Raw genomic sequence first — 112,115 nt, 5'->3', positions numbered from 1 at the left:
ATGGCGGACGAGCCGGGGCGTGCCCAGGCCCGCTCCGGGTTGGTGGCGCAGATCAAGGAGCGGGAGGGCCAGACCGACCGGTTGTCGGCGCGCGCGGACCAGCTGCGCGAGGAGGTCAGCCGCCAGCGGGACGCGGCGTTGAGCGGGTCGACCGCGGCCCGTCTGCGGGACCTGGAGGCGGTTACCGGGCTCGGCCGGGTGCGGGGTGACGGTGTGGTGGTGCGCCTGGCGGACGCGCCGGGCAACGCGGATGCGGTGACCGGTAAGGGCGCGGGGCCGTCGCAGGTGCTGTACAGCGATCTGCAGGGTGTGGCGAACGCGTTGTGGAGCGCCGGCGCGGAGGCGATCTCGATCAATGGGCAGCGGTTGACGTCGACGTCGACGATCCGGACGGCGGGCGAGGCGATCCTGGTGGATTTCCGGCCGGTGACGGGGCCGTACGAGGTGTCGGCGATCGGGCCGGGGTCGATGCGGCGCAAGTTCGAGGACAGCCGGAACGCGGCGGTGATGCGGGAGGTCGCGCAGAAGACCGGCCTGTCGTTCGGTGTGCGCAAGGCGGAGGACCTCACCCTGCCGGCGGCTCCGGAGCCGCAGCTACGCTACGCCAAGCCGTCGGTCAGTCCGAGCCCTTCTGGGTCGGGTGTCCGGTCCGGCAGTCCTGGGTCGTCGGGTTCGCCGGGGACCGCTAGTCCTTCCGGAGGTGGCGGATGATCGCGGTGCTGGCGTTGCTCGCCGGTGTGGTGCTGGGCGTGTGGCTTGATCCCACGGTGCCGGCGGCGTTGCAGCCGTACCTGCCGATCGCGGTGGTCGCCGCATTGGACGCGGTGTTCGGTGGGGTGCGGGCGAAGTTGGACCGCATCTTCGACGACAAGCAGTTCGTGGTGTCGTTCATCTCGAACGTGCTGGTGGCTGGTCTGATCGTGTATCTGGGGGATCAGTTGGGGGTGGGCGGGCAGTTGTCCACAGGTGTGGTGGTCGTTCTGGGTGTGCGGATCTTCGGGAATGTGGCGGCGATCCGTCGGCACCTGTTCCGGGCGTAGGTTTGACAGCGATGAGCGACGAGCAGGCGGAGACGGGGACGGGTTGGCCGCAGCCGGCGGGGCCGGGGCGGCCGGGTGGGCCGGCTGGTGAGCCGGATCCGCGGCCGGACGCGCCGGACCCGGACGAGTTGAGTCCGTTGGCGCCGCACGGTCCGACGGAGGAGCCGGAGTCGCCGGACGCGGAGCCCGGGGTGGCCCCGGTCGATGACGGCGCGACGGTGGACCTGAGCGCGATGTCGCGTCCGGCTGAGCCGGCGGACGAGCCGGTGGTGGAGTCGGCCCCCGCGGCGTCGGTGCGGTCGCGGTTCAGCGCGGCCGGGGTGATGATCGCGGCGTTGTTGGCGTTGCTGGGGTTCACGCTCGTCGTGCAGTTGAGGACGACGTCGACGGATCCGACGTTGGGGGCGACGCGTCAGGAGGACCTGGTGCGGATCCTGTCGGATCTGGATGCGCGCGAGAACCGTCTCCAGCAGGACATTCGGGCGTTGGAGGACAGTCAGCGGCAGTTGGCCTCGGGTGCGCAGGGTCGGCAGGCGGCGTTGGACGAGGCGACTCGTCGGGCGGACGAGCTGGGGATTCTGGCGGGTACGTTGCCGGCGGTGGGTCCGGGGTTGACTGTGCAGTTCTCCAGCAACGGGATCAAGCCGATCACTGCGGACCGGGTGTTGGACGCGGTGCAGGAGTTGCGGGGCGCGGGCGCGGAGGCGATGCAGATCTCCGGTGGTGACCGGGAGACGGTGCGGGTGATCGCATCGACGTACTTCCTTGACGGGGACAACGGGTCGTTGGTGGTGGAGGGGCGTCGGTTGACGGGTCCGTTCACCATCACGGTGATCGGTGATCCGGCGACGATGCGTACGGCGTTGAACATTCCTGGTGGGGTGGTCGCGTCGGTCCGGGGTGACGGCGGTAACGTGACGTTTGGGGAGCGTGAGGTTGCCGAGGTTTCGGCGCTGCACGTGCCGACCAAGTAGGAACACGCCCGTCCGGTCTCCTGACCGGCGCGGCCGCGCCGGGCCCGGGTGGTCCGGGGCACCGATGGATGAAGGACGCGTCTGGTGATTCCCGAGGATCTGCGATACACCGCCGAGCATGAGTGGGTGGCGGGTGACGGTACCGGCTCGGTGCGGGTCGGCATTACGCACTTCGCGCAGGACGCGTTGGGTGACATCGTGTACGTGCAGTTGCCGGAGGTGGGTGCGGCCGTCGCGGTCGGTGACTCGCTGGGTGAGATCGAGTCGACCAAGAGTGTGTCGGAGATCTACGCGCCGGTTGCGGGCACGGTGGCGGCGCGTAACGACGCGCTGGGTGACACTCCTGAGCTGATCAACACGGATCCGTACGGTGCGGGTTGGCTGGTGGAGATCACGCCGAACGATCCGACGGCGACGGACGGGTTGCTGACGGCGGGCGCGTACCAGAAGATCACCGAAGGCTGAGTGTGCTTGATCCGGTGTGCGGGATGTCTGCGCGCGTCCGGTTGCCCTGCATTTCGGCGCTGGCTAGGCTCGCCCAGTCGACCGAGAAGAACCCATTAGTTGAGCGTTGTGGAATTGCCTTCCCGGGCACGGGGAGCCAGCCGCCGGGTGGACGAGCGCCCGGCGGCCAGACCCGCCATTACCCGACGCCGACCGAACAGATCCGTGAGGTGGTCCCATGACGCGCCCAGACGACGAGTTCCCCCCACTCGACGTCACCTCGACGCTCAATCTCGGCTCGCTCGACGAAGTGCTGGAAGGGCCGGACACCGATGTGGTGCCGAGCCGGATGTCCGGTTCGTTGCCGCCGGGTATGGCGTTGCTGGTGGTTCGTCGCGGCCCGAATGCGGGTGCCCGGTTCCTGTTGGACCACGATGTGACGACCAGTGGCCGGCACCCGGACAGTGACATCTTCCTCGACGATGTGACGGTGTCGCGCCGGCACGCGGAGTTCCACCGTGATGGTGGGACGTTCACGGTGCGGGACGTGGGTAGCCTCAACGGCACGTACGTGAATCGTGAGCGGGTCGAGGCGGCCACGTTGAGCAATGGTGACGAGGTACAGATCGGTAAGTTCCGGGTGGTGTTCATCGCCGGTCCGCGCCCGGAGGAGGAGGCCGGCCGGGGGTGAACGAGCCTGCGGCCTCCACGCCACCCGGGGCGGCCCGGTCCCAGCCGCTGATGAGCATCGGTGAGGTGCTGGGGCAGTTGCGGGTGGATTTCCCGGACACGACGATTTCGAAGCTGCGGTTCCTCGAGGCCGAGGGGCTGGTGGAGCCGCAGCGGACGGCGGCGGGTTACCGGAAGTACAGCTGGGACGATGTGGCGCGGTTGCGGTTCGTGCTGACCGCGCAGCGGGACCGGTACCTGCCGTTGCGGGTGATCCGTGAGCAGTTGGCGCAGTGGGATTCGTCCGGCGAGCAGCCGGAGCGGTCACGGCCGGCGTTGGTCGCGGTGGGGCCCGATGGTGAGGTGCCGGGTCGAGAGTCGGCGGAGCCGGCCGAGTCGTCGCAGGTGCGGCTCGGCCGGGCTGAGCTGGTGGCCCGCAGTGGGATCGACGAGTCGACGCTTGTGGAGTTGGAGCGGCTCGGTGTGCTGGTGTCGGATCCGCCGGGGTGGTATGACGCGGATGCGTTGATCATCGCGTCGGCGGTGGCGGGTTTGGCGGCGTACGGGTTGGAGCCGCGGCACCTGCGGGGTTACCGGAGTGCGGCCGATCGTGAGGTCGGGTTGTTCGCGCAGTTGGTGGCGCCGTTGGCGCGGCAGAGTGATCCGGCGGCGCGGGCGCGGGCGGCGGAGACGGCGCGGGAGTTGGTGGCGTTGTCGGAGCAGTTGCACGCGGCGTTGGTGCGGGTGGGGCTGCGGTCGACGTTGGGTCGGTGAGGGTGCCCGGCAGGTGGCGGTGGAGCGGAAAGATCTCTTCTGCGAAGCGTGCCGTAGGCTTGCCGGGGTAACCCCTCTCTGGCGCGGGCGTGGTGCTGTAGCGCATCGGACGACCGTGTTGCGGTCCGTGTACCGTGCAGGGAAGGGCGCGGTGCGGCGTAGGTGACAACGACACGGAGGCGGCGGTGCGCGAGCTGAGCGTGGTCGGAGTTCGGGTGGAGCTGCCCAGCAACCAGCCGATCGTCCTGCTCAGGGAGGTCGAGGGCGACCGCTATCTGCCGATCTGGATCGGCGCGGTCGAGGCCACGGCTATCGCTTATGAGCAGCAGGGGGTCAAGCCGGCCCGTCCGTTGACGCATGATCTTTTGCGGGATGTGTTGGCGGCGTTGCAGGCGCCGTTGCAGGCGGTGGAGATCACCGAGCTGAAGGAGAACGTGTTCTACGCGGATCTCCTGATCGGCGATGGGGTGCGGGTGTCGGCGCGGCCGAGCGATTCGATCGCGTTGGCGTTGCGCGTCGGTGCGCCGATTCGTTGTGCGGAGCAGGTCCTCAGCGAGGCGGGGATCGTTATCCCCGATGAGCAGGAGGATGAGGTGGAGAAGTTCCGCGAGTTCTTGGAGCAGGTGCGTCCGGAGGATTTCGCGGGCTGAGCGGCTTCGGTTCCGCGTTGGTGTCACGGTGGGTGACGTCAGCGCGTGGTGGTGATCTTTCTCGGTGGCTGCGCGGCGTGTCGCGTCGGTTCCTCCGTGGTAACCCCTGAAGGTGGCGTTAGGGTTGCCGTGTCGAGGGGTGCGCGTCGGACGAAACGATGCGTCGCCGCACTGACGGGGAGGTTGTCCGGATGCACGAGCCGCAGGATCCTGATCCGGGTACACAGGTGGGTGAGCCGGGCGCGTCGTCGCCGGGTGTGGCGACTGAGGGTGACGGCTCGGTGGGCTACCGAGGTGTGACGGCCTGCCACGCGGTGGGCATCAGTTACCGGCAGTTGGATTACTGGGCGCGGACGACGCTTGTGGTGCCGAGTGTGCGCGACGCGTCGGGTTCGGGGACGCAGCGGTTGTACTCGTTCCGCGATCTGGTGGTGTTGAAGGTCGTGAAGCGGTTGTTGGACGCGGGGGTGTCCCTGCAGAACATCCGCAAGGCGATCGAGGCGTTGCGGTCGCGTGGTGTGGAGGATCTGGCGGGCATCACGTTGATCTCCGACGGGACGACGGTGTACGAGTGCCGGTCTCCGGAGGAGGTGGTCGACCTGTTGCAGGGTGGCCAGGGCGTCTTCGGGATCGCGATCGGTGGGGCGTTCAAGGAGATTCAGGGGTCGTTGTCGCATCTGCCGGCGGAGCCGGCGGCGAGCGGCCCGGCGGAGCCTGCGGTGGGGTCCTCGTCGGATCCGGTGGGTGACGAGTTGGCGGCGCGGCGGGCGAGGCGTCGGGCCGGCTGAGTCGCGGTGCGCGTCCGTTGGCGTGCGGTCCGTTGATACGGGTGACTTTTTTGGCTGCGGCCGCCTGGTGACTGTGGGTCAGGTCGTGGTGTCCGGGTGAGGGTTCCCCGGGTGGCCGATTCCACTGTGGACACTGTCGGTGCTCTTCTGGTTGCCGTCGGTGGATTTCGGGTTCCCTTGTGATGACGGTGCGTGTGCGTCAATTGTCGGGAAACCGATAGGGGGGCCCTGACCGGAGGTCGCGGGCACGCTATGGTCCGTCACGGTCCCTGGCGTGCCGCCGTGGCATGACGGTGTGGCGTCGGTGGCCGTTGCCCCTGCGCGTCACCGCGCGCGCGACCTGTCACCCCGGAAGGAACGACCGTGACGGTTACGGAAGAGACCGCTCCAGCCTCGAATTACGACCGCATCGGCGGTGCGAGTTCGGTGAAGGCGGCCGTGGAGCTGTTCTACGACAAGGTGCTCGCCGATCCGGAGTTGGCGGGTTATTTCGCCACTGTGGACATGACGGGTCAGCGTCGGCACCTGGCGTTGATGTTGACGGTGGTGCTGGGCGGCCCGAACGAGTACACCGGTCGCGGGTTGGCCGAGGCGCACCAGCCGTTGGGCATTCCGGTGGCGCACTACGCCAAGGTGGGTGAGTACCTGATCGCGACGCTGGCCGAGCTGGGTGTTCCGGCCGACGTGCAGGACGACGTGCGGGCGGTGCTGGTGCAGGTGCAGGACCAGGTGGTGGCCACCGGAGAGCGTCCGGGCGTCTGAGCGTGGACGCGGCCCGACTCAAGCAGAGTTGGTCCCTCGTCGCCGGGCACGGCGACGAGGTGCCGCTCTACTTCTATTCAACGTTGTTTCTGGCGCATCCCGAGACGCGGCAGATGTTCCCCACGAACATGGCGGGGCAGCGGGACCGTCTGGTCACCGCGTTGGGTCACATCGTGTCCCACGTGGACCAGGTCGATCGGCTGGTGGGTTTCCTGCAGGACCTCGGCGCGGATCACCGTAAGTTCGCGGTCCGCGCGGAGCACTATCCGGCGGTCGGTGAAGCGCTGCTGGCGACGTTGCAGCATTTCCTCGCCGAGCAGTGGACCGATGAGCTGGCCCAGGACTGGGCTGCCGCGTACGGGCTGATCGCGCAGGTGATGATGGAGGCGGCGCAGGCCGCCGAGGCGGTGAACCCGCCGTGGTGGGTGGCCGAGATCGTGGCCCATGAGCGGCGGGCGTTCGACGTGGCGGTGTTGACGGTGCGTCCGCAGTACCTGTTGCCGTTCACCCCGGGTCAGTCGATCGGGGTGTCGCATCCGTCGGTGCGGTCGTGGCGGTACTACTCGCCGGCGAACGCGCCACGCGCGGACGGCACGCTGGAGTTGCATGTGCGGGCCGCGCCGGGTGGCGCGGTGTCGTCGCGGCTGGTGTACGGCTCGGCGGTGGGGGACCGCGTGCATCTGGCCGCTCCGGTGGGGGACCGCCTGTCGTTGTGGTCGGCGGGTTCCAGTGATCTGTTGCTGCTGGCGTCGGGCACCGGCTGGGCGCCGGTGAAGGCGCTGGTGGAGCAGGTCGCCGCGGAGGGGTCGGGTCGTCGCGTGGATCTGTACGTGGGTGCGCGGTCGCGCAGTGAGTTCTACGACAGCGACGCGATCGACAAGTTGGCGTCGTCGTGTCCGTGGTTGACGGTGACGTACGTGGTGGGCGCGGACGTGAACCGCCCGGGTGAGTTCGTGTACGCGGTGGACCGGGCGTTGGCCGATGGGGACTGGCGTTCGCGGCACGTGTACGTGTGCGGGTCGGACGAGATGGTGTCGCACGCGGTGCAGTCGTTGGCTCGGGCGGGTTACCACGAGGGTCAGGTGCATCACGAGGGTCTGGGCAAGCAGTGGTACGGCCCGGCGTGGCGTACGGCGGTCCAGCAGTCGAGTGAGGGGGGTGACCGGTGAGCGCGAGGAGTGAGCTTGCGAGCCCCGCAGTCGCGAAGGAAGGGCGTGAGCGGTGAGCGCGACCCCGATCAGCCGGTACGACGGTATTCAGGTGTCCGGCGGTGTGCAGGTGCGGATGACCTCCGACCGGGTTCGGCGGTGGGAGTTCGGGACGGCGCCGTTCGCGCGGCGTGGCTACGACAACGCGGACGTGGACCGGTTCCGGGTGCAGGTCGCCGACGAGTTGGATCTGTTGGCGACGCAGATCGCGAACCTGCGGGCGGAGAATGAGCGGCTCACCGACCGGGTGGAGTTGCACCGTCACGGGGTGATCCCGAGTACGCCGGCGGCGGCGAAGGTGCCAGCGGCCAAGGAGGTGAATCTGCTGTCGGCGGCGCAGCGGGAGGCCGAGCAGATCATCGCGCAGGCGCACGACTACGCGCGGCGGGTCGCCGAGTACGCCCGGATGCAGTACGAGAGTTACATGCGGGCGGCGGCGGAGGAGGCGAAGCAGGAGGCTGAGCGGGCGGTCACGGAGTACCGCAGTTCGGCCGGGTCCAGCTTCGACGACACGGTGGCGACCCGGGAGGCGTTGCGGATCTTCGGCGAGATGATGGTGTCGCACATGCAGGCGGCGGCGCGGCATCTCGACGACGGCAGTGAACAGTTGGCGCGCACGATGGACCGGATCGCGAAGGAGACGCCGGGGGCGCCCTTCGTGGGTGGCGCGGCCGGGCAGGCGGCGTTGCCCCGTCACCACCAGCGGTGAGTTGTCAGGGGTGGGGTTCGCTGCGGTGGACCCCACCCGGCGCGCTGGCGGCGGTGGCATAGTCGAAGGGGCCAGGCGGGGCTGATATCGGTGGCCCGCCCCGGGGAGAGGCGCCGTCGTGTCCGTATCACCCTCACCGGATCCGCTGGCCGCGTTGGAGGCTTCGGCGTGGGCTCTGGCGGCCGCGGTCGGCACCATGAGTGACGCCCTGTCGGCCCCGCTCGCCGAGGTCCTCGCGGCGTCGCCGCACCGCAGCGCGGTGCTGGAGGCCGCTGGTCTGCTGTCCTGGCATGCTGGGGTGCCGGTCGCGCACCCGTCGCTGTTGGCTGCCGACGGGCCGACCGGGCGCAGCGCGGTGCAGGCGCGGTTGAGTTCGCTGCGGCAGGCGGTCGCCGCGGCGGCGCAGGAGCCGTCGGGGCCGGGCGGGACCGGTTGGGCGGAGTTGGGCGACGAGGTGTTGCTGCATCAGGGTCGGGCGTCGGCGGCGACCGGCCGGGCGTTGGCCACCCGGGTGGTGCCCGAGTTGCCGGGGCTGGCGCGGCGCCTGGGCTCGACGGACGGCCGGGTGCTGGACGTGGGCACCGGTGTGGCGGCGTTGGCGGTTGCCCTGGCCCGGGCGTTGCCCCGGGCGTCGGTGGTGGGGATCGACGTGTTGCAGCGGGCGTTGGACCTGGCCCGCGGGGAGTTGGCCGCAGCGCCCGACGTCGCGGATCGGATCAGTCTGCGCCGTCAGGACGTCGCGGAGGTGGCCGAGCCGGGCGGGTACGACCTGGTGTGGCTGCCGGCGCCGTTCCTGCCCCAGCAGACGTTGACGGTGGCGTTGCCCCGGCTGGTGCAGGCGTTGCGGCCGGGCGGCTGGCTGGTGGCGGGCACCAACCCGCCGGCGGCGGATCCGTTGCGGGCGGCGGTGGGCCGGTGGAACGCGGTCCGCAACGGCGGCAACGCCTTCGACGCGGACCGGATGGCGCAGGTGCTGGAGGGGGCGGGGCTGGTGGATGTCCGTCGTTTCCCGACCGTGCCCGGCGGGCCGGTGCTGGTCGCCGCGCACCACCCCGGGGGCTGACCTCCGCCGACCGGGGGTGCCCCTCGACGGTTGGGTCGGTCAGGTGGCGGCGGCGCGGATGGCGTCGGCGATCGGGGTGGGGCCGTCGACGAGTTCCAGGGTCGTGCCGGCGGTGCGGGGTTCGTCCAGGAGCGCGGCGAGGACGTGGGCGACATCGGCGCGGCTGATCGCGCCGCCGCCGGCGTGTGGGGTGAGGGTGACCTGCCCGGTGGGTTCGTCGTCGGTGAGCCGGCCGGGGCGCAGCACCGTCCAGGCCAGGTCGCGGGCGCGCAGGTCGTCCTCGGCGGCTCGTTTGGCGCGTAGGTAGGCGGCCCACACGTCGTCGGTGCCGGCGGCGGGTGGCTTGTCCACGCCCATGGAGGACACCAGCAGGTAGCGGTGGACGCCGGCGCGGGTGGCGGCGTCGGCGAGCAGCGCGGCGGCGCCCCGGTCGACGGTGTCCTTGCGGGCGGCGCCGCTGCCGGGGCCGGCGCCGGCGGCGAAGACCACCGCGTCGGCGTCGCGCAGGTGCGCGGCGACCTCGTCGACGTCGACGTGTTCGAGGTCGCAGACGACCGCTGTGGCGCCGGCGGCGCGCAGGTCGTCGGCCTGGTCGGGGTTGCGGATCAGGCCGACGGCGGTGTCGCCGCGGTCGGCGAGGTGCCGCTGGAGCAGCAGGGCGATCTTGCCGTGGCCTCCGGCGATGACAACACGCATGTGCCCAACCTACCGCTGTCGCCGGGCTTGACCTTGACCTGCGGGCAACCCCCAGGCTGGTGCGTGCCGGTCACCGTGACCGGCGCGAGGAGGAAGCCGACGTGGGGTTGTTGACCATCGGGGCGTTCGCCCGGGCGGCGGGACTGACGCCGAAGGCGTTGCACCTGTACGGACGGGTGGGGGTGCTGGCGCCGGCCGCGGTGGATTCCGAGTCGGGATACCGGCTCTACGACCCGCGGCAGGTGCCGCTGGCCCGGCTGGTGGCCCAGTTGCGTCGCATCGGCATGCCGCTGGCGCAGATCCGCGCCGTGTGCGAGCTGGAACCCGCGGCGGCGGCGGAGGCCGTCACCGCGTACTGGCGGCAGGTGTCGGTCGACACCGCGGCCCGCGCCCGGCTCGCCGGCCTCCTCGTGGATCACCTGTCCGAGGGGAGCGCCACCGTGTCGAGAACGAACCGCACCGTCGCCGTCCGCTACGCCGCCGGTTGTGACACCGGGACCGTGCGGGACAGCAACGAGGACGTCGCGTACGCCAGTGAGCGGTTGCTGGCCGTCGCCGACGGGGTACGGGGGCCCGGCGGCGGGGCGGCGAGCGCCGCCGCCGTCCACGCGCTCACCGCGTTGGAACTCGCCGACGGGCCGGCCGTCGACCTGCTGACGATGCTGGCGGGGGCGGTCACCGACGCGGACCGGGTCGTGCGCGAGTTGGCGACCGACGACCACCAGCCGGCGACCACGCTGACCGCGCTGCTGCGCAGCGGCACCCACCTGGCGCTGGTGCACGTCGGTGACACCCGCGCGTACCTGCTGCGCGACGGTGAGCTGTCCCTGTTGACGCAGGACCACACGTGGGTGCAGGCGCAGGTGGATCAGGGCCGGCTCGACCGCGACGAGGCGGGCGCGCATCCCCAGCGGGCGGTGCTGGTGCGCGCGCTGGGCGGCGGTCAGCAGGTCGAGGCCGACCTGGCGTTGCGGGCGGCGTTGCCCGGTGACCGGTACCTGCTGTGCTCCGACGGGCTGTGGGCTGTCGTCGACCGGGTCGCCCTGTTCTCGACACTGAGCGCGGCGGCCGATCCGGAGCACGCGGTGCGGGCCCTGGTCGACGCCGCGCGGGCCGCGGGGGCGCCGGACAACATCGCCTGCGTCGTCGCCGACGTCCTCGCGGTCTAGAGCGCGGCGGGGTGGCCGTCGCGCGGGTGCGGTGCCGGCGGCCGCCGGCACCGGACGAGGCCGCTGCCGGGCGTACGGCGTCGCACGTGGCCGGCTGCCGGCGGTGTTCGGCGTCGGCGGGCACGCTGAGGCAGCATGAAGGGGTGACGAAGAGCCTGGAGGCGTTGACCTCGCTGGTGGCCGGCGGCGGCGTGGTGGTGCTCAGCGGTGCGGGGCTGTCCACCGAGTCGGGTATCCCGGACTATCGGGGGCCCAGCGGGGTGGCCCGCCGGCACACCCCGATGACCTTCCAGGCGTTCACCCGGGATCCCGTCGCCCGGCGGCGGTACTGGGCGCGCAGCCACCTGGGGTGGCGGTTGATCGCCCGCGCGGCACCGAACGCCGGGCACCGGGCGGTGGCGCGGCTGCAACGCGCCGGTCTGGTCGACGCGGTGATCACACAGAACGTCGACGGGTTGCACGGTGCCGCGGGCAGCGACCGGGTGGTCGAGTTGCACGGGCGCCTCGACGAGGTGGTCTGCCTGGACTGCGGCAACCTGACCTCCCGCGAGGAGGTGGACCGGCGGCTGCGCGAGGCCAACCCGGACTTCGTGGCCCGCGCCGCCGCGGTCAACCCGGACGGTGATGTGGATCTCCCCGATGAGCAGGTGGCCGGGTTCCGGCCGGTCGACTGCGGGATCTGTGGGACGGGGATGCTGAAACCGGACGTCGTGTTCTTCGGTGAGACGGTGCCGCCCGAGCGGGTGGCGCGGTGTTTCGCGCTGGTGGAGCAGGCGCGGGCGGTGGTGGTGCTCGGGTCGTCGTTGACTGTCATGTCGGGGCGCCGGTTCGTGATCCGCGCGGCGAAACACGGCATTCCGGTCGCGATTGTCAACCAGGGGCCGACCCGGGGTGACGGGTACGCCACTGTGTGCCTCGACGCGCCGCTGGGAGCGCTGCTGCCGGCGCTCGTCGACCGGGTCGCCGGCGAGGCCGCGCCGCTGGCCACAGCGGCCGGCGTGTGACGTCACAGGGGTAGGACATGAGCCGGAAACACCGGCGCTGGTAGCGTTGACCATGCCGGTACCACCCACGTGGGAGAGACCGCCCGAGAGCAGCAGGGGCGGCGCCGAAGGGGCAAATCCTCCCCGGAACCTCTCAGGCAAAAGGACCTCGTGGGCAGGCACTGTGGAGCGCTGTGCGGGCGCGACAGAGGGGGAGGCCGATCCGTCGACCTCGCCCGGGAGCGCCAAAGATGTCCGTAGAGCAGTTCGCCACCCGTCACATCGGTCCCGGCCCCGACGATGAGCGTCGCATGCTGGAGGTCGTCGGCCACGACTCGATCGACGAGCTGATGGACGCCGCGATCCCCGAGGTCATCCGCTGGCACGGCACCCTCGACCTGCCGGAGGCGGCCACCGAGGCCGAGGCGATCGCCGAGCTGCGGGCCCTCGCGGCCCGCAACACCGTCGCCGTGTCGATGATCGGCCTGGGCTACCACGGCACGCACACCCCGGCGGTGATCCGCCGGAACGTCCTGGAGGACCCGGCCTGGTACACGGCGTACACGCCGTACCAGCCGGAGATCAGTCAGGGCCGCCTCGAGGCGCTGCTGAACTTCCAGACGATGGTCACCGACCTGACCGGCCTGGCCACCGCGAACGCCTCCATGCTCGACGAGGGCACCGCCGCCGCGGAGGCGATGACCCTCGCCCGGCGGGCGTCCAAGAGCAAAAGCGGGGTGTACGTCGTCGACGCCGACGCCCTGCCGCAGACCATCGCGGTGATCACCAGCCGGGCGGTGCCACTCGGCATCGACGTGCGGGTCCTCGACGTCGAGCGCGACGAGCTGCCGGCCGAGTTCTTCGGCCTGCACCTGCAGTACCCGGGCGCGTCCGGCGCGGTGCGCGACCACGCGGGTCTCGTCGAGGCGGCGCACGCCGTCGGGGCCCTGGTGACCGTCGCGGCGGACCTGCTGGCGTTGACGCTGCTGCGGGCGCCGGGGGAGATCGGCGCGGACATCGCCGCCGGCACCACCCAGCGCTTCGGCGTACCGATGGGCTTCGGTGGGCCGCACGCCGGTTACCTGGCCGTGCGCTCGGGCCTGGAGCGGATGCTGCCCGGGCGCCTGGTCGGGGTGTCCCGCGACGCGGACGGCAACCCGGCCTACCGGCTGGCGTTGCAGACCCGCGAGCAGCACATCCGGCGGGAGAAGGCGACCAGCAACATCTGCACCGCCCAGGTGCTCCTCGCGGTGATGGCCGGCATGTACGCCGTCTACCACGGCCCGGACGGGCTGCGCGCCATCGCGGCGCGTACCCACCGGATGGCGGCTTCGCTCGGGGCGGTGCTGCGCGGCGCGGGCATCGAGCTGGAACACCAGCGGTTCTTCGACACGATCACCGCGATCGTGCCGGGACAGGCCGCGGAGGTGGTCGCGGCCGCAGCGGACGGCGGCGTCAACCTGCGGCTGATCGACGCCGACCGGGTGGGCATCTCATGCGACGAGACCACCACGGGCGCACACGTGAAGGCGGTGGTGGCCGCGTTCGGTGTCGAGTTCCGCACCACCACTCCCCGCGACTTCGACGAGAGCCCAATCCGGGGGGCCCTGGCCCGTACCAGCGACTTCCTGACCCACCCGGTGTTCCGTAGCCACCACTCGGAGACGGCGATGCTGCGCTACCTGCGGCGGCTGTCGGACTTCGACTACGCCCTGGACCGGGGCATGATCCCGCTCGGGTCGTGCACGATGAAGCTGAACGCGACCACCGAGATGGAGCCGATCTCCTGGGCGGAGTTCGCCAACATCCACCCGTTCGCGCCGGACGACCAGACCGCCGGGTACCGGGAGATGATCGGTCAGCTGGAGTCGTGGCTGGCCGAGGTGACCGGCTACGACGCGGTGAGCGTGCAACCCAACGCCGGGTCGCAGGGTGAGCTGGCCGGTCTGCTGGCCATCCGCTCCTACCACGCGTCGCGGGACCAGGCGCACCGCGACGTGTGCCTGATCCCGTCGTCGGCGCACGGCACCAACGCGGCGTCGGCGGTGATGGCCGGCATGCGGGTCGTCGTGGTGGCCTGCGACGACGACGGCAACGTCGACCTCGTCGACCTCGACGCGAAGATCGACAAGCACCGCGACGCGCTCGCCGCGATCATGGTGACGTACCCGTCGACGCACGGCGTGTACGAGACGGGCATCGCGTCGCTGTGCGCGAAGGTCCACGACGCCGGCGGCCAGGTGTACGTCGACGGGGCGAACCTCAACGCCCTGGTCGGGTTCGCCAAGCCCGGCAGGTTCGGGGCGGACGTGTCGCACCTGAACCTGCACAAGACGTTCTGCATCCCGCACGGCGGCGGCGGCCCCGGGGTGGGCCCGGTGGCGGTGCGCGCGCACCTGGCGCCGTTCCTGCCCGGTGACCCGCTCGGCGCGCACGCCGACGCCACCCCGGCGATCTCGGCGGCGAAGTACGGGTCGGCGGGCATCCTGCCGATCCCGTGGGCGTACCTGCGGATGATGGGCGCCGAGGGCCTGACCCGGGCCACCGGCGTGGCGGTCCTCGCCGCGAACTACGTGGCGGCGCGGCTGCGCGGGCACTACCCGGTGCTGTACGCCGGCAACAAGGGCCTGGTGGCCCACGAGTGCATCCTCGATCTGCGGCCGTTGACCAAGGCGACCGGGGTGAGCGTCGACGACGTGGCGAAGCGCCTGATCGACTACGGCTTCCACGCGCCGACGATGTCGTTCCCCGTCGCCGGGACGCTGATGGTCGAACCGACCGAGAGCGAGGACCTGGCCGAGCTGGACCGGTTCTGCGACGCGATGATCGCGATCCGCGCGGAGATCGACCAGGTGGGGTCGGGGCAGTGGCCGGCGGGGGACAACCCCCTGGCGAACGCGCCGCACACCGCGGCGATGGTCAGCGGCGACGAGTGGCCGCACGCGTACCCGCGTTCGGTGGGCGCGTACCCGGGCGGGGTCGACCGGGCCGGGAAGTACTGGCCGCCGGTGCGGCGCATCGACGGCGCGTACGGAGACCGGAACCTGGTCTGCTCGTGCCCGTCGCCGGAGGCGTTCGAGGACTGACGTCGGCAGGCCGGGGCGGGCGGTTTCGGGCCGCCCCGGCTACGCCGCGACCTGGGCGCAGACGTCCCGTACCGGGGGACTAGCCTGGGTCGACGGCGGCTGGTGTGGTGACGCTGGGTGGTCGTTCAGGCCACGAGAGCGTGTCGGGCGGGGCCGCGGTGCGGTGCGATGCTGCTGCCGTCGGGGAGCAGCTCGCCGGTGTCCTCGAAGACGATCACGCCGTTGCAGAGCAGGCTCCAGCCCTGCTCAGGGAAGCAGGCGAGGACCCGGGCGGCTTCCCGGTCGGTGGCTTCAGCTAAGGGGCAGGTCGGTTGGTGCTGGCACATCGGGTTCTCCGGACTGTGGGGGCACTGTGTCATGGTTCACATGACCAGTGACGCACAGTACCAAGCGAAAGTGTCCAGCATCGAGCAGGTGCCGGCCTGGCGTACGGGAAATCCACTGAACGGATGAGGAAGGTCGGACCATACGGCGTGGAAACGCTCCCACAGGTGCCTGTCGATGTGCCGGCGGCACCCACCGCGTGTCGCGACACGCTCGCTGAACGCGCCCGCCTGCACTGGCGCCGCACCGACGGCGGCGACCCCGCGGTCCTCGCCGAGGAATTCCTCGCCGCGCACGGCCTGAACCTACGCGACCTCACCCGGCCCAAACCCACCCACCACGACACCCGCGCCTGCGGCGCCGCCCTCTACCTGTCCGCCGCCGCCGGAGCACACCTGGCCGGCGCCCCCACCGCGGCGCCCGAACCCGCCCCGACCCTGCCCGACCTCGCCGTCGTCGTCTACGACCACACTCCCGCCCGACGCGCCCCCGCCCGCACGGCGACACCCTGGTGGCTCGGCGACTGGACCGACAGCTGGACACCCGAGCAGCACGCCGCCGCCGTCGACGCCATCCGCGCCGCCATCGGCCGCGGCGACGTCTACCAGGCCAACCTCGTCGGCCACGCCGCCGCCCCCTACACCGGCGACCCCCTGCCCGCCCTGCGCCGCCTCGGCGCGCTGCCCGGCGCCCGCTACGGCGGAGTCCTCACCGGCCACGGCTGGGCCATCGGCTGCGCCTCACCGGAAACCCTCATCGAGGTCCGCGACGGACACCTGATCACCCGACCCATCAAGGGCACCCGCCCCGCCACCGCCGCCGGCCGCGCCGAACTACTCAGCAGCGCCAAGGAACGCGCCGAACACATCATGATCGTCGACCTGGAACGCAACGACCTCGCCCGCATCGCCCGCACCGGCACCGTCACCGTCGACGACCTGTTCGCCGTACGCCGCTGGTGCGACCTGTGGCAGGCCGAGTCGACAGTGCGCGCCACCGCCGCCGACGGCCTCGGCCTGGCCGACCTGCTGCGCGCCACCTGCCCCGGCGGCTCCGTCACCGGGGCGCCGAAACTCGCCGCCCTGACCCACATCGCCGCCGGAGAACCCGTCGGCCGCGGCGCCAGCATGGGCGCCCTCGGCTGGGTCGCACCCGGGCACGTCGACCTCGGCCTGACCATCCGCACCGCCGCCACCGACGGCGACATGATGCACACCTGGGCCGGCGGCGGCATCACCTGGGACAGCGACCCCGCCGCCGAGGTCGCCGAAGCCGCAGCGAAAACCGCGCCCATCCGCGCCACCCTGGCCGGACGCTGACCCGGCCACCGGCGGCGATACGCTGACCCCCATGACCATGCGGCCCATCCGGATCATCGGCGACCCCGTCCTGCGCACCGAATGCGAGCCGGTCACCACCTTCGACGCCGAGCTGCGCGCCCTGGTCACCGACCTGATGGACACCCTGCTGGGCGAACCCGGCCGCGCCGGCGTCGCCGCACCGCAGATCGGCGTCGACGCCCAGGTGTTCGTCTACGACGCCGACGGCCACCGCGGCCACCTCATCAACCCCACCCTGGAACTGTCCGACGAACTCCAGGACGACGAGGAAGGCTGCCTGTCCATCCCCGGGCTGTACTTCCCGACCGTACGGGCCCTGCACGCCACCGCCCACGGCGTCGACCAGAACGGCGAACCACTCACCATCAGCGGCACCGGCTTCCTCGCCCGCGCCCTGCAACACGAGACCGACCACCTGCGCGGCACCCTCTACGTCGACACCCTGCGCGGCGACACCCGCCGCCGGGCCCTGCGCGAGATCCGCGCCGGCCGCTTCGACTCACCCAGCCGCCGCGCCTAGAGCCCCCGCACCCGGGCCCGCCCGGTCAGCGGGCCACCCACTGGTCGTGACCCAACTTGGCGACCAACGCCAGCACCACGACCAGCAGCACCACCCGCACGAACCCCGACCCGCGCCGCAACGCCATCCGCGCACCCAGCACCGCGCCCGCGACGTTGCACACCGCCATCCCCGCGCCCAGCAACCACCACACGTGCCCGGTCACCCCGAACACCACCAACGCGCCCAGGTTCGTGCCCGCGTTGATCACCTTCGCCATCGCCGACCCGTGCACGAAGTCCGCACCGATCAGCGCCGTGAACGCCACCACCAGGAACGTCCCCGTACCCGGCCCGATCAACCCGTCGTACAGGGCGATACCCACACCGGCCACACCGATCGCCACCGCGACCCGCACCGGCGTCCGCCGCGCCGGCACCGCCACCACCCCCAGCCGCGGACGCAGCAGCACGAACGCCGCCACCGCCACCAGGACCACCAACACCACCGGCCGGTACGCCGACGCCGGCACCGCCCCGGCCAACGCCGCACCCACCCCGGCGCTGAGCACCGCCAACCCCGCCGCCGGCCCCACCACCCGCCAGTCGAGCTTCGTGCGCCGCGCGTACGTCGCCGCCGCCGTCGTCGTACCGAAGATCGCCGCCAACTTGTTCGTGCCCAACGCCGTGGCCACCGGCAACCCCGGCGCGGCCACCAGCAACGCCGGCAACAGCAACAACCCACCACCGCCGACCACGGCGTCCACCCACCCGGCCATCGCCGCGGCGACCAGCAACGTACTCAGCGATACGGCGTCCACGGGCCGCAATTCTTCCCACCCGACGCGCCCGACCGGCCCCCGAAGTGGCAAGACTCACCGCTCACCGACCCCGCGTACGCCGCAACCACACCCCCAACGCGCCAACCGCCACGAACACCAGCATCGAACACAGCAGCACCTTCACCACACGGCAACCCTCCCACGGGGACGTAAGGTGCAGGAGTGCGCCTGGCCACCTTCAACCTGCTGCACGGCCGATCCCTGACCGACGGACTCGTCAACCCCGACCGCCTCGCCGCCGCCGTACGCGCCCTCGACGCCGACGTCCTCGCCCTGCAGGAGGTCGACCGCGACCAACACCGCAGCGGCAACCTCGACCTCACCGCCATCGCCGCCCGGGCCCTCGACGCGCCACACCACCGCTTCGCCGCCGCCGTCGTCGGCACCCCCGGCGAACAGTTCCGCCCCCTGCGCCACGACGACGACGGCCACGGCGAACCCTGCTACGGCATCGGCCTCATCAGCCGCTACCCCGTACGCAGCTGGCACGTCACCCGACTCAAGCCCGCCCCCGTACGCTCACCGGTCTACGTCCCCGGCCCCGGCGGCGGCCTCATCCTGCTGCACGACGAACCCCGCGTCGTCCTCGCCGCCGTCCTCGACACCCCACACGGCCCCCTCACCGCCGCCGCGACCCACCTGTCCTTCGTGCCCGGCTGGAACGCCCGCCAACTCCGCCAGACCGTGCGCGCCCTGCGCGCGCTACCCGGCCCCCGCGTCCTGCTCGGCGACCTCAACCTGCCCGCCGGCCCCGCCCGGTTCATCTCCGGCTGGCGCCCCCTGGGCCGACGGCCCACCTACCCCGCCGGGCAGCCCCGCGTCCAACTCGACCACGTCCTGGCCGACCGGCACGCCCTCGGCCAGCTCCCACCCGTACGGGCCGTCACCGCACCACCGTCCACCATCTCCGACCACCGCCCCCTGCTGGTCGACCTCGGCTGACGACCGACCCCGACTCCACGCGGCCAGCGCCGAGCCGCAAGATTCCCTCAAGATCATTGCATCGACGAACCCCGACGATCATGCTGGGCGGGTCGCGCCACGATCACGTCGGAGGCCACATGAGACGCCCGCGAACCACCCTCGTCGCCGCAGCCACCCTCATCGCTCTCACCCTCACCACCGCACCCACCCCCGCCAACGCCCAGAGCGCCGCGCAACCCAACCAGGTCGCCGACCTCACCGTCCGCCAGGCCGACGGGTACGCCACCCTCGCCTGGACACCCGTCGACGGCGCCACCGACTACCAGATCGAACGCACCGCGGTCGACACCAACGGCACCCCCACCGGCGCACCGACAATCGTCGGCGTCTGGCGCCCCAACCGCCAGATCAACCAGCAGGCACCCACCTTCGCCGACGCCGGATTCAACCCCGGCGACAGCTTCCAGTGGCGCGTACGCGCCCGCACCGGCACCACCGAACAGCCCTACTCCGACCCCGTCACCGCCACCACCACCGCACCCTGGGGCAACCCCGACACCCCCGGCCAACAACTGCGCACCCAGTGGGAGACCACCCACGCCGCGCAGTACACCAGCGACACCGACGAGTACGCCTACACCGCCGCCATCGACGCCCTCAGCGACCGCGTACGCGTCGTCGAACTCGGCCGCACCGTCCAGAACCGACCCATCAACATGCTGGTCATCGGACACCCCACCCCGGCCACCACCCCCGAAGCCGTCGCCGCCACCGCACCCGTGGCCATCAACTGCAACGTGCACGGCAACGAACCCGGCGACCGCGAAGCCTGCCTCATCATGGCCCGGCAACTCGCCTTCAGCACCGACCCCCGCATCACCGACCTGCTCAGCCACACCACGGTCCTGATCGTCCCCACCATCAACGGAGACGGCCGCGCCAACAACACCCGCGGCAACTCCACCGGCCAGGACCTCAACCGCGACTACTCCCTGATCCGCCAACCCGAAACCGCCGCGTACATCAGGATGGTCCGCGACTACCGACCCGTCGCCGGCTACGACGGCCACGAGTTCGGCAACTCCCGCGCCGGCGACCTGCCCATGCTGCCGCCCCGGCACCAGAACGTCCCCCAACCCATCTTCGACCAGTCCCAGGACATGATCGAAGGCCACATGTACGCCAAGGGCGCCGAAGCCGGCTGGTGGCCCTGCCCCTACGGCTGCGAAGGCGGCGGCAACGTCGGCCTCAGCGAAGAAACCATCCTGCGCAACACCCTCGGCCTCAAGAACGTCACCAACTCCCTGCTGGAACTGCGCAGCTCCGGCGGACAGACCCGACCCGACGAGGGCAACACCGCCAACAACCGGCGCCGCAAGACCTACTCCGCCCTCTGGACGTTCCACCAGTTCCTCGACTACCACCGCGCCGACCGCGCCAGCATCCTCACCTCCCGCGCCGAGGCCATCACGATCCAGGCCGCCAACACCGGCCGCCTCGTCTTCCGCGGCTCCCGCCCCATCCCCGCCCACCCCGCACCCCACCCGGGCGACCGCCCGCCGCCGGTGGACGCGCCCCCGGCCAACCTGATCCTCGACAACGCCCCCTGCGCCTACAAACTCACCGACGCCCAGTACAACGGCGCCCGCACCGACGGACCCGGCGGCGTCGGCACCACCGTCGCCCAGCGCATCGCCGCCCACGGCTGGAAGGTCATCACGACCACCGACGGCTACTACGTCCCCCTCAACCAGCCCGAACGCGGCCTCATCCCACTGCTGCTCGACCCGCTGGGCGTGGAGAAGCTCACCGACGGCGAACGCGTCTACCCGACCCTCACCGGCCGCCGCAACGGACCACTTGTCGTCACCGGCTTCACCTGCGCCGCCAACGCCACCGTCAACGGACCGGTCACCGTCCGCGCCGGCGCGGCACTCGTCACGACCGGCACCACCATCAGCGGCCCGATCACCGCCAACGGCGCCGCCGGCGTCCTGCTCGCCGACAGCACCGTCAACGGCCCCGTCCAGATCACCAACACCACCGACGCGGTCTCCATCATCGACGTCACCGTCGCCGGCCCGGTCAACCTGACCGGCAACACCACCGGCACCGACATCCCACTGCTGGCCGGCTCCACGATCCGCGGCCCTCTCACCTGCACCGGCAACAACCCCACGCCGACCAACCTCGGCGTCGCCAACACACTGCACGGCCCCCGCACCACCCAGTGCGCGGCACTCTGAGCCCCACCTGACCGCACCGGCGGCGCGGGCCCCCCACCCCGCGCCGCCGGTGCACCCCGAACCCCTGGAGGCCGTCGTGTCGCACCCCGCCACCGCAGCACGACACCCCCGACCGCGACGGCTCGCCCTCCTCGCGGCGACACTGCTGCTGGCCGCCTGCACCGGCACCGCGCCACACACCACCGCACCCCAGGTCACCGGACCCCTCTGCGCCGCCCTGCCCACCGGCACCGACCCCGGAAACCCGACCTTCCTCGCCGGCCAACCCGTCGACGAGGCGTTGCGCTGGATCCCCACCCTCACCACGTTCGAAGCGGCCCTGCGCGCCAGCGGCGTCCTCACCGACCTCCCCGCCGGCACCGCCGTCACCGTCCTCGCACCCACCGACGACGCCTTCGCCGCCACGTTCTCCGAGGACAACTGGGACGACCTCATGACCCACCACACCGACCAGCTCCGCACCCTGCTCAAGGCCCACCTCAGCACCGGCGCCCACCCGATCGACGACCTCGCCACCGCCGGCTCGACCACCACCCTCGACGGCGCCACCATCACCGTCACCCGTACCGGAACCACCACCCGCCTCGCCGACCGCGCCGACACCGTCTGCGCCGACTACCAGGCCACCAACGCCCGCATCCACATCATCAACGCGGTCCTCGGCCCCCTGCCCGTCACCGCCGACGGCACCGACCACCGCGCACACTGACCCCGATCAGTCCCGGTCCACTCCGACCAGAGCAGCCAACGCGCGATTGGTGCGGTTGGCCCGCACCGCGTCACGCTGCTGCCCGGCCGTCACCTCGATGTACGTCTGCGACGACGCCAACGACGCGTGCCCCAGCAACCGCATGATCTCCGCCGCGCTCGCCCCGTCCTCCGCCAACCGGGTGGCGAACGTGTGCCGCAACGCGTGCAGCCGCGCCCCCCGCGGCACCCGGTCACCGATGCCCGCCCGCCGATAACAGGACTCCACCAGATACTGGAGACCACCGCGGCGCAGCGGCTCACCGCTGCGGTCCACCAGCAACGCCGAATCCGGCCGCACCGACCGCGAACCGAAACGGCGCGCGCGACTGTCCAGGTAGTCACGCAGCACCCGATCCAGGTCCGCCTCGATCGGCACCACGCGTGGCCGCCCGCCCTTGCCGACCACCTCGATCCGCCGTTCACCCGGCCGACCCGCCAACGAACCGACCCGCAGCGCCAGCAGCTCCGACAGGCGCAGCCCCGCGCACAGCGCCACCGCCAGCACCGCCACGTCCCGCTCCGGCCACGGGTCACGCTGGCGTCCGTCGTCACGGGCGACCGACGCGAGCAGCACCTCGGGGGTGTCCGCGCCCCGCAGCGGTTTCGGCTGGGGGAGTAGCGCCCGGGGACGACCCACCGCCGGCATCGGATTACCCGCCACCAACCCGTCGGCGACCAGGAACGTGAAGAAGCTGTTCCAGGTGGACCAGGCCCGGTGCACCGAAGCGGGCGCCCGCGGCGCGGCGAACCGGGCGAACGCCGCCCGCATGACGCGAGGGGAGAGGTCGGTGATCGACAACGCGTCCAGGGGGAGGGGAGTGGTGTCACCCTCGGCGACCAGGGCGGCCACCGCGTACAGGTCTCGCCGGTAGGCCGCCAGGGTGTGGGGGGAGGGCTTGCGGGTCGCGCGGGCGGTCAGGAACTCCTGGATCAGCACCCCGAGCGATTCGTCCTTTTTGTCATGCATAAGGGATATTATGCAGCATTTTCGCGTTCCCGGGAAGCGGGGGGGGAGAGGAGAGAGAACATGCCCGAACCACGACGGTATGTCCTGACCGGAGCACCCGGTGCCGGCAAGACGACCCTGCTGGAGGCGTTGCACCACAGGGGACACGTCACGGTCCGAGAGGCCGCCACCGACCAGCGGTCGGTGTTCCTGATCGGCCCGCTGGACTTCATCCACCACGCGGCCGCACGCCGGATCAGCTACGCCGATTCGCTGGCCTTCGCCCGCGTGCACGAGCAGGTGTACGAGGCGTACGGGCACCACCTGGTCCACGTGCCGGCCGGACCGGTGTCACAACGGGTCGCGCTGATCGAGAGGACCCTGGCCCGCCTCTGACCGCTGTCGAGGGGACCTCCCGAATCGGCTTACTTTACATAATGTGCATTATCGAAGGTGTCGCGTGGCACCCGGGAGCGGGCCGGGTGGGCTGGTGTGCCGTCGATCTACCTGGCTCTTCGCACGATGCCGTCAGGTGCCGGTGCGATCGGTGCTGCGCGGATCGCTGACCCGGCGGTCGACGTAGATGTCACCCGCTCGGGCCGTGTCCCGCCACGGTCGCGCCTTGTTCAGCGCGACGTCGAGCGCCGGGTCCGCGCGGTCCAGGTCGACGCAGATCACGTCGGGCCCGTTCGTATGGGTGCGCCGCAGCAGATACCCGTGCGGGCCGATCACTGCCGACGGCGTGGTCGCTGCGCACTGGGCGGGCACCGCGATGCTGACCCACAACCCGTTGAGGGCAGCATGTGCGCGGGCGATGACCTCGAAAACCGGATCGTCGGAGAACGTGGAGAAGAGCACGCAGTCCACGCCGAGTGCTCGTTGTTCCATCCACAGCTCGGGAAAGTTCACCTCGATGCAGATCAGGCACCCGAACCGGAAACCGTCCACGTCGAAGGTGCAGACGTGGTCACCGGGTGTGTAGAAGCCGGTGAGCTCTGCGTGTGACAGCAGCCGCTTGTCGTATCGATCGATCAGCTCGCCGCGGTCGTTGATCACCCACAGCGAGTTGTGTGGTCGATGAGCGCCGGTCAGCCGGTGGTTGCCGCCGACGACCACCCAGACGCCGAGTTGTGCGGCGAGGGTCATCGTGCGGTGCAACTGTTCGGTGACCGGCGCCCAATCGATGCGCCATCCTGAGTAGTACGGCTTGGCAGCGCCGGCGTAGCCGGACAGGGCGCCCTCGCTGAGGTGAACCAGGCGGGCCCCCTGGTCAGCGGCCTGCCGCATCGCGGTGCGTATCGCCGTGCCGTTGGCACCCGGATCGATGGTGACCGCTGTTTGAGCGACGGCGATCCGAATCCGTCCAGTGGCGCCCATCGCGGCACCGTAACGGACGGAAGGCGTCGCCTCTCCCCCGGCTCGGATCGGCCATGATCGCCTTTCCGGGGGTGCCGTGCGCGGGCGGTCACTCGAAGTGGTCGGCCAGCTTTCGCAGTTTGCTGACGTACGCCGGCCAGTCGTGCCCGTCGGGGGCGGCGGTGCCGTCGCGGTGCCAGCCGATCGCGCCGTCGTGCTGCTCGCGCATGATGTCCATCTGACCGGCGTGCCGGGCGAGGTCACCGCTCACGTGCAGGATGATCCGGTACAGGGTCACGTCCTGGTGGCCCGGCTGCCACCAGGGCACCAGCCCGGGCGCGTCGATCGGCAGCTGGTCGATCGTCTCGTCGGCGAACAGCGCGACGCGGCGGTACAGGTCGATCAGGCCGTCCTTGGTCTCGTCCTCGCGTGCGTACCAGTCGGCCTGCGGGTCGTCGTCGAACGCCTCCAGGGGAACCAGTTCCTCGGGCGTCGGGAACTGCCGGTCGAAGGCGAGCCCGAAGTAGCCGGCTTCGACGTTGAGGCAGTGTTTGACGACGCCGAGCAGGTTGTTGCCGGTCACGGTGCGGGGTGTCCTGGCCTCGCGCTCGCTCAGACCGTCGAGTTTCCAGACGAGGTCGGTGCGCGTCCGCCGCAGGGAGTGGTGCAGCGCGGCCTTGATGTCGCTCAGGTCAGCCATGCCGGCCATTGTCGCGCAGGCGTTACGTGGTCGTGTGCCCTGGCAGGGGCGCGGTCAGCGTCCGGTGTAGCCAGTCCTGGGTGAGCGCGCGCAGCAGTGCCGGTTGTTCGTAGGGCAGGTAGTGCCCGGCGGCGTCGATGGTGGTGTAGGTGCCGCGGGGGTAGCGGCGCATGGCGTGGAACTGGTCGGTGTAGCCGACGATGCCGTCCTGTCGGCCGGTGAGGACGCTGACGGGGCCGTCGTACGGGGTGTCGGCGGTCTCGTCGGGAAGCGCGTACCCCGGGCCGGTGCGCAGTGTCTGCAGGAAGGTGTCGTCGCCGGGGCCGCCGGAGTGCAGGGCGGCGAGCACTGTGGCGACGACGGTCGGGGTGCGGTGGCCGAGCGCGGTGTCGAGGTGGGTGCGCAGGTCGGTGGGGGCGTCGTCGAGCCAGCCGGCGGGCCCTGGGGGTGGGCGGTGGTCGGGCAGGGTGCGGCTGGCCGGTGCGATGGTGACGCCGGGGCACACCAGGAGCAGGCCGCGGACCAGGTCGGGGCGTTGGCGGGCGATGCCGGCGGCGAGGTAGGCGCCGTAGGAGGCGCCGGCCAGGAGGACCGGTGCGTCGGTGTGGTGGTCGAGCCATGCGCAGACGGTGTCGAGTACGGCCTGGGAGGTGGGTGGGCAGGTGGCGGGGGTGTCGCCGTGGCCGGGCAGGTCCAGGTACGTCTCGCGCAGGTCGACGCCGGCGAGGGCGGGGCTGAAGGCGGCGGCGGTCGCGGTGCGGGTCATGCCGAACATCGGCAGGCACACCACCTCGGGGCCGGCTGCGGCGGATCGGTCGACTGCCAGGTTCATTCTGGGATCCTCCCCTGTTGCGCGGACCTTTGCTGCGCGTCTTCGGTCGTGGCAGATCTGCGGGAGAGGGCGGAGCGTCAGGCTTGGCGGGCCATAGGATGATCGAGATTTGTCGATCAGGGTGTGCGCCGTCGCTGTCGCCGACCTCACGTGCGTCGTTGCCGGGGAATTCCTCCAGTGGGGCGCGCGGTTGTCCGTTCGGAAGATCAGGTTTCCACATGATCGGATGGAAGTGCCATGCACGTGCGCTCAGACGCGGTAGTGCTGTTCGGCGTGACAGGTGATCTCGTCTCGAAGAAGCTCTTTCCGGCGCTGTACGAGTTGACCCGGCGTGGTCGGCTCGATGTGCCGGTGATCGGGGTGGCCCGCTCCCCCTGGGATGATCAGCAGTTGGTCGCGACGGCTCGCAAGTCGGTGGCCGAGGCGAGTGACGAGGTGGACGACGAGGCGTTTGACGCCCTGGCGGGCAACCTGTCGATGATTTCCGGGGACTACGCGGACCCGGTGACGTACGAGCGGTTGGCGGAGCGTCTGCGCGACGCCGAGCGTCCGGTGTTCTATCTGGCGATTCCGCCGATGGTGTTCGGTTCGGTGGTGCAGGGGCTGGCGGCGGTCGGGTTGGCCGATCGTGGTCGGGTGATCGTGGAGAAGCCGTTCGGGCGTGACCTGGCGTCGTCCGCGGAGTTGGATCGGACGTTGCAGGGGGCCTTCGATCCGACGCGGGTGTTCCGGATCGACCACTACCTGGGCAAGGAGGCCGTGGAGAGCCTGTACGCGTTCCGGTTCGCCAATCGGCTGTTCGAGCCGTTGTGGAACAGCGAGCACATCGACAACGTGCAGGTCACGCTGGCCGAGGGGTTTGGCACGCAGGGTCGTGCCGGGTTCTACGACACGGTGGGCGCGATTCGTGACGTGTTGCAGAACCATATTCTTCAGGTGGTCGCGTTGATCGCGATGGACGCGCCGGCGGGTGACGACACGGACGCGTTTCGGGAGGCGGAGGCGGCGGTTCTGCGCCAGATCGAGCCGTTGTCGCCGGAGTTCACGGTGCGGGGGCAGTACGTGGGTTACCGCGACGAGGCGGGTGTCGCGCCGGATTCGAACACGGAGACGTTCGTGGCGACCCGGTTGACTGTCGATTCTCCCCGTTGGGCTGGGGTGCCGTTCTATCTGCGGACGGGTAAGTCGCTGGCGGGGACGGCGACGGAGGTGGTGGTGGAGTTCAAGCAGCCGCAGCGTCCGTTGATTCCGGCCGCGGGTGGGGTGGCAGCGCCGGCGAATCTGCTGCGGTTCCGGCTGGGTCGTGGGGACGGCATCACGATGTCGATTCAGGCGAAGAGCCCGGGTGCGGAGGTGGCGAGCCGTCCGGTTGACCTGTCGGTGGACTTCGGGGCGGTGCTGGGTCGCCGTCAGGAGGCGTACGAGCGGTTGCTCGACGATGCGATGGACGGGCAGCATCTGCGGTTCGCGCGGGCGGAGACGATTCGGCAGGAGTGGCGCATCGTCGAGCCGATCCTGGATCTGGCGACGCCGGTGCGGCCGTACGACAGGGGTGGTTGGGGTCCGGCGGAGGCCGACGCGTTGGTCGGCGGTTGGCACGTGCCCGACCTGGGGTAGCGGGCGGGGTGGGCTGAGTGACCGCTCAGCTCACGGATGGGACCGTCCGGCGACGGTGAGGTTTGCCGCGTGCGTGCGATGTGGGCATGTGGGGGTGTCTCACGTCCTCGTCGGAGAGGAAGCAGCGCATGCTTTCCGCACTCGATCGTCGGCACACCGTCGCGCCGCCCGGCTACAGCCGGTGGCTCATTCCCCCGGCGGCGTTGGCCATCCATCTCTGCATCGGCCAGGTCTACGCCACAAGCGTCTACAAGAACTCGTTGATCGCCCACTTCGACACCGGTCAGACCGCGATCGGGGTGATCTTCAGCATCGCGATCGTGATGCTGGGGTTGTCCGCTGCGGTGGCGGGGACGTGGGTGGAGGCGAACGGGCCGCGTAAGGCCATGTTCGTCTCGGCCTGTTTCTGGGCGACGGGCTTTCTGGTCGGGTCGCTGGGCATCGCCACGAAGCAGCTGTGGCTGCTGTATGTGGGTTACGGCCTGCTCGGCGGCATCGGTCTGGGCATCGGGTACATCTCCCCCGTCTCGACGCTGATCAAGTGGTTCCCGGACCGGCCGGGCCTGGCCACCGGTCTGGCGATCATGGGGTTCGGTGGTGGCGCGATGGTGGCCTCTCCCCTGTCGCGTCAGCTCCTGTCGTTCTACGACAGCGGTTACGACCCGTCCAACGCGGGCTCGACGGCCTCGGGCAGCGCGTTGGTGTGGTTGTTCGTGACGCTCGGCCTGGGCTACTTCGTGATCATGATGTTCGGGGTGGCGAACGTTCGGGTGCCGGCCGACGGGTGGCGCCCGGCCGGGTTCGACCCGGCGGCGGTGGCGGCGAAGCCGCTGGTGACCACGGCGAACGTGTCGGCGGCGAACGCGGTGAAGACCCGCTCGTTCTGGCTGCTGTGGGTCGTGCTGTTCTGCAACGTCACGGCCGGCATCGGCATCCTGGAGCAGGCCAGCCCGATGATCCAGGACTTCTTCCGGGACAACGGCACGTCGGCGGTGTCGGTGGCGGCGGCCGGCGGGTTCGTGGGTCTGCTGTCGCTGTTCAACATGGCGGGCCGCTTCGTGTGGTCGTCGACGTCGGACGTCATCGGCCGCAAGCCGATCTACCTGGTGTACCTGGGCGTGGGCATGGTGCTGTACACGCTGCTGGCCGTGTTCGGGCAGACGGCGACGGCGCTGTTCGTGCTGTTCGCCTGCGTGATCCTGTCGTTCTACGGCGGCGGGTTCGCCACCGCGCCGGCGTACCTGCGGGATCTGTTCGGGACGTACCAGGTGGGTGCGATCCACGGGCGGCTGCTGACCGCCTGGTCGGCGGCGGGGATCGCGGGGCCGCTGATCGTGAACGGGTTCCTCGACGCGCAGGGCAAGCCGGGCACGTTGACGGCGGCGGCGTACCGGCCGGCACTGTTCACGATGGTGGGTGTCCTGGCGGTGGGCTTCGTGGCGAACCTGCTGGTGCGGCCGGTGCCGCAGCGCTATCACGAACCGGCGGCGGAGCAGGACGTGGACGGGGACGCGACGGTCGAGAGGAGTGGTACGCGATGAGTGACGACGGTCGGCACGGGCAGCAGGCCCGGTTGTGGATTTCCTGGCTGGTGGTGGCGGTGCTGCTCGGCTACGGGGTCGTGCAGACGGTGATCACGGCGGCGAAGCTGTTCACGCACTGAGCGCGGTGAGCCGGGGCGCGCGCCGCGTCCCGGCTCACAGGCCGCCGGAGACGCGCAGGACCGTGCCGGTGGCGTAGGAGGCGTCCGGGCCGAGCAGCCAGGCGATGGCTGCGGCGATCTCGTCGGGTTCGCCGGCGCGGCCCAACGGGATGCGACCGGCGGCGCTGTCGGCGCGGTCGGGTACGCCGGAGGTGGCGTGGATGTCGGTGCGCACGAGGCCGGGGGCGACGCCGTTGACGCGGATGCCGCGCGGGGCGAGTTCCTTGGCCAGGCCCACGGTGAGGGTGTCGGTGGCGGCCTTCACGGCGGCGTAGTGCACGTACTCCCCCGGGCTGCCGAGGGTCGCGGCGGCGGAGGACACGTTGACGATGGCGCCGCCGTCGGTGAGGCGGCGGGCGGCCTGCTGGGCGCAGAGGACGTACCCGATGAGGTTGACGTCGACGACGTGGCGCAGGTCGTCGACGCGCAACTCGGTGAACGGGCCGATGAGGCTGGTGACGCCGGCGTTGTTGACCAGGCCGGTGAGCGGGCCGAGCTGCGCGGCGGCGTCGAACAGGGCGGCGACCTGGTCGGGGTCGGTGGTGTCGGCGCGTACGGCGATGGCCTGCGCGCCGGCGGCGTGCAGGTCGGCCAGGACGGTCGCGGCTGCGGTGTCGTCGCGGCGGTAGCACAGGGCGAGGTGGTGGCCGGCGGTGGCGAGGCGGCGGGCGGTGGCCGCGCCGATGCCGCGACCGCCGCCGGTGATGACGGTGACGGGTGCCACGATGCCTCCGGGACTGTCGGGTGGGGTGAGCCGACGCTACCGTGACCGGCGCGGGTCAGTCGTCGTAAGGAGGGTCACATGCGGCGGGCGTTGGTGCTCGGTGGTGGCGGGGTGACCGGGGTGGCGTGGGAGTTGGGCCTGCTGGCCGGGTTGGCCGAGCGGGGCGTGGCGGTCACCGAGGCGGATCTGGTGGTGGGCACGTCGGCGGGTTCGGTGGTCGGCGCGCAGGTGCGTTCCGGGGTGCCGCTGCGCCGGTTGTACGAGGAGCAGTTGGCCCCGCCCACGGGCGAGGTGGCGGCGCGGTTGGGGTTCTGGGCGGTGGCGCGGCTGGTGTGGGCCGGTGGTCGTACGCGGGACGCGGCGCGGTCGAGGGCGCGGATCGGGGCGATGGCGGTGGCGGCGCGTACCCCGTCGGAGGCGTCGCGGCGGGCGGTGATCGAGGCCCGCCTGCCGGCGCGGGAGTGGCCGGCGCGGCGGCTGCTGGTGACGGCTGTCGACGCGGCGTCGGGTGAGTTCGTGGTGTTCGACGGCGCCGACGGGGTGTCGTTGGTGGACGCGGTGGGTGCGAGCTGCGCGGTGCCCGGGGTGTGGCCGCCGGTGACGATCGGGGCGCGTCGTTTCGTCGACGGTGGGATGCGCTCGTCGGTGAACGCGGACTTGGCGGCGGGCGCGCGGCGGGTGCTGGTCCTCGCGCCGACGTCGGCGGCGTTCGGGCCGATGCCACGGTTGGCGGCGCAGGTGGCCGAGCTGCGCTCGGGCGGGTCGCAGGTGGTGGTGGTGACGCCGGACGCGGCGGCGCGCGCGGCGATCGGGCGCAACGTGCTGGATCCGGCGCGGCGGGCCGGCGCGGCGCGGGCGGGGTGGGCGCAGGCCGCGACGGTGGCCGACGAGGTGCTGGCGCTCTGGGTCTGATCGCTTACGCTCACCGCGCGTTCGATCGGACAACGGAGGTGCGCGGTGGCGGGTGTGGGTGTCGGCGATGTGGTGCAGGATTTCGAGCTACCGGATGAGACGGGCACGCCGCGGCGGCTGTCGGAGTTCCTGGCGACCGGGCCGGTGGTGCTGTTCTTCTATCCGGCGGCGATGACCCGGGGGTGCACGGCGGAGAGCTGTCACTTCCGGGACCTGGGCGCGGAGTTCACGGCGTTGGGCGCGTCGCGGGTGGGCATCAGTCGGGATCCGGTGGCGAAGCAGGCGGAGTTCTCGACGCTGCACGGTTTCGACTATCCGTTGCTGTCGGACGTCGACGGGACGGTGGCGCAGGCGTTCGGGGTGAAGCGGCGGGTGCCGCTGGGGCCGCTGAGCACGAAGCGGATGACGTTCGTCATCGGCGCCGACCGGCGGGTCATCGAGGTGATCCACAGTGAGGTCAGCATGAACGACCACGCGGACCGGGCGCTGCGGGCGTTGGGCGGCTGAACCCCCTTGCGGCGGCTGTCGCAGCCGACTGGTATCAAGACAGCAATCAAACAGGTGTACGGAAGAGGGTTGTGATGGATGCCGGCCAGGGTTTGTCCACTGACGAGGTGCAGAGCATCCGGGAGGCGTTGGCAGCCGGTCGTAAGCCGCGGGTGGTGTTCACCGCGGCGGCGGGGCAGATCGCCGGTCAGGTCGGCCAGGTGGTCGAGCTGACCGATCCCGAGGTGTCCGACGAGTTCGTGGTGGTGCGGTTCGGTCGTGACGAGTTGCCGTTCTCCCCTGCCGATCTGGCGGTGGCGCCCAAGGGCGCGGGTCGTCGGGTGGCGGAGCCGAAACCGGAGCCCGAGCCGGAGCCGGCGGCGGTGGCCGCGCCGGAGTTCGTGTTGGACACGCCGCGGGTGCCCGCGCCGCGACAGGAGGAGCCGAAGGTGGAGCAGACGGAGAAGCCCACGCCGGCCCGGCGGGCGGTCAAGGCCGCCAAGCCCAAGAGCCCCGCGGGCCTGACGGTGACCCTGGCGTACGCCGACGGCGAGTGGACGGTCGCGGCGCAGCAGGGCAGCAAGGCTCTCGCGAAGCCGTACGTGGTGAAGCCGGCCGAGGCGTTGAAGATGGTGGCGCTGGTGGACGTGCCGGGTGTGCAGGAGGCGGTGGAGCAGATCCTGGGCGCCGAGCGGGCCGAGGCCGAGCAGCAGGCGGAGAAGCTGCGCGCGGAGCTGGCCGAGATCGAGGCCCGGTTGGCGGAGCTGCGCGAGGCGAGCTGAGGCTGTCCGCCGGGGCCAGGGTGGCAGTTGCGGTGTAGGTCACCATGGACCTGGCGGATACCCCAGGGGGTATAGTGGTTACGTGATGCCGGGTACCCCCGGGGGTATGCTGACGGTGGAGGTGGCCTGATGGAGATGAGCCCGGTCCTGCTCAAGGACGCGTTGACCCGGTTGAAGCGGGCGCAGGGACAGCTTGGCGCGGTGATCTCGATGATCGAGAACGGTGAGGACTGCAAGCGGGTACTCACCCAGTTGTCCGCGGTGTCCAGTGCCGTCGACCGGGCCGGCTTCAAGATCATCGCCACGGGGATGCGGGAGTGCCAGAGCGCCCGTGAGCGTGGCGAGGAGCCGCCCATGAGCGAGGAAGAGCTCGAGAAGCTGTTCCTGTCTCTGTCCTGATCCGCCCTCTCGCCTCCCCTGTCGCACGACACGGGGGGCGGGGGCTGGCTTCCCGTCATGGCCGAATCATGCCTTTCGCATACCCCCAGGGGTATTTACGTAACGGAACTTCCCAGTGACTTCTAGTGAGATTTCCGTCGGTCGACTGACGTCAAGCGGCGTCGCCGGCGTGCCGCTCGATCGCCGGGCCGGCCACCCGGTCGAGACCAGTCACTGATCCGCACCTACAAGCGAGGAGATGATGATGACTGAGGTGAGCGTGGAGGTCGTACAGACCTCGTCCCTGGGAGACCGCAGCTACCTGGCCCACGACGGACAGGTCGCGATCGTGGTCGACCCGCAGCGCGACATCGACCGGATCCTGGCTCTCGCGGGCCGGCTCGGTGTGCGGATCACGCACGTCGCCGAAACCCACCTGCACAACGACTACGTCTCCGGCGGCCTGGCCCTGGCGAAGCTGACCGGCGCGCAGTACCTGGTCGCCGCCGACGACGAGGTCGGCTTCAACCGGCGGCCGGTGGCAGACGGCGACGAGATCGGCGTCTCGGCGGCCATGCGGCTGCGGGTGGTGGCCACCCCCGGGCACACCTTCCACCACCTGTCCTACGTGCTCGACGACATCGACGAGCCGGTCGGGGTGTTCACCGGCGGATCGCTGCTGTTCGGCACCACCGGGCGCACCGACCTGCTCGGCAAGCAGCACGCCCACACCCTCGCCGAGCACCAGCACGCCTCCGCCCGCCGGCTGGCGGACCTGCTGCCCGACGGCGCGCAGGTGTGGCCCACCCACGGATTCGGCAGTTTCTGCTCCGCTACCCAGGCCGACGCACCGGAGTCCACGATCGGCCGGGAACGCACCGCCAACCCGGCCCTGCGCCTGGAGACCGACGACTTCGTCCGCGAGACCCTGGCCGGACTCGACGCCTACCCGGCGTACTACGCGCACATGGGCGCCCGCAACACCGCCGGCGCCGACCTGATCGACCTCACCCCGATCGCCGCCGCCGACCCGGCCGAACTCGCGGCCCGGATCGAGGCCGGCGAGTGGGTGGTCGACCTGCGCTCCCGCAAGGCGTTCGCGCACCGGCACCTCACCGGCACCCTGAGCTTCGGCCTGGACGGACCGATGTCCACCTGGCTCGGCTGGATGGCACCGTGGGGCACGCCGATCACCCTGCTCGGCGACAGCGAACAGCAGGTCGCCGACGCCCAACGCGAACTGGCCCGCATCGGCATCGACCGGCCCGCCGCCGCGGCCACCGGCGGCTACGAGCAGTGGGCCGGCGGCGACGAAACCCGCCTCGCCCACCTCACCACCGCCACCTTCGCCGACCTCGCCGCGGCCCGCGCCAGCACCCCGTCGCACGGGCTGCCCGAGGTCGGCGTGCTGCTCGACGTGCGGATGAGCAACGAGTGGCGCACCAACCACATCGACGGCGCCGTGCACATCCCGCTGCCCGACCTGCCCGCCCGGCTCGCCGACGTGCCCCCGGGCACCGTCTGGGTGCACTGCGGCTCCGGCTACCGCGCCGCAGCCGCCACCAGCCTGCTGCAACGCGCAGGCCGCCACGTCGTGCACATCGACGACGCCTACACCGACGCCGCCGGCGCCGGCCTGCCCATCGTCTCCGGCAACTGACACCGAACAGGAGCACGCCACCCCATGCCCACCCCGCCGACCGGCACCCCAGCCGCCCTCGACGTCTCCGCCCTGCGACACCTGCTCGCCACCGGCCACGCGCCACGGCTGATCGACGTGCGCACCCCGGCCGAGTTCGAGACCGCGCACATCCCCGGCTCCTACAACGTGCCCCTCGATCTGCTGCGCGAGCACCGCGCCGAACTGCGCGACCACCTCGACGAGGAGGTCGTGCTGGTGTGCCGCTCCGGGCAGCGCGCCGGCCAGGCCGAACAAGCGCTGGCCGGGGCGGGTCTGCCGAACCTGCGAGTGCTCACCGGCGGCATCACCGCCTGGCAGGGCGCCCACGCACCAGTCACCACCGGCACCCCGCGCTGGGACCTGGAACGCCAGGTCCGCCTCGTCGCCGGCAGCATCGTGCTGCTCGCCGTGCTCGCCAGCACACTGTTCGCCCCGCTGAAGTGGGTGGCCGCGTTCATCGGTGCCGGGCTGACGGTCGCCGCGCTGACCAACACCTGCGCCATGGGCATGATGCTGGCCAAACTGCCGTACAACCGGGGCCCGCGCACCGACCTCGACCAGGTCGTCACCGCGTTGACCGGCGATCGGCGGTAGCCGTCGTGCCAGGTCACCCCACCCGCCTCCGACCGTCGGGTGCGGGCCGGCCGATCCGGAGCCGGCGGTGATCGCCGCCATCGGGTTCGGCACGCTCATCGGGATCCTGCTCGGCCTGCTCGGCGGCGGCGGCTCGATCCTCGCCGTACCCGCCCTCGTCTACGGCACCGGCCTGCCCCTCGCCGTGGCCGTACCCACCTCCCTGCTGGTGGTCGGCGTCTCCGCGGCCGCCGCCCTGCTCCCGCGGCTGCGGGCCGGCCTCGTCCGGTGGCGCATCGCCGGCATCGTCGGCGGCGCCGGCGCCGCCGCCGCGTTCGGCGGCGCCGCGATCAACCGGCTGCTCGAACCCCGCCTGGTCCTGATCGGCTTCGCCGCCCTGATGGTGCTCGCCGGATGGCGGATGCTGGCCGGCACCGGCGACGCCGGCGGCGACTGCGCCCTGCCCGACGGCGGCATCAACTGGCGCGGCTGCCTTCCGAAGTCCGTCGCCGCCGGCCTCGGGGTCGGCTTCCTCACCGGCCTGTTCGGGGTCGGCGGCGGCTTTCTCATCATCCCCGCCCTGGTGCTGCTGCTCGGCCTGAGCATGCCCGCCGCGACCGCCACCTCACTGGTCGTCATCGTGGTCAACTCCGCCGCCGGGTTCGCAGCCCACGCCGGCGACGCGACCATCGACTACCGCATCGCCGCGGCGTTCACCCTCGCCGCCATCACCGGCTCCCTCGCCGCCGGGCGCATCGCGCCCCGGCTGTCCACCCGGTGGCTGCACCACGCCTTCGCCTGGCTCGTCTTCGCCATCGCCGCCTTCGTCGCCATCCAGGCAGTCATCAATCCCGTCACCGCCTGACCGGCCGCAGCACAGCTACCCGGATCACGACCCCCTGGCAGCGGCCATGGGTCGTCCGTCGCCGGGCCGCTGCGCCGAAGGCCGCCCTACGCGTGTGCCACGGTGCCGTCGGTCTGGAAACGACGGCTGGGCCGGTGGGGGTGGGCCGGGCGTGGCGGTGTCGGGGTCAGTGGCCGCCGTGGTGCTCGAGCAGTCGGGTGAGCAGGCGGGTCAGCTGGTCGCGCTCGGCGCTGGTCAGGGGTGCCAGCAGGTCGTCCTGGACGCGGGCGACGGTGTCGGCCATCCGGTGGGCTTCGTCGGCGCCGGCCTCGGTGAGGCTGATGACGTTGCGGCGGCGGTCGTCCGGGTCGGGGGCGCGTACCACGAGGCCCCGGGCGGCCAGGTCGTTGACGGCGGCCACCACGTCGCTGCGGTCGATGCCGCAGCGGCGTCCCAGGTCGGCTTGGCTCGCGGGTCCGCTCTCGGCCAGCGCGGCGAGGAGCCGGTAGTGGTAGCCGCGCAGGTCGTGCGTGGCGAAGCCGGCGCTGATGAGCCGGCCGGCGTGGGTGGCGACCTGGTTGAGCAGCCAGCTCGGGGTGGTCCGCAGCCCGGCGGGTGACTGCGGGGCGGTGGCGTCCATGGCGGCAGCCTACCAGTAATCGTTGGCACGACCCACGAATCGTGTTACGTTGGCTTCACCAACGTTGGTGAAGCCAACGTTTCAAAGGAGGCATCGTGTCCACTCTCAACGGTCAGGTCATCGGCCAGGCCCACTTCGCCACCCGGGCCCTGCTCGAACGCGCCGTCGCGCCCCTGGGCGTCGACTTCGGCCAGGTCCTCACGCTCAACGCCCTCGCCGCCGGCCCCGTCGCCCGCACGCGTCTCGTGCAGCGCATCGCCACCACCCGCAAGGTCGACGAGTCCGCCGTGCACGAGATGATCGCCAGCCTCGTCGACGCCGACCTGGCGCGGCTCGACGACACCGCCGACGACCCGCAGGTGCGGCTCACCGACGCCGGCCACGCCGCGCAGGCCCACGTCGCCGACGCCGTCGGGGGCATCACCGCCCGGCTGTACGGGGACCTCCCGGCCGCCGAGGCCGACGCCGCCGCCCGCGTCCTCACGCTCATCACCGAGCGGGCCAACGCCGAACTGGCGGGCATCGCCTGACGCCGAAAAGCGGTGCCGCGCGGGCGGTCAGAAGTAGTCGAGCAGCTGCGCCGGACCGCCAGCGCCCAACAGGTCCAGGGCCGCCGGATCGACACCGCCGGGGTGGTGCAGCAGACCGGCCTGCGCGACCGAGCGGGCGTGCGCCGCCCCGGCGTACAGCAGCGCGAACCCGCGGACGTCCAGCCGCAGGTCCGCCTCGCCGTCGATCCGGGTCAGCTCGGCGGCGCCGTCGGCGACAGCCAACCGCCATGCGCCGGTGTTCCAGTCGGCGAGCGGGTCGGTGAGGTGAAAGTCGACGGCGCCCCGGACATGGGCGGGCCAGCCCCGCGCGCTCACCGCGCGGGCCACGTCCACCGGCCGGTGCATCCACAGGTCCCGCTCGTGATCGCGGGCCGCCTCCAACGGCAGGTGGGCGCTGACGGCGTCGCCGTCGAGCGGGCACAGCCGCAGCGTCGGCGCGACGCTGGCCCAACTGCCCAGCACACCGACGAGTTCCCGGGCCGCGTCGGCGGTGACGGCCAGGGCCTCGTCGACGGTGAGCACCGAGTCGGCGCCGTAGCCGCGGCCCCGCTGCCAGGTGGCGTAGCCGACCAGGTCGCCATCGGCCTCGACGAGGGTCACACCGTCGCCGGGCAGCTCCCCCGTGGCGTTGAAGTGGTCGTACAGCTTCCCCTGGCGCGTCAGCATGCCGTTGCGGTGCCGGGTGACCCGCTCGTACAGGTCGGCGACGGCGGCCAGGTCGGCGGGCGTGCCGGCCCGCACGCTCAGGTGGGCGGCGGGCCGGTGCCGGGGCAGCGCGGCGGTGGCGAGGTTGACGGTGCGCAGCACCCCGGCGGCCTCCCAGCCGCAGGAGCGGTAGGGGGCGGCGATGGTCGGGTACAGGGCGCTGACCGCCGCGCCGCGTTCGTGGGCGCCGGCCAGCAGGGCGGTGAGCAGGGCACGGGCCACGCCCCGGCCCCGGGCCTCGGGGGCGACAGCCACCCCGGCGACGTCGGCCGCCGGTACGGCCCGACCGGACCACCACTGGTCGTGGTGCAGGTCGACGGCCTTGCCGACGAGGCGACCGGCGTCGTCGAACGCGCCGTGGCGGGTCATGCCGGGCACCACGACGCTCGTACTGGCGGGACGCTCCGGGTTGCCGCCGAACGCGAACCGGCTCAACTCCCAGGCGGCGTCGAGGTCGTCGGTGGTGAGTTCACGCACGTGCACAGTGGCGGGCATCGGGACAACCTAGCGGCACGGGTCCGCGCGGACCGCCGATTTTCCGGCACCGGCCGCGCGGCCGGCGTCGATCACGGAGTTGTGGTGGGTGACGAAGCTGCCTTCACTGCCCAAGTCGGGCACCACTACTTCATGATCGACGCCGGCGGTGTGCGCCTCGGCCGGTCAGTGCTGCGGGATGTTGGCCACCCCGATGCGCTTGCGGAACACCCAGTACGTCCACCCCTGGTAGGCCAGCACGATCGGGGTGAAGATCACCGCCACCCACGTCATGATCTTCAGGGTGTACGGGGTGGAGGCGGCGTTGGTGGTGGTCAGCGTGCCCGCCGCGTCCAGCGTGGACGGCATGACGTTCGGGAACAACGCCGCAAACAGGGTCGCCACGGCCAGGCCGATCGCCACCGCGGTGCCGGTGAAGGCCCAGCCCTCCCGGCGTACCCGGGCGGCGGCCAGAGCGCCGAGCAGGGCGAGGGCCGCGCCGACGGCGAGCACGACGGCGGCCGCGCTGGAGCGGATGCTCAACGTCCAGACCAGGAACCCGACCGCGAGCACCGCGGCGCCCGCGCCCAGGCGCACCGCGAGGGCGCCCGCGCGCTCGCGGATGTCGCCGGTGGTCTTGAGAGCGAGGAACACCGCGCCGTGGGTGAGGAACAGCGCGAGGGTGGTCGCGCCACCCAGCAGGGCGTACGGGTTGAGCAGGTCCAGCAGGCCGCCGACGTACTCGTGGTCGGCGTCCAGCGGCACGCCGCGCAGGATGTTGGCGAAGGCGACGCCCCACAGGATCGCCGGCACGAGCGACCCGACCACGATCGCGGTGTCCCAGCGGCGCTTCCAGGACGCCTCGGGACGCTTGTGCCGGTACTCGAAGGCCACGCCCCGGGCGATCAGGGCCAGCAGGATCAGCAGCAGCGGCAGGTAGAAGCCGGAGAAGAGGGTGGCGTACCACTCGGGGAAGGCGGCGAACATGGCGCCGCCGGCGGTGATCAACCAGACCTCGTTGCCGTCCCAGACCGGGCCGATGGTGTTGATCAGGACGCGGCGCTCCCGGTCGTCACGGCCGAGCACGGGCAGCAGCATGCCGACGCCGAAGTCGAAGCCCTCCAGGATGAAGTAGCCGGTGAACAGCACGGCGACGAGGAGAAACCAGATGGTGGTCAGGTCCACGATGGGCTCCGGGATCAGTAGGCGAAGGCGAGCGGGCGCTCGGCGTCGTCATGGGTGTCGTCGATGGGGTGCTCCTCGTTGACGTCGGGCACTCCGGCCCTGGCGTAGCGCAGCAGCAACTTGACCTCGATCACCGCGAGGGTGGCGTAGATCAGCGTGAAGGCGGTGAACGAGGTGAGCACCTCGGCCAGCGAGACGCTGCGGGACACGCCGTTGCGGGTGAGCATCTCGCCGAACACGATCCACGGCTGGCGGCCCATCTCGGTGAAGATCCAGCCGAAGGAGTTGGCCAGCAGCGGCAGCACCGGCATGGCCAGTCCGGCGCGCAGCAGCCACTTGCTGCTCGGGGTGCGGCCCTTGCGCTGGCTCCAGAGCACCAGCAGGGCGATCGCGGCGGCCGCCATCCCGAAGGCGATCATGAAGCGGAAGCTCCAGTAGGTGACCGGGATGATCGGGGTGTAGCTGCCCGCGCCGTACTGGGTGGCGTACTGGGCCTGCAGGTCGTTGATGCCGTGCACGGTGCCGTTCGGGTCGCCGGTGCCCAGGTACGACAGCAGGTACGGGATCTTGAGGGCGAACACCTCGCGGCTGCCGTCGAGGCTGCCGATGGTGAGTACGGAGAACGAGGCGGGGCTCTCGGTGGTGTAGAGGCCCTCGGCGGCGGCCATCTTCATCGGCTGCACGTCCGTCATGATCTTGCCCTGGATGTCGCCGGTGAACAGCACGGCGGCGGAGGCGACCAGGACGACCCAGGAGCCGAACTTGGTGGCGAAGCGGTACGCGCCGGTGTCGGCGGAGTCGCGGTTGCGGATCACGTGGTACAGGCCGACCGCCACGACCAGCGACCCGGCGACCAGGAATGAGCCGGCCAGGGTGTGCGGAAAGGTGATCAGGGCGACCTTGTTGGTCAAAACGGCCGGGAAGTCGGTCAGCTCGGCACGCCCGCTGTCCGGGTTGATCCGGAAGCCGACCGGGTTCTGCATGAACGAGTTCGCCGCGAGGATGAAGTACGCGGACAGGTTGGTGCCGATCGCGGCGGCCCAGATGCTGGCCAGGTGGGCGCGCTTGGGCAGCCGGTCCCAGCCGAAGATCCACAGGCCGATGAAGGTGGATTCGAGGAAGAAGGCGACAAGCGCCTCGATCGCGAGGGGGGCGCCGAAGATGTCGCCGACGAAGCGGGAGTAGTCGCTCCAGTTCATGCCGAACTGGAACTCCTGCACGATGCCCGTGACCACGCCCATCGCGAAGTTGATCAGGAAGAGCTTGCCGTAGAACTTGGTGAGCTTGAGGTAGCGCTCGTTGCCGGTGCGGTGCCACATCGTCTGCAGGATGGCCACCAGCACGGACAGGCCGATGGTCAGCGGCACGAAGAGAAAGTGGTAGACGGTCGTGACACCGAACTGCCACCGGGCGACGTCCAACGCGTCCACCTGTTACCCCCAGCTATGCGTACTACGAGACGTAGTAAATACTACTGCTCGTCGTAGAGAATGCGGCAGGGCCGGGCGGCCCAAAGCGGCCCGGGACCAATGACCCTGATCACCCCGGGCATCCGGCCGACCCGCCCGCGCCACCGGGCCGTCGCGTGCGACGATGGCGCGCTGATGAACACCGCGTACTCCCCCTGGCAGCCGCCACTGATCTGGCGTGCGGCCCTCGTGCTGGCCCGCGTCCTGGTCGGCCTGCTCGCCCGCCTCGAGGTCACCGGCGACGTCCCCGCGCACCTGCGCCGCGGCCCGCTCGTGCTGGCCGCCAACCACATCAGCCCGTTCGACCCCGTGGTGATGATCGCCGCCTGCCAGAACCGCGGCGTCGCCCCACGGATCATGGCGACCGCCGGACTGTTCCGCGCCCCGGTGCTCGGAGCCGCCATGCGCCACGCCGGGCACATCCGGGTCGACCGGGGCACCAGCGCCGTGCACCGGGCCCTCGACGACGCCGCCACCGCCGTGGCGGCGGGCTCGGTGATCCTCATCTACCCCGAGGGACGCATCGGCCTGGACCCCGGCATGTGGCCCGAACGCGGCAAGACCGGTGTCGCCCGACTCGCCCTGGCCTGTGGCGCCCCCGTCATCCCGGTGGCCCAGTGGGGCGCGCACGAGGTGCTGCCCTACCGGGCGCCCAAGGGAATGCTGCGCGGCGTCGCCCGCGCGCTGTGGCGCCGCCCGGTGATCCGGGTGCACTTCGGCACGCCCGTCGACCTGGGCGAGGTGAGCGCCGTGAACCCCGGTGCCGCCCGCCGGGCCACCGACCGGATCATCGACGCGCTCACCGACGCCCTCGCGCCGCTGCGCCCCGACGAACCCGACCTGCCTCGGCACGTCGACCCCGGCCGCCCGAGCGACCCCAGTCGCGCGCACCGCCGCCGGTTGGGCTGAGCGCGGCGTCGTCGACGCGGCCATGCACTGTGACGCCTGACAATTTGAGCGATTGTCGGAAACTTGTCTACGATGTCTACCGTGGACACGCTGGAACTGCTGCACGAGAACCCGAAGCACAATGCCGTCCTGGAGGCGGCGGTCGCCGTGTTCGGACGGTTCGGATTCCAGAAGGCCTCCATGGAGGCGGTCGCCAGAGCCGCCGGCATCTCCCGACCCGGCCTCTACCTGATGTTCCCCAACAAGGAGCAGTTGTACCGCGCCACCATGCAGGGCGTCCTGGAGCGGGCCCAGCGGGCCATGCAAGCGCGCCTGGCCGACCAGTCGCTGAGCTTCGACGAGCGGATCGTGGCGGGAATCGACGCGCTGATGGGCCCGTACATCGAAAACCCGGTGGCCCGCGACCTCAACGAACTGCTGGAGAACAGCCGGTCCCAACTGGGCTCGATGCTCGACGACTACGAGAGCAAGGCACAGGCCACGCTGAGCGCCTACATTGCCGAACACGCCCCACCCGGCCTGCTCGAGGCCGACCTCACCGCGCACGACGTGATGGACCTGCTGCTGTCCGCCGCGATCACCTGGAAGGCGACCTCCAGCAGCCGGGACCAGTACCGCGACCGGATCCGCCGCAGCCTGCGACTGATCCACCGCCCGGCGCGCTGAGCGCTGGCGCGGGGCCGGACGACCACCGACCGACGAATGTCGCCGGCAGGCCACCGCAAGTCCACCGGCGGCAGGCATACTGCCTCGCGTGCTGAACCGATTCGGCTTCCTGGACGCGCCCGCGCCGCTGGCGTTCGCCCACCGCGGCGGCGCGGCCGACGGCGACGAGAACACCACCGAGGCGTTCGCCCGGGCCATCGGGCTGGGCTACCGGTACGTGGAGACCGACGTGCACGCCACCGCCGACGGCGTCGCGGTGATCTTCCACGACCCGACGCTTGAGCGCGTCACCGGCGAGCCGGGGCGCATCGCCGAGATGAGCTGGGCCGACCTCGCCTCGGTACGCGTCGGCGGCGCGGCCGTCGTACCCCGGCTCGACGAGGTGCTGGGCGCCTGGCCGCAGGTCCGCTTCAACATCGACGTCAAGGCCGACGGCGGCGTCGCGCCGACGGTCGCGACGGTGACCCGGGCAGGCGCCGCCGACCGGGTGCTGCTCGCCTCGTTCAGCGACGCCCGCCTGATGCGGCTGCGGGCTCTGACCGAGGGCCGTGTCGCCACCAGCCTCGGCATGCGCGGCGTGGCCCGGCTGCGGCTCGCCTCCCTGCACGGAAGGCCACTGCGACTGCCGCCGTCGGTGGTCGCCGCGCAGGTGCCACCCCGTTACGGGCGGGTGCCGGTGGTGGACCGCCGTTTCCTCGACTACTGCCACCGACTCGGCCTGCAGGTGCACGTCTGGACGATCGACGAACCCGACCAGATGCACGACTTACTGGATCGTGGTGTGGATGGCATCATGACCGATCACGTCGGCGTGCTGCGCGACGTCTACCGCAGCCGCGGCCACTGGGCCGCCTGAGCGTCGAAGGACCTTCGATGGCCGAGACCGTGACCCCCACGGTGGACGACACCCCGCCCCCGGCGAGCACCCGCCGGGAGCGGCGCGGCTGGTACATCTACGACTGGGCGAACTCGGCGTTCCAGACCACGGTGATCACCGTGTTCCTCGGCCCGTTCCTGACCACCGTCGCCGAGCTGGCCGCCGGCTGCGAGCTGGGCGCGGACACCTGCGACGGGTACGTGCACCCGCTGGGCATCCGGGTGGCGGCCGGGTCCTACTACCCGTACCTGATCTCGCTGTCGGTGTTCCTGACCGTGTTCGTGCTGCCGGTCATCGGGGCGATCGCCGACCGGTCCGCGCACAAGAAGCGGCTGCTCGGCGGTGCCGCGTTCACCGGTGCCGCCGCGACCATCGCGATGGCCTTCGTCACCGGCGACCGCTACCTGCTCGGCGGGGCGCTGTTCCTGGTCGCCAACATCTCCTTCGGCGCCGCGATCGTGGTCTACAACTCGTTCCTGCCGCAGCTCGGCGGCCCCGACGAACGCGACGGCATCTCCAGCCGCGGCTGGGCGCTGGGCTACCTGGGCGGTGGCGTGCTGCTGGCGCTGAACCTGGTCGCGGTCACCCTGCTCAGCGAGGACGACAACCCGCAGCGCACCCTGGACCTGGCCCGCTGGTCGATCGTCTCCGCAGGGGTGTGGTGGGCGGTGTTCACGCTGGTGCCGCTGCGGTGGCTGCGCGAACGCCCCAGCGCGGCGGCCCTGGTGGCGCGCGGCAACGTGCTCACCGACGGGTTCCGGCAGCTCGGCCACACCCTGCGCGAGGTCAAGGCGTACCCGCTGACGTTGTTCTTCCTGCTCGCGTTCCTGGTCTACAACGACGGCATCCAGACCGTCATCACCCTCGCCAGCCAGTACGGCACCGAGGAGCTGCGCCTGGAGCAGGGCACCCTGATCGTCACGATCCTGCTGGTGCAGTTCCTCGCCTTCGGGGGCGCGTTGGGCCTCGGCGCCCTGGCCCGGCGCATCGGCGCGTGGAAGACCGTGCTGCTGAGCCTGGTGCTGTGGACCGGTGTGATCCTCGGCGCGTTCCGGCTGCCGGCCGAGGCGCCGGTGCCGTTCATGATCCTCGGCGCGGCCATCGGCCTGGTCCTGGGCGGCAGCCAGGCGCTGAGCCGTTCGCTGTTCAGCCAGCTCATCCCCACCGGCAAGGAGGGCGAGTACTACGGCTTCTACGAGATCAGCGACAAGGGCACCAGCTGGCTCGGCCCGCTCGCGTTCGGCCTGGTGTTCCAGCTCACCGCCTCGTACCGGGTGGGCCTGGTCTCACTGCTGATCTTCTTCGTGGTCGGGTTCCTGCTCCTGGCCGCCGTGCCGATCCGGCGGGCCATCGTCGCCGCCGGCAACACCCCACCCCGGGTGCTCTGAGCACCCGTCCCGCACCGGACAGATCCGGGTCGGTCGATCGGCTAGGCTGCCCGACCGTGACTCACGACGCCGCTGCCGCACCGACCTGCCTGGCCCACCCGTTCCCCGGCCAGCCGCACGCTCCGGCGGGGTGCGCGGCGGCGCGGGGGCTCGACGGGCGGCCGGTGCACGCGGCGGCGTTGAAGTTCTTCTGGGGGCCGATGGACTGCGGCAAGTCCACCATGGCGTTGCAGATGAACTACAACCACGCCCGGCAGGGCCGGCGCGGGCTGGTCACCACCCGCATCGACAGGTCGCTGGGCCCGCAGGTCACCACCCGCATCGGCCTGGCCCACGAGGCCATCGAGGTCACCGACGACCTGGACCTGCGGGCTCTCGTGCGGGGCCGGTGGGCCGACGGGGTACGCGTCGACTACCTGATCTGCGACGAGGCCTGCTTCTACACCGTGGAGCACGTCGAGCAGATGGCCGAGCTGGTGGACAGCTACGACGTGGACGTGTTCGCGTTCGGCCTCGCCACCGACTTCCGGTCCCGCGTGTTCCCCGCCGCGCAGCGCCTGTTCGAGCTGGCCGACGAGGTGGCCCGCATCCAGGTCGAGGTGCTGTGCTGGTGCGGCCGGGAGGGGCTGCTCAACGCGCGCGTCGTGGACGGGCGGGTGGTGCGCGAGGGCGCGCAGGTCGTCATCGGCGACACCGTGGAGACCGCCGACGTGCGCTACCAGGTGCTGTGCCGCCGGCACTACCGCAGCGGTGACCTCGGCCCCCGCGACTGAGACGCCCGCCGACCCGACATCCAGTCGGCCACGATCACCGCGACGGTGACCAGCAGCGCCGCGCCGGCGGCCACCGCGACCTGCGTGCCCAGCGCGACCGCTGCGGGGATCAACGCGAGCAGCACCAGCGTCGCCGTGACCCGGCCCGCCACCCCGGCGAAGCCCAGCACCATCTGGTAGGCGGCGTGCCCAGCCAGGAACAACGCCGGGCCGCCGAGGACGACAAGCGCGTCCGCCCACCCGAGGGCGTGACCGGGGGCGTGCAGCAGCCGTTCGTCGCCGACCGCGGTGACCACGATGCCGCCCACCATCACCGGGTGCAGGTAGTTGAACACCAGCCGCGACAGTCGCCCGGCCCGCTCACCCGCATCGGCCAGGGCCCGCATGACGGCGTCCGCCCGGTCGAAGTACACCCACCACAGGGCCACCGACCCGGCGAAGGCGAGCAGGAACGCGAAGACGCCCACCCGGTCCAGGCGCTGCGTCAGCGTCCCCCCGGTGACGAGGATCGACTCCCCCAGCGCGATGAGGACGAACGCCTGACAGCGCTCGGCGAGGTGCCCACCCTCCACCTGCCAGCGTTCGGGGGTGCTGCGGCCCAGACCGGGCACCGGGAACCCGGTCGCCAGCCCGAGCGCGTCGACGGCGATCACGCCGATCCAGATCAGCTCCCGGGCCGGGCTCTGCGTCAGGCCGCCGACGAGGGCCAACACTCCGGTGGCGGTGATCCAGACGACGCACTGGCGGAAACTGTCACTGACCCACCGTTGACCACGGATGGCCCACATGGCGAAGAGCGTCCGACCGATCTGCACCGCCGCGTACGCGCCGGCGAAGAGCAGTCCGTCGCCACCGAACGCGGTGGGCAGCGCCGCCGCGAGCAGCAGACTGCCCAGCGTCACCACCAGCAGCGTGGCGCGTACCGGCGCCCGGTCCGGGCGCAGCCAGTTGCCCATCCAGACGGTGTAGATCCAGACCAGCCAGACGATGCCCAGCAACACCGCGGTACGTCCGACGCCCGGCCAGTCGAGGTGCTCGCTGAGGTACCGGGACAACTGGGTGATCGTGAAGACGTAGACCAGGTCGAAGAAGAGTTCGGTGGACGTGGTCCGCTCCACACCGCGACGCGGCCGCAGCAACCGCGGGTGGACCGGCCCGGAGCGGGTCACGGCGCAGCCCGCCGTACCCGGAGCCGGTCGGCGATGATCACGGCGACGGTCACCGCCACCGCCGCCGTGGCGCACGCCGCGACGGGCGCCGCCAGGGCCACACCGACAGGTATCGCGGCCAGCAGCACCAGCACCGCGGCGATCCGGCTGCTCGGCACCGCCCGCCACAGCACCGCCTTGTAGGCGGCGTGCCCGGTGAGAAACAGCGCCGGGCCGCCCAGGGTGAACAGCGCGTCGACGGTGGTGGCCGCCGCGCCGGGGGCGTGCAGCAGCCGCTCGTCGCCCGCCGAGGTGACGACGATGCCGGCGACCATCACCGGGTGCAGGTAGTTGAACGCGAGCCGACTCAGCGCCCCGGTACGCGTGCCGGCGCGGGCGATGACCTCCGTCGCGGCCGAGGCCGACCGGGCGAAGTACACCCACCACAGCGCCACCGAACCCGCGAACGCCACCACGAACGCCCCCGACGTCACCAGGTCCACGTGCGACGTGAGGGTGCTGCCGGTGACCAGGATCGATTCGCCGAGCGCGATCAGGACGAACGCCGCGCAGCGTTCGGCCAGGTGCCCACCCTCCACCATCCACCGCTCGGGGCGGCTGCGTTCCCGCCCTGGCAGCGGGTAGCCGATCGACAGGCCGACGACATCGAGCACGATCACCGCCGCCCACACCACCTCCCGGGCCGGGGTGTCCACCAGGCCGCCGACCACCACGAGCACCGACGTGGCGCCGATCCACGGCAGCGACTTCTGGAACCCGTCGACCAACCACGGGCTGCCCTGCGTCGCCCACAACGCGAACATGGTCCGGCCCACCTGCACGCTCACGTAGACCACCGCGAAGAGCAGGCCGGTCCCGGCGAACGCCTGCGGGATCGCCGCCGACAGCAGCAGGCTGCCGAGCGTCACCCCGATCAGCATCGCCCGCACCGGGCCCTGGTCCGGTTGCAGCCAGTTGGTCACCCAGGTGGTGTAGACCCAGACGAACCAGACCAGCGCCAGCAGCAGCGCGGTACGGGCGGCGCCACGCCAGTCCGGGTGCTCGATCAGGTAGTGCGACACCTGCGTGATCGTGAAGATGAAGACCAGGTCGAAGAACAGCTCGGTCGAGGTGGTCGGCTCGACCCCCTGCCGCCCGCGCAGCAACCTGGGATGCGTCAGGTCGGCGACCGGCGGCTCAGAAGGGGTCACCGCACACCCGCCAGTCGCCGTTCTCACGGACCACCGGCAGGCGCCGTTCCTCAGTGATGCCGCCGTCGCGGGTCAACCGCACCGTCACCGTGCCGCGCGGTCGCCCGCCCTTGGTGGCCACCGACACGTCGGTGATCTCGTAGTCGGTCACCATCGGTGGCGTCCGCACCCAACTGGTGAACCCGATGGCGCTCCACCGGGTCCGCGCGTCCGAGCAGAGCTTCTCGTACGCCTGGTCGCTGTCGCCGAGGGTCACCTCGCTCAGGAAACCGTCGGCGGTCTCCCGGATCGGGCCGGCGGCCTGCCGCACCGTCTGCAGGTTCCACGCCCCCAGCCCGGCCACCCCGACGCAGCACAGCGCCATGCCGAACCCGGCGAACGCCAGCCCGGTGCGCATCGGGCGGTGCCGCCGGGCCGGTCGGCTCCACGACTGGCCGGCACCCACGACTACCGACCGTAGAGAACACCGTCGCGGTGAGGCAGGACAAGCGGGAAACTGGGTGTGCTCGAGGCACTGTTCGCGGCGGTGACGCATCGTCTACCGTCGGCGCACACCCCCAGCAGCGCCAGGAGTCGATCGATGAGCCGCTTCGTGCAGCCGGTACCACCCCCCGCCGACCCGTACGCCGGGGACGCCCTGCTGCGATCCTGGCTGGAGCGTCACCTCGGCCCGGCCGGACACGCGGCCGCCAAGAGTCGCCTCGCCGACCTGGCCGCCGAGGTCACCGGGCCGCTGCGCGCGGCGCACGCCGACGCCGAGGCGCACCCGCCGACGCTGGTCCGCTACGACCCGTGGGGCGCGCGGATCGACCGGATCGAGGTGTCCGCCGGCTGGCAGGCGCAGCGGGCCGCCGCCGCCCGGCACGCCGTGGTGGCGCTGCCCTACCTGCCCGACGCACGGGGCACCTGGGGCGCCGCCGCACGGGTCGTGCAACACGCGCTGCTGCACCTGTACGGGCCGGAGTCGGCGACGTTCTCCTGCCCGGTGGCGATGGCCGACGGGGCGGCGGCGCTGCTCAGCATGCCGGACGTCGACGCCGGGATCCGCGACGCGTGGCTGCCCCGGCTGATCTCCACGGACCCGGCCACGGCGATCACCAGTGGGCAGTGGATGACCGAGGCGCAGGGCGGCTCGGACCTGGGCCGATCGAGCACGGTGGGCCGGCCGGCGGCGGACGGGTCCTGGCGGCTGACCGGCGAGAAGTGGTTCTGCTCCGCCGCCGACGCGGCGATGGCTGTCGCGCTGGCCCGCCCCGACGGCGCCGGGCGGGGCAGCCGGGTGCTCGCCCCGTTCCTCGTCCCCCGGTACGCGGTCGACTCGCCGCTGGCCATCGGCGCGGCGCCGGACGCGCCCGCCCCCGGCGTGACAGTGCACCGGCTCAAGGACAAGCTCGGCACCCGGGCGCTGCCGACCGCCGAGATCGGCCTGCACGACGCGTACGCGCTGCCGTTGGGTGACCCGGCGGTGCCCGGCCTGGTCCGGGCGATGACCCTGGTCGTGGTGACCCGGGTGCACAACGCCGCCGCCGCGGCCGGCGGTATGCGACGGGGCCTCGCCTACGCCCGCGCGTACGCCGACGCGCGGCACGTGGCGGGCGGCGCGTTGGCGTCCTCGCCGTTGCACCGCGCCACGCTGGGCACCCTCGCGGTCGACGCGGCGGGCGCGTTCGCCCTCGCGGGACACGCGTTCGCGCTGCTCGGGCGGGTCGAGGTCGGCGCCGACCCGGAGGCTGCGGCGGAGCTGCGCATCGTGGCGCCACTGGCGAAGCTGGCCACCGGTCGGCTCGCCGTCAGCTCGGCCAGTGAGTACGTGGAGAGCTTCGGCGGCGCGGGCTACGTGGAGGACACCGGCGTGCCCCGGCTGCTGCGCGACGCGCAGGTGCTGCCGATCTGGGAGGGCACCACAAACGTGCTGGCCCTGGACGTGCTGCGCGCGCTGAGCCGCGAGGACGCCGGGACGCCCCTGCTGAGCCGCCTCGGCGCCGCCGTCGACCTGGCCCGGCCGCTGTCGCCCGCGCTGGCCGACACCCTCGCCGGGGCCGCCGGGCAGCTGCGCGACACCATCGCGGCGGTGACGGCCGACCCGGGCGCGGCGGCGGTGCTCGCGGGCGCCCGCGGCCTGGCGCTGCGCCTGGCGTACGCGCTGACCGCCGCCCTGCTCGTGGAGCACGCCGCGTGGGGTGACGAGCAGGCGGAGCTGGCCGCCCGGCTGTGGGCGCGGCGGTGGCTGCGGCACGAGGACATCGCCGAGGACGCCCACCACCACCTGGACCTGCTCTGCTGAGCGTCGCCAGGCCTAAATCGAGGAACCGCCGACGTACCTGACACTGGTTGGCAGGTACGTCGGCGCAGACTGCCGGCATGACAACAACCGCCGACCTCGCGATGGTCAACCTGGACAGCTCCGACCCGGCCGCGCACGCCGCCTTCTACCACCGGGCGTTGGGCTGGGAGATCACCCACAGCCAAGCCGAGTACGCCATGATCAGCGGCGGTGGCGCCTCCATCGGTTTCGGCCTGGTCGAGGGCTACCAGCCGCCGTCCTGGCCGGACCCGACCGGGCAGAAGCGCTACCACCTGGACCTCTACGTCGACGACCTGGCCGTGGCCGAGAAGGAGTTCGTCGCCGCCGGCGCGTCGAAGCCGGAGTTCCAACCCGGCGGCGACAAGTGGGTGGTGCTCCTGGACCCGATCGGGCAGCCGTTCTGCATCTGCCCCCGCCCGCAGAGCTGAGCCGCGGGCGCGGCTTTCAGCGCAGCGGGCCTCGGGCCACCGCCGCGCGCATGGCCGCGGGGTCGCCGACCGGGACGTACTCCAGCCACCAGGTGGCCCCGGCGGCGGCCACCTCGCGCAGGTGGGCGCGTTCGGCGAGCTCGTCGGGGCGGCGGCGTCGCCCGCCGATCGCCACGTCGAACGGCTGACCGTCGGCCCGGGTCGGCGGCATGGCCGCGACCAGGTCCCGGACCTCGTCGGGGGTGAAGTCGGCCCAGCCGTCGGTGTCGGTGAGCTTGTACGGAACGATGCCGTCGGCGCGGGCCGCGCGGCGTCGCACCGCCCCGGCCTGGGTGCTGCCGCCGACCCAGACCGGCACCCGGGGCGACTGCACGGGCGGTGGCCGCAGCGCCACGTTCTCGGCGCGGTAGTGGGCGCCCCGATGGTCGACACGCTCACCGCCGAGCAGGCCGGTCAGCAGGTCGAGGCCCTCGTCGAGCATCGCGGCGCGCACGGCCACCTCGGTCGGCTCGCCGAACGCGACCAGGCCCCGGTCGCCGGGGTCGCCGACGCCAACCGCCACTGTGGCGCGGCCCGCGCTCAGGTGATCGAGCGTCAGCACCTCGCGGGCCAGCTTCGCCGGACGGCGCCGGGGCAGCGCGGTGACCGTGGTGCCCAGGCGCACCCGCTCGGTGCGCCCGGCGATCGCGCCGAGCACCAACCACGGGTCGTAGGTGAACGGGTCATCGCCGGAGTAGTGGATCAGGTAATCCTCCAGAAACACCCCGTCCCATCCGGCGTTCTCGGCAAGCTCACCCAGCTCGACCAGGGTGGTCACCGAGACGTCGCCGCCACCGCAGGGGATCTCCAGACCGTGTCTCATCCGCCGAGGCTAGGCCGCGGGTGGGACAGTTCAGCCGCGGCGGCGGGACCGGGCGGCCCACACCGCGTACGCCGGGTCGCGGTCGAGGTTGTGCCGGTCCCGGTCGTAGCGGCGGGTGGTGCGCGGGTCGGCGTGGCCCATCGCGTCCTGCACGTCTTCGAGGGGGACGCCCTCGGAGCGGGCGGTGGTGGCGAACGCGTGTCGCAGCGAGTGCGGGGACAGCCGCGCCCAGGCGGGGATGCCGGCGGCGCGGGCGAGTCGGCGGACCATCCGGAACACCGAGTGCCGGTCGAGCCGCGCTCCGCTGGCGGTCACCAGCAGGGGTCCGGTCAGGTGTGTCACCGGCACGCCGGTGGTGGCGGCCCGCTGCGTCAGGTACGCGTCCACCGCGTACGCGGTGCCTGGCGTGAGGGCGCGGCGGCGCTGCTTGCCGCCCTTGCCGATGAAGCGCACGCTGCGGTGCCCGCGTTCGGTGCCGAGGTCGGTCAGGTCCAGCGAGACCAGCTCCCCCACCCGCAGGCCCAGATCGGCAAGCAGCGCGATCGCCGCCCGGTTGCGGGCCGCCGTCGGGCCGGTCTCCGCGTCGGCGGCGGTGAGCAGCGCGTCGACCTCCTCCGGGGTGAGCCCGACGGTGGCGGAGTGGTCCCGGTCGACGCGGGGCCGGTCCGCGCCGGAGACCGGGTTGGCCGGTACGCCGCCGAGCTTGACGAGGAAGTCGTACCAGCTGGACAGCGCCGACAGGCGGCGTGCCACGGTCGCCGGGGTCAACGGTCGGCCGCTGCGGGCGACGAGAGTGGACTCCAGCGTGCGGGCGTACTCGTTGATGTGCAGGAAGGTGGCCCGCAGCGGATCCAGGTCGTGCCCGGCGCACCAGCCGAGCCACGCGGTGACGTCACGTCGGTAGGCGTCGCGGGTGTGCTCGGACAGCCGGCGGTTGCGCAGCCACGCCTCGGTGACGTCGACCGGCCCGGTCGGCAGGGCCGGTCGGGCGGTGGGGCGGGCGAGCACGGGAGCGTCGGAGGACACCATGTGAAAAAGGTTCTCAGAGGCGGATGGGATTGCCACGCAGGCACGCCGACGACGGCCGGCGCGGCGGCGCGGACGGTGTCGGCTACGGTCGCACGGTGCGTGCCAGCCGGCTGGTCTCCCTGCTGCTGCTCCTGCAGGCCCGGGGGCGGATGACCGCCGCCGAACTGGCCGACGCCCTGGAGGTGTCGGTTCGCACCGTGTATCGCGACGTGGAGTCGTTGGGTGCCGCCGGTGTGCCGGTGTACGCCGAGCGCGGCCCGGCCGGCGGCTACCGCCTGCTCGACGGCTACCGCACCCGGCTCACCGGCCTGACCGCCGGTGAGGCCGAGGCGTTGTTCCTGGTCGGAGTGCCCGGCCCGGCCGCCGAGCTGGGCCTGGGCTCGGTGCTGGCCACTGCGGAGCTGAAGCTGCGTGCCGCCCTGCCGGCGGACCTCGCCGACCCCGGCGGCAGGATCCGGCAGCGGTTCCACCTGGACGCGCCGAGCTGGTTCCGCGAGCCCGAGCCGACACCGCACCTGGCCGCGCTGGCCACGTCGGTGTGGGAGGACCGTCGGGTCCGGGTGCGGTACCGGCGGTGGCAGGCGCCGCGGGAGGTGACCCGGACCCTCGACCCGCTCGGCGTGGTGCTCAAGGCCGGCCGCTGGTATCTGGTCGCCGCCGCGTCCGGGCAGGTGCGCACCTACCGGGTGGGCGCGATCCTGGAGCTCACCGTGCTGGACGAGCCCGCTGAACGGCCGGCCGGCTTCGACCTGGCGGCCTGCTGGCAGGAGCACGCCGAACGCTACGAGCGGGGCGTCTATCGCGCCGAGGCCCGGGTGCGGATGACCGTGGCGGCGCTGGCGCAGACGACGCACCTGTTCCCACCGGCGATGAGCCGCGCGGCGCAGGACCACGCCGGTGCCCCGGACGCGGACGGCTGGGTCACGACGACAGTGCCGATCGAGTCGGTCCGACACGGCCGCGTCGAAATGCTCAAGCTCGGCGCGCAGGTGGAGGTGCTCGCCCCGCCCGAGTTGCGGGAACTGCTCGCCGGCACCGCCCACGCGCTCGCCGCCCTCTACCCACCGCCCGGCGACGCGCCCGCACGAGACCAGAAGCCCGACAGACCCGCACGAGAGCCGGGGCCCGACGCGCCGGCGCGAGAGTCGACGCCGGGCGACGCGGAAGCCGGGGAGTCGGAGTCTGGCGACGCGCCGACGGCCGGCACCTCGGCACGGGTGCCGGCCGTCGAGGCCGTCGCGGTCAGGCGTTGATCTGTCGGCGTGCGTCGCCGTTGGCGGTGATGGTCACCCGGCGGGGCTTGGCGCGCTCGGCGACGGGGATGCGCAGCGTCAGCACCCCGTTCTCGTAGCCGGCCTCCAGCTTGTCGGTGTCCAGGGTGTCGCCCAGGAACAGCCGCCGGGTGAAGGTACCCATCGGGCGTTCGGCGGCGACCAGCTCGACACCGTCGCCGGTGGGCCGGCGCCGCTCGGCGCGGACGGTGAGCACGTTGCGCTCCACCGTGCAGTCGATGGTGTCCGGGTCGACGCCCGGCAGGTCGAACGCCGCGTAGAAGTGGTCCCCGTCGCGGTAGGCGTCCAGGTGCATCATCGCGGGACGGGCTGCCGTACCGAAGAACTGCTCGGCGAGCCGGTCGATCTCGCGGAACGGGTCGGTACGCATCAACATCGCTGTGCCTCCTCGGTTCTCCTGGCCGAAGGTGATGAGTTGAGTCGTAGTGACTCAACTTCCTGCTTCTTATTTACCGCGCCCGGCGGCGGCCGTCAACTCCTGCGGCCCAGCCGTTTCTCGAACCAGTGCTCGGCGTACCTGCCGTGCGAGTAGGCGGGGATCTCGGCGTAGCCGTGTCGGGCGTACAGGGCGCGGGCCTCGACCAGGTCGGAGCGGGTGTCGAGCCGGATCCGGTCCGCCCCGACCGCCCGCGCCCGCTGCTCGACGGCGGCCAGCAGCGCGGCGCCTCCACCGGCGCCCCGGTGCGCGGGCCGCAGGAACACGCGGGTCAGCTCGGCCCACCCCGGACGCCATCGCAGCCCGGCACAACCGGCCAGGTCCGCGTCGCGGTGCGCGAGCAACAGCAGACCACCGGGGTACGCCAGGTCGTCGCTGGGCATCTCGGCCAGCGCCGCGTCGACCTCGCCGGGTCGGGCCGGGCGGCGGTGGTAGCGCACCACCATCTCGGTCATGTACTCGCGCAGCAGGACTGTCGCGTCCGGATGGTCGGGACGGACGGTGGAGGTCACCCAGGCGGGCCGCAGGGTCGTGGTCACCCGTCGATCGTCACTGCCCGGTCAACGGATTTTCGGCCTCCGTCAGCTGGTAGACACCCTGCTCACGGGTGAGCAACCGCTCGTCCACCAGGTAGCGGCGCAGGGTGGCGTGGTCCGAGGCGCCGGCGGCGCACCACGGTGTGAGCGCGTCGTCGACGGCCCGCTCCGGATAGCGCGTGCCCGGCTCGAACGACTGCCGCGCGACGTGTGCCAGCAGCACCCGCCGCCGCGCGAGCTGCGCCGGCATGCCCGTCAGGACGCCACCGCGCAGGAACGTGCGCAGCACCGGATCGTCGGACGGCGCGTCGTCGTCGGCCGGGCGGCTGTCGCGCGCCGCCGCCCGCAGCGACGCCTCGTCGACCGCGAGCGCGCCGTCAGCGCCGGTGACGAGACCCGCGTCGGCGAGCCGCCGGAGCCCGGTGAGCACGACCCGCGCCGCCAAGCCGGAGCGCTGCACGACCTCGGCCACGCTTGCCGATCCCAACGCGACCGCCGCGAAGACCCGTCGCCGTCCGTCGTCGGCCAGGGCCCCGGCCAGAGCGTGCGCGATCATGCCGGTCACCCTCCCATCGGCGTACGAGGGCCGCCAGGCGATTTTCGGAGTACGCGCCCAGGCCCGCCGTCGCCGGCCTCCTGGTCCGCACCTCGAGGTTGGTCAAGATCGGGTCAGCGATCAGCTGGGGAATTGATCCTGGCGAGAGGTCCACCGCGACGACGTGAACGCCGCAGGCGCCGCACGGCCTGCATGGCAGCGGTGGAGGCGAGAAGACGACTGAAGCGTCGAATTCGACGGCAGGAGTGTCCGTGCGGGCGAAGGCCCGCACACGGATATGGCGGGAGTTATTCATGGTTCCGGCGATTCCAAGCTCTCGGCAGGAGGCACTGGGGGCCTCCCGGATCCAGTGACGGATAGCCGGCGTCTCGGCGCGGAGGGCAGACGGGGAGGTGACTCGAACCCGTCCTCATCGCGCACGTGCGCCACTGGTCACTGATCCATGCGCGTCAGCATGGTCGACCCCTGACTCGCGGGCAACGGATTTCCGGGCGGCCCCGCCGTCGGGGGCGCGACGTACCGCCACCGGTTGCTCGGCGACGTACCGCCAGCCGGCTACGGTGCGTCGGCCGGCTGTTCGGCGACGAGCAGCACCCGGCGCAGCAGGTCCGACAGCAGCCGCCGCTCCTTCGGCGTCAACGCGCCGAGCAGTCGCTGCTCCTCGGCGCCCTGGCTCTCCATCGCCGCGCGCCACGCGTCCATGCCCTCGTCGGTGAGTTCCACGTCCACGCGACGACGGTCGACCGTGGACGGGATGCGGCGCACGAAGCCCCGCCGCAGCAGGGTGTCGACGCGCGCGGTGATCGAGGCCGGGGCCACCGTCAGGTCCGCGGCCAGGTCGGAGGGCGCCGCGCGGCCGCGCCGGCCGGCGAGGGCGTGCAGGGTCTCGTACTCGTGCCGGGGCAGGTCGAAGTCGGCGAGGACCCGTTCCTTGACCGCGCGCAGGTGCCGGGTCAGGCGGATCATCCGGACCACCGCGCCCTCGATGTCCCTGTCGAGGTCGGGCACCACAGGGAGCCAGCGCTCGATGTGCTGGTCGACGACATCTTCGGTGGCGGTCACGACGCCAGCCTAGCTCAGCACCGAAATATTCATTGCCGAAAGGTTCGGTGTCTAAGTACATTGCGGGTATGGCTCATCCCCTGCGCACCCGCCCCTTCCGGCTGCTGTTCCTCGGCCGCACCGTCTCGGCCGTCGGGGACGCGGTGGTGCCCGCCGCCCTGGCCCTGGCCGTGCTGCGGGCCACCGGCTCGACCGCAGCGTTGGCAGTCGTCCTCGCCGCGGCGATGGTGCCCCGGTTGCTCCTGCTGCCCCTCGGCGGTGTCGTCGCCGACCGGTTCGCCGCCCGCCGCGTCGCCCTGCTGGCCGACCTCGTCCGCTGCGCGACCCAACTCGCCGTCGGCGTCGAGTTGCTCGGCGGCGACCCGGCGCTGACCACCGTCGTGGTGGCCTCCGCGCTCGGCGGCACCGCGTCGGCGTTCGCCATCCCCACCGCGTCTCCCCTGGTCGCCGGCACCGTCGCGCCGGCCGAACGGCAACGCGCCAACGCCCTGATGGGAGTCACCGCCAACGCCAGTCGACTGCTCGGCCCGGCGTTGGCCGGCGCGCTGATCTGGGCCGCCGGCCCCGGCTGGGCGTTCGTGATCGACAGCGCGTCGTTCGCGCTCAGCGCCGCCCTGCTCGCGCTGGTCCGGGTCCGACACGTGCCGGTGCCCCGCCGCAGCGTCCTCGCCGACCTGCGGCACGGCTTCGGCGAGGTGCGCGCCCGCGACTGGTTCTGGACGAGCCTGCTCGGGCACGGCGTGTGGAACGGCGCCGCCGCCGTGCTGATGACCCTCGGCCCGGCCGTCGCCATTCACCGCCTGGGCGGGGAGGCGACGTGGGTGCTGCTGTTGCAGGCTGGCGCAATCGGCATGCTCACCGGCTCACTGCTGGCCGGGCGGGTCCGGCTCCGCCGGCCGGTGCTGCTGGCCAACCTCGGGCTCGCCGCCTACGCCGTGCCGCTGTTCCTGCTCGCCGTCGCCGCGCCCGCCCCGGCCGTGATCGTCACGTACGCCGTGGCGCTGACCGCCCTGGGCTACCTCAACCCGGTCTGGGAGACAGTCGTGCAGCACCACTTCGCACCGGAGGTCCTGGCCCGGGTCACCTCGTACGACTGGCTGGTGTCGCTGGCCGCGATGCCGCTGGGCTACGCGCTGGCGCCGCTGGCCGCCGACGCGTTCGGCGCTCCCGTACCCCTGGCGGTCGCCGGCCTGCTGGTCCTGGCCTCCTGCGCCGGCACCGCGCTCGTGCCCGGCGTACGACGGCTCACCTGGCCGACCGCCCCGCAACCGCAACCGGCCGAACCGGCCGGCGTGCGCTGACCAGGTCGGGCGATGTGGACGGTCAGCGGGCGTCGCGTGCCAGGGCGAGGAAGCGGCGCCACGACTGCGGGTTGAACGTGAGCGTTGCGCCGTCGCGATCCTTCGAGTCCCGCACGAGGACCACACCCGGGAGATTGTCGGCGACCTCGACGCAGTCGCCGCCGTTGCCGCCGCTCTTCGTGCTCGTGCGCCACTGCGCCCCGGTCAGGTCCATGATGCCGCCGCTTCTCTGAGAAGGTCCAGGGAACGCCCCCGGGGCAGCGCCTCGCCGCGAATGCGCTCCCACCGCCGCTCCAGGCTAACAAGCTCCGATGTCTGGTCGAGGATCTGCGCCTGCGCGGCGCTGTCGACGTGCGCGACCCGCGAACCGTCCGGCAGGTCGGCGATGGTGAACGGCCCGTCGAGCCCGGGATAGCTGGGCGCGTCCGCCGGGACGATCTGGAGCTGGACGGTGTCGGTCTCGACGTACCCGAGCAGGTGCGTGAGCTGCGCCGCCATCAACGCGCGGTCGTCGCCGACGCGACGGCGCAGCACCCCCTCGTCCAGCACGGCGATGAGCAGCGGCCCGTCGCCGTCGCGGTCGAGAATCGACTGCCGGCTGATCCGCGCCCCGGTGAACTCGTCGACCGCGTCCGGCGTCAGGACCCCGCCGGCCAGGGTCGCCCGGGCGTACGCCTCGGTCTGGAGTAGACCCGGCACCCACGCCAACTGGAACGACCGCAGCGTCAGCGCCTCGCGTTCGAGGTCGACCCAGGGTCGGAACCACACCGGTTCGCGGCGCCGGAGGGCATCCGGCCACAGCGCGTCGGCGTCGCGGGCCAGTAGCTCCGCGACTGTCGTGCGGTGCCGGCTCTGGGGAACGTGGCCCGGGTTCGCCCACCGGGCGACGGTCTTCGGGTGCACGCCGATCCGATCGGCGAGGCTCTCGGCGGTGTGACCCGCTTCGGCGAGCGCTGCGACAAACGCGTGATTCATGCCGTCCCTTCCCCGGGGCAAATGGGCTGCGCCAAGGAGATTACGTAACGCTGTGTGCTTGTCCAACGACTCCCGGGAAAGTGGGGTATCGACGGCGCGGCCGGCAGGGACCCGAACCCGGCGGACGCGTTCGTGGCGGGGCCGCTTGCGCGACCGCAAGCGGCCCCGCGTCCAGCAGCCGACCAGGAGGAAGACCGTGGCACACACCGAAGGAACGGCCCGGAGGCCGACGCACTCCCCGCTGCGGCCGTCGTGGCGCTGCCCGGTCTGCGGCATCCTGTGGCCGTGTTCGACCGCGAAGCTGCGCCTGCTCGGCGAATACCGCGAGGATCGCCCGGGTCTGTTGACCCACCTGGCGACGGTGCAGCAGGAGGCCGAGGCCGACCTGACCGCGCTCAACCCCGGCGTGGCGCTACCCGACCTGACGCCGCGTTTCGTCGGCTGGGCGCAGGCCCGCTGAGCGGAGACTGGGCGGCGCCAACCATGGACCTGGCCATGTCGGCGACCTCACGGAGTGATCGCAGGAGGCCCGTCGGTGCGCAGGCGCGCGTGCTGATGCATGTCGTGCCAGCCGTCGGCGTGCCGCACCGACCCGCGCGCCACACCCTCCACGGCGAAGCCGGCGCGCGTGGCGACCCGGCACGACGCCCCGTTGGCCGTCGAGTGGTGCAGGGCCAGCCGGTGCAACCCGGCCCGGGTGAAGCTCCACCGGGTCAGCGCCCCGAGCGCCTCGGTCGCGATCCCACGACCACGGGCGGCGGGCAGCAGCCAGTACGACACCTGCGCCGACCCCTCGGTCAGCAGCACGTCCCGCAACCCCGTCTGACCGACCGGCCGGTCGTCGTCCCCCACGATCGCCCAGCTCACGGCGGTCTCGGCGCTCCAGCGGGCCGCCCACTGCGCCGTCCAGGCCCGCGCCTCGTCGTCGCTGTCGAGACGACGGGCGTGCCACCGCTGGATCACCGGACAGTCGAAGGCGGCGCGTACGGCAGGGGCGTCGTCGTCGCGCCACGGCCGCAGCGCCAGCCCGGGGCGTACCGGAAGGTGGGGTTGCTCCTGGGCGGCGAGGCGCCCGGCGGGCACGGCGGGCGTGACGAGCAGCGGCATCGGTCCATTATCGAGCGGACGGCCTCATTCTCCGGTCGGCCCACCCGCCAGCTCGGCCACCACGTCGAGGTGCCCCAGGTGGCGGGCGTACTCCTGAACCAGGTGCAACAGCACCCGTTCCAGGGACGCCGGGTCGGCGCCGTTCCAGCGCGGGCCCGGTGCGCCGATCTCCGCGAGGTCGTGCGCCGAGACCACCGCGCTGGTGTGCGCGCCCTGGGCACGCAGCGCCGCCACCAGGTCGGCGAGGGTCTCGTCGGGGGCGACGTACCACCTGTCGTCCCGACGGTCACCCCACGGCTCGGCGACGTCCCGGCCCTCGAAGCCCCACTCGATCCAGCGCAGCTCGACGTGGCGCAGGTGCGTGAGCAGCTCCAACGGGGTCCACCCGGACGGCAGACGGCTGTGCCGCAGCTCCGGCGCCGCCAGCGCCGACACCTTGGCCACCACTGACTCCCGGAAATAGTCCAGGTAACGCAGGAAGACCTCGGTGCGGCTGCCGGCGACGCCGGTGGGCTCGGGGAAGGGGATCACGGCCCGGTCGGCAGGTCGCGGCCACGCTGACGCACACCCGCGCCGCCGTACGGGTAGTCGCCCACCAGCGGTGCGCTCGCCTCGTCCAGCAGCCGCATCTGCTCCGCGTCCAGGACCAGGTCGGCGGCGGTCAGGTTGTCGTCGAGCTGCTCGGTGGTCCGCGCGCCGAGGATCACCGAGGTGACCGCCGGTCGGGCCGCCAGCCAGGCCAGCGACACCGCCGACATGGAGGCGCCGTGTTCCCCGGCGACCTGGCGGACCGCGTCGAGCACCCGCCAGGTGCGCTCCTGCGCGTTGCGACCCGCGTACGCCTCGACGCCGCGCTGCGGGTTCTCGCCGAGCCGGGTGGCGCCGGTGGGCGTGCTGTCGCGCTGGTACTTGCCGGTCAGCCAGCCGCCGCCCAGCGGCGACCACGGCAGGATGCCGATGCCCTCGTTCTCGCAGACCGGCACCAGCTCGAACTCGATCTCCCGGGCCAGCAGGTTGTACTGCGGCTGGAGGGTCACGATCGGGGTGAGGTTGAGGTGCTGGGTGAGCAGGGCGGCCTTCTGCAACTGCCAACCGGTGAAGTTGCTGACCCCCGCGTAGCGGATCTTGCCGGCGCGGACCGCGTCGTCGAAGAAGCGCAGCGTCTCCGGCAGCGGGGTCAGCGGATCCCACGCGTGCGCCTGGTAGAGGTCGACGGCCTCCACCCCGAGCCGCCGGAGGCTGGCGTCCAGGGCGCGGGTGAGGTGCACGCGGGACAGGCCGGCGTCGTTCGCCCCGGGGCCCATCGGGAACCGGCCCTTCGTGGCGATGACGAGGCGGTCGCGCAGGTCGGGGCGGGAACGCAGCCACCGACCGACGATCTCCTCGGAGACGCCCGTGGAGTAGACGTCGGCGGTGTCGAGGAAGGTGCCGCCGGCCTCGACGAACCGGTCGAGCTGGGCGAAGCTGCCCTCCTCGTCGGTCTCCGCGCCGAACGTCATCGTGCCCAGACACAGGGTCGACACCACCGTGCCGGTGGCGCCCAGAGTGCGATATCGCATGTCGTCCTCTCGGTCCGAGTTACGAAGCTGATCTTCGCACCTGGTCAGAACACCTGCACCCGCAGGCGCGGGGGCACCCACGCGGCGGCTTCGCGGGCGATGATGAGTCGGTGAGCGAGCCCGCCATCGACACCGATCGACCACACCGGCCGGCACGGTCGTCCGCGCCGGCCGAGCTGCCGCAGCCCGGTCCCCGTGCGCTCGGCCCGTGGCTGGTCGCCGCCGCCACCAGCGTGACGCTGCTGCTGCTCGCCGGCCGCTACGGCTACCACCGCGACGAGTTGTACTTCCTGCTCTGCGGCCGCCACCTGGCCTGGGGCTACGTCGACCAGGGCCCACTCGTCCCGGCGCTGGCCCGGCTGCTGGACACGATCGCGCCGGGCAACCTGGTGGTGCTGCGTACGCCGTCGGCGCTGCTGGCCGGCGTCGCCGTCCTGCTGGTCGCCGCCATCGCCCGCGAGCTGGGCGGTGGCCGGGGCGGGCAGAGCTTCGCCGCGGTGCTGGCCGCGCTGTCCGGCATCGTGCTCGCCGGCGCCCACCTGCTCAGCACCACCACCGTCGACCTGCTGGTCTGGCTCGCCGTGGTGTGGTGCGCGGTGCGGCTGCTGCGCACCGGGGACAGCAGGTGGGCGCTCCCGCTCGGGCTGGTGCTCGGCGTGGGCATGCTCAACAAGCTGCTGCCCGCGTTGCTGGCCGTGGGCCTTGTCGCCGGGGTGGTGATCGCGGGGCCACGTCGGCTGCTGCGCGACAGGTGGGTGCTCGCCGCCGCCGGGATCGCCGCGCTGCTGGCCGCGCCGAACCTGATCTGGCAGGCCGCGCACGGCTTCCCGCAGCTCGGTGTGGCGGCCTCCATCTCCGGCGGCGACAGCTCCTACAGCAGTCGCCTCGACGCGCTCACCCTCCAGTTCGCCATCATCAGCCCGTACGCCGTGCCGATCTGGATCGCCGGCCTCGTCGCGCTGCTGCGCCGGCCGGCGTGGCGGGGGTACCGCGCGGTGGGTTGGGCCTGGGTGGTAGTTGTCGGCATCGTCCTGGTCGCCGGCGGCAAGGGTTACTACGACGCGCCTCTGCTGCTGGTGCTCACCGCCGCGGGCGCGGTGGTGACCGCCGCCTGGGCGTCGCGTGGCGCGGCGTGGCTGCGTCGCGGGGTGCTCGCGGTGGGCGCGGTGCCGTTCCTGCTGCCCACGGTCGTGCTGTTGCTGCCGGTGCTGCCGGCCGACCGGCTGCCCAGCTTCGTGGTCGACGTCAACTACGACGCCGGCGAGACCATCGGCTGGCCGGAGTTCGCCGACTCGGTGGCCGCCGTCCACCGTGGCCTGCAGCCGCAGGAACGCTCGCGGGCGGTGATCCTCACCGGCAACTACGGAGAGGCCGGGGCGATCGCCCGGTACGGGCCGGCCCGTGGGCTCCCCCGCGCCTACTCCGGGCACAACAGCATGGTGGATTTCGGCCGGCCACCCGCCGACGCGGACGTGGCGATCGTCGTCGGCTGGGAGCGCCCCGACGCGCTGAACGCCTGGTTCACCGAGTGCACGCCCGCCGGGCGGGTGGATCAGCGGGTCGAGGTGGACAACGACGAGAACGGCGGCCCGATCCTCGTGTGTCGGGGGTTGCGGCGGCCGTGGGCGCAGATCTGGGACACCGAGGTACGCCACACCGGCTGAGCGCGGTCAGCCGGCGCTGTCGCCGGTGAGCCAGGCGCTGACGCCGGCCAGGGCCTCGGGGCCGGAGTCGACGTCCACGTCGCGGGCGAGGTCGGCGATGGTGATCCCGGCCAGGGCCTCGCGCCACGCCTTCTCGGCCGTCGCCATGGCGCGGGCGATGGGACACGCGCGGGTGCAGGCTTCGGGTGGGGTGGCCAGCGGGCCGCGCTGGCGGATCTCGGTGCAGACGAAGGCGGGGCCGGGCCCGTCGACGGCGTGGACCACGTCGAGCAGGCTGATGCTCTCCGGAGCGCGGGTCAACGCGTAGCCGCCCGCCTTGCCCTGCACCGAGTGGATGAGCCCGGCGCGGGCCAGCGACTGGAGCTGTTTGGCCAGGTAGCTGCCGGAGACGTCGTGCAGCTCCGCGAGCCGGGCCGCCGGGACGGGCCTGCTGCTGGCCGTGAGCACGACGCAGCAGTGCAGCGCCCACTCCACCCCGCCGGACATCTTCATCGCCTCACCCTAGCCACCCCGTTACTCGGACCTGTCGTGTCCGAGTATAGTTCTCGGACATAGGAAGTCCGAGTTACGTGCCGCCAGTGGCACGGCGGACAAAACAGACAGGGATGGTGGAACGGACATGAAGATCGCCGTGATGGGCGGGACGGGCCTCATCGGGTCCCAGGTCGTCCGGATCCTGCAGGCGGCCGGGCACGACGCGGTGCCGCACTCGCAGTCGACCGGAGTCGACCTCCTCACCGGGCAGGGCCTGCCCGAGGCGCTCAAGGACGCCGACGTCGTCGTCAACCTGACCAACTCGCCGACCTTCGACGACGCGTCGCCCGCCTTCTTCCAGACGACAATGGACAACCTGCTGACCGCCGCCGAGCGCGCCGGCGTCGGCCACGCCGTGATCCTGTCCATCGTCGGCGTCGACCAGGTGCCCGACCTGGCCTACTACCGCGCGAAGGTGCTCCAGGAGGACATCCTCAAGGCCAGCAAGGTGCCGTACTCGATCGTCCGCGCCACCCAGTTCTTCGAGTTCGTCGACGCAGTCATCTCCTGGACCGCCGACGAGAACGGCGTCCGCCTGCCCAGCACCCCCGTGCAGCCGATGGCCGCGGCCGACGTGGCCCAGGCCGTCGCCGACGTCAGCGTGGGCACCCCCCTGCGCGGTGTGCGCAACGTCGCCGGCCCCGACGTGTTCACGCTCGACGAACTGGGCCGGATCACCCTCGCCGCGCACGGCGACAAGCGCACCGTCACCACCGACGACAGCGCCGGCATGTTCGCGGCCGCCCCCGGCGACGTGCTGATCGCCAAGGAGGGCGCGGTACTCGCGCCGACGTCCTACCGGGAGTGGCTGGCGCGCTGACTTTCCCCAGGCGGTGTTCCGGCGTACGCCCCCCGCGCCGGAACACCGCACCCCCGTGCGGCGGTGTCCACTGCGCCCCGCTCGTGCCGTAGGCCGCCTCCCGCGGTTCACCTCTTCGGGCGGACCGGCCCGGGATGCTGGACGCTCAGGTGCGAACGGGGCGACCGGCGCGCTCCGGCCCGGCGTCGGGACAGTGAGCGGATCAGGCCCGCGTGCACCCGCTGCTCGTCACGGGTGCTGAGCCCGAGCTGATTGTGCAGCAGGTGGACCAGGTCGAACGTCATCCTGCCGTCGTATCCCGGTGCGCGGCGGCACGCCTCCAGCAGGTGTGACCAGCAGGTCAGCGGGTGGCGTTCGGTCTTGAGCGCGGTGGCGATCCGCTGCCAGCGGACGCTCGGCAGGGCGGCCGCGGCGTCGGACGGAACGTGCTCGTTGTCGCCCCGCAGGGCGGGGCAGGTGTGCACGGCCGCCACCATCGCCAGGTCCACGGCGGCGCCGAGGCGGGCCTGCCGCCCCGGGGTCATCCCGATCAGGTCGACAGCCACGTCGACCAGCCGTGGATCGCGCGCTGGCGGAGCGGCGAGGTGCGGCACGTGCACGGGGCCCTCCGCCCCGACCGCCGCACAGAGCCCGGCCAGTCGGGCCGCCAGCAGGCGCGGCGTGCTGCCGAGCAGGTGCAGACAGACCACCCGTGGCGACTGGCGGGTGAACGACCAGGCGGACAGCTCGCCGACAGCCTGAAGGCCGTGCAGCAGTGGACTGATGCCCTGGGTGAGGAACGCGTCGGCCACCGCGGCCCGCGGCGGCAATAGACACTGAAATGCGTGCCATCGTTCCGACTCGCTCAGCATCACCTCCGCATCTGACGAATTGTCCAGATAGGATCGATAATGAACGGTCATCCGAAGTCCCCCCAGAAGGCGTCGCACCGCCGGGGTCGACATTAAGCGACGGGGAACGATGCGACAGTAGGGGAAACCCCACATTGTCGTGAACTCACCGCAACCTCCAGTGTGCGCTGTGTCAAGAACCAAGTACGCTATTTCGGTTTTTGGACAGCAACATTTGCTCTCTTCGACAATAGGACCAACCGGTCCCGCGATCGCAGTTCTTGTCGTGCGGACCTAGAGTTGCATCTGCCGCTCGCCCGAGCGCCGGCAATTGGCACCGCCGGCATCGGGCACGCCGAGAGGCCCGAACGGGACAGATCCTGGGGGTGGCAGTTGAAGCTGGGCCAACACTCGCCGTGTGCTCGCGTCCGACCAGGCCGTCGGGCCGCCGCCGGGCCGCGTCCGACCGCGACCGGCCGATGGCGTACGCCGACGGGCCGGGACGCCCCGGTGCCCGTCGTGGGGCGCCGATGAACATCAGCGAGGAGGAGTTCGCCCCGCCGCCGTCCGGCGACCCTCTCGACCCCCTGGTCGGGCGCAACTGCGCGCTCGACCTGTTCGACCGCGCCCTGGCCGGGGTCCGCGACGGCCAGCCCGCCATGATCGAGTTCGTGGGTGACCCCGGCACCGGCAAGACGCGGTTGCTGCGCGAGGTCGCCACACGAGCCCGACGAGCCGGGGTGCGCGTGCTCGCCGCCGCCGGCCGCGACGGCCACCAGGTCGGGCAGGCCATCGCCGCGCTGACGGATGAGCCGGGCGAGGCGGTCCGCGCCGGTGGGCCGCTGCTGCTGCTCCTGGACGACCTGCACACCGCGTCATCCGCGACGGCCACGCTGCTGCGTCGGCTCGCGCAGGCACCACCCCCGGGTCTGCTGTGGATCACCGCGTACCGGCCACGGCAGATGCCGTCGTGCGTGACCACCGCGCTCGCCGCCGGCATCCACCTGAGCCGCCGGGCGGTCACCCTGACACCGTTGGATCCGGCCAGCGTCGCCGCGCTGCTCGGGCTGGTGGAGGGACGCGCCGCCCAGCGGGTGCACGTGCTCTCCGGCGGTGTTCCCCGCTACGTCCTCGCGTACCGACCGGGCGCCCTGGACGGCCCGGTCGCGGCACTGCGGGGCCTGCCCGCCGAGTTGCCCGTCGACGTCACCGGCGCGGTTCAACTCGACCTCGACGCGCTCACCGACGAGCAGCGGCAGATGCTGGAGGCCGTCTCGGTGTGCCCGGACGGGTTCGAGCCGGCGCTGGCCGCGGCGCTCGCCGACCGCGGCCCCGAGGTCACCAGCGACCTGCTCGACGCGCTGGTCGCCGTCGACCTGCTGCGCACCGACCCCACCGAGGCGTCGACCCTGCGGTTCCGCCACGAGGTGGACCGCACAGTCGTGTACCGCGCGTTGTCCCCCGGCCGGCGGCGACGCCTGCACGCGACGGCGGCCCGCGTCCTGCGCGAGCTCGGGCATCCCGTCGGCCGGTACGCCGAACACCTGTCGGCCAGCGGGCAGTGCGCCGAACCGGCGACCGCCGATGCACTGATCGAGGCGGCGGAGAGCGGTCTCGTGCCCCGGCTCGACGCGATCCGGTGGTTGACCAACGTCCAGCGGCTGCTGCCCGCCGCCGAGGTCACCGAGCCACGGCGTACGCGGCTGGAGTTCGCGATGGCCGACGCGCTGGTCGGCGCAGGTCAACTGCGCCAGGCCCGCACCCTGTTGCAGGAACTCACCCGCCGTCCTCTCGCCGACTGCGACCAGCGGCTGCGGGCGGTGGCCGCACGGGCGCGGGTGGAACGCCTGCTGGGCCGGCCGTTCGACGCGTACGCGCTGCTGCTGCCGTACCGGGACGGGCGGGTGGAGCCGCGCAGTCGCTTCCTGCTGACCGTCGAGGCGGCGATCGCCGGCGCCCTCTGTGGAGCGCCCGACGCGGCCGAGCACGCCCGGAGTCTGAGCCCGCTGGCGGAGCGGACCGGCTCGGCGGTCTGCGCGACAACTGCCGCGGTGGTGCAGTCGTTCGTGGCCGCGTACACCGACTGTGGGATCCGGGTGCCCGAGACGCTGGACCGGGCGTCGTCCGAGGTGGACGCGTTCGCCGACACCGACCTGGCCCGGCACCCGGACCTGTTGGCCCTGCTGGGCTGGGCCGAGTACCTCCACGAACGGGAGCGCTCGGCCCTGCACCACTTCGACCGTGCGCTGGACATCTGCTGCCGTGCGGGTCTCGTGGCGCTGACCCCCTGGCTGCTGGTCGGCCGTTGCGCGGTGACCGCCCGACTGGGCAGCCTGGAGCGGGCCCGGGTCGAGGGCGAGGACGCCGAGGAGGTGGCCGTCGCCATGGGCATCGACCCGCTGGTGGCGCTGGCCCGCGCATACCGGGCCATCGCGGTGGCCTGGCGCAGCGGCCCGAAGGCGGCCCGCCACCTGGCCGACACCGCAGTGCTGGACGCCAGCACCCGCCGCGAGAACTGGTACGACGGGGCGAGTCAGCGCGTGTCGGTGCGTCTGCGCTTCCTCGCCGGGGACCGGGCCGGCTCCACGTCGACGTTGCTGCGCGCCTGCGGTGGGGATGGTCTCGACCGGGTCGAGGTGACCAACCGGGCCTGCTGGGCCTCGGCGCTGGCCGAGATGGCCCACAAGGCCGGTCGGTGCGACGAGGCCGCGCGCTGGTTGGACGTGGCCGAGGGGTACGCCGCGCGGCTGGGGCTGCGGGGGCAGAGCGCGCTGACCCGGATCGCCCGGGCGCGGCTGACCCTGGAGGCGGATCCGCGCTGCGCCGCCGAGCTGGCCGCCGCGGCGGCGGACACCTTCGCGAGTCTGGGGTGGAGGCTGGAGGAGGCGTCGGCGCGGTTGGTGCGGGCGCGGGCTCTGTGCGAGGCCCGGGAGTGGTCGGCGGCGGAGGTCGAACTCGCCGAGACCCGCCGTATCGCGGAGCTGGTGGACTCGCCGCCGCTGCGCCGCTCGGTGGCCGGCGAGCAGAGCCGCGCGGCCGGGGCGGCGGGCCGTCTTCCGGCCGGGGCGACGGGTGGGGAGCTGACCCTGACGCGGCGGGAGTGGGACATCGCCCGGCTGGTGGCGGCCGGTGCGAGCAACGCCGAGGCGGCGGACCAGGTGTACGTGACAGTCAAGACGGTGGAGGCTCACCTGACCCGGATCTTCCGCAAGACGGGTGTGTCGTCGCGGGCCGGGTTGGCCGCGCTGCTGGTGTCCCGGGCTGTCGACCCGCGATCCGCTACCGAGGATCGAGGGTCTGGGACCCGCAGGGCCCGTTTTGACCGTTGATGCCCACAATAAAACGGAGATGAAGGATAGGCGTCCCGTGGCGAGTGTCGGATATCTCGCCTTCTGCCTGCGGGAATCTGATATCTTGTCTCCCACCACCGGTCAAACCCGACAGGGTTGACCGGGGGGCCGGAAGCCGCACTGGCTCGCCCGGAGATGCGCAGGGAAGGCATCGTCGTGAGTCAATACATCATCACCATCGTGCCCGTGGAGGACGACGGTGAGGAGATCACCGGCCCGGTGGCCCAGACCGTCGTCCGTCTGGAGACCGGCAACGGCCACCCGGTCGTGCGGGAGCTCACCGTCCGCGCACCGCAGAGCGCCGGTCTGACCGGCGAGCTGCCGTACGTCGACTTCGATGCCCTGCTGCGCGCCTTCATCCCCCCGCAGGACCGGGACCGCAGCCGCGCCGAGGCCGCGCCCCGTCCGGCCGTGACGGTCGGGCCGGTCCCCGCGACCACCACCGCCACCACCGCCGCCGCGCCCCGGCCGCAGCCGCCCCGACCGGCCCGCCGGGCCGGCGAACCGGAGCGGCTCAGCCGACTCAAGGCCGGTCGCGCGTACCGCCGGGCACCCGACCCGGCGGACCTGGAGGCGGTCTACGAGCAGGTCGGCACGATCAGCCGCGTCGCCGAGCACTTCGACGTTCCGGTGCACACGGCACAGGGCTGGATCAGCCGGATGCGCCGCAAGCACGACGAGGTCAACGCCGGCTGACACCCGGCTCGGCCGGCACACCGGTCAGCACGGCCAGCGCGTCCACCACCGCCGGCGTCGCCCGGTCCAGCCAGCGCTCGATGCCGACCTCCGCCGTGTCGAACTCGCGCTCCAGCAGGCACAGGCCGGCCGTGGGCACGCACGCGCCCACCTCGGCCAGCAGGGCACCCAGGTAGGTGTCGACGACGTGCCGGTGACCGGACCGGGCGGCGGTCATCACCGGCACCGCCACCACCCCGGTCAGCGCACCCCGGGGCAGCACGTCGACGAAGAGCTTCAGCAGCCCGCTGTACGCCGCCTTGAACGTGGGGCTGGCCACCAGCAGCAGCCCCGGTCGGCGTACCGCCTCCAGCACCTCGTCGAGGGTCTCCGGCCGGCTGCCCTGACCGACCAGTTCGGCCGTCAGCTCGGCCAGGTCGATCACCGTGGGCGCGGCGACGGGGGTCGGGCCGTGGGTCAGCCGGGAGTGCAGTGCCTCCGCGGTGGCCAACGCGACGGTCCGCGTACGGGAATGGGGTTTCGGGTTGCCGATCAGCGCGGTCATCGGCAGCTCCGCGACGGGCCCGGTCATCGGCCCACCGCCAGCTCCGGAGTCCGCCGGCCGCCCTCGGCGTGCGTGCCGTCCCCGTCGGTCCCGCCATCCAGGAGGCCGTCGTGGCGCAGCAGCGGCAGCACGCCCTCGCCGAACCAGTACGCCTCCTCCAGGTGCGGCTGCCCGGACAGGATCAGATGGTCCACCCCGGCGGCGTGGTACTCGGCGATCCGCTCCGCGACCTCCTCGTGACTGCCCACCAGCGCCGCGCCGGCACCGGGCCGGATCAGGGAGTAGCCCGCCCAGACGTTCGGGTACACCTCCATCCGGGCGTTGCCGTCGACGTGCAGCGCCGCCGCCCGCCGCTGGCCCTCCGAGTCGGTACGCGCGAAGCGCTGCCGGGCGGCGGCGATCCGCGCCTGGTCGACACCGGCGAGGAGACGGTCCGCCTCGGCCCACGCCTCCCGCGCGGTGTCCCTGGTGATGACGTGGAGTCGACTCCCGGTGCGCAGCGTGCGGCCGGCCTCCGCCGCCTGCTCACGTGCCCGACCCAGCAGCTCGCCGAGCTGGGCCGGCGTCTCACCCCAGGCCAGGTACACGTCCGCGTGCCGGGCGGCCGCCCGCTGCGCCGCCGGCGACGACCCGCCCAGGAACACGGCCGGAGCGGTGGCCGGCGGCCGGGCCAGCAGGGCGGACTTCACCCGGTAGTGCTCGCCGTCGTGGTCGACCGGCTGACCGGACCACAGTCCACCCAGGATGGTGAGGAACTCCTCCGCGCGGGCGTAACGGGCGTCGTGGTCCAGCCAGTCGCCGTAGCGGCGCTGCTCGTCCGGGTCGCTGCCGGCCACGATGTTGAGCAGCACCCGGCCCGCCGAGACGCGGTGCAGGGACGCGGCCATCTGGGCGACGAGCGTGGGCGAGGCGAGCCCCGGCCGTAACGCGATCATGAACTTCAGCCGCTGCGTCTGCGCGGCCAGCGCGGACGCCACCACCCACGGGTCCTCGCAGAACAGCCCGGCGGGCGTGAGCACACTGGCGAAACCCAGCCGGTCGGCGGCACGCGCCACCTGCGCCAGATAGCCGATGTCCGGCGGCCGGCGGGTGATCCGGGCCGGCCGGCTCCCGCCACCCCGGGCGGGCTCGGCCAGGTCACGGCCGTCTCCGTGCGTCGGCAGGAACCAGTGCAGGTCCAGTGGCATGGGGTCACTCCCCTTCCGGCGCGACGTCGAAACGCGCGGGCATCGCGGTGACGGCGTTCATGAAGTTGGTCCGCATCCGGCGTACCGGCCCGGTCAGTCGGAGCCGGGCCAGGTGCGGACGGATCGCGGTGAGGAAGGCCGCCATCTCCAACCGGGCCAGGTGCGCGCCCAGGCAGAAGTGCGGACCGATACCGAACGCCAGGTGCGGGTTGGGATCGCGGGCGAGGTCCAGCCGGTCGGCATCGGCGAACGCGGCCTCGTCCCGGTTGGCCGAGACGTAGTAGACGACCACCTTGTCCCCGGCGGCGATGCGGGTCCCGTCGAGGACCGTGTCGCGGGTGGCGGTGCGGCGGAACTGCATGATCGGCGTGACCCAGCGCAGCAGCTCCTCGACCGCGCTCGCGGTCAGGTCGGGCTCGGCGATCAGCCGGTCCCGCTGCCCGGGGTGCTCCAGCAACGCCTGCACCCCGTTCGAGATGAGGTGCCGGGTCGTCTCGTTGCCGGCGATGACCAGCAGCAACCACAGCTGACACAGCTGCGCGTCGGTCAGACCCCGACCGTCGGCCTCGGCGTGCACGAGGAGGCTCAACAGGTCGTCGCCGGGCGCGGCCCGGCGCTGGGCCGCCAGCTGCCGCACGTACGAGAAGGCCGCCGCGAAGGTGTCCCGGTAGCGCTGCACGCTGGCACCGCCGTAGCGGGGATCGTCGAACCCGACCAGGTTGTTGCTCCACTCGAACAGCAGCCGCCGGTCCGCCCGCGGCACACCGAGCAGGTCGGTGAGGACGAGCAGCGGAAGCTCGGCAGCGAGGTCCGCCACCACGTCGATGTCCCGCGCGGCCACCGCCCGGGCGACGACCTCCTCGGCATGGCGGGTCACCAGCTCACCGAGGCGGCCCACCGCGCGGGGCGTGAACGCCCCCGCCACCAGCCGCCGCACCCAGGCGTGCTCCGGAGCGTCCATGTTGATCAGAAGCTGGCGGTTGCGGTCCAGATCCTCCGGGGTCCGGGGGTCGGCGAGGAACGCCCCGCCGGCCGCCGACGAGAACGTCGCCGGGTCGCGGGACACCGCGGACACCGCCGCGTGGCGGGTGACGGCCCAGAAGCCCGGACCCCGGGACCGCACCGACCGGTCGTGGTCGGTGCGGGTCAGCTCGACCTCCTCGACCCAGGCCACCGGCGCCTCCCGTCGACGGCGGGCGAACTCGTCGTACGGCACGCCGGCCAGGAAGGTCCCCGGGTCCGCCAGCAGACCCGGCGACACCGGGGCCGCCCGGTAGCGGTCCCGCAACGCCCGGCGGGGCACCTTGCCGGTCGGCTCGCGCGGGATCCGGTCGATCACCTCGTACGAGCGCGGCACCTTGAAGCCGGCCAGGCTGGTCCGGCAGTGCGCGTCCAGGACCTGCTCGATGCCCCGGGCCGGCCACGCCGGGTCGAGCTGCACCACCGCCCGGACCTGCTCGCCGAACTCCTCGTCGGGCACGCCGATGACCACGCTGTCCCGCACGGCGGGGTGCGTCGACAGCACCGCCTCCACTTCGGCGGGATAGACGTTCACGCCGCCGGTGACGATCAGCTCCGCCGAGCGGCCGGTGAGGAACAGGTAGCCGTCGGCGTCCAGGTGGCCCAGGTCGCCGACGGTGAAGGTGTGCGGGGCGACGTGCGCCTTTTCGGTCTGCTCCGGAGCGTTGTGGTAGTGGAACCCCCGGCCCGGCGGCCGCCGTACGGCCACCCGGCCCTCCTGCCCGGCGGGCACCGGCCGGCCCTCGTCGTCGACCACCACCACCTCGGTCGGCGGCGCCGGCCGGCCCACCGTGCCCGGCCGGGCCAGCCAGGTGTGCGAGTCGGCGAGGGTGACGATGCCGGCCTCGGTCGCGGCGTAGTACTCCACGAACACCGGCCCCCACCACTCGATCATCGCCCGCTTGGTCTCCGGCGGGCACGGGCCGCCGCCGTGCCAGATCCGGGCGAGGCTGGCCCCGGAGAACGCCGCCCGGGTCGCCGCGTCGACCCGCAGCAGGCGGATGAACTGGGTCGGCACCAGATGACTGATGGTGATCTTCTCGTCGTCGATCACGCGCAGCACCTCGACCGGGTCGAACCCGCGGCGCAGCACCAGCCCGCACCCGCGCAGCAGCGGGAACTGGGCGAAGAACAACTGCGCCGAGTGGTACCAGGGACCGACGAGCAGCGCCTGCCCCTGCGTCGGAATGCCCAGCCCGGCGCCGAGCGCCTCGGTGGTGGCGGCCACCCGGTCGATCGGCGCACCCACCTTGAGCAGCGGGTTGACCACCCCCTTGGGGCGTCCGCTGGTGCCCGAGGTGTAGAGCAGCACGCCACCGGAGAGCGCCGGAACGCCCGGGTCCGCCGGCAGGTCGTGCACCGGCGTGAACCCGTCCCCGCCGTCCACAGTCACCAGCAGGTCGGGGCCGCCCGGCGTACGCGCCACCGCGTCGCGCACCGTCGACGCGTACGCCGCCTCGGTGAGCACCGCCCGCGCGCCGCAGTCGGTCAGGATGTGGGCGATCTCCGGCGCGGTGAGGTGCCAGTTGACGGGCACCGCCACCAGACCCGCGTGCACGCAGGCGAGCAGCGCCTCGAACGTCTCGTGCCGGTTGCCGAGTACGAACGCCACCCGGTCACCGACGTCCAGGCCGGCCCCGCGCAGCACGCCGATCCACCGGTCCACCGACCGGTCCAGCTCCGCCCACGTCCGGGTGGTCCGCTCGTCGGTCAACGCGACGTCGCCGGCCCGGTCCCGGACCATGGTCTTCAGCAGCTCGGCCACTCGTCACTCCTGTCTGGGCGTGGTGCCGTGCGTGAGGTCGGGGCTGACGGCCAGGACGTGCTCCGCGACCGGCCGGAAGTTCAGTCGGGCGATCTGCGCGGTGCCGATGTCCGCCCGCGCCGCCCGGGCCGCGTCGGCGGGAATCACCACCAGCTCGCCGGCTGCCTGGGCGAGCAGCTGCACCTGGCAGCAGCGGTCCATCGCCAGGAACCACCAGGCCGCCTCGGCCACCGAGCCGCCGACCGTCAGCAGCCCGTGGTTGCGCAGCACGACGGCCTTGCCGGCGCCCAGCGTCGCCGCGATCCGGTCCCCCTCCGCGCCGTCGAGGACGACCCCGCCGTACTCGTCGTGGACCTCGTGGTCCTCGAAGAACGCGCACGCGTCCTGGGTGATCGGCGCGAGCGGCCGGCCGAGCGCCGAGAACGCCCGACCGTGGATCGAGTGGGTGTGCGCGGCGGCCACCACGTCCGGGCGGGCCTTGTGGATGGCCGAGTGGATGGCGTAGCCGGCGGGGTTGATCCGGCCGGAGCCGTCGACCACCTCACCCGTGTGGTCGACGCGCAGCAGGTCGTCGTCGCGGACGTGGGCGAAGTGCCGGGCGAACGGGTTGATCCAGAAGGTGTCCGGCTCGATCGGGTCCCGGGCGGTGACGTGGCCGCCGGCGCCCTCGTCGAACCCCGCCAGGGCGAACGCGCGCAGCGTCAGGACCAACTGCCGACGGCGGTGGGCGCGTTCCTGTTCCGGATTTCGTCGCTCAGCCACAGCCGCCTCCGGTGTCCGTGTCGTACCCGCCCACGCCCGCCGGCACCGCGGGCGGCGCGACAGGAGTGCCGGTCCGCTCGGCGTACGCGGCGAGGAAGTCGTCGACCCGGTCCACGCCCCAGAACCGGTGTGGGCCCAGCCGCAGGTAGGGGATGCCGAAGATGTCCTCCTCGTACGCCCGCAGCAGGCAGTGCGCCCCGGCCGCCCGGACGCCCTCGTCCTCGACCGCGCCGAGCACCACCGCCGGGTCCACCCCGGCCCGCTCGGCGACCTCCGCGATCACCTCGGGGGTGCACACGTCCTCGCCCCGCTGCCAGCGGGCGGCGATCACCTCCCGGTAGAACGCCTCCCCCGCGCCCTGGTCCCGGGCGGCCAGCCACCCCAGGTGCGGGACCTCCCACCACGGGTCGACGTCGATCGGCCAGCGCATCGGCAGGCCCAGCCGCTGGGCCTGCCGCTTGGCGTCCTGGAGCAGGTACAGGTGCTTGGGCTTGCTCATCTGCACGTAGTGGAAGGCGCCGCCCCGGGCCGTCAGCGCCGCCTCGGTCCGCGCGTCCGGGTCCCAGTACGGGATGAACTCCAGCACCTCCTGCGGCCGGCCCAGCGCCCGGGTCAGCCGCTCCACGGCCAGCCAGCTGTACGGGCTGCGGAAGGAGAAGTACAGGCGGGGCGGCTTGGCGGCCATCACCGCCGCCCGCCGGTCAACGCCGCCACGGTGTCCCCGTCCAGGGTGGCGAGCCGGCCCGCCTCGGGGCCGCGGCTGACCGCGTACCCGTGCAGGATGCTGGCCGTCGCCACCCGGACCAGGCGACCGTCGCGCACGACGTGGCAGTCCATCCGCGCGTCGTACGTGACGTCCTTGAGCACGTCGGTGACGGTGAAGGTGACCCACACGGGCTCGTCGAGGTGGGCGTCGCCGAGCACCTCGACGCGGGCGCGGGACACCACCGGGATCCAGCCCCGCTCGCGCAGCATCCGGCCCACCGACACACCCCGGTCGGCGAGGTAGCGGTCGACCACCTCCTCCAGCAGCCGGACGTACCCGGAGTGCTGCATCCGCTGCGAGTACTGGCAGTAGAAGTAGGGCACCCGCCACTGCCACACGAACCCCGCTCCGGCGGCGCGCAACTCATCGGCCGGGTCCGCGCCGGCGGGGGCGCCCGGCTCCCCGGCTGCCGGCTCCTCGACCAGGCCGGCCAGCTCCGCCGGCAGCGGCGTCGTCTGCGGTACGTCCGCCTCCCGCACCAGGGCCACCCGCACCCGGGCCCGGCACACGGTGACGTCGGCGTCGCGGTGCACACCCATCCGCACCGCGAACCGGCCGTTGGCGGCGGGGGTCGCCACCACCGTCGCGGTGTCGTCGACGTCGAGGACGGCGGGCAGCAGCAGCGAACAGTCCCGGATCGACAGCCCCACCCCGTGCTGGTGGTAGAGCTGGCCGGGGCCGTGCCCCCGCTCCCGGAACCACTGCAGGACACCCTGCTCCACCAGGTACGCGAAGTGTTTGAAGCCGATCCAGGTGCGGATGTTCGCGCCCTCGAACCCGGGCCGGGCCGACAGCGTCACGGATGCGTTCTCAACCGCCGTGGTCACGGCGTACCTCCTCGGATCGCGGGGTCGGGGCAGACCTTCTCGACGAAGCCCGCGACGTGTCGGGCCACCTCGGCCGTCCGGTCGAGATGACAGAAGTGGTGAAAATCCGGCTCCACGACGACGTGCGCGTCGGGAAGTTCGGCCCGCAGCGCGCCGACGCGCGGGCCGTCGAGGCCAGGGTCCCGGCCGCCGGTGAGCACCATGGTCGGCACGGTCACCGCGTGCAGCGGCAGGCCGGCGGTCGCGGTGAAGTGGTCGAACAGGGTGGTGAAACCGACGGGGCCGATCCGGTCCACCATGATGTCCCGCATGGCGGTCAGGGTCTCGGCGTCCAGGTCGGCCAGCCGGGGGCCGAGGCGGTGGCGCAGCCCCTCGTCGATGATCTGGACGAAGTTGGCCTGCGCCCGCTCGTGCACCGCCCAGGTGATCGGCAGATCGGGCGGGCAGTAGAACGGCGCGATGAGCATGGCTCCGCGCGGGGCGACGTCCGGTTCGGTGGCGAGCATCTCCAGCACCGCGTTCGCGCCGAGCGAGTGGCCGACCACGACGTCGGGAGGTGTGGCCAGGGCCCGGACGGCGGCGGCGAGCCAGGCGCCTGGGGTGCCCCGACGCCGCCAGCGGTGATCGGTGCCGGCCTTCCACGGCAGCTCGGCCGCGAGCAGCCGCCAGCCGGAGGGCAGCCGCTGCGCCAGGGGCCGCCAGCTGCGCCAGGCGTCGGACATGCCGTGCGCGAGCAGCACGGTGGGCGTCCCGGTGTCCGGGCCGGCGAGCCGGTGCACGGCGACCGCCGGTGGCGTGCCGCTCATCGCCGGGCCGCCCGGACGTCGAGTTCGCGCGTGCCGTCGACGGGGTCGCCGCAGCGGACCGTGACTGTCGCGTTGGCGGCGGCGAGGCGTACGGCCAGCGCCGTGTGCACGACCCCCGCCGCGCCGTAGTGGTCGCCCGCCACAGCGTCCGCGTCGACGAGCAGGCCGCGTGGTGTGCCGTCGACGGGAACGCCCGCCCGCACCGGCCCCAGCAGGGCCAACGGGTGCGGCGCGGCGTCGACCCGGCCGAGCAGCAGACAGGCCGCCCCGGCGCGCAGCGGTCGGGCGTCGGTGACGCCGTCCCGGGCGGCGTGCAGGGCCTGGGCCTGCGGGTCGTCCGGCTCGGTGCCGACCACGACGACCCGGTCGGCACGGCCGGTACGCAGCAGCAGCCCGGCCAACCAGATCGCGTCCAGGCCGGCGGTCGCGCCGGAGCAGACGGTGAGGTTGGGGCCCCCGAAGCGGAACCAGATCGCGATCGCGCCGGCGATGACGTTGCTGGAGGCGTTCGGCGCCTCCAACGGGCCGACCTCGCGTGGGCCGCCCTCGCGCAGCCGGCGGGCGATGTCGCCGACGGTGGCGACGTTGCCGAGGTTGGAGCTGACCACCACCGCGGTACGCGGATCCGCCGGTCCGCTCGGGCGGGGTGCCTTCGGCGCGAGGCCCAGCGCCCGGTGCACGGCGCAGAGGGCGAGTCGGGTGGCCGGCTCCTTGGCCAGCAGACCCTTGCGGCCGAGCAGGTCGGCGGCGCGCTCGGGTGGGCAGGCGGGTTCCTCGTCGGCGGCCCCCGCATCGACGGCACCGGCCGGCAGGTCGAGTCCGCGCACGTCGACTCCCGGCAGGTGCAGTGCCGCCGCGAGAACGGCGGCGACCGGTGGATCCGGGTCGGCCCCGGCGGTGCGGTCCCGGTTGGTCATGGCCGGGTTGTCCACCGTGGACCGATTCGGGCGGGTCACCTGGCCCGGCCGGCGGGACGCGGGCGGCGGCACGCCGCGATCCGGTGTCGGCGCGAGGTGCCCGGCGTGGACGCGGTCCGTCATCGCAGCACCTCCAGGAGGGTGACGGCGTTGAGACCGCCGAAGCCGAACGCGTCCACCTGCGCCACCCGCACGTCCGCCCGTGCGGCCGTCTCGCGGACCAGCCGCAGCGCGGCCGCCTCGGGCGCCGGCCGGGTCAGGCCGACCACCGGCGGCACCCGGCCGGTGCGCAGGATCTCGACGGCGACGGCGACGCTGAGCAGCGCCGAGCCTCCCGACGTGTGGCCGACAGCGCCCTTGAGGGCGGTGACCAGGGGGCCGGGCTCGCAGCCGGCGAACACCTCGGCGATGACCCGCGCCTCGGTCTCGTCGTTCAGCGTCGTGCCGGTGCCGTGCGCCAGGACCAGGTCGACCTGCTCGGGCCGGCGCTCGGCGCGCTGGTGGGCGTCGCGGACCGCCCGCAGGATGCCCGCGGGGTCGGGCGCCGTCTCGTGCCCGGCGTCGCAGGACAACCCGGTGGCGAGCAGCCGGGCCAACCCACGGCCGGGTCGCTCCGGCTCGACCACCAGCACCGCCGCGCCGTCGCCGAGCAGCACACCGGCCCGGTCGGCGTCGAAGGGCCGCACCCGGCCGGTCGGCCGGGCGGCCACCCGGCCGATCATCGCCAGCATGGAGGCGCTGCTGCCGTCGGTGCCGCCGACCAGCACGGCGTCCGCCTCGCCGGTCTCCACCAGGTCCTGTGCCAGGGCGAGGGCGGAACCGCCGGCGCTGCACGCGTTGGCCAGGGTGACCACCCGCTGCACGCCGGGTGCCGCGCTGGCGACGGCGTCGGCGAAGTGCAGCCGCTCGGCCGGAAAGTCCACCGAGCCCGCCAGGGCCGCCCGTTCCACCTCTGCCGACTCGCGCAGCCCGGTGCCGACGAGGCTCACCACCCGCTGTCGACGTGCGTCGAGGCCGGCGGCGGCGACGGCCTCGGCCACGCAGTCGGTCAGCCAGCGGCTCGGGCCGAACGGCGCGTCGTCATCGATCGGGTAGCCGTGGCCGACCCCCACCCGGGCCGGGTCCGACCGCCGCAGCCCGGCGGCGCCGCACGCGCCGCGCAGCAGCGCAGCGACGGTGGCCGGGCCGTCGCCGAAGCAGGTACGGACGGCGGTGGCGGTGATGGTGGCGGACATGTCCTACCCCCGCACCACTGCCGCGGCGACCGCGCCGTCGCGGGACCGCCCGACGATCAGCGCGGGCCGACCGCGCGCGGCCGGGTCCTCGGCGTAGCGGCCCAGCAGCACGCCCAGCGCCAGCGCGCCGGTGGCGGACTGACAGTCACCGAGCGCCGGACGCACCGACAACCGCTGCGCGGCCGCCGGCACCACCTCGGACAGGCTGTCGGCGTCGAGATCGCCGCTCGCGACCGCCCACACGTCGGCCGGGCGGACCTTCGCCGTGGCAAGCGCCCGGCGTACGCAGCCGGTGAGCCCGTCGACGCCCTGCTCCGGCTGGAAACCGGTGGCCACCGCGAGCACCTGGGCGCGCGGAGCCCCGGTGAGGCCGGGCGTCGGGCGGCGCAGCAGGTAGACCGCCGCGGCCTCACCGGCCGGGCCGACGCCGGTCAGCTCCGCCGCCCACGCCGTGTTCGGCGTGTACTCCTCGACCCCGCCGACCAGCAGGGCGTCGACGTATCCCCGACGCAGGGCGTTGAGCGCGTAGCGCAGCGCGTACAGGAAGGCGAGCGGGCCGCCGGCCACTGTGGCGTTGACGCCGCGCAGCCCGTAGCGGATCGCGGCCTGCCCGCTGGCGCAGTTCATCACCGTGTTCGGGAACAACACCGGGTTGACCAGGTACGGCTTGTCCTGCACCAGCGTCTCGCGGGAGAAGTCCATCGTCGACTTCAGGCTGCCGGTGGTGGTGCCCAGCACCACGCCGACGCGGTGCCGGTTGTCGTCGTCGGGGGTGAACCCCCCGTCGGCCAGGGCCCGCCCGCAGGCCACCATCGCCAGCGCGGTCGCCCGGTCCAGGAAGCTGGTGCCCTTGCGGCCCAGCAGTCGGCGTACGTCGAAGTCGGCGATCGCCGGGGCCTGCGCCGTGGGCAGCGGCTCGTCGAAGCGGTCGCGCACGTCGACGCCGACGACCGTGCCGGCGCGGACGGCGGCCAGCAGCTCGGTGACCGACTCCCCGGCCGCGCTGAGCACTCCCCAGCCGCTCACCAGGGCGGTCACCGGATCGCCCCGAAGATCGTGATGGCGTTGTTGCCGCCGAACGCGAAGCCGTTGTTCTGCGCCACCCGCACCGTGGCCGGGCGGGCCGTGTTCGGCACCGGATCGATCCACGACAGCTCCGGGTCGGGGTTGGCCCAGTTGATGGTCGGAGGCAGGAACCCGTGCCGGATGCCCAGCGTCGTGGCGATCGCGCCGAACCCGCTCGCCGCGCCCATCGTGTGCCCCAGCATCGACTTGATCGAGCTGACCGGCGGCACCCGGTCGCCGAACACCGCCCGGATGGCCCGCGCCTCGCACAGGTCGTTGGCGGGCGTGCCGGTGCCGTGCGTGCTGATGTAGTCGATGTCCTCCGGTTTGACCCCGGCGTTCTCCTGCGCCAGCCGCATGCACGCCGCGACGCTCTCCTCGTTGGGCGCGACCATGTGGTGGGCGTCGCAGTTGACGCCGTACCCGAGCACCTCGGCGTAGATCCGGGCACCCCGGTCCTGCGCGTGCTCCAGGGTCTCCAGCACCAGGGCCGCGCCGCCCTCACCGGTGAGGATGCCGGAGCGGTCCCGGTCGAACGGCCGGCACGCCCGCTCGGTCAACGCGCCGAGCCGGTAGAAGCCGGCGTGCGCCCACCGGCACACCGAATCGGCGCCGCCGGCCAGCATCACGTCCGCCTCACCCCAGCACAACAGGTCGTACGCGTACCCGATGGCGTAGTTGCTGGCCGAGCAGGCGGTGGTGAGGGTGACCGACTCCCCCGCCAGCCCCAGCTCCGCGCTCACCGCGTAGGACAGCCGCTCGGCCGGCGCCTGGCGCAGCGCCTCGGCGGACATGGCCGGGTAGCCACCGGCCACCAGCTCGGCGGTGAGCTGCTCCACCACAGTAGACTCGCCGCTGGTGGTGCCGACGACCGCGCCGACGCGCGCCGGGTCGGTGGCCGGCAGCGACAGACCCGCGTCCATCGCGGCCAGCCGGGCCGCCGCCGCCGCGAACAGCGCCGAGCGGCCCCACTCGTCGACCCGCAGCCGCCGCAGCAGCGCCTCCGGCCGGAACGCGGGCACCTCACCGGCGAAGTGGTGCGGGAACCCGCTCGCGTCGAAGCTCGTGATGGGCGCGGCGGCCGAGCGGCCGGAGCGCAGCCCGTCGGTGAACTCGTTCACGCCGATGCCGATGCCGGACACCGGTCCGAGCCCGGTGACGACCACGCGGTGCACGGTCAGCCCTGCCAGCCGGCGTGTCGCGCCACCACCTCGTGGACGGCCTTGAGGCTGCGCATCTCGTTCAACTCGGCCTGCGGGATCTCCACCTTGTACTTCTTCTCGATCCGGGCCAGGATCTCGATCGCCCGCAACGAGTCCGCCTCGTACTCCTCGACGAAGTCTGCGGTGTCGGCGACCTCCTCGGGTTCCAACTCGAGCACCTCCGCCACGATCTCCCGCAGCTCCGCCATGTGCGTGTCGCGTTCACTCATCGGTGTTCCCTCTTCCTCTCATCGTTTCCGCTCCGCGATGGCGTCGGCCGGTCGGACGACGGCCATCATCGAGCCGAACTCCGCCACCTGGTCGGTCCCCACCCAGCTGGATCCGGCGGCGAACGCGGCCCCGTGCACGACCTGTTCCAGGCGCACCCGGTGCCGGATCACGTCGCCCGGGTACACCTGGCGCAGCAGCACGCAGTCCCGGGCCGCGGTGAACATCGGCAACCCGGTCGTGCCCGGCCCGCGCGACAGCAGCCACAGCACCGCCGCGCCCTGACCGAACGACTCGATCAGCAGCGACGCCGGGTACGCGTACCGGTCGGGGGCCTGCCCCTCGGCGATCCCGGAGTAGCAGGGCTCGCAGCCGGTGACCGCCTTCACCGCCTCCAGGCTCACCCCCGGCTCGACGCTGTCGACCCGGTCGAGCAGCAGCATCGGATACCGGTGCGGCAGCAGGGCCCGCAGCTCACCGTGCTCGATTCGCATCAGGCGGTCCCGCCGTCCGCGCTCGGCCAGCGGTAGACCGCGCGCACCGTCGCCGCGTGGACCCCGTCGCCACGTACGCACCGGGCGGCGACGTCGAAGGACTGGTCGTCGCCGACCGGGCCGACCGACGCCTCGACGGTGAGCGTGTCGCCGGCCAGCAGCGGGGCGAGGAACCGGGCGGAGCGCAACCGGTGCAGCTGGGGCAGCCGGCCGGCGCAGTAGCCGACGGCCGACGTCACGGCCTGCCCGATCGTCTCCAGGGTGAACACGCCCGGATAGACGGTCAGCTCGGGGAAGTGCCCGGCCAGGTAGACGTCTGCGGCGTCGACCGTGGTGCCGGCGCGCAGGCTGATCCCGCCGCGCGGACCGGCGGACACCTCGACCCACTCGATCGCCGGCAGCGGCGCGGCAGCGGCCTCGTACGTGTCGGCGGGCCGGGTCGCGGCACTGAACGCGGGTGCGGCGGTCACAGCACGATCCCCCCGTCGACGCGGATCACCTGGCCGGTGACGTAACCGGCGCGTTCGGAGAGCAGGAACTCGACCAGGTCGGCGACGTCGGCGGGGGCGCCGAAGCGGCCCAGCGGGATCTGCCCCAGCGCCTGCTCGCGCAGCTTCGCCGGCAGCGCGGCGGTCATGTCGGTCTCGATGAAACCGGGGGCGACGACGTTGACCCGGACGCCGTACCCGGCGACCTCCTTGGCCAGCGACAGGCTGAGCCCGATGATGCCGGCCTTGCTGGCGGCGTAGTTGGTCTGCCCGGTGTTGCCGGTGACCCCGGCCACCGAGGACAGGTTGACGATGGCGCCGCGGCGTCGCTTGAGGAAGCGGAACGCGACCGTCCGGCAGGTGTTCCAGGTGCCGGTGAGGTTGGTGCCGATCACGTCGTGCCACTCGTCCGGCGCCATCAGCACCAGCGGCCGGTCCCGGGTGATGCCGGCGTTGTTGACCAGCGCGGTGAGCGGCCCGAGGTGCCGTTCGGCGGCGGTGACGAACGCGTCGACAGCGTTCGGGTCGGTCACGTCGCACGGCCCGAACCACGACCCGACCCCGTACGCCTCGACCTCCGCCCGGGTCTTGTCCGCTGCCTCGCTCGGTGCGCTGTAGCAGCCCGCCACCGCGTACCCCTGCGCCGCGAGCCGCAGCGCCACGGCCCGGCCGATTCCCCGGGACACGCCGGTCACCAGCGCGCAGCGCGGCGCGTCGCCTGCCGTTGTCATGTCATCCCCTGCTCATCCGATGGCCCGTTGCGCGCGCAGCCGGTCCCGCGTGGCCGCGTCGACGCCCACCTCGTCGAGGACCCGGTCGGTGTCCGCGCCGGGCTCGGGGGCGCCGGAGCGGACGGCTGTCGGTGTCCGGGAGAACTTGACCGCCGGCCCGGTCAGCGGCGCGGTGCTGCCGTTGGACAGCACCGTCTCCTGCACCATGGCCCGGGCGTGGACCTGCGGGTCGGTCGCGGCCTCGGCGAAGGTCCGTACCCGCTCGGCGGTGATCCCGTTGGCGTCGAGGGTGTCGACCACCTCGGCGCACCTCCGCCCGGCGCACCAGTCGGCGACCACCGCGTTGACAGTGGCGCGGTTGTCGCGGCGTTCCTCGTTCGTCGCGTACCCGGGTGCCCGGGCCAGTTCCGGACGGCCGACGACCTCGGCCAGGCGACGCCAGGAGCGGTCCAGGGGGACCGCCACGTAGACGTGGCCGTCGGCGCACCGGAAGCAGCCGGCGGGCACCACGAAGTCGGCCTGGTCGCCCCAGCGGCGCAGCGGCACCCCGGTCGCGCCGAGGGTGAGGTAGCCGTTGCTGGAGAACAACAGCGAGTCGAGCATGCTCACGTCGACGTGCTGACCCTCGCCGGTGTGGTCGCGGTGGCGCAGCGCGGCGAGCGCGCCGATCACCGCGTGCAGTCCGGCGAGGTCGTCGGCGAGGAACGTGGGCGCCTTCAGCGGAGCGCCGTCGGGTTCGCCGTTGAGCGCCATCCAGCCGGCGGCGGCCTGGGTGGTCGGGTCGTACCCGGGTCGCTGCGCGTCGGGGCCGTACTGGCCGTAGCCGGAGACGGAGACCAGCACCACGTCCGGCCGGACGGCCCGGCACGCCTCATAGCCGACGCCCCAGGCATCCAGGGTGCCGGGCTTGTAGTTCTCCACCACCACGTCGGCGGTGGCGACGAGCCGCAGGAAGACCTCGGCCGCGCCGGGGCGGCGCAGGTCGAGCCCGATGCTGCGCTTGTTGCGGTGCACGCTCTGGCGGAACCAGGACAGGCCGGTGCCGGGAATGTCCGGGGGCATCAACCCCTCCCGGTTGCCGGGCATCTCCACCCGCAGGACGTCCGCGCCGAGGTCGGCCAGGACGCAACTCGCGATCGGGCCGGACCAGACCTTCGTGACATCCAGGACGCGTACGCCGTGCAGCGGCCCGGTCAGGTCGTGGCGGGCGTCGGCGTAGAAGGCCGCGGCGTCGCGGACGGGCGCGGTGCGCGTCTCGGTGTCCATGGCGGCTACTCCCGCACCAGCAGCGACGCCGTGCCGAGCGAGCCGCCGCAGCACATGGTGACCAGGGCGGCCTCGGAGTCGGCGCGTTCCAGCTCGTGCAGGGCGGTCACCAGCAGCCGGGTGCCGCTGCTGCCCAGCGGGTGCCCGAGCGAAATCGCGCCGCCGTTGACGTTGACCCGGTCCAGGTCGGCGTCGTGGTGCGCGGCCCAGGACAGCACGACCGCCGCGAAGGCCTCGTTGACCTCCACGACGTCGATGTCGTCGAGGGTCATGCCGGCGCGCTTGAGCAGCTTGCGGGTCGCCACGGTCGGACCGTCGAGCAGGAAGTAGGGGTCGGCGCCGGTGACGACCTGGTGCGCCAGCCGGGCCCGGGGCCGCAGGCCGTGCGCGTCGGCCCGCTCCCGCGACATCCACAGGATCGCCGCGGCGCCGTCGGAGATCTGCGAGATGGTGCCGGCGGTGTGGATGCCGTCCGGGAGCACCGGCCGCAGGGCGGCGAGCCCTTGCGCGCTGGTGTCGCGGATGCCCTCGTCGGCGTCGACCGACGTGCCGTCGGGCAGCGGCACCGGCGTGATCTCCCGGTCGAAGCGGCCCTCGGCGCGGGCCTGCGCCGCACGCTGCTGCGAGCGCAGCCCGTAGGCGTCGGCGTCCGCGCGGGTCAGCCCCTGCCGGGCCGCGATCCGCTCGGCGCCGCCGAACTGCGCCTTCGGCGGATCGTCGTACGGGTAGTCGGGTGTCTTGTAGTGGCCGGGCCCCTGGTAGAGGTTGGTGCCGACGGGCACCCGGCTCATCGACTCCACGCCGCAGGCGATGCCCACGTCGATCGCGCCGGCGGTGATGAGCGCCGCGATCAGGTGGTTGGCCTGCTGCGCGGAGCCGCAGGAGGTGTCGACTGTGCTCGCCGCGACCTCGTAGTCGAGGCCACTGTTGAGCCAGGCGTTGCGGGTGACGTTCAGGCTCTGCTCGCCTACCTGCGTGACGCAACCGCCGATGATCTGATCCACCTCGCCGGGGGCGACGCCGGAGCGGCGCAGCACCTCGACCTGCACGTGTCGCAGCAGCTGCACGGCCTTGAGGCCGGACAGCGCACCCTCGCGCCGGCCGATCGGCGTCCGCACCGCCTCGACGATCACCGCCTCCGGCATGGACTCCCCCTCCTGGTCGGCGCGTGGTGGTTCGCGGGTGCTCAGGCCGGTACGAGCCGGACGCGCAGCTCCTCCAGGCCCCGGAAGGTGCTGCTGTGCCGCCATTCGAGGTCGATCTCGTCGGCGTCCGGGTCGGCCAGCTCGATGACCGCGAACCGGTCCACCAGGCGGCGGAAGGCGATCTGCCCCTCGGCCCGGGCGAGCTGCGCGCCGAGGCAGTGGTGTGGCCCCCAGGCGAACGACAGCGGCGTCTCCGGCGGTTCGGCGCCGGCGAAACGGGCGATGTCGAGCCGGTCCGGGTCGGCGTAGCGGGCCGGGTCACGGTTGGCCGCGCCGATCAGGGTGATGACGTGTTCGCCGCTTTTGAGCGGGGTGCCGTCGACGAAGGTGGTGTCCTCGAAGGCGGCACGCCCCAGCACGTGCACCGGGGAGTCGAAACGCAGCAGCTCCTCGACCGCGGAGCGGGTCAGCTCCGGTTCGGCGCGCAGCCGCTGCAACTGCTCGGGGTTGCGGCACAGCGCGTGCGTGCCGAGCCCGATCAGGTCGGTCATGGTCTGAAAGCCCGCGCCGAAGAGCAGCACGATCACCTGGATCAGCTCGTCGACCGAGAGCCGGTCACCGTCGATCTCGACCTGGCCGAGCGCGGACGCGAGGTCGTCGCGGGGATCCTCGCGGCGCTTGCGGACCAGGTCGGCGAAGTACTCCTCCATCTCGCCGAGCGCCTGGTCGGACGCCTTGAGCACCTCCTCGGGCGCGAAGATCTCCAGTCCGCCGGACGCGGCGCGGGTGAGCCGGCGCAGCAGCGGCCAGTCCTCCGGCGGCACGCCGACCAGCTCGCCGATCACCATGACCGGCAGCGGGAAGCCGAACGAGCCGACGATGTCGACCTCGCCGCCGCCGGGGCCGATGCGGGCGGTGATGTCGTCGAGCAGCCCGTCGACGAAGGTGGTCAGTCGGGGGCGCAGGGTCTCGGTGCGTCGCGGGGTGAACACCCGGCTGACCAGCCCGCGCAGCCGGGTGTGCTCCGGCCCGTCGAGGAACAGCAGGGTGCGGGCGCCCTCGCGGCCCCGGGAGTCGCCCATGCGGGGGCGTTGCGCGGACTTGTCCAGCGACGGGTTGCGCAGCGCGGCCCGGCAGTCGTCGTACGCGGTGAGCACCCAACCCACACCCTGACCGGGCTGTTCCATCCGGTACTTCGGCGCCGCGGTCCGCAGCGCGTGGTAGTGCGGGTACGGGCTGCTGACGGTGGCCGGGGCCTTCATCAGCAACTCCATCGCGATGATCCGGGGGTCAGCGCTCACCACGGTCTCGGTCATGGCTCGGAAGCCTAATAGTGTTTCGCGTATCTCGGAAGTACTTGTTTCTCGTATCTTTGGTTGCGCATACTGGCGGGCATGACCTCGGCCCGTACCGGCATGCCGCCGAGATTCGACGCCCGTGACCCCGCAGTGGTGGCCGACCCCTACCCCACCTACGCGGCGCTGCGAGCGGCCGGCCCGCTGTGCCGGATGGGCCCGGGCAGCTGGGGTGTCACCCGCTACGCCGACGTCGCCCGGCTCGTCCGCGACCCGCGCCTGGGCAGCGAGTTCCCGGCCGCCTACCACCGGATGTCGGCCGGCGACGGCGCGGCCGGCGACTTCTTCGGCAGCATCATCCTCTACCGCGACCCGCCCGAGCACGGTCGACTGCGGCGCCTGATGGCCAAGGCGTTCAGCCCCGCCCTGGTGCGCCGGCTACGCCCCCGCATCGAGCAGATGGTCACCGAGCTGCTCGCCCCGGCGAGGAGCACCGGAGGTTTCGACGCCGTCTCGGATCTCGCTTTTCCCCTGCCGGTGATGGTGGTCTGCGCCCTGATGGGCATCCCGCCGGCCGACCACGAGCGCATCCGCCCGTACGCGCTGGACCTGAGCAAGGCGTTCGCCGCGATCGTGCCCGACGACGACCGGCCGGCCGCCGACCGGGCGGTCGAGTGGCTGCGCGGCTACCTCGGTGAGATCCTGCAGCGGCGTCGCGCCGAACCCGGCGAGGATCTGCTGTCCCGGATGCTGGCCGCGACCGACGACGACGGCGCCGTGCTCGGCGACGACGAGATCGTGGACAACGCGGTCTTCGCCTTCTTCGCCGGCTTCGAGACCACCACCAACCTGATCGCCACCGGGGTGGCCGCCCTGCTCGACCACCCCGACCAGCTCGCCCTGCTCCGGTCGGACCCGACCCTGACCCCCCGGGCCGTCGAGGAGTTCCTGCGCTACGACGCCCCGATCCAGGGCGTCGCCCGCCTCGCCCGCGAGGATCTGGACGTCGGCGATCGCACCATCCGCGCCGGACGCGTGCTGATCCTGCTGCTGGGCAGCGCCAACCGCGACCCCGACCAGTTCGCCGCGCCGGACCGCCTCGACATCACCCGCGCCCAAAACCCGCACCTGTCCTTCGGCGGCGGCATCCACCACTGCCTCGGCGGCTACCTGGCCCGGGTGGAGGCACAGGTCGCGTTCGAGACCCTGCTGCGCACCTTCGGCACGCTGACCCCGGCCGGCCCGGCCCGCCGGCAGACCGACGGGACGCTGCGCTCGTACGCCAGCGTGCCCGTGGCGGTGCGGCCGTGAGCCCCGCCGGTCGCGTCCTGCCGGCGCGGATGGACCCGCTCGCGCCCGAGGTCGTCGCCGACCCCTACCCGACGTACGCGCGGATGCGCGCGGCCGGCCCGCTGTGCCGTTTCGGGCCGGCGAGCTGGGGCGTGACCCGGCACCGGGACGTGGCCGCGCTGCTGCGCGACCGCCGACTGAGCAACACCTTCCCGGAGGACGACCCGCAGTTCCGGATGGCGCAGGACCTCTCCCGCGAGGTGTTCCGCCGCATCATCCCCACCCGCGACCCGGACGACCACAGCCGGCTGCACCAGCAGATCGTCCGCGCGTTCAGCCCCGGCGTGGCCCGGCGCACCGCCAGCCGCATCGGCGACCTCGTCGACGAGCTGCTCGCCCCGACCCTGGACACCGGCCGCCTGGACGCCGTCGCCGACCTGGCCTTTCCGGTCGCCGCGACAGTCGTGTGCGAACTGATCGGCCTGCCGGCCGCCCGCACCCGCGCCGAGGTGTGGCCCCGCTCGGCGGCACTCGGCCGGGCCTTCACGCCGTTCCTGCCCGAGGCCGACCGCGCGGCGGCCGACGAGGCCCTCGCCTGGCTGCGCGGGTACGTCCGCGACCTGCTCGCCGACCGACGCGCCGACCCCGACGGCGACCTGCTCGACCGGATGCTCGCCGTGGCCGACCCCGCCGAGGGCATCGAAGAGGTCGTCGACAACATCGTCTTTCTCTGCTTCACCGGCTACGAGACGACAATGAACATGGTCTGCACCGGCAGCATCGCCCTGGCCGACCGGCCCGACGAGTGGCGTCGGCTGCGCGCCGACCCGTCGCTGGCCGCCACCGCCGCCGAGGAGTTCGTCCGGTTCGACGCCCCGATCCAGTACACGGCGCGGCTGGCGTTGGCGCCGATCCCGGTCGGCGACCGGGTGATCCGGCCCGGCCGGTCGGTCTTTCTCCTGCTCGGCTGCGCCAACCACGACGAGGACGTCTTCGCGGACCCCGGTCGCATCGACATCGGCCGGCACCCCAACCCGCACGTCGGCTTCGGCGGGGGCGTACGCGGCTGCCTCGGTGCCGCGCTGGCCCGCATCGAGGGAGCTGTCGTCTTCGAACGGCTCGCGCGCCGGCTCACCGACATCGACCTGGCCGCCGAACCGGTCCGCGAGCCCAGCGCCCTCTTCCGGTCGTACGCGTCGATCCCGCTCGCCGTCACCCCTGCCTGAGCGGGCGGAACCAGGAGTCGCAGATGTCACTGATCGGACGACCGGTCCGGCGCACCGAGGACCGCGCCCTGCTCACCACCGGCGGCACGTACGTCGACGACGTGCTCGTGCCCGGCTCGCTGGAGCTGGTCGTCGTCCGCTCGACGGTGGCCCACGGCCGGTTGCGGCGCGTGGACACCGAGGCCGCGCGCCGGGCGCCCGGCGTGGTCGCGGTGTTCACGGCGGCGGACGTGGACCTGGCGCCGCTGCCGCCCGAGGCCGGGGTGCTGAACCAGAAGATGACCACCCCGGTGCTCGCCGACGACGTGGTGCGCTTCGTCGGCGAACCCGTCGCCGCGGTGCTGGCGACCAGCCGCGCCGAGGCGGTCGACGCCGCCGCCCTCGTCGCGGCCGACATCGCGCCCCTGCCGGTGCTCGTCGACCCCGAGGAGGCCGTCACCGACGAGCTGGTGCTGCACCCCGAGGCCGGCACGAACATGGTGCTCAAACTGGGCTTCCGACGCCCGGCCGGCCGCGCCGAGCTGCACGAGGGCGCCGAGGTGGTCGTCCGGCAGCGGATGCGCAACCCCCGGGTGGCGCCCTGCCCGCTGGAGGCCCGCGCCGGGCAGGCCGAGTGGGGGCCGGACGGACTGCGCTACCGCGCCGGCAGCCAGGCCGTGCACCTGTGGCGGGGCCAGCTCGCGGCGGCCCTCGGCGAGCCGGAGGACCGGGTCCAGGTGGTCAACGGCGACGTCGGCGGGGCGTTCGGCTCCAAGGCGTTCGCCAGCCGGGAGGACGTCCTCGTCGCCTGGGCCAGCCGTCGACTCGGCCGCCCGGTGCGCTGGGCGGAGACCCGCAGCGAGAGCATGACCGCCGCCGGGCACGGCCGCGCCCAGCACCAGAGCGCCGAGCTGGGCGGCACCCGCGACGGGCGGATCGTGTCCTACGCGCTGGAGGTCGTGCAGGACGCCGGGGCGTACCCGCGCATCGGCGCGATCCTGCCGTTCTGGACCCGGACGATGCTCACCGGCCCGTACGCGATCAGCCGGGCGAAGTTCAGCTCGTCCAGCGTCACCACCACGACCACCCCCGTCGTGTCGTACCGGGGCGCCGGGCAGCCGGAGGCCGTCGCCGCGCTGGAGCGGATGGTCGACGTGTACGCGGCGGAGATCGGCCTGGACCCGGCCGAGGTGCGCCGGCGCAACCTGCTGCCGCCGGAGAGCTTCCCGGTCACGACGATCACGCGCGCCCGCTACGACACCGGCGACTATCCGGCGGCGCTGGAGCGGGTGCTCGCCGAGGCCGACTACCCGGCGTTGCGCGCCGAACAGGCGGCCCGCCGCGAGCGCGGCGACGTCCAGCAGCTCGGCATCGGCCTGTCCACCTTCGTGGAGATCACCGGCGCGGACACCCGCAGCGAGTACGCCTCGATCCGCGTCGACGACACCGGCCGGTTCACCGTCGGATCCGGCACCTGCCCGCACGGGCAGGGCCACGTCACCGCGTGGGCGATGCTCGCCGCCGACGTGCTCGCCGTGGCGCTGGACCGCGTCGACGTCCGCCACTCCGACACCGCGACGATCCCCGTGGGCGGCGGCACCGGCGGGTCCCGGTCGTTGCAGACCGGCGGCATGGCCGTCCGCGAGGCGGCCCTGGCCCTGGTGGAGCGGGGCCGGGACGCGGCGGCCGGACACCTGGGCGTGGCCCGCGACGAGGTGGAGTACACCGCGGGACGTTTCCGCTCGACGGCCGGGCACGTCGTCTACTGGGCGGAGCTGGCTTCCGCCAACGACCTGTCCGTGGAGGCGACCTTCCAGCCGTCCGCCGCGACCTGCCCGTTCGGCGCGCACCTGGCGGTGGTGCTGGTCGACACCGAGACCGGTCAGGTGACCCTGCGCCGGGCGGTGGCCGTCGACGACGCGGGCGTGCTGCTCAACCCGCTGCTGGCCGAGGGGCAGGTGCACGGCGGCCTGGCGCAGGGCGCCGGGCAGGCGCTGGTGGAGGAGGTCCGCTTTGCCGCCGACGGCACACCCCTGCACGGTGACCTGCACCGGTACGCCATGATCGGCGCGGCCGAGCTGCCCTCCTTCGAGACGGTCGCGATGCAGACCCCCACCCCGGTGAACGCGTTGGGCGCCAAGGGCCTGGGCGAGTCGGGGGCGGTCGGGTTCCCGCCGGCGGTGCAGAACGCCGTGGTCGACGCCGTCCGCCACCTGGGCGTGCGGCACATCGACATGCCGGTGACCGCCGAGCGGGTCTGGACGGCCATCCAGGAGGCGTACGCCGTCCGCTAGCTCCGACGCCACCGCGCTCCGCGGCCGGCGGGCCGCGGGCGACGGGCGGCGGGGGATGCTCAGGCCCGTCCTTTGCTCTGCTTCAACCCACGCAACACCACGCGTCCGGTATCCGGACACCGGGTGTTGCCTCCGTTGAAGCAGAGCAAAGGATCCGATGCGCAGGCGTAGCCCCGACGTCCTCGACCCGGTGCAGGCACCGGGCGTGCCGGGCTCGGGCGTGCCGGGCTCGGGCGTGCCGGGATCGGACGCGTCGTCAGTCGTCCACGACGGACAGCGCCTGCTTCGGGCAGCGGCGGGCGGCCTCGCGTACCCGGTTGGCAAGCGAGCCTTCCAGCGGCTGTTCGGTGATGTGCAGACGGTCGTCCTCACCGACGTCGAACACCTCCGGGGCCTGCCCCACGCAGACCGCGTTGCTCTCGCAGCGGGAGAAGTCCACGACCAGTCGCATCGCTCACGCCTCCGTCTTCGCGACGATCTCGAGGATGGGGAACATCATGGTGGGCACGCTGCGCGCCAGCCGCAGGTCGGCGGCGTCCAGCAGCCGTTCGATGTGCTCGCGCGAGCGCGCGCCGCCGCCGACCATGGCCAGCAGGAGCAGGTCGTAGAGGCGGCCCACGTCGAAACGGTCGCCGGCCTCGACCACCGGCTCCAGCACCAGCAGCCGGCTGTCGGGCCGCATTGCCGCGCGCACGGCGCTCAGCAGCCGTACGGCGTTGTCGTCGTCCCAGCCGTAGAGGATCCGCTTGAGCAGGTACGCGTCCGCGCCGGCCGGGATGGTCTCGAAGAAGCTGCCGCCGGTCACCGTGCACCGCTGGGCCACGCCGAGCTTCTGCAGCACCGGTTCGGCCTCGGCGACCACGTGTGGCAGGTCGAACAGGGTGCCCTGCAACTGCGGGAAACGGGCCATGATGCCGCCGAGGAAGGCGCCGTTGCCGCCGCCGACGTCGACGACTGTGGTCAGCTCACCCCACGGGTACGCGGGCAGCGCGGCCCGCAGCTCCAGCCGCGTGGCCGCCTGCTGGGAGGCGTCGAAGCGGGCGCTGTCGTGCGGATGGGCGGCCATGTACGGCCAGTAGCCCTCGGGGTGGACCTGGTCGAACGACGCCTGACCGGTGCGGATGCTGTGGTCGAAGTGGGCCCACGCCTCGATGTCGGGTTCGAGCAGCGGGTACGCGTCGCGCAGCGACAGCGGGTGGTCGGTGCGCAGCGGCTCGGCGAGTTTGGTCAGGCCGAACACCTCGGGCTCGACCTCGGTGAAGATGCCCTTGCCGGCCAGTGCCCGCAGGGCGCGCAGCAGCGACGGGGCGTGCGCGCCGGTGGCCTCGGCCAGCTCGCTCACCGGCCGCGGCCCGTCGACGAGCTGGTCGGCGACGCCCAGCTCGGCGACCGCGCGCACGGTGAACGGCACGATGTAGTCGGCCAGCTCGGTCAGTCGGAACACCGACTCGATGTCGATCCGGGGTCGGCTCGGGGCCATCGATACCTCCTAGGGGGATGTCAGCTGCGGCCCGGCGGGACCGGCGGCGATCACGGTGAGCGTGGGTGTGGCGACGACCCGGTCCAGCCGCAGACCGGTGCCGGCCAACAGGTCGACGAGGTCGTCGCGGGTGCGGTGCCGACCGCCGGTGAGCACCAGGGTGTGCAGGTCGACGAGCTTGGCGACGTCGAAGACGTCGCCGGTGGGGATGATCGCTTCCAGCAGCAACAGCCGGCTCTGCGGGCCCATCGCCGCGGCGATCCGGCGCAGGATGATCGTGGCGTCGGCGTCCTCCCAGCCGGGCAGGATCGTCTTGAGCACGTACAGGTCGGCGCCGGCCGGCAGTGGATCGAAGAAGCTGCCGGCCACGATCCGGCACCTGTCGGCCACCCCGGCCCGGTCGAGCAGGGCCGGCGCGGCCGCCACCACGTGGGGCAGGTCGAGCAGGGTGCCGTTCAGGTGCGGGCAGCGGCTGAGCAGGCCGGCCAGGAACGCGCCGTCACCGCCGCCGACGTCGACGACGTGGCCGGCCTGCGCCCACGGCCACGCCGGCAGCACGGTGCGCAGGTGCAGCCGGGTCAGGCTCGACATCCAGCGGTCGACGGCGAGGCTGTCGGCCCGATGCCCGGCCAGGTAGGACCAGTAGTCGGTGCCGTGGACGCGGGGGAAGGCGGCCTCCCCGGTGCGCAGGCACCGGGTGAGCCCGGCCCAGGCGCGCACATCCGCGGCCATCAGGGGGTACGCGTCGCGCAGCGACAGCGGGTGGTCGGTGCGCAGCGGCTCGGCGAGTTTGGTCAGGCCGAACACCTCGGGCTCGACCTCGGTGAAGATGCCCTTGCCGGCCAGCGCCCGCAGGGCGCGCAGCAGCGACGGGGCGTGCGCGCCGGTGGCCTCGGCCAGCTCGCTCACCGGGCGCGGCCCGTCGACGAGCTGGTCGGCGACGCCGAGCTGGGCGATCACCCGGATGGTGAACGGCACGATGTAGTCGGCGAGTTCGGTGAGCCGGGTCAGCGCACCGAGGTCGGTACGGGGCCGCGCCGCCAGCATCAACCGCCTCCACTATCACGTGTCTTGTATCTCGTGTATCTGCACACTAGCTTGTGAGCGGGTCGCTGTCACCGTCGTTCACGGGAGGCACGAGATGCTGGACGGATGTGTGAGCTGGCCGCGGGAGCTGGCCGAGCGCTACCGCGCGCAGGGCTACTGGCGCGGCGAATCCCTCGCTGACCTGGGCCGGGAGTGGGCACGGACCGACCCGGAGCGCGCCGCGCTGGTCACCGACGGGCAGCGGCTCAGCTACGGCGACCTCGACCGCCGGGCCGACCGGATGGCCGCCGGGCTGCGCGCCCACGGCATCGGCCGGCACGACCGGGTGGTGGTCCAACTGCCCAACAGCGTCGAGTTCGTGGTGCTGTGCCTGGCCCTGTTCCGCCTGGGCGCGCTGCCCGTGCTGGCCCTGCCGGCGCACCGGCGCGCGGAGATCGGCCACCTGTGCGCCCACACCGAGGCGGTCGCGTACGTGACGGTCGACCAGGTCCAGGGCTACGACCTGCGCAAGCTCGCGGCCGACGTACGGGCCGAGACGCCGTCGCTGCGGGAGGTGTTCGTCGTCGGGGACCCCGGCGAGTTCACCGCCCTGTCCGACGTGGACGCCGATCCGGTGCCGCTGAGCGCCCCGGACCCGTCGGAGGTCGCGTTCTTCCTGCTCTCCGGGGGCTCGACCGGACTGCCGAAGCTGATCCCCCGCACCCACGACGACTACGCGTACCAGCTGCGGGCGACCGCCGCGGCGATGGGTTTCGGGCCGGACGGGGTGTACCTCGCCGCGCTGCCGGTCGCCCACAACGCGGCGCTCGGCTGCCCCGGCGTCCTCGGTGCGCTGCGGGTCGGCGCCACCGCCGTGCTGGCCGGCAGTCCCAGCCCGGACGAGGCGTTCCGGCTGATCGCCCGCGAGCGGGTCACCCTGACCACGCTGATGCCGCCCTTTCTGCCGCTGTGGGCCGACCTCGCGCCGGTGCTCGGCGCCGACCTGAACGGCCTGGTGGTCGAGGTCGGTGGCGCCAACCTCAGCCCGGCGGTCGCCGAGCGGGTGACCCGGGAGCTGGGGATCCGGCTGGCGCACTTCTTCGGCATGGCCGAGGGCCCGATCTGCTGCACCCGCCCGGACGACCCGCCGGAGCTGGCCGCGCACACCCAGGGGCGGCCCCTGTCGGCCGCGGACGAGTTCCAGGTGGTCGACGACACCGGCCGGCAGGTCGCGGCCGGCGAGGTCGGTGAGTTGATCGTGCGCGGCCCGACCACCCTGCGCGGCTACTACCGGGTGCCGGAGTACAACGCGCACACCTTCACCCCGGACGGCTTCCTACGCACCGGTGACCTGGTCCGCTGGACCCCGACGGGTGAGCTGGTCGTGGTCGGCCGGATCAAGGAGGTCGTCAACCGGGGCGGCGAGAAGGTGCCGGCCGGCGAGGTCGAGGAGCACCTGCTCGCCCACCCGGCGGTCCGCGAGGTCGCCGTGCTCGCCGTCCCCGACCGGGTCCTGGGCGAGAAGACCTGCGCGGTGGTGGTGCCCCGCGCCGACGCCCCCACCCTGGGTCAGCTGCGGGACTTCCTCACCGGGCGGGGGCTGGCCGCGTACAAGCTGCCGGACCGGTTGGAGCTGCGCACGGCGCTGCCGCACACCCCGGTGGGCAAGGTGGACAAGCGGGCGCTCGGCGCCGAACTGGCGGGCTGAGCCGGCGCGGGGGACGGCGTCGCCGCCCTCCCCCGCCCCGCTTCAGCCGCTCAGGTGGTACAGCCGGTGGAACCTGTCGTCCACCGGCACGATCTGCACGTCGGCGAAGCCGGCCTCGGTGGCGAACCGGCGGACCTGCGCGGGGCGCAGGACCGTGCCGCTGGCCGTCGAGTCGGGTCCGGCCAGCCCGGCCGGCAGGCAGTGCAGCACGCTTGTGGCGTACTGGAAACGCTCGATCTCGTCGCCGGGTGCGACGAACCGGTGCGCCACCTTGGCGTCGAGCACCAGCACCGCGCCGCCGTCGGCGCGCAGCCGCCGGCACGCCCGCAGCACCGACACCGGCTGACTCATCTCGTGCAGCGCGTCGAAGACGCAGACCAGGTCGTACCGGCCGGCCAGCTCCGGGTCCACGGCGTCGCGCCGGTGGAACCGCACCCGGTCGGCCACGCCGGCGGCCGCGGCGTTCGCCTGCGCGGCGGCCACCGTCGGCGCGTCCAGGTCGTAGCCGTCGACCTCGGCCAGGGGGTACGCGCCGGCCAGCGCGATCGCCGCCCAGCCCGCGCCGCAGCCGATGTCGGCGATCCGGCCCGGCGCGGCGGCGAGCCGCTGGTGCACCTGCGGCAGCGCCGAGGAGAGCCAGCCGGGCAGGGAGTACGTGAACAGCGCCCGGTTGGCGCCCGAGTGCCCGTGCCGCCAGTCGTCGCCGTACACCTCGTCGGGCACCCCGGCGCCGGTGCGGTACGCGTCGAGCAGCGCGGGCAACGCGCCGGCCACCCCGCCCAGCGGCAGCATGGTCAGCGACACCAGCGACAGCGGGCTGTCCGAGGCGAGCAGCACCTCGGCGTGTCCCGGCGGCAGCCGGTAGACCCGCCGCTCGGGAGCGGCCGTCACGTCGTCCACCTCGATGAACCCGGCGACGGCCTGCTGTTCCAGCCACTCGCGCGCGTACCGGCTGTCGATCCCGGTACGCGCGCACAGCTCCGCCACGTCGGCCGGACCGCGATCGAGCGCCTCGTACAGCCCCAGGCGGGCACCGAGGTAGCCGGCCAGCAGTTCCTGGGTGTGCAGCATGGCCAGGAACAGCCGCAGCGACAACGCCCGGGCCCGCTGGTCCGACTCACCAGGCGTCGGACCGCGCAGTGTCGCCGCGCCCGGTGCGTTCCCCGGGCGGCCGGTCAACTGGCCAGCTCGCCGCGCGAGCGCAGGATGTCCTTCACGTGCTCCACCACCGCGTCGATCGTGACGATCTTGCGAGCGGTCGTCTCGTCGATCGGCGGCAGCTCGAACTCGTCCTCCAGGGTGAAGGCCAACTCCAGCAGCGCGAGGGAGTGGAAGCCGAGGTCCTCGACCAGCCGCGAGTCACCCGCCCCCTCGGTCTGCTCCGGGTTGGGCGCCAGTTCGGTGACGATCGCCGTCACCGAGTCCCGCACCTCCGCCTCGGTCCGCACCTCGGCTGTCGTCGACCTGGTCGCGTCGGTCATTCCCTGCCTCCTGTCCGAACGTCCCTCAGGACGCCGTCGTCGTCTGCTCGGTCTGGTCCCGCTGACCGGCCGCTCCCGTGGTGACCACGGTGCCGGGCAGCCGGTCATCGACGAACGCCTGCCACAGCTGGCGTCGTTTGGGTTTGCCACTGGAGGTGCGGGCGATGGTGCCGCGCGGCGCGTCCACGATGACGACCTGCGCGCCCTCCGCCCGGCGGCGCAGCTCCCGCTCCGCCTGGGCCAGCCACTCCGGCTGGGCCTGCTCGAACACGGCCACGACTGTCGCGGTGCCGCCCCGGTGGCCCAGCAACGCGGCCATTCGCTGCGCCGGCACGCCGGGGCGGCAGATGGCCCATTCGAGGTCCTCGGCGAAGACCGCCCGGCCGCGTACCTTCATGCTGTCGCCGAGGCGGCCCAGCACGTGCAACTGCCCGTCGTGCAGGAACCCGGCGTCGGCGGTGCGCAGCACCCCACCGCCCAGCGCGGTCTGCGACGCCGAGTCGTCGGCGTTGACGTACCCCTGCGCGACGGACGGGCCGTGCACCTCGATCTCGCCGACCACCCCGTCCGGCAGGGGCGTGCCGGCCTCGTCCACGATCCGCACCCGCACCCCGGTCAGCGGTCGGCCGCAGCCCACCACCGGGTACGCCTCGACGCCCCCGTCGACGTCCTCGCCCGGCTCCGGGACGGCCCGTGCGCCCAGCCGTAGCCGGTCGGGGCGCAGCTCGACGGCGTGGTACAGCTCGTCGAGCGGCAGCCCGGTGACGGCCAGGGTCGCCTCCGCCAGCCCGTACGCGGGCAGCAGCGCGCGGCTGTCGAAGCCGTGCGGGCCGAGCAGCGCGCAGAAGCGGCGCAGCGCCTCGGCGTCGACGCGTTCGGCGCCGACGATGACCGCGCGCCAGGCGGAGAAGTCCAGCCCGGTCAGCGCCTCGGGGCGTACGCGGCGGGCGATGTACTCCAACCCGAAGTTCGGCATCGACGTCAGCCGCGCGCCACGCTCCCCGAAGCAGCGCAGGTAGCGCCCGGGGTTGCGGACGAACTCCTCCGGCGGCATCAGCCACAGATCGCTGGTGTTGACCACCGGTGTGACAAGGCAGCCGATGAGGCCCATGTCGTGGTGCACCGGCAGCCAGGACGCGGTCGGGTCGTCGGGGGTCATCGCCAGCCACCGTCGGATCGCCGCGACGTTGGCGGCCAGCGCGGCGTGCGGCACCTGCACGCCGCGCGCGCGGCCGCTGGAGCCGGACGTGAACTGCAGCAGCGCGAGCGGGCCGGGCGCCGCGACCGCTGCGCGGGAGCCACCGGCGGCGTCGGCCAGCTCGTCGGCGCTCAGCACGCGCCCGACCCCGGCGGCGGCGGCCAGCGGCGCGATCGCGGCGGTGAGGGTGGACGCGCACACCACGACCCGGGGCGCGGCGGCGCGCAGGAGGCCCGACACGTGCTCGCCGTAGACCGCGCGGTCCTGGAAGTTCAGCGGCGGGGCGATCGGTGAGGGCGCCGCCCCGGCGGCCATCGCGGCGAACAGCGTGGCGACGAAGTCGGGGCCGGCGGGCTCGACGATGGACACCACGTCACCGGGGACCACCCCGACCGCCCGCAGGCCGGCCAGGATCACCCGGGTCCGGTCGGCCAGCTCGGCGTACGACAGGAAGGTCCAGTCGTCCCCGCCGGCGGCGAAGTGCACGCCCCGATCCTGCCGGGGATGCTCCAGCCAGCTCAGCAGCGGCGATTCCGCGGCGGCGCGTTCGGTCATCGGCCCGTCACCTCCTCCCCAGTACGTCTATCCGAGATTGATAGCAGATACAAGGCTAAACAAGATACGAGGAAGGCGATAGAGTCCAACCGTGACCAGTACGCTTCCCCGCGTCGACGGACTGCTCCCCGCGCTCGCCGAGCGGGCGGCCGAGATTGACCGGGCGGGCCGGGTCCCCGAGGACGTTCTCGCCGAGCTGAGCGCCGTGGGCTGCCTGCGGATGCTGGTGCCTGCCGCGTACGGTGGCGCGGACCTGCCGCTGGGTGAGGCGCTGCGCGTCATCGAGCAGCTCGCCACGGCGGACGCCTCCACCGGCTGGCTGATCGGCCAGATCGGCCTGGCCCACCTGCTGTTCGCCTGCTTTCCCGAGGCCGCCCGCGACGAGATCTACGCGCACGGCCCGGACGTGCTGGGCGCCGGCGCGGTCGCGCCGAAGGGCCGGGCCGCCCCGGACGGCGCGGGCGGCTGGCGGGTCAACGGCCAGTGGCCGTTCGTGACCGGCAGCCCCCAGGCCAGCTGGATCTACCTGAACTGCATCGTGCTCGACGGCCGGACCCCCCGCACCCTGCCCAACGGGGCTCCGCTGACCCGGATGGTGCTCTTCCCCGCCGCCGAGTTGGAGCAGGTCGACACCTGGCAGGTGCTGGGCCTGCGCGGCACGGCCAGCCAGGACGTGCGGGCGGCCGGCCGGATCTGCCCCGAGCACCGCGGCTTCAGTCTGGTCGGCGACGGCGACGACGTGCGCCGCACGGTCTTTCGCATCGCCCAGGCCGGGCTGCTCATCGCCGCCGTCGACCTCGGCATCGCCCAGGGGGCCGTGCACGACGCGGCGGCACACGCCGCCGCCGGCCGCCGCCGGACGTTCAGCACCCGCTCGCTGGCGGACTCCCCGGTGTTCCACGACCGGCTGGGCGAGGCCCACGTGGCCCTGCGCGCGGCCCGGGCGCTGCTGCACCGCGAGGCGACCGGGGCCTGGGAGACCGCGCGCCGCGGCGAGGTGCTCAGCGCGCTGGACCGCGCCTGCCTGCGGGCCACCGCGACGCAGGTCACGGCCACCGCGCTCCAGGCCGTGCAGACGGCGTACGCGCTGGCCGGGGCGTCGACGGTGTTCGACTCGTCGCCGCTGCAACGGCGGCTGCGCGACATCAACACCGCTACGCAGCACTTCGTCAACAGCCGCGACAGCTACGCCACGGTCGGCGCGCTGCTGGCCGGCGCGGACGTCGACACCACGATGTTCTGACGGCGCGACAGCTGGCGACCCTGCCTTCCGCGGGTCCGAACTGGCCGTGAACTCGGCGGGTCAGCCGCGCGCCGGCGCGGGTTCGGCCGGCGCCTGCGGGTCCCGGGCCGGCACCCGGGCCGGCACGGAGGCGCCCGCGCCGAAGTAGCGCTCCCGCAGCGTCCGCTCCGCCGGGTCGTACGCGGTGCGGAACAGTCCTCGGCGCTGCAACTCCGGCACCAGCAGGTCGCAGATGTCGTCGATGCCCTGGGTCGTCGGGCACGGGATCAGGTTGAAACCGTCCACGTCGGCCACCGCGCACCACTCCTCCATCCGGTCGGCGACCTGCTCGACGGTGCCGAAGAGGGTCACCGGCGCCCCGGTGCGGGGCCGGCGGGCGGTCGCCACCAGGTAGCGCACGTCGCCGACGGTCCAGGTGCGCTCGGGTCCGAGCCGGCGCAGGAAACCGACGAAGCTCTGGCTGCCCTGCCCGGCGATCTCCGCCACCGGCGTCTCGTCCGGGTACGCCGCGAGGTCCACGTCCATCCAGCCACACCACTTGGCGAGCTGGCCCTCGCCACTCCACAGCGCCACGTACTCCTCGGCCCGCCGGCGGGCCTCGGCCCGGGTCGGCGCGATCATCACCATGCTGCCCTGCAACGCCTTGACCGAGCGCGGGTCACGGCCGTGTGCGGCCACCTCGGCGCGCAGCCGGGCCACCTGCGAGGCTCCGCTGGCCGGGTCCGCCATGGTCAGGAAGACCACCTCGGCGTGCCGGGCCGCGAAGGTCATGCCCCGCCCGGACGCCCCGGCCTGGTAGAGCACCGGGGTGCGCTGCGGCGACGGTTCGCACTGGTGCGGGCCCCGCACGGAGAACCAGCGTCCCTCGTGGCCGATCTCGCGCACCCGGTCCGGGTCGGTGAAGACGTTCGCCGCGACGTCGCGCCGGACCGCGTCGTCGTCCCAGCTCTCCTCCCACAGCCGCCGGGCCACCTCGACGTACTCGTCGGCCCGGTCGTAGCGCTCGTCGTGGTCCAGGTACGAGCCGAGCCCGTTCGCGGACGCGGACCGCAGATACGAGGTGACGATGTTCCAGGCCACCCGCCCGCCGGTGAGGTGGTCCAGCGAGCTGAACACCCGGGCGCACTCGTACGGGGCGTGGTACGTCGTCGAGTAGGTGACGGCGAGGCCCAGCCGGGAGGTGGTTGCCGCGATCGCCGGCAGCACCAGCAGCGGGTCGATCGACGGGATCTGCACCGCGTGCCGCACGGCGGCCTTCCAGGAGCCCTGGTAGACGTCGTAGGTGCCGTGCACGTCGGCGAAGAAGAGCGCGTCCAGGCAGGCGGCCTCCAGCCGGCGACCCAGCTCGACCCAGTAGCCGAGATCGCGGTAGCCGGTGGCGCTGCGGTCGGCGGGGTGCCGCCAGAACCCCTTGAACTGCGGTGACGGCGAACACTGGGTGAACAGGTTCAGATGCACGTATCAAGTGTCTCGTATGCTATCTGGTATCGCAACGCTCGACCGGATACCGTACGAACATGCCCGTGACGCCTCGCATCGACCTCGCGTCGGTCACCCGCCTCACCGAACTGGCCGACTACATCGTTCCGTTCACCATCCGGGTCATGTGTGACCTCGCGGTCGCCGACCAGCTCATCGAGGGTCCGTTGCCTGTCGACGTGCTGGCCCGGCGCGTCGGCGCCGACCCCGGCGCGTTGACCCGTGGCCTGCGCGCGCTCGCCGGCCGGGGCATCTTCACCGAGGTCACTCCCGAGGTCTTCGGGCTCACCCCACTGGCCGAGCCGCTGCGCAGCGACCACCCCTTCTCGGTACGCGAGTGCTTCCCCCTCATGCCGCCGGACATCTACTCGTGGGCGCGGCTGACGCACAGCCTGCGCACCGGCGAGACCGCGTTCGGGCACGTGCACGGCGGCACGCGCTACTACGACCACTTCGCCGAGCACCCCTACGAGTGCGTCCGGTTCGAGCGGTCGGCCGAGAGCGTCAACCCGTTCGTGCTGCGCACCGTGGCGCCGGCGCTGGACCTGGGCACGGCCCGGACCCTTGTGGACGTGGGCAGCGGGCACGGCACCTTCGTCGCCGGCCTGCTCGCCCGCCACCGGGAGCTGCGCGCGATCCTGCTCGACCTGCCGCACGTGGTGGCCGAGGCGCCGGCCGTGCTGGCCCGCGCGGGTGTCGCCGACCGGTGCGAGGTCCGCCGCGGCAGCTTCTTCGACCCGCTGCCCGAGGGCGCCGACGTGTACCTGCTCAAGACGATCATTCACGACTGGCCGGACGAGCAGGCCGCCGCGATCCTGCGTAACGTCCGCGCCGCCGCCCGGCCCGACAGCCGGCTGGTCATCGTCGAGTCGGTGAGCCGCTACGGCAACCACGACGACACCGGCAAGGTGATGGACGTCAAGGCACTCGCGCTGTTCGGCGGGCGGACCCGTACCGAGCCGGAGTTCCGCGCGCTGCTCGACGACGCCGGGTTCCGGCTGTCGCGGATCACGCCGACCTCGTCGATGTCGGTCCTGGAGGCCGTGCCTGCGGTGCCCGCGCCCGACGGAGACCGGGGCACCGTCCGGCCGGCCGTCGCGACGGCCGGCCGTCGCGACGGCCGGCCGGACGGCCTGAGGGGACCGGCGATGCCACGCCTGGACGGCCGCAACCACATCAACCTCACAGTCGTCGACCTGGAACGCAGCACCGCGTTCTACTGCTCGGTGTTCGAGATGGTGGTGGTCAACGACGTCACGCCACCCGAGTCCGGCTTCCGCTTCCGCACCCTGCTGCACACCGCGTCGTTCGCGTCGGTGGTCCTGGGCTGCGTCGAGGGCCAGGCCGAGGGTGACGTCGACGCCGACCGCTTCGACGAGCGGCGTCCGGGACTGCACCACCTGGCCTACCACGTGCCCGAGCGCGCCGACCTGGACGAGTGGGTGACCCACCTGGACGCCGTCGGCGTCGCGCACTCCGGCATCACCACCTCCAAGCACGAGGCGGGATCCCAGATCTGGCTGCGCGATCCGGACAACATCTGGCTGGAGTTCTACTGGGTGAACCGGGACTTCTTCGTCGACCGGCTCCGCCAGGTGTGGCGGCGCGACCGCCGAACGACCCGCGCCTGACCCTGCCTCCACCCCGCGATCTTGCACTTTCTGCCTCGACATCCGGGGTATTCCGCGCATATCCGCGACAGAAACTGCAAGATCGCGTGGGGGTGGAGGGCGTGGGGCCGCCCGGTCGGGCGGCCCCACGCACGTCACGCCGGCAGGTCTGCCTCGCTGCGGGCCACCACCGCGTCGCCGAGCACCAGCAGGTCGATCTCCTTGGCCCGGACGAAGGTGTCGACCGCGTCGGCTGCCGAGTTCACGATCGGGTCACCGGCCAGGTTGAACGACGTGTTGACCACCGCGGGTACGCCGGTGAGCTGCCGGAACTGCTCGATCAGCGCCCAGTAGCCGGGGTTGGTGTCGCGGTGCACGGTCTGCGGGCGGGCGGAGCCGTCCACGTGGGCCACCGCCGGAACCCGCAGCCGGGCGTCCGGGCGCAGCGACGCGGCGGCCAGCATGAACCTCGACGGTTCCCCGACCGGCCCCTCGATCAGCTCCGAGATGTGCTCGGCGAGGATGCTGGGCGCCACCGGACGCCACATCTCCCGGCCCTTGAGCACGTTGAGCCGTTCCAGGTTGCGCCGGGCTCGCGGATCGGCCAGCAGGCTGCGCGCGCCGAGCGCCCGCTGCCCGATCTCACCCCGGCCGCGCGCCCAGCCCACGATCCGGCCCCGGGCGAGTTCCCCGGCGACGCAGCGGGCCAGGTCGTCGTCGCCGAGGCGGCGGTGGGCCATGCCGGCGCGCGCGGCGGCCGCCTCGCCGGCCTCGGTGGTGATCGGCTGACCCCAGTACGCGTGGTCGAGGCGGGTGGGCGTGAACTCCCCGCACTCCCGCGCCGCTACCAGCGCCGCCCCCAGGGACACCCCCGCGTCGGTGGGCACCGGCGGGACGTAGACCCGGTCGAAGAGTCCACTGCGCACCAGCACGCCGATCATCGTGCAGTTCATCGCCACCCCACCGGCGAGCGCCAGGACCGGCGTGTCGACCCGTCGACGCAGATCCGCGGCCAGGGACAGCACCGTCTCCTCCAGCCCCTGCTGGATCGTCGCGGCGAAGTCCGCGTACGCGATGGGTTCCTCGCCGGTGCGCGGCGCGTACGGGAACAGCTTGCCGAACTCGGGTTTGAGTGACTCGGCGACGGCCGGGTAGTAGGCCATCAGCGGGCCGAGCGTCGCGGCACGTCGGGTGGGGACCTCGGCGGTGGGTGTGCCGCGGACCAGCTCGTACCCGCCGGGAACTCCACGCACCGGCGCACCGGGACCGGGCCTGCCGTAGGCGGCGAGGCCCATCAGCTTGCCGGTGCCCCAGTAGCCCAGCCCGGCCCACTCGGCGGCGGCGTTGTAGTAGAAGCCCAGCGACTGCTCCACGGGCCACTCGCGCAGGATCTCGATCTCGCCGTCGGCATACCTGCCGATCGAGGTCGACTGCGTCTCGCCGGCACCGTCGAGGACCAGGACCGCCGCCTCGTCGCAGTCGCAGCTGTACGCCGCGCTGGCCGCGTGCGCGACGTGGTGCGGCACCCAGCGGACCGCCGGCATGGTCAGGCCCTCGTCGTCGGGAAAGAGCATGGCCCGCAGCCCCTCGGTGGTGAACCGACGGTTGCGGCCCAGCGGGATGTCCCGGAAGTCCCAGCCGATGGCGACGGTGTCCACCTCCTGCGGGCTGATACCCGCCATCGCCAGGCACGCGGCGATCGCCTCGGCGGGCGGCTGGCCCACCGCGTGCTTGCGGCGGCTGACCCGCTCCTGCTCGACCAGGGCGCAGAGCGCGCCGTCGCGGACCAGCGCGGCGCTGGAGTCGTGGAAGCCGATGTTCACCCCGAGTACGTAACGCGCCGACATGGTCGGCCTCCCTTCCGATCTCTGGCGGTCAGCCGGCCTGTCGGGCCCCGTCGAGGGCGAGCACGGCACGGACGATGTTGTGGTAGCCGGTGCAGCGGCACAGGTTGCCCTTGAGGGCGTGCCGCACGTCGTGCTCGGTGAGCGGCCCCGGGTTCTCCGCAAGCAGGCTCACCACCGCGAGGACCATCCCCGGGGTGCAGAAGCCGCACTGCAGGGCGTGGTGCTCCCGGAACGCCTCCTGCACCGGGTGCAGCCGGTCGCCGTCGGCGAGCCCCTCGGCGGTACGGATGTCGGCGCCGTCGGCCTGCGCGGCCAGCAGGGTGCACGACTTGACCGACCGTCCGTCGAACAGCACGGTGCAGGCGCCGCAGGAGGAGGTGTCGCAGCCCACCGTCGCGGCGGTCAGCCCCAACTCCTCGCGCAGCAGGTGCACCAGCAGGGTGCGCGCCGGCACCCGGCGGCTCTCCGGGCGGCCGTTGACGGTGACGCTGACGGCGACGGTAGTCGTGCCGGGCCGGGCGTCGATGCTCATCGTGGTTCCTCCACCGTGGTGCCGGGATCGGTCAGGGCACGGGCCACCAGCACCCGGCTGAGGTGCCGCCGGTACGCGACCGAGGCCCGCGCGTCGTCGGGCGGGTCGCACCCCTCGTCGGCCCGCGCCGCCGCGACCGCGACACCGGCGCCCTGCGCGAGGGCCGACTCGACCCCGTACGCGCGCCGGATGGTCGGACCCATCCCGGCCAGCGCCACCCGGGAGTCGGCGACGGCGACGGCCACCAGCGACCACTCCAACGCCGGCCGGGCGAACGTCAGGTAGCGCCACCGCGCCGGGCCGGGCAGCGGCACCCGGACCTCGGTGACGAGTTCGTCGGGCCGACAGACCGTCACACCCGGCGCGACGGCCAGCTCGGCGACGGGCACCTGCCGTACGCCCGTCGCGCTGCGCAGCACCACCACGGCGTCCAGCGCGACCAGGGCCAGCGGCACGTCCGCGGCCGGGTCGGCCTGCGCCAGCGCCCCACCCACGGTGCCCAGGTGTCGCACCTGCGGGTCACCGACCGCCGCGGCCGCCACCGCCAGCAGCGGGGCGTGCCTGTCGACCAGCGGGTCATCCAGCAGCCGGTGATAGCGGGTCAGCGCGCCGACGGCCAAGTGGTCGTCGCGGTACGCCACGTACGACAGCTCGGTGACCCGGCCAAGGTCCAGCAGGGTGTCGACGCGGTCGCGGCGCAGCTTGAGCGCCGGCAGCAGCGACTGCCCGCCGGCCAGTGGCCGCAGCTGGTCGCCGTACGCCTGGCGCAGCTCCAGCGCCTCGGCGAGGTCCCGGGCGCGGTGGTAGTGCACGCTCGCCGGGATCACGGGCCGGCCGCCGACCAGGTGGGCACCGGGCTGCGGTGCGTGGCGCGCAGGATGGTGTCGATGAGCTGGTTGCGGCGTGCCAGCAGGTAGAAGTGCCCGCCGGGGAAGGTGTGCAGGGTGAACCCGCCCCGGGTGCGCGCCGCCCAGTCGCCGGCCTCGTCGGCGGTGACCTCGGGGTCGTCCGTGCCGACGCAGGCCAGCACCGGCGCGCGCAGCGGCACGGGTGGCTGCGGGCGGTACGTCTCGGCGATCCGGTAGTCGGCGCGCAGCACCGGCAGCGCGATGGCGCGTACCCCTTCGTGGTCGAGAGCCTCGCGGCCGGTGCCGCCGAGGCGGCCGGTCTCCGCCCACAGCGTGTCGTCGTCGGCGAGGTGCACGCTCGTGGCGCGCAGCCGACCCGGCCCGGGGCGACCGGACACGACAAGCGCCCGCAGCACGCTGCCGGGCCCCTCCAACCGGCGGGCCGTCTCGTACGCCACCGACGCGCCGAGGCTGTGCCCGAACAGGACCACCGGCGCGTCCGCCGGCAGGGCCCGGACCGCCTGCGCGACACCGTCGGCCAGGCTCGGCAGGTCGGCCGCGAACGGCTCGCCCGACCGGTCCATCCGGCCCGGGTACTGCACGCCGTGCACCTCGACGTCGTCGGGCACCTGCGCCGACCAGGACCTGTAGAACGCGGCGTTGCCGCCGGCGTGCGGGAAGCAGACCAGGCGCAGCCCGGGCCAGCGCAGCGGCCGGAAGCAGCGCAGCCACGTCCGCGCGACGGGGGTCACGGGCGCGCGCCGATCCGCTGCGGCGCCGCGCCGACCGGCGGGTCGACCGCCCCGGCCGCCGCGCCGGCCAGCTCGGCCACGTCGGACGCCACGAACATCTTCGGCGGTACGGAGTGCACCAGCTCGGGTGGCCCCAGCCGGGCCGTGACGTCCTGCCACAGCTGGCACAGGCTCAGGTGGTACTGGCCGTGGCGGGCCAGCTTCCTCCCGCCCAGCGCCGCGGCGTGCAGGTTGCCCAACGCGTACCCGACGCCGGCCGGCCAGACCTCCTCGAACACGCGGCGGTAGCTGGGCGCCACCGCGTCGGCCAGCGGCTGCGCGCTCGGCACGTCCAGGTGGTCCGGTTCGTCGCCGTCGCCGTCGGCGAAGTGCGGCCGGCCCACCCCCCGGTCCTGCACCTGCTGCGGGAAGTCCGGCCGGGGGCTCCACACCGTGGGCCCGTGCGTGCCGACCAGGGTCAGGTTGCCGGCCTCGGTGCCGATGGTCACCCGGTGCAGCAGGTGCGCGTAGTTGTCCGGGTCCGCCGGGTCCATCTGGTTCTGCACCCGCAGGGTCAGCGGCACACCGGCGAGCACCCCGTCGAGGCTGCGGAACGGCACGTCCACCCGGGACAGCCGGCGTACCTGCTCGGGCAGCTCGACCGCCGGGCCCAGGCCCCACGGCCGGACGCCGCCGAGGGCCTGACCGAGGATGTCCAGCAGCGCGTACGCGACCTGGAAGCCGCAGGCCGCGTCGACGTACCGGGCCGGCTGGCGGGCCAGCAACGCCCGGGCGGCGGCGAGGAACCGGCGCACCGGCGCGGTGTGCACGTAGAACGAGTTCAGGTGGTAGACGACCCCGGCCCGGCCGGCGGTGCGCAGGCACTCGACCAGCTCGTCGTGGTGCAACGGATGCTCCTGCAACACGTGCAGGCCCCGCTGCATCAGCGCCCGGGCCACCTCGCCGCCCGGCCCGCCCAGCAGGCCACCACGGATGACCACGCAGGCCAGCGTCACGTCCTCGGGCACCTGGGCGACGTCGGTCCACAGCGGCACCCCGTAGTGCCGCGCGCAGGCCACCGACCGGGCGCTGCCCCCGGCGAGGATCCCGGCCAGCTCGAACGGGAAGTCCGGCTGCCGGAACGCCTGCAGGTACACCTGGCCGAACTTGGTGCCAGCTACCAGCACTCTCGGTTTCACGCCACCCCCTCCTCGATCAGGTCGTACGACCCCAGCGGGCCGTCCTCGACGCGCAGCGACGTGACCGCCGGACTCGTGCGCAGCACGTCCACCGCCCACGCCGGGTCCACCGCCTCAGCCAGGTGGTGCACGCCCGGTGGCACGTCACCGGCGGCGACCGCCAGGGCGCCGAGGGCGACCGCCGCGCCGGTGAGCGCGTTCGCGCCAGTCCCCCGGCAGGCCAGCACGCGCGCGCCCGCCGGGCCGGCCAGCTCGACGACCAGCACCTGGTAGCGGGGCCGACCGAAGGTGTCCAGCTCGGCCGCCCGGCACAGCTCGGCGGCCGCGTCGGCGAGCTGCGCCGCCGACGCGCCGTCGCGCGCCCGGCGGGCGCCCGCGGCGAGCGCCGCCGGCAGCCGACTGCCGGCGAACGCCGACCACCAGTCGACGTCGGTGAGGCCGAGCCGGCGGGCGACCCGCTCGGTCTCGGTGCTCAGGTACGGCTGCACCAGCACCGGCTCGTCGAAGAACGGCACCGGCACATCCGCCTGGGCGGCGAGGGCGCGGCTGCGTCGCGCGCCGTCGCGCCACGCGGCCGACGGCTCGCCGTACTCGACGGTGCCGGCGGCGAGGAAGTCCAGGGCGGCGCCGGGCGTGAACCCGTCGCGACCCCCGACGTACCCGGTCATCCGCCGCGCCCCCGGCGTCAGCGCGGCCAGGTGGGCGGGCAGCAGCCCGGACAGGCCGGGCATCAGGCCGGCGGAGAGCAGCGCGACCCGGTCGGCGGCCCCGGGCAGGGCGGACACGGCCGCGTGCAGCGGGTCGTCGCCGGCCGCGTCGACGTAGCCGGCGCCGCAGCGGGCCGCCGCGCGGGCCACCGCGTCGCCGATCGAGGCCGCCGGTCCGGCGCAGTTGACGACCGTGTGGCAGCCGGCGCAGAACGCGTCCAGGCTCGCCGGGTCGGTGACGTCCACCGCCCGCACCTGGACGCGCGGGTTGTCGCCGTCGAGCCGGCCCGGGTCGCGGGCGCCGGCGCGGACGACGTCCACGCCCCAGGCCAGGAGGTGGGCCAGGGCGTGCCGGCCCACCCCGCCGGTGGCGCCCACCAGGGCGATCGTCGCGGCCACGTCAGCCGTCCCCGGCGATCGGGCCGGCCCACTCGCCCGGATCGTCCGGCACCCGCCGGACGGTCAGCTCGCCCAGGCACACGTCACGCCACCAGTCGACGCTCGTCGGGTCCGGCTCCGCCGCGCACAGCACCGTGACGTCACCCGCGTACGGGGAGCTGCCGTAGCCGTCGCCGTCGACCGGGTCGGCGATCACCAGGGTGACGACGTCCACCCCGGACTCGGTGAGCTGCCGGGCCAGCTCCAACGCCAGCACCCCGGCCGCACCCCGGCCCACAAGCGTCAGCTCCCCGGCCGACACGTGCTCGGCCAGCGCGGTCGCGTAGTCGGCGGCGAGGCGTTGCACAAGCGGCGCCGGGTCGAGCCCCGCGTACCGGTGCAGGCCACCGTCGACGATCCCGCACACGGCCCCGCCGGCGGCCAGTCCCTCGGCCAGCCCGGCGTAGGAGTCGAGGCTGCCGCTGCCGTCGTGCACCAGCACGTAACGCGCCGGGCCCGCACCGGCCAGCGTCACCACCTCGCCGCTGTCGCTGACGGCCGGCTCCTCGTCGGGTCGGACGCCGCCGACGGCGGCCAGGTGATCGGCCAGGTCCGCGACGGTCGGGTGCTCCAGGATCCGGCGCAGCAGCTCGTCGAAGAACACGTCGGCGGCGGCCGGCACCCGTTCGGCGAGCTGACCGGCGAGTTTCGCGGCGAGCAGGGAGTCACCGCCGAGGGCGAAGAAGTCCGCGTCCCGCCCGACCCGTTCCACCCGCAGCACGTCGGCCCAGACGGCCGCGATCTGCTCCTCCACCTCGGTGAGCGGGGCGGTGGCGGTCGCCTCGGGACCGGCCGTCGTGGCCGTCACCAGTGCGCGTACGCCCGCCCGGTCCAGCTTGCCGTTGGCCGTGCGGGGCAGCTCGTCGACCACCTGCACCACGCTCGGGATCATGTAGTCGGGCAGCCGTTCGGCCAGGTGCTCCCGCAGTTCGTCGGGCACCACCCGCCGCCGGTCGGCCTTCACCCGCGCGGCGATGATCCGCATGCCCAGCCCGGCCATCGGGTCGGCGGCCGGCGGCAGGTCGAGTACGGGCGACGCCCCGGCGGCGGCGAGCAGATCACGCCACTCGTCGCCGGTGAGGAACGTGCGGTCGGTGCCGTGGCGCAGGTCGGCGAAGTCGCCCAGGTCGTCGTCGAGCCGCACCAGCAGCTCCAGCGACGTCATGATCTGGTAGTGCTCCCGGGTCATCTCCAGCAGCACCAGGTGCCCGCCGGGGGCGAGCAGCCCGCGCAGCCGCGCGAGGGTGGCCGGCACGTCCCGGGTGGCGTGCAGGACGTCGCCGGCGATCACGATGTCGGCGCTGTTCGGCGCCATCCCCTGCCCGGCCAGGTCGGCGTCGAGGTCGAGCTGTGCGAAACGCAGCCCCGGCCGGTCGGCGAAGCGTTGCCGGCCGGCGCCGAGGAAGAACGCCGACAGGTCGGTGTAGAGGTAGTCGACGTCGAGACCGTCCAGTGCGTCGAGCACGGCCGCGGTCGTACCGCCGGACCCGGCGCCGACCTCGACGACCCGCACCGGCCCGTCCAGCCGCTCGGCCAGTGACCGGACGGTCGCCGCCGCGACCGCGTTGGCCCACCTGTTGAACAGGGCGTCGGCGTAGAGGTTGTCCGACACCTCCAGCTCACCACCGGGAAAGAGCAGCGCGAGGGGGTCCTCGTCGCCGCGCAGCAGCGCCGGCAGCGCGGCGGCGCTGGCCTGGAAGTAGCGGACCAGCTCGGGGGACTCCCCGACCGCCGCCGCCCGCTCGGCCACCGCGTCCCAGGCCCGTGCGGCCGGCGGTGGCCCGCCGATAAGCCGGTAGCCGTCGTCGTCGTGGCGCAGCACCCCGCTGTCGGTGAGTGCCCGCAGCCAGCGGCGCAGCAGCCGGCGGTGCCGGGGTGCGACGCGGGTGGCGGCGTACATCTCGTCCAGGCGGTGCAGGCGGTCATCGAGCGCGAGACCTGCGGCGCGCAGGGTGTCCAGCATGGCGGCGAGGCCGAGCTGGTCCAGCTCGTGCAGGTACGCCGCGTACGCGCCCAGGTCGGTGCCGGCGACGAGCGCGGACCCGGCCGCGATGGGCCCGGCCGGGTCGACCGGCTGCCCGGGGCCGGGCTCGACGGCGGCGGGCCGTACGACGGCGGCCAGTCGTCTCTCCAGTGGACGGTCGCCGTCGACCACGGCGATCGCCCCGCCCACGCCCGGGTGCGCCAGAAGCGCCGACTCGACCTCGGCCAGCTCGATCCGGTGACCGCGGATCTTGACCTGGAAGTCCTCCCGGCCGAGGAACTCGATCGTGCCGTCGGGCAGGTAGCGGCCCAGGTCGCCGGTGCGGTACAACCGCTCGCCGCTGGACGGGTCGGTGACGAACCGCTCGGCGGTGCGCGCCTCGTCGCCGAGGTAGCCCAGCGCCAGCCCGGCCCCGCCGATGTACAGCTCCCCGGCGACCCAGTCCGGGCGAGGCCGCAGCGCGGCGTCGCGGACGTGCCAGGTCTGGTTGGTCAGCGGCACCCCGTACGGGATGCTGCGCCACGATGGATCGACCCGCCCGATCGGGTGGATGATCGACCAGATGGCGGCCTCGGTCGCGCCGCCGAGGCTGACCACCGCCAGACCGGGGACGAGCTCGCGGATCTGGTCCGGCAGGGTGACCGGGATCCAGTCGCCGCTGAGCAGGGCCAGCCGCAACGAGGGGACCCGGACCATCGGCGCGGCGG

Annotated in this window: 112 protein-coding genes and 1 riboswitch (2 of these 113 running past the window's edge); of the genes, 52 read left to right on the top strand and 60 right to left on the bottom strand. The window is 73.1% G+C overall.

Annotated elements, in window-relative coordinates; genetic code table 11:
* The 12 genes from ACLQ27_RS02165 to ACLQ27_RS02110 all read left to right on the top strand — a co-directional run.
* On the top strand, positions 1-711 hold the 3' portion of the coding sequence (locus tag ACLQ27_RS02165; protein WP_425865424.1) for a DUF881 domain-containing protein. Its footprint begins 231 nt before the window's first position; 711 of the gene's 942 nt are visible here — the last part of the coding sequence; its start codon lies off the left edge, out of view; the stop codon is at positions 709-711.
* Positions 708-1,040, top strand: coding sequence for a small basic family protein (locus ACLQ27_RS02160; protein WP_007460356.1), 333 nt, complete (start codon positions 708-710; stop codon positions 1,038-1,040). The genes ACLQ27_RS02165 and ACLQ27_RS02160 overlap by 4 nt, the downstream gene beginning before the upstream one ends.
* Before the next feature lie 11 nt (positions 1,041-1,051).
* Positions 1,052-2,014 (top strand): DUF881 domain-containing protein, encoded by a 963-nt coding sequence (locus ACLQ27_RS02155; protein ID WP_357490546.1) that lies wholly within the window; start codon positions 1,052-1,054, stop codon positions 2,012-2,014.
* An 84-nt stretch (positions 2,015-2,098) separates the two neighbouring features.
* On the top strand, positions 2,099-2,479 hold the full coding sequence (gene gcvH / locus ACLQ27_RS02150; protein ID WP_234586125.1) for a glycine cleavage system protein GcvH: 381 nt from the start codon (positions 2,099-2,101) through the stop codon (positions 2,477-2,479).
* A gap of 217 nt (positions 2,480-2,696) precedes the next feature.
* A complete protein-coding gene (odhI, locus tag ACLQ27_RS02145) occupies positions 2,697-3,149 on the top strand; it encodes an oxoglutarate dehydrogenase inhibitor Odhl (RefSeq protein ID WP_007071101.1) in 453 nt (150 codons plus the stop codon).
* A gap of 50 nt (positions 3,150-3,199) precedes the next feature.
* Positions 3,200-3,901: a MerR family transcriptional regulator gene (locus ACLQ27_RS02140; RefSeq protein ID WP_234586290.1), complete on the top strand. Its 702-nt coding sequence runs from the start codon at positions 3,200-3,202 to the stop codon at positions 3,899-3,901.
* Positions 3,902-4,086: 185 nt separating this feature from the next.
* Positions 4,087-4,551, top strand: a complete 465-nt coding sequence (locus ACLQ27_RS02135) for a bifunctional nuclease family protein (protein WP_007460347.1) — start codon at positions 4,087-4,089, stop codon at positions 4,549-4,551.
* Between the two features lie 191 nt (positions 4,552-4,742).
* Positions 4,743-5,339 carry a MerR family transcriptional regulator gene (locus tag ACLQ27_RS02130; protein WP_234586138.1) on the top strand — a complete coding sequence of 199 codons (597 nt, stop codon included), beginning with the start codon at positions 4,743-4,745 and terminating at the stop codon, positions 5,337-5,339.
* Between the two features lie 363 nt (positions 5,340-5,702).
* Positions 5,703-6,101 (top strand): group I truncated hemoglobin, encoded by a 399-nt coding sequence (locus ACLQ27_RS02125; protein ID WP_308195378.1) that lies wholly within the window; start codon positions 5,703-5,705, stop codon positions 6,099-6,101.
* 2 nt (positions 6,102-6,103) lie between these two features.
* Positions 6,104-7,270, top strand: coding sequence for a globin domain-containing protein (locus ACLQ27_RS02120; RefSeq protein WP_425865422.1), 1,167 nt, complete (start codon positions 6,104-6,106; stop codon positions 7,268-7,270).
* A 52-nt stretch (positions 7,271-7,322) separates the two neighbouring features.
* The gene (locus ACLQ27_RS02115) at positions 7,323-8,018 is read left to right on the top strand and encodes a DivIVA domain-containing protein (RefSeq protein WP_234586171.1); all 696 of its coding nucleotides are present in this window, start codon (positions 7,323-7,325) and stop codon (positions 8,016-8,018) included.
* A gap of 118 nt (positions 8,019-8,136) precedes the next feature.
* Entirely contained in the window at positions 8,137-9,081 is a 945-nt protein-coding gene (locus ACLQ27_RS02110) for an SAM-dependent methyltransferase (protein ID WP_425865421.1), read from the top strand.
* A 39-nt stretch (positions 9,082-9,120) separates the two neighbouring features.
* Here ACLQ27_RS02110 and ACLQ27_RS02105 read toward each other — a convergent pair whose 3' ends face one another.
* Positions 9,121-9,777: an SDR family oxidoreductase gene (locus tag ACLQ27_RS02105; RefSeq protein ID WP_425865418.1), complete on the bottom strand. Its 657-nt coding sequence runs from the start codon at positions 9,775-9,777 to the stop codon at positions 9,121-9,123.
* Between the two features lie 101 nt (positions 9,778-9,878).
* On the opposite strand from ACLQ27_RS02105, the gene ACLQ27_RS02100 reads away from it, so the two are divergent.
* From ACLQ27_RS02100 to gcvP, 3 genes are all read left to right on the top strand, one after another.
* Positions 9,879-10,946: a MerR family transcriptional regulator gene (locus ACLQ27_RS02100; RefSeq protein ID WP_425865416.1), complete on the top strand. Its 1,068-nt coding sequence runs from the start codon at positions 9,879-9,881 to the stop codon at positions 10,944-10,946.
* 143 nt (positions 10,947-11,089) lie between these two features.
* Positions 11,090-11,950, top strand: a complete 861-nt coding sequence (locus ACLQ27_RS02095; protein WP_425865415.1) for an NAD-dependent protein deacetylase — start codon at positions 11,090-11,092, stop codon at positions 11,948-11,950.
* A gap of 60 nt (positions 11,951-12,010) precedes the next feature.
* Positions 12,011-12,109, top strand: a riboswitch (glycine riboswitch).
* Between the two features lie 71 nt (positions 12,110-12,180).
* Positions 12,181-15,015 (top strand): aminomethyl-transferring glycine dehydrogenase, encoded by a 2,835-nt coding sequence (gene gcvP / locus ACLQ27_RS02090; RefSeq protein WP_425865414.1) that lies wholly within the window; start codon positions 12,181-12,183, stop codon positions 15,013-15,015.
* A gap of 125 nt (positions 15,016-15,140) precedes the next feature.
* Here the strand turns inward: gcvP and ACLQ27_RS02085 are convergent, their stop codons facing one another.
* Positions 15,141-15,341, bottom strand: a complete 201-nt coding sequence (locus ACLQ27_RS02085) for a DUF5999 family protein (RefSeq protein ID WP_234586185.1) — start codon at positions 15,339-15,341, stop codon at positions 15,141-15,143.
* Between the two features lie 123 nt (positions 15,342-15,464).
* Between ACLQ27_RS02085 and ACLQ27_RS02080 the strand changes: the two genes are divergently transcribed.
* Together ACLQ27_RS02080 and def are read left to right on the top strand one after the other, a co-directional pair.
* Entirely contained in the window at positions 15,465-16,658 is a 1,194-nt protein-coding gene (locus tag ACLQ27_RS02080; RefSeq protein WP_425865413.1) for a chorismate-binding protein, read from the top strand.
* 31 nt (positions 16,659-16,689) lie between these two features.
* Positions 16,690-17,199, top strand: coding sequence for a peptide deformylase (gene def, locus ACLQ27_RS02075; RefSeq protein ID WP_234586188.1), 510 nt, complete (start codon positions 16,690-16,692; stop codon positions 17,197-17,199).
* Between the two features lie 25 nt (positions 17,200-17,224).
* Here def and ACLQ27_RS02070 read toward each other — a convergent pair whose 3' ends face one another.
* The gene (locus tag ACLQ27_RS02070; protein ID WP_308195379.1) at positions 17,225-17,998 is read right to left on the bottom strand and encodes a sulfite exporter TauE/SafE family protein; all 774 of its coding nucleotides are present in this window, start codon (positions 17,996-17,998) and stop codon (positions 17,225-17,227) included.
* A 183-nt stretch (positions 17,999-18,181) separates the two neighbouring features.
* On the opposite strand from ACLQ27_RS02070, the gene ACLQ27_RS02065 reads away from it, so the two are divergent.
* From ACLQ27_RS02065 to ACLQ27_RS02055, 3 genes are all read left to right on the top strand, one after another.
* On the top strand, positions 18,182-18,961 hold the full coding sequence (locus ACLQ27_RS02065; RefSeq protein WP_357490531.1) for an endonuclease/exonuclease/phosphatase family protein: 780 nt from the start codon (positions 18,182-18,184) through the stop codon (positions 18,959-18,961).
* A gap of 119 nt (positions 18,962-19,080) precedes the next feature.
* On the top strand, positions 19,081-21,189 hold the full coding sequence (locus tag ACLQ27_RS02060; RefSeq protein WP_425865412.1) for a M14 family zinc carboxypeptidase: 2,109 nt from the start codon (positions 19,081-19,083) through the stop codon (positions 21,187-21,189).
* Positions 21,190-21,265: 76 nt separating this feature from the next.
* Positions 21,266-21,898: a fasciclin domain-containing protein gene (locus ACLQ27_RS02055; RefSeq protein WP_425865411.1), complete on the top strand. Its 633-nt coding sequence runs from the start codon at positions 21,266-21,268 to the stop codon at positions 21,896-21,898.
* A gap of 6 nt (positions 21,899-21,904) precedes the next feature.
* On the opposite strand, the gene ACLQ27_RS02050 is transcribed toward ACLQ27_RS02055, so the two are convergent.
* Positions 21,905-22,906 (bottom strand): tyrosine-type recombinase/integrase, encoded by a 1,002-nt coding sequence (locus ACLQ27_RS02050; protein WP_425865410.1) that lies wholly within the window; start codon positions 22,904-22,906, stop codon positions 21,905-21,907.
* Between the two features lie 60 nt (positions 22,907-22,966).
* Here ACLQ27_RS02050 and ACLQ27_RS02045 point away from each other — a divergent pair, with 60 nt between their 5' ends.
* Entirely contained in the window at positions 22,967-23,281 is a 315-nt protein-coding gene (locus ACLQ27_RS02045; protein ID WP_425865409.1) for an AAA family ATPase, read from the top strand.
* 132 nt (positions 23,282-23,413) lie between these two features.
* On the opposite strand, the gene ACLQ27_RS02040 is transcribed toward ACLQ27_RS02045, so the two are convergent.
* The 3 genes from ACLQ27_RS02040 to ACLQ27_RS02030 all read right to left on the bottom strand — a co-directional run bounded on the left by ACLQ27_RS02040 (position 23,414) and on the right by ACLQ27_RS02030 (position 25,773).
* Positions 23,414-24,262, bottom strand: a complete 849-nt coding sequence (locus ACLQ27_RS02040) for a carbon-nitrogen hydrolase family protein (RefSeq protein WP_425865408.1) — start codon at positions 24,260-24,262, stop codon at positions 23,414-23,416.
* An 88-nt stretch (positions 24,263-24,350) separates the two neighbouring features.
* Complete coding sequence (locus ACLQ27_RS02035; protein WP_357490523.1) at positions 24,351-24,941, bottom strand: DinB family protein; 591 nt, start codon at positions 24,939-24,941, stop codon at positions 24,351-24,353.
* A 22-nt stretch (positions 24,942-24,963) separates the two neighbouring features.
* Positions 24,964-25,773: an alpha/beta fold hydrolase gene (locus ACLQ27_RS02030; RefSeq protein WP_357490522.1), complete on the bottom strand. Its 810-nt coding sequence runs from the start codon at positions 25,771-25,773 to the stop codon at positions 24,964-24,966.
* A 237-nt stretch (positions 25,774-26,010) separates the two neighbouring features.
* On the opposite strand from ACLQ27_RS02030, the gene zwf reads away from it, so the two are divergent.
* The 3 genes from zwf (at position 26,011) to ACLQ27_RS02015 (ending at position 29,053) form a co-directional block, all read left to right on the top strand.
* Positions 26,011-27,390, top strand: a complete 1,380-nt coding sequence (zwf, locus tag ACLQ27_RS02025; RefSeq protein ID WP_425865407.1) for a glucose-6-phosphate dehydrogenase — start codon at positions 26,011-26,013, stop codon at positions 27,388-27,390.
* Positions 27,391-27,518: 128 nt separating this feature from the next.
* A complete protein-coding gene (locus tag ACLQ27_RS02020) occupies positions 27,519-28,931 on the top strand; it encodes an OFA family MFS transporter (protein ID WP_357575846.1) in 1,413 nt (470 codons plus the stop codon).
* Entirely contained in the window at positions 28,928-29,053 is a 126-nt protein-coding gene (locus ACLQ27_RS02015; protein WP_255473694.1) for an MFS transporter small subunit, read from the top strand. Before ACLQ27_RS02020 ends, ACLQ27_RS02015 begins: the two co-directional genes overlap by 4 nt.
* A 34-nt stretch (positions 29,054-29,087) precedes the next feature.
* On the opposite strand, the gene ACLQ27_RS02010 is transcribed toward ACLQ27_RS02015, so the two are convergent.
* A complete protein-coding gene (locus ACLQ27_RS02010) occupies positions 29,088-29,816 on the bottom strand; it encodes an SDR family oxidoreductase (RefSeq protein WP_357575845.1) in 729 nt (242 codons plus the stop codon).
* Positions 29,817-29,894: 78 nt separating this feature from the next.
* On the opposite strand from ACLQ27_RS02010, the gene ACLQ27_RS02005 reads away from it, so the two are divergent.
* From ACLQ27_RS02005 to ACLQ27_RS01975, 7 genes are all read left to right on the top strand, one after another.
* Positions 29,895-30,728 carry a patatin-like phospholipase family protein gene (locus ACLQ27_RS02005; protein WP_357490515.1) on the top strand — a complete coding sequence of 278 codons (834 nt, stop codon included), beginning with the start codon at positions 29,895-29,897 and terminating at the stop codon, positions 30,726-30,728.
* Positions 30,729-30,773: 45 nt separating this feature from the next.
* Positions 30,774-31,235, top strand: a complete 462-nt coding sequence (locus tag ACLQ27_RS02000; RefSeq protein ID WP_357490514.1) for a peroxiredoxin — start codon at positions 30,774-30,776, stop codon at positions 31,233-31,235.
* 74 nt (positions 31,236-31,309) lie between these two features.
* Positions 31,310-31,996, top strand: coding sequence for a hypothetical protein (locus tag ACLQ27_RS01995; protein ID WP_357490512.1), 687 nt, complete (start codon positions 31,310-31,312; stop codon positions 31,994-31,996).
* A 129-nt stretch (positions 31,997-32,125) separates the two neighbouring features.
* Positions 32,126-32,395, top strand: a complete 270-nt coding sequence (locus ACLQ27_RS01990) for a metal-sensitive transcriptional regulator (protein WP_234586242.1) — start codon at positions 32,126-32,128, stop codon at positions 32,393-32,395.
* A gap of 241 nt (positions 32,396-32,636) precedes the next feature.
* Complete coding sequence (locus tag ACLQ27_RS01985) at positions 32,637-34,034, top strand: MBL fold metallo-hydrolase (RefSeq protein WP_425865930.1); 1,398 nt, start codon at positions 32,637-32,639, stop codon at positions 34,032-34,034.
* Between the two features lie 24 nt (positions 34,035-34,058).
* Positions 34,059-34,649 carry a rhodanese-like domain-containing protein gene (locus ACLQ27_RS01980; protein ID WP_357490509.1) on the top strand — a complete coding sequence of 197 codons (591 nt, stop codon included), beginning with the start codon at positions 34,059-34,061 and terminating at the stop codon, positions 34,647-34,649.
* A 67-nt stretch (positions 34,650-34,716) separates the two neighbouring features.
* Positions 34,717-35,493 carry a sulfite exporter TauE/SafE family protein gene (locus ACLQ27_RS01975; protein ID WP_425865406.1) on the top strand — a complete coding sequence of 259 codons (777 nt, stop codon included), beginning with the start codon at positions 34,717-34,719 and terminating at the stop codon, positions 35,491-35,493.
* 166 nt (positions 35,494-35,659) lie between these two features.
* Here ACLQ27_RS01975 and ACLQ27_RS01970 read toward each other — a convergent pair whose 3' ends face one another.
* Complete coding sequence (locus ACLQ27_RS01970) at positions 35,660-36,112, bottom strand: MarR family winged helix-turn-helix transcriptional regulator (RefSeq protein ID WP_357490506.1); 453 nt, start codon at positions 36,110-36,112, stop codon at positions 35,660-35,662.
* 95 nt (positions 36,113-36,207) lie between these two features.
* On the opposite strand from ACLQ27_RS01970, the gene ACLQ27_RS01965 reads away from it, so the two are divergent.
* Entirely contained in the window at positions 36,208-36,642 is a 435-nt protein-coding gene (locus tag ACLQ27_RS01965) for a hypothetical protein (RefSeq protein ID WP_357490504.1), read from the top strand.
* Positions 36,643-36,669: 27 nt separating this feature from the next.
* On the opposite strand, the gene ACLQ27_RS01960 is transcribed toward ACLQ27_RS01965, so the two are convergent.
* The 3 genes from ACLQ27_RS01960 to ACLQ27_RS01950 all read right to left on the bottom strand — a co-directional run bounded on the left by ACLQ27_RS01960 (position 36,670) and on the right by ACLQ27_RS01950 (position 40,457).
* On the bottom strand, positions 36,670-37,863 hold the full coding sequence (locus ACLQ27_RS01960; RefSeq protein ID WP_357490503.1) for a GNAT family N-acetyltransferase: 1,194 nt from the start codon (positions 37,861-37,863) through the stop codon (positions 36,670-36,672).
* Positions 37,864-38,028: 165 nt separating this feature from the next.
* A complete protein-coding gene (gene cydB, locus ACLQ27_RS01955) occupies positions 38,029-39,027 on the bottom strand; it encodes a cytochrome d ubiquinol oxidase subunit II (RefSeq protein WP_357490502.1) in 999 nt (332 codons plus the stop codon).
* Positions 39,028-39,041: 14 nt separating this feature from the next.
* A complete protein-coding gene (locus tag ACLQ27_RS01950) occupies positions 39,042-40,457 on the bottom strand; it encodes a cytochrome ubiquinol oxidase subunit I (protein ID WP_357575840.1) in 1,416 nt (471 codons plus the stop codon).
* A 174-nt stretch (positions 40,458-40,631) separates the two neighbouring features.
* On the opposite strand from ACLQ27_RS01950, the gene ACLQ27_RS01945 reads away from it, so the two are divergent.
* The 5 genes from ACLQ27_RS01945 (at position 40,632) to ACLQ27_RS01925 (ending at position 45,109) form a co-directional block, all read left to right on the top strand.
* Positions 40,632-41,405, top strand: coding sequence for a lysophospholipid acyltransferase family protein (locus ACLQ27_RS01945; RefSeq protein ID WP_425865929.1), 774 nt, complete (start codon positions 40,632-40,634; stop codon positions 41,403-41,405).
* Between the two features lie 81 nt (positions 41,406-41,486).
* Positions 41,487-42,071 (top strand): TetR/AcrR family transcriptional regulator, encoded by a 585-nt coding sequence (locus ACLQ27_RS01940; protein ID WP_357490500.1) that lies wholly within the window; start codon positions 41,487-41,489, stop codon positions 42,069-42,071.
* Positions 42,072-42,159: 88 nt separating this feature from the next.
* Positions 42,160-42,927, top strand: coding sequence for a glycerophosphodiester phosphodiesterase (locus tag ACLQ27_RS01935; RefSeq protein WP_234586267.1), 768 nt, complete (start codon positions 42,160-42,162; stop codon positions 42,925-42,927).
* 17 nt (positions 42,928-42,944) lie between these two features.
* On the top strand, positions 42,945-44,336 hold the full coding sequence (locus ACLQ27_RS01930) for an MFS transporter (protein WP_425865405.1): 1,392 nt from the start codon (positions 42,945-42,947) through the stop codon (positions 44,334-44,336).
* A 56-nt stretch (positions 44,337-44,392) separates the two neighbouring features.
* A complete protein-coding gene (locus ACLQ27_RS01925) occupies positions 44,393-45,109 on the top strand; it encodes a thymidine kinase (protein ID WP_425865404.1) in 717 nt (238 codons plus the stop codon).
* Here the strand turns inward: ACLQ27_RS01925 and ACLQ27_RS01920 are convergent.
* From ACLQ27_RS01920 to ACLQ27_RS01910, 3 genes are read right to left on the bottom strand one after another with little or no spacing between them, the layout of a single operon-like run.
* The gene (locus ACLQ27_RS01920; RefSeq protein ID WP_357490497.1) at positions 45,076-46,227 is read right to left on the bottom strand and encodes a low temperature requirement protein A; all 1,152 of its coding nucleotides are present in this window, start codon (positions 46,225-46,227) and stop codon (positions 45,076-45,078) included. The genes ACLQ27_RS01925 and ACLQ27_RS01920 overlap by 34 nt on opposite strands.
* A 47-nt stretch (positions 46,228-46,274) precedes the next feature.
* Positions 46,275-47,468 carry a low temperature requirement protein A gene (locus ACLQ27_RS01915; protein WP_425865403.1) on the bottom strand — a complete coding sequence of 398 codons (1,194 nt, stop codon included), beginning with the start codon at positions 47,466-47,468 and terminating at the stop codon, positions 46,275-46,277.
* Positions 47,455-47,913: a hypothetical protein gene (locus tag ACLQ27_RS01910; protein WP_425865402.1), complete on the bottom strand. Its 459-nt coding sequence runs from the start codon at positions 47,911-47,913 to the stop codon at positions 47,455-47,457. The genes ACLQ27_RS01915 and ACLQ27_RS01910 overlap by 14 nt, the downstream gene beginning before the upstream one ends.
* 135 nt (positions 47,914-48,048) lie before the next feature.
* On the opposite strand from ACLQ27_RS01910, the gene ACLQ27_RS01905 reads away from it, so the two are divergent.
* Both ACLQ27_RS01905 and ACLQ27_RS01900 read left to right on the top strand, forming a co-directional pair.
* Positions 48,049-49,752 carry an acyl-CoA dehydrogenase family protein gene (locus ACLQ27_RS01905; protein ID WP_425865401.1) on the top strand — a complete coding sequence of 568 codons (1,704 nt, stop codon included), beginning with the start codon at positions 48,049-48,051 and terminating at the stop codon, positions 49,750-49,752.
* A 77-nt stretch (positions 49,753-49,829) separates the two neighbouring features.
* Entirely contained in the window at positions 49,830-50,201 is a 372-nt protein-coding gene (locus tag ACLQ27_RS01900; RefSeq protein WP_357490491.1) for a VOC family protein, read from the top strand.
* A gap of 16 nt (positions 50,202-50,217) precedes the next feature.
* Here the strand turns inward: ACLQ27_RS01900 and ACLQ27_RS01895 are convergent, their stop codons facing one another.
* Together ACLQ27_RS01895 and ACLQ27_RS01890 are read right to left on the bottom strand one after the other, a co-directional pair.
* Positions 50,218-51,063, bottom strand: a complete 846-nt coding sequence (locus ACLQ27_RS01895; RefSeq protein WP_425865400.1) for an LLM class flavin-dependent oxidoreductase — start codon at positions 51,061-51,063, stop codon at positions 50,218-50,220.
* Between the two features lie 30 nt (positions 51,064-51,093).
* The gene (locus ACLQ27_RS01890; protein WP_357490487.1) at positions 51,094-52,092 is read right to left on the bottom strand and encodes a tyrosine-type recombinase/integrase; all 999 of its coding nucleotides are present in this window, start codon (positions 52,090-52,092) and stop codon (positions 51,094-51,096) included.
* 95 nt (positions 52,093-52,187) lie between these two features.
* Between ACLQ27_RS01890 and ACLQ27_RS01885 the strand changes: the two genes are divergently transcribed.
* Entirely contained in the window at positions 52,188-53,345 is a 1,158-nt protein-coding gene (locus tag ACLQ27_RS01885; RefSeq protein ID WP_425865398.1) for a helix-turn-helix transcriptional regulator, read from the top strand.
* Here the strand turns inward: ACLQ27_RS01885 and ACLQ27_RS01880 are convergent.
* The 4 genes from ACLQ27_RS01880 to ACLQ27_RS01865 form a co-directional block, all read right to left on the bottom strand.
* Positions 53,335-53,760: an Hsp20/alpha crystallin family protein gene (locus ACLQ27_RS01880; RefSeq protein WP_234585291.1), complete on the bottom strand. Its 426-nt coding sequence runs from the start codon at positions 53,758-53,760 to the stop codon at positions 53,335-53,337. The two genes, ACLQ27_RS01885 and ACLQ27_RS01880, sit on opposite strands and share 11 nt — an antisense overlap.
* Positions 53,761-53,855: 95 nt before the next feature.
* Positions 53,856-54,359 (bottom strand): GNAT family N-acetyltransferase, encoded by a 504-nt coding sequence (locus ACLQ27_RS01875; RefSeq protein WP_357490483.1) that lies wholly within the window; start codon positions 54,357-54,359, stop codon positions 53,856-53,858.
* Positions 54,360-54,369: 10 nt separating this feature from the next.
* A complete protein-coding gene (locus ACLQ27_RS01870) occupies positions 54,370-54,912 on the bottom strand; it encodes a DUF2087 domain-containing protein (protein ID WP_357575836.1) in 543 nt (180 codons plus the stop codon).
* Positions 54,913-55,467: 555 nt separating this feature from the next.
* Positions 55,468-55,974, bottom strand: coding sequence for a MarR family winged helix-turn-helix transcriptional regulator (locus tag ACLQ27_RS01865; protein ID WP_357490479.1), 507 nt, complete (start codon positions 55,972-55,974; stop codon positions 55,468-55,470).
* Positions 55,975-56,042: 68 nt separating this feature from the next.
* Between ACLQ27_RS01865 and ACLQ27_RS01860 the strand changes: the two genes are divergently transcribed.
* Positions 56,043-57,275: an MFS transporter gene (locus ACLQ27_RS01860; RefSeq protein WP_357575835.1), complete on the top strand. Its 1,233-nt coding sequence runs from the start codon at positions 56,043-56,045 to the stop codon at positions 57,273-57,275.
* A gap of 22 nt (positions 57,276-57,297) precedes the next feature.
* Here the strand turns inward: ACLQ27_RS01860 and ACLQ27_RS01855 are convergent, their stop codons facing one another.
* A complete protein-coding gene (locus ACLQ27_RS01855; protein WP_357490476.1) occupies positions 57,298-57,489 on the bottom strand; it encodes a DUF397 domain-containing protein in 192 nt (63 codons plus the stop codon).
* The gene (locus ACLQ27_RS01850) at positions 57,480-58,250 is read right to left on the bottom strand and encodes a DUF5753 domain-containing protein (protein ID WP_357490474.1); all 771 of its coding nucleotides are present in this window, start codon (positions 58,248-58,250) and stop codon (positions 57,480-57,482) included. Before ACLQ27_RS01850 ends, ACLQ27_RS01855 begins: the two co-directional genes overlap by 10 nt.
* 196 nt (positions 58,251-58,446) lie before the next feature.
* Between ACLQ27_RS01850 and ACLQ27_RS01845 the strand changes: the two genes are divergently transcribed.
* Complete coding sequence (locus ACLQ27_RS01845) at positions 58,447-58,710, top strand: flavin reductase (RefSeq protein WP_357575833.1); 264 nt, start codon at positions 58,447-58,449, stop codon at positions 58,708-58,710.
* A 47-nt stretch (positions 58,711-58,757) separates the two neighbouring features.
* Here the strand turns inward: ACLQ27_RS01845 and ACLQ27_RS01840 are convergent, their stop codons facing one another.
* The 3 genes from ACLQ27_RS01840 to ACLQ27_RS01830 are packed head-to-tail and all read right to left on the bottom strand — an operon-like array spanning position 58,758 to position 60,916.
* Complete coding sequence (locus ACLQ27_RS01840) at positions 58,758-59,357, bottom strand: GNAT family N-acetyltransferase (protein ID WP_425865395.1); 600 nt, start codon at positions 59,355-59,357, stop codon at positions 58,758-58,760.
* A 24-nt stretch (positions 59,358-59,381) separates the two neighbouring features.
* Positions 59,382-59,888 (bottom strand): DUF664 domain-containing protein, encoded by a 507-nt coding sequence (locus tag ACLQ27_RS01835; protein WP_357575831.1) that lies wholly within the window; start codon positions 59,886-59,888, stop codon positions 59,382-59,384.
* A complete protein-coding gene (locus ACLQ27_RS01830; RefSeq protein ID WP_357490468.1) occupies positions 59,885-60,916 on the bottom strand; it encodes an aldo/keto reductase in 1,032 nt (343 codons plus the stop codon). The genes ACLQ27_RS01835 and ACLQ27_RS01830 overlap by 4 nt, the downstream gene beginning before the upstream one ends.
* Positions 60,917-61,026: 110 nt before the next feature.
* Here ACLQ27_RS01830 and ACLQ27_RS01825 point away from each other — a divergent pair, with 110 nt between their 5' ends.
* Entirely contained in the window at positions 61,027-62,580 is a 1,554-nt protein-coding gene (locus ACLQ27_RS01825) for a glycosyltransferase family 39 protein (RefSeq protein ID WP_357575830.1), read from the top strand.
* Positions 62,581-62,586: 6 nt separating this feature from the next.
* Here ACLQ27_RS01825 and ACLQ27_RS01820 read toward each other — a convergent pair whose 3' ends face one another.
* Complete coding sequence (locus tag ACLQ27_RS01820) at positions 62,587-63,072, bottom strand: RrF2 family transcriptional regulator (protein WP_425865394.1); 486 nt, start codon at positions 63,070-63,072, stop codon at positions 62,587-62,589.
* Between the two features lie 127 nt (positions 63,073-63,199).
* Here ACLQ27_RS01820 and ACLQ27_RS01815 point away from each other — a divergent pair, with 127 nt between their 5' ends.
* Complete coding sequence (locus tag ACLQ27_RS01815; RefSeq protein WP_357575828.1) at positions 63,200-63,934, top strand: SDR family oxidoreductase; 735 nt, start codon at positions 63,200-63,202, stop codon at positions 63,932-63,934.
* A 107-nt stretch (positions 63,935-64,041) separates the two neighbouring features.
* Here ACLQ27_RS01815 and ACLQ27_RS01810 read toward each other — a convergent pair whose 3' ends face one another.
* Positions 64,042-64,725, bottom strand: coding sequence for a hypothetical protein (locus ACLQ27_RS01810; protein ID WP_357490462.1), 684 nt, complete (start codon positions 64,723-64,725; stop codon positions 64,042-64,044).
* A gap of 569 nt (positions 64,726-65,294) precedes the next feature.
* On the opposite strand from ACLQ27_RS01810, the gene ACLQ27_RS01805 reads away from it, so the two are divergent.
* Both ACLQ27_RS01805 and ACLQ27_RS01800 read left to right on the top strand, forming a co-directional pair.
* On the top strand, positions 65,295-68,093 hold the full coding sequence (locus ACLQ27_RS01805) for a helix-turn-helix transcriptional regulator (protein WP_357490461.1): 2,799 nt from the start codon (positions 65,295-65,297) through the stop codon (positions 68,091-68,093).
* A gap of 177 nt (positions 68,094-68,270) precedes the next feature.
* On the top strand, positions 68,271-68,810 hold the full coding sequence (locus ACLQ27_RS01800; RefSeq protein WP_425865392.1) for a hypothetical protein: 540 nt from the start codon (positions 68,271-68,273) through the stop codon (positions 68,808-68,810).
* Here the strand turns inward: ACLQ27_RS01800 and ACLQ27_RS01795 are convergent.
* Genes ACLQ27_RS01795 through ACLQ27_RS01710 form a run of 18 tightly spaced genes read right to left on the bottom strand, consistent with a single transcriptional unit; the run spans position 68,797 to position 86,574 of the window.
* A complete protein-coding gene (locus ACLQ27_RS01795; RefSeq protein ID WP_425865391.1) occupies positions 68,797-69,381 on the bottom strand; it encodes an NADPH-dependent FMN reductase in 585 nt (194 codons plus the stop codon). The genes ACLQ27_RS01800 and ACLQ27_RS01795 overlap by 14 nt on opposite strands.
* A complete protein-coding gene (locus ACLQ27_RS01790; protein ID WP_425865390.1) occupies positions 69,378-70,541 on the bottom strand; it encodes an LLM class flavin-dependent oxidoreductase in 1,164 nt (387 codons plus the stop codon). Before ACLQ27_RS01790 ends, ACLQ27_RS01795 begins: the two co-directional genes overlap by 4 nt.
* Positions 70,542-70,545: 4 nt before the next feature.
* Positions 70,546-73,326, bottom strand: coding sequence for a cytochrome P450 (locus ACLQ27_RS01785; protein ID WP_425865389.1), 2,781 nt, complete (start codon positions 73,324-73,326; stop codon positions 70,546-70,548).
* A 3-nt stretch (positions 73,327-73,329) separates the two neighbouring features.
* Positions 73,330-74,088, bottom strand: a complete 759-nt coding sequence (locus ACLQ27_RS01780) for a class II aldolase/adducin family protein (RefSeq protein ID WP_425865388.1) — start codon at positions 74,086-74,088, stop codon at positions 73,330-73,332.
* Entirely contained in the window at positions 74,081-74,773 is a 693-nt protein-coding gene (locus ACLQ27_RS01775; RefSeq protein WP_357490454.1) for a 2-hydroxychromene-2-carboxylate isomerase, read from the bottom strand. Before ACLQ27_RS01775 ends, ACLQ27_RS01780 begins: the two co-directional genes overlap by 8 nt.
* Positions 74,773-75,681, bottom strand: a complete 909-nt coding sequence (locus tag ACLQ27_RS01770) for an acyl-CoA thioesterase (RefSeq protein ID WP_425865387.1) — start codon at positions 75,679-75,681, stop codon at positions 74,773-74,775. The genes ACLQ27_RS01775 and ACLQ27_RS01770 overlap by 1 nt, the downstream gene beginning before the upstream one ends.
* On the bottom strand, positions 75,678-76,487 hold the full coding sequence (locus tag ACLQ27_RS01765) for an alpha/beta fold hydrolase (protein ID WP_357490451.1): 810 nt from the start codon (positions 76,485-76,487) through the stop codon (positions 75,678-75,680). The genes ACLQ27_RS01770 and ACLQ27_RS01765 overlap by 4 nt, the downstream gene beginning before the upstream one ends.
* Positions 76,484-77,527 carry a beta-ketoacyl synthase N-terminal-like domain-containing protein gene (locus tag ACLQ27_RS01760; protein WP_425865386.1) on the bottom strand — a complete coding sequence of 348 codons (1,044 nt, stop codon included), beginning with the start codon at positions 77,525-77,527 and terminating at the stop codon, positions 76,484-76,486. The genes ACLQ27_RS01765 and ACLQ27_RS01760 overlap by 4 nt, the downstream gene beginning before the upstream one ends.
* Positions 77,524-78,639, bottom strand: coding sequence for a beta-ketoacyl synthase N-terminal-like domain-containing protein (locus tag ACLQ27_RS01755; protein WP_425865385.1), 1,116 nt, complete (start codon positions 78,637-78,639; stop codon positions 77,524-77,526). Before ACLQ27_RS01755 ends, ACLQ27_RS01760 begins: the two co-directional genes overlap by 4 nt.
* Positions 78,640-78,642: 3 nt before the next feature.
* Positions 78,643-79,677, bottom strand: coding sequence for a beta-ketoacyl synthase N-terminal-like domain-containing protein (locus ACLQ27_RS01750; RefSeq protein WP_357575822.1), 1,035 nt, complete (start codon positions 79,675-79,677; stop codon positions 78,643-78,645).
* Positions 79,674-80,879, bottom strand: coding sequence for a beta-ketoacyl-[acyl-carrier-protein] synthase family protein (locus tag ACLQ27_RS01745; RefSeq protein ID WP_357575821.1), 1,206 nt, complete (start codon positions 80,877-80,879; stop codon positions 79,674-79,676). The genes ACLQ27_RS01750 and ACLQ27_RS01745 overlap by 4 nt, the downstream gene beginning before the upstream one ends.
* A gap of 2 nt (positions 80,880-80,881) precedes the next feature.
* Positions 80,882-81,136: an acyl carrier protein gene (locus ACLQ27_RS01740; RefSeq protein WP_357490441.1), complete on the bottom strand. Its 255-nt coding sequence runs from the start codon at positions 81,134-81,136 to the stop codon at positions 80,882-80,884.
* Positions 81,137-81,154: 18 nt separating this feature from the next.
* On the bottom strand, positions 81,155-81,628 hold the full coding sequence (locus ACLQ27_RS01735) for a 3-hydroxyacyl-ACP dehydratase FabZ family protein (RefSeq protein WP_357575820.1): 474 nt from the start codon (positions 81,626-81,628) through the stop codon (positions 81,155-81,157).
* Complete coding sequence (locus ACLQ27_RS01730; protein ID WP_234585046.1) at positions 81,628-82,098, bottom strand: hypothetical protein; 471 nt, start codon at positions 82,096-82,098, stop codon at positions 81,628-81,630. The genes ACLQ27_RS01735 and ACLQ27_RS01730 overlap by 1 nt, the downstream gene beginning before the upstream one ends.
* Positions 82,095-82,847: a 3-oxoacyl-[acyl-carrier-protein] reductase gene (gene fabG, locus ACLQ27_RS01725; protein ID WP_234585034.1), complete on the bottom strand. Its 753-nt coding sequence runs from the start codon at positions 82,845-82,847 to the stop codon at positions 82,095-82,097. The genes ACLQ27_RS01730 and fabG overlap by 4 nt, the downstream gene beginning before the upstream one ends.
* Positions 82,848-82,859: 12 nt before the next feature.
* Entirely contained in the window at positions 82,860-84,113 is a 1,254-nt protein-coding gene (locus ACLQ27_RS01720) for a CaiB/BaiF CoA transferase family protein (protein WP_357490433.1), read from the bottom strand.
* 5 nt (positions 84,114-84,118) lie between these two features.
* Positions 84,119-85,258: a steroid 3-ketoacyl-CoA thiolase gene (locus tag ACLQ27_RS01715; RefSeq protein WP_357490431.1), complete on the bottom strand. Its 1,140-nt coding sequence runs from the start codon at positions 85,256-85,258 to the stop codon at positions 84,119-84,121.
* Positions 85,259-85,299: 41 nt separating this feature from the next.
* Positions 85,300-86,574, bottom strand: a complete 1,275-nt coding sequence (locus tag ACLQ27_RS01710; protein ID WP_234585006.1) for a cytochrome P450 — start codon at positions 86,572-86,574, stop codon at positions 85,300-85,302.
* Positions 86,575-86,652: 78 nt separating this feature from the next.
* On the opposite strand from ACLQ27_RS01710, the gene ACLQ27_RS01705 reads away from it, so the two are divergent.
* Genes ACLQ27_RS01705 through ACLQ27_RS01695 form a run of 3 tightly spaced genes read left to right on the top strand, consistent with a single transcriptional unit; the run spans position 86,653 to position 91,342 of the window.
* On the top strand, positions 86,653-87,864 hold the full coding sequence (locus ACLQ27_RS01705) for a cytochrome P450 (protein ID WP_357490429.1): 1,212 nt from the start codon (positions 86,653-86,655) through the stop codon (positions 87,862-87,864).
* Positions 87,861-89,069 carry a cytochrome P450 gene (locus tag ACLQ27_RS01700; protein ID WP_357490428.1) on the top strand — a complete coding sequence of 403 codons (1,209 nt, stop codon included), beginning with the start codon at positions 87,861-87,863 and terminating at the stop codon, positions 89,067-89,069. The genes ACLQ27_RS01705 and ACLQ27_RS01700 overlap by 4 nt, the downstream gene beginning before the upstream one ends.
* A gap of 23 nt (positions 89,070-89,092) precedes the next feature.
* Positions 89,093-91,342, top strand: a complete 2,250-nt coding sequence (locus ACLQ27_RS01695) for a xanthine dehydrogenase family protein molybdopterin-binding subunit (RefSeq protein ID WP_425865384.1) — start codon at positions 89,093-89,095, stop codon at positions 91,340-91,342.
* Positions 91,343-91,598: 256 nt separating this feature from the next.
* Here ACLQ27_RS01695 and ACLQ27_RS01690 read toward each other — a convergent pair whose 3' ends face one another.
* Genes ACLQ27_RS01690 through ACLQ27_RS01680 form a run of 3 tightly spaced genes read right to left on the bottom strand, consistent with a single transcriptional unit; the run spans position 91,599 to position 93,869 of the window.
* The gene (locus tag ACLQ27_RS01690; RefSeq protein ID WP_234584997.1) at positions 91,599-91,793 is read right to left on the bottom strand and encodes a ferredoxin; all 195 of its coding nucleotides are present in this window, start codon (positions 91,791-91,793) and stop codon (positions 91,599-91,601) included.
* Between the two features lie 3 nt (positions 91,794-91,796).
* Positions 91,797-92,822, bottom strand: coding sequence for a methyltransferase (locus ACLQ27_RS01685; protein WP_357490424.1), 1,026 nt, complete (start codon positions 92,820-92,822; stop codon positions 91,797-91,799).
* 9 nt (positions 92,823-92,831) lie between these two features.
* Entirely contained in the window at positions 92,832-93,869 is a 1,038-nt protein-coding gene (locus tag ACLQ27_RS01680) for a methyltransferase (RefSeq protein ID WP_357490423.1), read from the bottom strand.
* Between the two features lie 94 nt (positions 93,870-93,963).
* Here ACLQ27_RS01680 and ACLQ27_RS01675 point away from each other — a divergent pair, with 94 nt between their 5' ends.
* A complete protein-coding gene (locus tag ACLQ27_RS01675) occupies positions 93,964-95,556 on the top strand; it encodes a (2,3-dihydroxybenzoyl)adenylate synthase (protein ID WP_357575815.1) in 1,593 nt (530 codons plus the stop codon).
* Positions 95,557-95,598: 42 nt separating this feature from the next.
* On the opposite strand, the gene ACLQ27_RS01670 is transcribed toward ACLQ27_RS01675, so the two are convergent.
* From ACLQ27_RS01670 to ACLQ27_RS01660, 3 genes are read right to left on the bottom strand one after another with little or no spacing between them, the layout of a single operon-like run.
* Positions 95,599-96,735, bottom strand: coding sequence for a class I SAM-dependent methyltransferase (locus ACLQ27_RS01670; RefSeq protein WP_425865383.1), 1,137 nt, complete (start codon positions 96,733-96,735; stop codon positions 95,599-95,601).
* Positions 96,732-97,037 (bottom strand): acyl carrier protein, encoded by a 306-nt coding sequence (locus ACLQ27_RS01665; RefSeq protein WP_007460186.1) that lies wholly within the window; start codon positions 97,035-97,037, stop codon positions 96,732-96,734. Before ACLQ27_RS01665 ends, ACLQ27_RS01670 begins: the two co-directional genes overlap by 4 nt.
* A gap of 25 nt (positions 97,038-97,062) precedes the next feature.
* On the bottom strand, positions 97,063-98,790 hold the full coding sequence (locus ACLQ27_RS01660) for an AMP-binding protein (protein ID WP_425865382.1): 1,728 nt from the start codon (positions 98,788-98,790) through the stop codon (positions 97,063-97,065).
* A gap of 91 nt (positions 98,791-98,881) precedes the next feature.
* Here ACLQ27_RS01660 and ACLQ27_RS01655 point away from each other — a divergent pair, with 91 nt between their 5' ends.
* Entirely contained in the window at positions 98,882-100,033 is a 1,152-nt protein-coding gene (locus ACLQ27_RS01655) for an acyl-CoA dehydrogenase family protein (protein WP_425865381.1), read from the top strand.
* Positions 100,034-100,093: 60 nt separating this feature from the next.
* Here the strand turns inward: ACLQ27_RS01655 and ACLQ27_RS01650 are convergent, their stop codons facing one another.
* Positions 100,094-101,491, bottom strand: coding sequence for an LLM class flavin-dependent oxidoreductase (locus tag ACLQ27_RS01650; RefSeq protein ID WP_425865380.1), 1,398 nt, complete (start codon positions 101,489-101,491; stop codon positions 100,094-100,096).
* A 59-nt stretch (positions 101,492-101,550) separates the two neighbouring features.
* On the opposite strand from ACLQ27_RS01650, the gene ACLQ27_RS01645 reads away from it, so the two are divergent.
* A complete protein-coding gene (locus tag ACLQ27_RS01645; RefSeq protein WP_425865379.1) occupies positions 101,551-103,143 on the top strand; it encodes a methyltransferase in 1,593 nt (530 codons plus the stop codon).
* Positions 103,144-103,277: 134 nt separating this feature from the next.
* On the opposite strand, the gene ACLQ27_RS01640 is transcribed toward ACLQ27_RS01645, so the two are convergent.
* The 7 genes in view from ACLQ27_RS01640 to ACLQ27_RS01610 are tightly spaced (at most 28 nt apart) and all read right to left on the bottom strand, a layout consistent with a single transcriptional unit that may run on beyond the window.
* Positions 103,278-104,969, bottom strand: coding sequence for a carbamoyltransferase family protein (locus ACLQ27_RS01640; RefSeq protein WP_357575809.1), 1,692 nt, complete (start codon positions 104,967-104,969; stop codon positions 103,278-103,280).
* Between the two features lie 28 nt (positions 104,970-104,997).
* Positions 104,998-105,501 carry a (2Fe-2S)-binding protein gene (locus ACLQ27_RS01635; RefSeq protein WP_425865378.1) on the bottom strand — a complete coding sequence of 168 codons (504 nt, stop codon included), beginning with the start codon at positions 105,499-105,501 and terminating at the stop codon, positions 104,998-105,000.
* Positions 105,498-106,328 carry an FAD binding domain-containing protein gene (locus tag ACLQ27_RS01630; protein WP_425865377.1) on the bottom strand — a complete coding sequence of 277 codons (831 nt, stop codon included), beginning with the start codon at positions 106,326-106,328 and terminating at the stop codon, positions 105,498-105,500. The genes ACLQ27_RS01635 and ACLQ27_RS01630 overlap by 4 nt, the downstream gene beginning before the upstream one ends.
* Positions 106,325-107,101, bottom strand: coding sequence for a thioesterase II family protein (locus ACLQ27_RS01625; protein WP_357490404.1), 777 nt, complete (start codon positions 107,099-107,101; stop codon positions 106,325-106,327). Before ACLQ27_RS01625 ends, ACLQ27_RS01630 begins: the two co-directional genes overlap by 4 nt.
* Entirely contained in the window at positions 107,098-108,279 is a 1,182-nt protein-coding gene (locus ACLQ27_RS01620) for a Gfo/Idh/MocA family oxidoreductase (RefSeq protein WP_425865376.1), read from the bottom strand. Before ACLQ27_RS01620 ends, ACLQ27_RS01625 begins: the two co-directional genes overlap by 4 nt.
* Positions 108,276-109,385, bottom strand: coding sequence for an SDR family oxidoreductase (locus ACLQ27_RS01615; RefSeq protein WP_425865375.1), 1,110 nt, complete (start codon positions 109,383-109,385; stop codon positions 108,276-108,278). Before ACLQ27_RS01615 ends, ACLQ27_RS01620 begins: the two co-directional genes overlap by 4 nt.
* A 1-nt stretch (position 109,386) precedes the next feature.
* Positions 109,387-112,115: the 3' portion of an amino acid adenylation domain-containing protein gene (locus tag ACLQ27_RS01610; RefSeq protein ID WP_425865374.1), read on the bottom strand. Its footprint extends 2,299 nt past the window's final position; the window shows 2,729 of its 5,028 coding nt (coding positions 2,300-5,028); the start codon falls outside the window, past its right edge; the stop codon is at positions 109,387-109,389.

Source organism: Micromonospora sp. DT63, from assembly GCF_049841615.1.
GTDB lineage: Bacteria > Actinomycetota > Actinomycetes > Mycobacteriales > Micromonosporaceae > Micromonospora.
This window is presented reverse-complemented; position numbering and strand designations above follow the sequence as displayed.

Bases quoted from the DNA above. Each gene is read 5' to 3' on its own strand.
- ACLQ27_RS02160 (WP_007460356.1), top strand. From the start codon at position 708: ATGATCGCGGTGCTGGCGTTGCTCGCCGGTGTGGTGCTGGGCGTGTGG.
- ACLQ27_RS02155 (WP_357490546.1), top strand. From the start codon at position 1,052: ATGAGCGACGAGCAGGCGGAGACGGGGACGGGTTGGCCGCAGCCGGCG.
- odhI (WP_007071101.1), top strand. From the start codon at position 2,697: ATGACGCGCCCAGACGACGAGTTCCCCCCACTCGACGTCACCTCGACG.
- ACLQ27_RS02140 (WP_234586290.1), top strand. From the start codon at position 3,200: ATGAGCATCGGTGAGGTGCTGGGGCAGTTGCGGGTGGATTTCCCGGAC.
- ACLQ27_RS02130 (WP_234586138.1), top strand. From the start codon at position 4,743: ATGCACGAGCCGCAGGATCCTGATCCGGGTACACAGGTGGGTGAGCCG.
- ACLQ27_RS02105 (WP_425865418.1), bottom strand. From the start codon at position 9,777: ATGCGTGTTGTCATCGCCGGAGGCCACGGCAAGATCGCCCTGCTGCTC.
- gcvP (WP_425865414.1), top strand. From the start codon at position 12,181: ATGTCCGTAGAGCAGTTCGCCACCCGTCACATCGGTCCCGGCCCCGAC.
- ACLQ27_RS02085 (WP_234586185.1), bottom strand. From the start codon at position 15,341: ATGTGCCAGCACCAACCGACCTGCCCCTTAGCTGAAGCCACCGACCGG.
- ACLQ27_RS02080 (WP_425865413.1), top strand. From the start codon at position 15,465: ATGAGGAAGGTCGGACCATACGGCGTGGAAACGCTCCCACAGGTGCCT.
- def (WP_234586188.1), top strand. From the start codon at position 16,690: ATGACCATGCGGCCCATCCGGATCATCGGCGACCCCGTCCTGCGCACC.
- ACLQ27_RS02060 (WP_425865412.1), top strand. From the start codon at position 19,081: ATGAGACGCCCGCGAACCACCCTCGTCGCCGCAGCCACCCTCATCGCT.
- ACLQ27_RS02050 (WP_425865410.1), bottom strand. From the start codon at position 22,906: ATGCATGACAAAAAGGACGAATCGCTCGGGGTGCTGATCCAGGAGTTC.
- ACLQ27_RS02045 (WP_425865409.1), top strand. From the start codon at position 22,967: ATGCCCGAACCACGACGGTATGTCCTGACCGGAGCACCCGGTGCCGGC.
- ACLQ27_RS02040 (WP_425865408.1), bottom strand. From the start codon at position 24,262: ATGGGCGCCACTGGACGGATTCGGATCGCCGTCGCTCAAACAGCGGTC.
- ACLQ27_RS02035 (WP_357490523.1), bottom strand. From the start codon at position 24,941: ATGGCTGACCTGAGCGACATCAAGGCCGCGCTGCACCACTCCCTGCGG.
- ACLQ27_RS02030 (WP_357490522.1), bottom strand. From the start codon at position 25,773: ATGAACCTGGCAGTCGACCGATCCGCCGCAGCCGGCCCCGAGGTGGTG.
- zwf (WP_425865407.1), top strand. From the start codon at position 26,011: ATGCACGTGCGCTCAGACGCGGTAGTGCTGTTCGGCGTGACAGGTGAT.
- ACLQ27_RS02020 (WP_357575846.1), top strand. From the start codon at position 27,519: ATGCTTTCCGCACTCGATCGTCGGCACACCGTCGCGCCGCCCGGCTAC.
- ACLQ27_RS02015 (WP_255473694.1), top strand. From the start codon at position 28,928: ATGAGTGACGACGGTCGGCACGGGCAGCAGGCCCGGTTGTGGATTTCC.
- ACLQ27_RS02005 (WP_357490515.1), top strand. From the start codon at position 29,895: ATGCGGCGGGCGTTGGTGCTCGGTGGTGGCGGGGTGACCGGGGTGGCG.
- ACLQ27_RS01995 (WP_357490512.1), top strand. From the start codon at position 31,310: ATGGATGCCGGCCAGGGTTTGTCCACTGACGAGGTGCAGAGCATCCGG.
- ACLQ27_RS01990 (WP_234586242.1), top strand. From the start codon at position 32,126: ATGGAGATGAGCCCGGTCCTGCTCAAGGACGCGTTGACCCGGTTGAAG.
- ACLQ27_RS01985 (WP_425865930.1), top strand. From the start codon at position 32,637: ATGATGACTGAGGTGAGCGTGGAGGTCGTACAGACCTCGTCCCTGGGA.
- ACLQ27_RS01980 (WP_357490509.1), top strand. From the start codon at position 34,059: ATGCCCACCCCGCCGACCGGCACCCCAGCCGCCCTCGACGTCTCCGCC.
- ACLQ27_RS01970 (WP_357490506.1), bottom strand. From the start codon at position 36,112: ATGGACGCCACCGCCCCGCAGTCACCCGCCGGGCTGCGGACCACCCCG.
- ACLQ27_RS01960 (WP_357490503.1), bottom strand. From the start codon at position 37,863: ATGCCCGCCACTGTGCACGTGCGTGAACTCACCACCGACGACCTCGAC.
- ACLQ27_RS01945 (WP_425865929.1), top strand. From the start codon at position 40,632: ATGAACACCGCGTACTCCCCCTGGCAGCCGCCACTGATCTGGCGTGCG.
- ACLQ27_RS01930 (WP_425865405.1), top strand. From the start codon at position 42,945: ATGGCCGAGACCGTGACCCCCACGGTGGACGACACCCCGCCCCCGGCG.
- ACLQ27_RS01905 (WP_425865401.1), top strand. From the start codon at position 48,049: ATGAGCCGCTTCGTGCAGCCGGTACCACCCCCCGCCGACCCGTACGCC.
- ACLQ27_RS01900 (WP_357490491.1), top strand. From the start codon at position 49,830: ATGACAACAACCGCCGACCTCGCGATGGTCAACCTGGACAGCTCCGAC.
- ACLQ27_RS01895 (WP_425865400.1), bottom strand. From the start codon at position 51,063: ATGAGACACGGTCTGGAGATCCCCTGCGGTGGCGGCGACGTCTCGGTG.
- ACLQ27_RS01890 (WP_357490487.1), bottom strand. From the start codon at position 52,092: ATGGTGTCCTCCGACGCTCCCGTGCTCGCCCGCCCCACCGCCCGACCG.
- ACLQ27_RS01880 (WP_234585291.1), bottom strand. From the start codon at position 53,760: ATGTTGATGCGTACCGACCCGTTCCGCGAGATCGACCGGCTCGCCGAG.
- ACLQ27_RS01870 (WP_357575836.1), bottom strand. From the start codon at position 54,912: ATGATCGCGCACGCTCTGGCCGGGGCCCTGGCCGACGACGGACGGCGA.
- ACLQ27_RS01860 (WP_357575835.1), top strand. From the start codon at position 56,043: ATGGCTCATCCCCTGCGCACCCGCCCCTTCCGGCTGCTGTTCCTCGGC.
- ACLQ27_RS01855 (WP_357490476.1), bottom strand. From the start codon at position 57,489: ATGGACCTGACCGGGGCGCAGTGGCGCACGAGCACGAAGAGCGGCGGC.
- ACLQ27_RS01850 (WP_357490474.1), bottom strand. From the start codon at position 58,250: ATGAATCACGCGTTTGTCGCAGCGCTCGCCGAAGCGGGTCACACCGCC.
- ACLQ27_RS01840 (WP_425865395.1), bottom strand. From the start codon at position 59,357: ATGCCGCTGCTCGTCACGCCCGCCGTGCCCGCCGGGCGCCTCGCCGCC.
- ACLQ27_RS01830 (WP_357490468.1), bottom strand. From the start codon at position 60,916: ATGCGATATCGCACTCTGGGCGCCACCGGCACGGTGGTGTCGACCCTG.
- ACLQ27_RS01820 (WP_425865394.1), bottom strand. From the start codon at position 63,072: ATGAAGATGTCCGGCGGGGTGGAGTGGGCGCTGCACTGCTGCGTCGTG.
- ACLQ27_RS01815 (WP_357575828.1), top strand. From the start codon at position 63,200: ATGAAGATCGCCGTGATGGGCGGGACGGGCCTCATCGGGTCCCAGGTC.
- ACLQ27_RS01805 (WP_357490461.1), top strand. From the start codon at position 65,295: ATGAACATCAGCGAGGAGGAGTTCGCCCCGCCGCCGTCCGGCGACCCT.
- ACLQ27_RS01795 (WP_425865391.1), bottom strand. From the start codon at position 69,381: ATGACCGGGCCCGTCGCGGAGCTGCCGATGACCGCGCTGATCGGCAAC.
- ACLQ27_RS01790 (WP_425865390.1), bottom strand. From the start codon at position 70,541: ATGCCACTGGACCTGCACTGGTTCCTGCCGACGCACGGAGACGGCCGT.
- ACLQ27_RS01775 (WP_357490454.1), bottom strand. From the start codon at position 74,773: ATGGCCGCCAAGCCGCCCCGCCTGTACTTCTCCTTCCGCAGCCCGTAC.
- ACLQ27_RS01765 (WP_357490451.1), bottom strand. From the start codon at position 76,487: ATGAGCGGCACGCCACCGGCGGTCGCCGTGCACCGGCTCGCCGGCCCG.
- ACLQ27_RS01760 (WP_425865386.1), bottom strand. From the start codon at position 77,527: ATGACGGACCGCGTCCACGCCGGGCACCTCGCGCCGACACCGGATCGC.
- ACLQ27_RS01755 (WP_425865385.1), bottom strand. From the start codon at position 78,639: ATGTCCGCCACCATCACCGCCACCGCCGTCCGTACCTGCTTCGGCGAC.
- ACLQ27_RS01740 (WP_357490441.1), bottom strand. From the start codon at position 81,136: ATGAGTGAACGCGACACGCACATGGCGGAGCTGCGGGAGATCGTGGCG.
- ACLQ27_RS01735 (WP_357575820.1), bottom strand. From the start codon at position 81,628: ATGCGAATCGAGCACGGTGAGCTGCGGGCCCTGCTGCCGCACCGGTAT.
- fabG (WP_234585034.1), bottom strand. From the start codon at position 82,847: ATGACAACGGCAGGCGACGCGCCGCGCTGCGCGCTGGTGACCGGCGTG.
- ACLQ27_RS01720 (WP_357490433.1), bottom strand. From the start codon at position 84,113: ATGGACACCGAGACGCGCACCGCGCCCGTCCGCGACGCCGCGGCCTTC.
- ACLQ27_RS01715 (WP_357490431.1), bottom strand. From the start codon at position 85,258: ATGCCGGAGGCGGTGATCGTCGAGGCGGTGCGGACGCCGATCGGCCGG.
- ACLQ27_RS01710 (WP_234585006.1), bottom strand. From the start codon at position 86,574: ATGACCGAGACCGTGGTGAGCGCTGACCCCCGGATCATCGCGATGGAG.
- ACLQ27_RS01705 (WP_357490429.1), top strand. From the start codon at position 86,653: ATGACCTCGGCCCGTACCGGCATGCCGCCGAGATTCGACGCCCGTGAC.
- ACLQ27_RS01695 (WP_425865384.1), top strand. From the start codon at position 89,093: ATGTCACTGATCGGACGACCGGTCCGGCGCACCGAGGACCGCGCCCTG.
- ACLQ27_RS01690 (WP_234584997.1), bottom strand. From the start codon at position 91,793: ATGCGACTGGTCGTGGACTTCTCCCGCTGCGAGAGCAACGCGGTCTGC.
- ACLQ27_RS01685 (WP_357490424.1), bottom strand. From the start codon at position 92,822: ATGGCCCCGAGCCGACCCCGGATCGACATCGAGTCGGTGTTCCGACTG.
- ACLQ27_RS01680 (WP_357490423.1), bottom strand. From the start codon at position 93,869: ATGCTGGCGGCGCGGCCCCGTACCGACCTCGGTGCGCTGACCCGGCTC.
- ACLQ27_RS01675 (WP_357575815.1), top strand. From the start codon at position 93,964: ATGCTGGACGGATGTGTGAGCTGGCCGCGGGAGCTGGCCGAGCGCTAC.
- ACLQ27_RS01665 (WP_007460186.1), bottom strand. From the start codon at position 97,037: ATGACCGACGCGACCAGGTCGACGACAGCCGAGGTGCGGACCGAGGCG.
- ACLQ27_RS01660 (WP_425865382.1), bottom strand. From the start codon at position 98,790: ATGACCGAACGCGCCGCCGCGGAATCGCCGCTGCTGAGCTGGCTGGAG.
- ACLQ27_RS01645 (WP_425865379.1), top strand. From the start codon at position 101,551: ATGCCCGTGACGCCTCGCATCGACCTCGCGTCGGTCACCCGCCTCACC.
- ACLQ27_RS01640 (WP_357575809.1), bottom strand. From the start codon at position 104,969: ATGTCGGCGCGTTACGTACTCGGGGTGAACATCGGCTTCCACGACTCC.
- ACLQ27_RS01635 (WP_425865378.1), bottom strand. From the start codon at position 105,501: ATGAGCATCGACGCCCGGCCCGGCACGACTACCGTCGCCGTCAGCGTC.